Origin of the sequence: Pseudoalteromonas sp. '520P1 No. 423', assembly GCF_001269985.1 — a bacterium.
GTDB lineage: Bacteria > Pseudomonadota > Gammaproteobacteria > Enterobacterales > Alteromonadaceae > Pseudoalteromonas.
Genome location: NZ_BBZB01000002.1, coordinates 173014 through 288356, shown reverse-complemented (window position 1 = coordinate 288356; position 115343 = coordinate 173014). Strand labels below are relative to the sequence as shown.

The 115343-nt window shown below is 34.6% G+C and carries 91 protein-coding genes and 9 pseudogenes (2 of these 100 only partly in view); 39 read left to right on the top strand and 61 right to left on the bottom strand.

Translation table 11 applies throughout. From position 1 onward, the window contains the following. The 4 genes from PSA_RS19855 to PSA_RS19840 all read left to right on the top strand — a co-directional run. Positions 1 to 1420, top strand: partial view of a TonB-dependent receptor gene (locus tag PSA_RS19855; protein ID WP_052380025.1) — the 3' portion only. Its footprint begins 833 nt before the window's first position; 1420 of the gene's 2253 nt are visible here — the last part of the coding sequence; its start codon lies off the left edge, out of view; the stop codon is at positions 1418 to 1420. Between the two features lie 78 nt (positions 1421 to 1498). Then, positions 1499 to 4963 carry a response regulator gene (locus PSA_RS19850; RefSeq protein ID WP_052380024.1) on the top strand — a complete coding sequence of 1155 codons (3465 nt, stop codon included), beginning with the start codon at positions 1499 to 1501 and terminating at the stop codon, positions 4961 to 4963. After that, on the top strand, positions 4956 to 5873 hold the full coding sequence (locus PSA_RS19845) for a diguanylate cyclase (RefSeq protein WP_042146187.1): 918 nt from the start codon (positions 4956 to 4958) through the stop codon (positions 5871 to 5873). The genes PSA_RS19850 and PSA_RS19845 overlap by 8 nt, the downstream gene beginning before the upstream one ends. Before the next feature lie 23 nt (positions 5874 to 5896). Further along, entirely contained in the window at positions 5897 to 7768 is a 1872-nt protein-coding gene (locus tag PSA_RS19840) for a response regulator (RefSeq protein ID WP_052380023.1), read from the top strand. Between the two features lie 258 nt (positions 7769 to 8026). On the opposite strand, the gene PSA_RS19835 is transcribed toward PSA_RS19840, so the two are convergent. The 4 genes and pseudogenes from PSA_RS19835 to PSA_RS19820 form a co-directional block, all read right to left on the bottom strand. Then, positions 8027 to 8749: a YebC/PmpR family DNA-binding transcriptional regulator gene (locus tag PSA_RS19835; RefSeq protein ID WP_042146185.1), complete on the bottom strand. Its 723-nt coding sequence runs from the start codon at positions 8747 to 8749 to the stop codon at positions 8027 to 8029. 157 nt (positions 8750 to 8906) lie between these two features. Beyond that, on the bottom strand, positions 8907 to 9647 hold the full coding sequence (locus tag PSA_RS19830) for a putative porin (protein WP_042146184.1): 741 nt from the start codon (positions 9645 to 9647) through the stop codon (positions 8907 to 8909). 171 nt (positions 9648 to 9818) lie between these two features. Then, positions 9819 to 10307 (bottom strand): annotated as a pseudogene (locus PSA_RS19825) (DUF6702 family protein). Then, positions 10304 to 12455, bottom strand: a pseudogene (locus tag PSA_RS19820) (M1 family metallopeptidase). The pseudogenes PSA_RS19825 and PSA_RS19820 overlap by 4 nt, the downstream one beginning before the upstream one ends. A 621-nt stretch (positions 12456 to 13076) precedes the next feature. On the opposite strand from PSA_RS19820, the gene PSA_RS19815 reads away from it, so the two are divergent. Further along, on the top strand, positions 13077 to 13307 hold the full coding sequence (locus PSA_RS19815) for a hypothetical protein (RefSeq protein ID WP_042146182.1): 231 nt from the start codon (positions 13077 to 13079) through the stop codon (positions 13305 to 13307). A 403-nt stretch (positions 13308 to 13710) separates the two neighbouring features. Further along, positions 13711 to 14961 (top strand): annotated as a pseudogene (locus tag PSA_RS19810) (acetyl-CoA hydrolase/transferase family protein). A gap of 362 nt (positions 14962 to 15323) precedes the next feature. On the opposite strand, the gene PSA_RS27330 reads toward PSA_RS19810, so the two are convergent. The 4 genes from PSA_RS27330 to PSA_RS19795 all read right to left on the bottom strand — a co-directional run bounded on the left by PSA_RS27330 (position 15324) and on the right by PSA_RS19795 (position 18974). After that, the gene (locus tag PSA_RS27330) at positions 15324 to 15554 is read right to left on the bottom strand and encodes a 2'-5' RNA ligase family protein (protein ID WP_193216520.1); all 231 of its coding nucleotides are present in this window, start codon (positions 15552 to 15554) and stop codon (positions 15324 to 15326) included. A 50-nt stretch (positions 15555 to 15604) separates the two neighbouring features. Beyond that, positions 15605 to 16177 carry a GNAT family N-acetyltransferase gene (locus tag PSA_RS19805; protein ID WP_042146180.1) on the bottom strand — a complete coding sequence of 191 codons (573 nt, stop codon included), beginning with the start codon at positions 16175 to 16177 and terminating at the stop codon, positions 15605 to 15607. A gap of 315 nt (positions 16178 to 16492) precedes the next feature. Then, a complete protein-coding gene (locus PSA_RS19800; RefSeq protein WP_157575798.1) occupies positions 16493 to 16669 on the bottom strand; it encodes a hypothetical protein in 177 nt (58 codons plus the stop codon). A gap of 760 nt (positions 16670 to 17429) precedes the next feature. Next, positions 17430 to 18974, bottom strand: a complete 1545-nt coding sequence (locus PSA_RS19795; RefSeq protein WP_042146176.1) for a sigma 54-interacting transcriptional regulator — start codon at positions 18972 to 18974, stop codon at positions 17430 to 17432. 191 nt (positions 18975 to 19165) lie between these two features. On the opposite strand from PSA_RS19795, the gene PSA_RS19790 reads away from it, so the two are divergent. Beyond that, the gene (locus tag PSA_RS19790; protein ID WP_042146174.1) at positions 19166 to 19759 is read left to right on the top strand and encodes a DUF938 domain-containing protein; all 594 of its coding nucleotides are present in this window, start codon (positions 19166 to 19168) and stop codon (positions 19757 to 19759) included. Here the strand turns inward: PSA_RS19790 and PSA_RS19785 are convergent. The 6 genes from PSA_RS19785 to PSA_RS19760 all read right to left on the bottom strand — a co-directional run bounded on the left by PSA_RS19785 (position 19756) and on the right by PSA_RS19760 (position 28281). After that, positions 19756 to 20892 carry a GNAT family N-acetyltransferase gene (locus PSA_RS19785; RefSeq protein WP_042146173.1) on the bottom strand — a complete coding sequence of 379 codons (1137 nt, stop codon included), beginning with the start codon at positions 20890 to 20892 and terminating at the stop codon, positions 19756 to 19758. The genes PSA_RS19790 and PSA_RS19785 overlap by 4 nt on opposite strands. Beyond that, positions 20892 to 21974 (bottom strand): PAS domain-containing sensor histidine kinase, encoded by a 1083-nt coding sequence (locus PSA_RS19780; RefSeq protein ID WP_231665445.1) that lies wholly within the window; start codon positions 21972 to 21974, stop codon positions 20892 to 20894. Before PSA_RS19780 ends, PSA_RS19785 begins: the two co-directional genes overlap by 1 nt. Positions 21975 to 22149: 175 nt before the next feature. Continuing rightward, entirely contained in the window at positions 22150 to 23532 is a 1383-nt protein-coding gene (locus PSA_RS19775; protein WP_231665442.1) for a sigma-54 dependent transcriptional regulator, read from the bottom strand. A 216-nt stretch (positions 23533 to 23748) separates the two neighbouring features. Then, positions 23749 to 26253, bottom strand: a complete 2505-nt coding sequence (locus tag PSA_RS19770; RefSeq protein WP_042146168.1) for an ABC transporter permease — start codon at positions 26251 to 26253, stop codon at positions 23749 to 23751. Beyond that, a complete protein-coding gene (locus PSA_RS19765) occupies positions 26250 to 26957 on the bottom strand; it encodes an ABC transporter ATP-binding protein (protein WP_042146166.1) in 708 nt (235 codons plus the stop codon). Before PSA_RS19765 ends, PSA_RS19770 begins: the two co-directional genes overlap by 4 nt. 85 nt (positions 26958 to 27042) lie before the next feature. Further along, positions 27043 to 28281 (bottom strand): efflux RND transporter periplasmic adaptor subunit, encoded by a 1239-nt coding sequence (locus tag PSA_RS19760; protein ID WP_042146165.1) that lies wholly within the window; start codon positions 28279 to 28281, stop codon positions 27043 to 27045. A gap of 485 nt (positions 28282 to 28766) precedes the next feature. Here PSA_RS19760 and astB point away from each other — a divergent pair, with 485 nt between their 5' ends. Continuing rightward, a complete protein-coding gene (gene astB / locus PSA_RS19755) occupies positions 28767 to 30107 on the top strand; it encodes an N-succinylarginine dihydrolase (RefSeq protein ID WP_042146162.1) in 1341 nt (446 codons plus the stop codon). Between the two features lie 72 nt (positions 30108 to 30179). Here the strand turns inward: astB and PSA_RS19750 are convergent, their stop codons facing one another. Together PSA_RS19750 and PSA_RS19745 are read right to left on the bottom strand one after the other, a co-directional pair. Next, complete coding sequence (locus PSA_RS19750) at positions 30180 to 32345, bottom strand: prolyl oligopeptidase family protein (RefSeq protein WP_042146161.1); 2166 nt, start codon at positions 32343 to 32345, stop codon at positions 30180 to 30182. Between the two features lie 174 nt (positions 32346 to 32519). Beyond that, the gene (locus PSA_RS19745; RefSeq protein ID WP_042146159.1) at positions 32520 to 33455 is read right to left on the bottom strand and encodes a LysR family transcriptional regulator; all 936 of its coding nucleotides are present in this window, start codon (positions 33453 to 33455) and stop codon (positions 32520 to 32522) included. A gap of 125 nt (positions 33456 to 33580) precedes the next feature. On the opposite strand from PSA_RS19745, the gene chrA reads away from it, so the two are divergent. The 3 genes from chrA to PSA_RS19730 all read left to right on the top strand — a co-directional run bounded on the left by chrA (position 33581) and on the right by PSA_RS19730 (position 36249). Next, positions 33581 to 34747: a chromate efflux transporter gene (chrA, locus tag PSA_RS19740; protein WP_042146157.1), complete on the top strand. Its 1167-nt coding sequence runs from the start codon at positions 33581 to 33583 to the stop codon at positions 34745 to 34747. An 86-nt stretch (positions 34748 to 34833) separates the two neighbouring features. Beyond that, positions 34834 to 35265 (top strand): DoxX family protein, encoded by a 432-nt coding sequence (locus PSA_RS19735; protein ID WP_042146156.1) that lies wholly within the window; start codon positions 34834 to 34836, stop codon positions 35263 to 35265. A 54-nt stretch (positions 35266 to 35319) separates the two neighbouring features. Then, complete coding sequence (locus tag PSA_RS19730) at positions 35320 to 36249, top strand: LysR family transcriptional regulator (RefSeq protein WP_042146154.1); 930 nt, start codon at positions 35320 to 35322, stop codon at positions 36247 to 36249. 1 nt (position 36250) lies between these two features. Here PSA_RS19730 and PSA_RS19725 read toward each other — a convergent pair whose 3' ends face one another. Next, on the bottom strand, positions 36251 to 38125 hold the full coding sequence (locus PSA_RS19725) for a TonB-dependent receptor domain-containing protein (protein ID WP_052380022.1): 1875 nt from the start codon (positions 38123 to 38125) through the stop codon (positions 36251 to 36253). A 368-nt stretch (positions 38126 to 38493) separates the two neighbouring features. Here PSA_RS19725 and PSA_RS19720 point away from each other — a divergent pair, with 368 nt between their 5' ends. The 3 genes from PSA_RS19720 (at position 38494) to PSA_RS19710 (ending at position 43016) form a co-directional block, all read left to right on the top strand. Next, entirely contained in the window at positions 38494 to 41766 is a 3273-nt protein-coding gene (locus PSA_RS19720) for a hypothetical protein (RefSeq protein ID WP_127924133.1), read from the top strand. A gap of 78 nt (positions 41767 to 41844) precedes the next feature. Next, entirely contained in the window at positions 41845 to 42297 is a 453-nt protein-coding gene (locus PSA_RS19715) for a hypothetical protein (protein WP_042146152.1), read from the top strand. A gap of 110 nt (positions 42298 to 42407) precedes the next feature. Beyond that, positions 42408 to 43016 carry a LysE family translocator gene (locus tag PSA_RS19710; protein ID WP_042146150.1) on the top strand — a complete coding sequence of 203 codons (609 nt, stop codon included), beginning with the start codon at positions 42408 to 42410 and terminating at the stop codon, positions 43014 to 43016. A gap of 144 nt (positions 43017 to 43160) precedes the next feature. Here PSA_RS19710 and PSA_RS19705 read toward each other — a convergent pair whose 3' ends face one another. The 3 genes from PSA_RS19705 to PSA_RS19700 form a co-directional block, all read right to left on the bottom strand. Beyond that, entirely contained in the window at positions 43161 to 43598 is a 438-nt protein-coding gene (locus PSA_RS19705; protein ID WP_042146148.1) for a response regulator, read from the bottom strand. Between the two features lie 21 nt (positions 43599 to 43619). After that, positions 43620 to 43817, bottom strand: a complete 198-nt coding sequence (locus tag PSA_RS27325) for an ATP-binding protein (protein ID WP_371257872.1) — start codon at positions 43815 to 43817, stop codon at positions 43620 to 43622. 104 nt (positions 43818 to 43921) lie between these two features. Beyond that, the gene (locus PSA_RS19700; protein WP_042146146.1) at positions 43922 to 44572 is read right to left on the bottom strand and encodes a histidine kinase dimerization/phospho-acceptor domain-containing protein; all 651 of its coding nucleotides are present in this window, start codon (positions 44570 to 44572) and stop codon (positions 43922 to 43924) included. A 172-nt stretch (positions 44573 to 44744) separates the two neighbouring features. Here PSA_RS19700 and PSA_RS19695 point away from each other — a divergent pair, with 172 nt between their 5' ends. The 13 genes from PSA_RS19695 (at position 44745) to PSA_RS26550 (ending at position 56501) form a co-directional block, all read left to right on the top strand. Next, positions 44745 to 46718 carry a hypothetical protein gene (locus PSA_RS19695; protein WP_042146143.1) on the top strand — a complete coding sequence of 658 codons (1974 nt, stop codon included), beginning with the start codon at positions 44745 to 44747 and terminating at the stop codon, positions 46716 to 46718. 41 nt (positions 46719 to 46759) lie between these two features. Next, entirely contained in the window at positions 46760 to 46885 is a 126-nt protein-coding gene (locus tag PSA_RS26930; RefSeq protein WP_269432849.1) for a hypothetical protein, read from the top strand. Beyond that, complete coding sequence (locus PSA_RS25975; RefSeq protein ID WP_197276857.1) at positions 46885 to 47115, top strand: hypothetical protein; 231 nt, start codon at positions 46885 to 46887, stop codon at positions 47113 to 47115. Before PSA_RS26930 ends, PSA_RS25975 begins: the two co-directional genes overlap by 1 nt. A 337-nt stretch (positions 47116 to 47452) precedes the next feature. Beyond that, entirely contained in the window at positions 47453 to 47791 is a 339-nt protein-coding gene (locus tag PSA_RS25970; protein WP_197276856.1) for a hypothetical protein, read from the top strand. Between the two features lie 185 nt (positions 47792 to 47976). After that, complete coding sequence (locus tag PSA_RS19685; protein ID WP_052380020.1) at positions 47977 to 49965, top strand: type VI secretion system Vgr family protein; 1989 nt, start codon at positions 47977 to 47979, stop codon at positions 49963 to 49965. Further along, positions 49965 to 50570: a hypothetical protein gene (locus PSA_RS19680; protein WP_042146141.1), complete on the top strand. Its 606-nt coding sequence runs from the start codon at positions 49965 to 49967 to the stop codon at positions 50568 to 50570. The genes PSA_RS19685 and PSA_RS19680 overlap by 1 nt, the downstream gene beginning before the upstream one ends. After that, a complete protein-coding gene (locus PSA_RS19675; protein WP_042146139.1) occupies positions 50570 to 50869 on the top strand; it encodes a PAAR domain-containing protein in 300 nt (99 codons plus the stop codon). Before PSA_RS19680 ends, PSA_RS19675 begins: the two co-directional genes overlap by 1 nt. Positions 50870 to 50874: 5 nt before the next feature. Further along, entirely contained in the window at positions 50875 to 51111 is a 237-nt protein-coding gene (locus PSA_RS25425; RefSeq protein ID WP_127924132.1) for a hypothetical protein, read from the top strand. A 112-nt stretch (positions 51112 to 51223) separates the two neighbouring features. Continuing rightward, positions 51224 to 51985 carry a DUF6174 domain-containing protein gene (locus PSA_RS19670; protein ID WP_042146138.1) on the top strand — a complete coding sequence of 254 codons (762 nt, stop codon included), beginning with the start codon at positions 51224 to 51226 and terminating at the stop codon, positions 51983 to 51985. A gap of 469 nt (positions 51986 to 52454) precedes the next feature. Beyond that, complete coding sequence (locus PSA_RS26565) at positions 52455 to 52823, top strand: S9 family peptidase (RefSeq protein WP_231665439.1); 369 nt, start codon at positions 52455 to 52457, stop codon at positions 52821 to 52823. Positions 52824 to 52834: 11 nt separating this feature from the next. Then, on the top strand, positions 52835 to 54103 hold the full coding sequence (locus PSA_RS26560; RefSeq protein WP_231665437.1) for a hypothetical protein: 1269 nt from the start codon (positions 52835 to 52837) through the stop codon (positions 54101 to 54103). A gap of 340 nt (positions 54104 to 54443) precedes the next feature. After that, the gene (locus tag PSA_RS26555) at positions 54444 to 55430 is read left to right on the top strand and encodes a DPP IV N-terminal domain-containing protein (RefSeq protein ID WP_231665435.1); all 987 of its coding nucleotides are present in this window, start codon (positions 54444 to 54446) and stop codon (positions 55428 to 55430) included. A gap of 54 nt (positions 55431 to 55484) precedes the next feature. Beyond that, on the top strand, positions 55485 to 56501 hold the full coding sequence (locus PSA_RS26550) for a S9 family peptidase (protein WP_231665433.1): 1017 nt from the start codon (positions 55485 to 55487) through the stop codon (positions 56499 to 56501). 105 nt (positions 56502 to 56606) lie between these two features. On the opposite strand, the gene PSA_RS19655 is transcribed toward PSA_RS26550, so the two are convergent. Further along, complete coding sequence (locus PSA_RS19655; protein ID WP_042146136.1) at positions 56607 to 57509, bottom strand: LysR family transcriptional regulator; 903 nt, start codon at positions 57507 to 57509, stop codon at positions 56607 to 56609. 144 nt (positions 57510 to 57653) lie between these two features. On the opposite strand from PSA_RS19655, the gene hutH reads away from it, so the two are divergent. Continuing rightward, entirely contained in the window at positions 57654 to 59156 is a 1503-nt protein-coding gene (hutH, locus tag PSA_RS19650) for a histidine ammonia-lyase (protein WP_042146134.1), read from the top strand. Between the two features lie 18 nt (positions 59157 to 59174). Then, entirely contained in the window at positions 59175 to 61187 is a 2013-nt protein-coding gene (locus PSA_RS19645; protein ID WP_042146132.1) for a urocanate hydratase, read from the top strand. 105 nt (positions 61188 to 61292) lie between these two features. Here PSA_RS19645 and PSA_RS19640 read toward each other — a convergent pair whose 3' ends face one another. The 6 genes and pseudogenes from PSA_RS19640 to PSA_RS19615 all read right to left on the bottom strand — a co-directional run bounded on the left by PSA_RS19640 (position 61293) and on the right by PSA_RS19615 (position 66411). Next, the gene (locus PSA_RS19640) at positions 61293 to 61934 is read right to left on the bottom strand and encodes a hypothetical protein (protein ID WP_042146130.1); all 642 of its coding nucleotides are present in this window, start codon (positions 61932 to 61934) and stop codon (positions 61293 to 61295) included. Positions 61935 to 61937: 3 nt separating this feature from the next. Continuing rightward, positions 61938 to 62426, bottom strand: coding sequence for an RNA polymerase sigma factor (locus PSA_RS19635; protein ID WP_042146127.1), 489 nt, complete (start codon positions 62424 to 62426; stop codon positions 61938 to 61940). A 192-nt stretch (positions 62427 to 62618) separates the two neighbouring features. After that, positions 62619 to 62816: an EcsC family protein gene (locus PSA_RS26545; RefSeq protein ID WP_231665431.1), complete on the bottom strand. Its 198-nt coding sequence runs from the start codon at positions 62814 to 62816 to the stop codon at positions 62619 to 62621. 472 nt (positions 62817 to 63288) lie between these two features. Next, on the bottom strand, positions 63289 to 63738 hold the full coding sequence (locus PSA_RS19625) for a tetratricopeptide repeat protein (protein WP_052380019.1): 450 nt from the start codon (positions 63736 to 63738) through the stop codon (positions 63289 to 63291). A 48-nt stretch (positions 63739 to 63786) separates the two neighbouring features. Then, positions 63787 to 64308 (bottom strand): annotated as a pseudogene (locus PSA_RS19620) (alpha/beta hydrolase); the annotation flags it as partial. Between the two features lie 57 nt (positions 64309 to 64365). After that, positions 64366 to 66411 carry a winged helix-turn-helix domain-containing protein gene (locus PSA_RS19615; protein ID WP_042146123.1) on the bottom strand — a complete coding sequence of 682 codons (2046 nt, stop codon included), beginning with the start codon at positions 66409 to 66411 and terminating at the stop codon, positions 64366 to 64368. A 165-nt stretch (positions 66412 to 66576) separates the two neighbouring features. Between PSA_RS19615 and PSA_RS19610 the strand changes: the two genes are divergently transcribed. Further along, entirely contained in the window at positions 66577 to 67728 is a 1152-nt protein-coding gene (locus PSA_RS19610; RefSeq protein ID WP_042146121.1) for a hypothetical protein, read from the top strand. Positions 67729 to 67925: 197 nt separating this feature from the next. On the opposite strand, the gene PSA_RS19605 is transcribed toward PSA_RS19610, so the two are convergent. Next, positions 67926 to 68264 carry a LysR substrate-binding domain-containing protein gene (locus PSA_RS19605; protein ID WP_231665428.1) on the bottom strand — a complete coding sequence of 113 codons (339 nt, stop codon included), beginning with the start codon at positions 68262 to 68264 and terminating at the stop codon, positions 67926 to 67928. 179 nt (positions 68265 to 68443) lie between these two features. Between PSA_RS19605 and PSA_RS25965 the strand changes: the two genes are divergently transcribed. Continuing rightward, positions 68444 to 70987, top strand: a complete 2544-nt coding sequence (locus PSA_RS25965) for a hypothetical protein (RefSeq protein WP_059365021.1) — start codon at positions 68444 to 68446, stop codon at positions 70985 to 70987. Between the two features lie 65 nt (positions 70988 to 71052). On the opposite strand, the gene PSA_RS19595 is transcribed toward PSA_RS25965, so the two are convergent. The 7 genes and pseudogenes from PSA_RS19595 to PSA_RS19570 form a co-directional block, all read right to left on the bottom strand. Then, positions 71053 to 71610 (bottom strand): hypothetical protein, encoded by a 558-nt coding sequence (locus PSA_RS19595; protein WP_042152096.1) that lies wholly within the window; start codon positions 71608 to 71610, stop codon positions 71053 to 71055. Between the two features lie 61 nt (positions 71611 to 71671). Then, a pseudogene (locus PSA_RS24805) lies at positions 71672 to 71953 on the bottom strand (transposase); the annotation flags it as partial. Next, complete coding sequence (locus PSA_RS26540) at positions 71920 to 72090, bottom strand: hypothetical protein (RefSeq protein WP_231665426.1); 171 nt, start codon at positions 72088 to 72090, stop codon at positions 71920 to 71922. The pseudogene PSA_RS24805 and the gene PSA_RS26540, both read right to left, overlap by 34 nt. A 144-nt stretch (positions 72091 to 72234) precedes the next feature. Next, on the bottom strand, positions 72235 to 72534 hold the full coding sequence (tnpB, locus tag PSA_RS19585) for an IS66 family insertion sequence element accessory protein TnpB (RefSeq protein ID WP_059365019.1): 300 nt from the start codon (positions 72532 to 72534) through the stop codon (positions 72235 to 72237). Further along, a complete protein-coding gene (locus PSA_RS19580; RefSeq protein WP_059365017.1) occupies positions 72531 to 72833 on the bottom strand; it encodes a hypothetical protein in 303 nt (100 codons plus the stop codon). Before PSA_RS19580 ends, tnpB begins: the two co-directional genes overlap by 4 nt. Before the next feature lie 492 nt (positions 72834 to 73325). Next, a complete protein-coding gene (locus PSA_RS19575; protein ID WP_042152082.1) occupies positions 73326 to 74042 on the bottom strand; it encodes a hypothetical protein in 717 nt (238 codons plus the stop codon). A gap of 162 nt (positions 74043 to 74204) precedes the next feature. Beyond that, complete coding sequence (locus tag PSA_RS19570; RefSeq protein WP_157575797.1) at positions 74205 to 74627, bottom strand: hypothetical protein; 423 nt, start codon at positions 74625 to 74627, stop codon at positions 74205 to 74207. Between the two features lie 65 nt (positions 74628 to 74692). On the opposite strand from PSA_RS19570, the gene PSA_RS19565 reads away from it, so the two are divergent. Together PSA_RS19565 and PSA_RS19560 are read left to right on the top strand one after the other, a co-directional pair. Beyond that, positions 74693 to 75553 carry an amidohydrolase family protein gene (locus tag PSA_RS19565; RefSeq protein WP_052380238.1) on the top strand — a complete coding sequence of 287 codons (861 nt, stop codon included), beginning with the start codon at positions 74693 to 74695 and terminating at the stop codon, positions 75551 to 75553. A 17-nt stretch (positions 75554 to 75570) separates the two neighbouring features. Continuing rightward, positions 75571 to 76980 carry a serine hydrolase gene (locus PSA_RS19560; RefSeq protein ID WP_042152074.1) on the top strand — a complete coding sequence of 470 codons (1410 nt, stop codon included), beginning with the start codon at positions 75571 to 75573 and terminating at the stop codon, positions 76978 to 76980. Between the two features lie 56 nt (positions 76981 to 77036). Here the strand turns inward: PSA_RS19560 and PSA_RS19555 are convergent, their stop codons facing one another. The 18 genes and pseudogenes from PSA_RS19555 to PSA_RS19465 form a co-directional block, all read right to left on the bottom strand. Next, positions 77037 to 80381, bottom strand: a complete 3345-nt coding sequence (locus PSA_RS19555) for a type VI secretion protein IcmF/TssM N-terminal domain-containing protein (protein ID WP_042152071.1) — start codon at positions 80379 to 80381, stop codon at positions 77037 to 77039. After that, positions 80378 to 81532 carry a type IVB secretion system protein IcmH/DotU gene (gene icmH / locus PSA_RS19550; protein ID WP_042152068.1) on the bottom strand — a complete coding sequence of 385 codons (1155 nt, stop codon included), beginning with the start codon at positions 81530 to 81532 and terminating at the stop codon, positions 80378 to 80380. The genes PSA_RS19555 and icmH overlap by 4 nt, the downstream gene beginning before the upstream one ends. A gap of 11 nt (positions 81533 to 81543) precedes the next feature. Further along, positions 81544 to 82878 (bottom strand): type VI secretion system baseplate subunit TssK, encoded by a 1335-nt coding sequence (tssK, locus tag PSA_RS19545; protein ID WP_042152066.1) that lies wholly within the window; start codon positions 82876 to 82878, stop codon positions 81544 to 81546. 19 nt (positions 82879 to 82897) lie between these two features. Further along, positions 82898 to 83416, bottom strand: coding sequence for a type VI secretion system lipoprotein TssJ (gene tssJ, locus PSA_RS19540; RefSeq protein ID WP_042152061.1), 519 nt, complete (start codon positions 83414 to 83416; stop codon positions 82898 to 82900). A gap of 1 nt (position 83417) precedes the next feature. Then, positions 83418 to 84467, bottom strand: coding sequence for a hypothetical protein (locus PSA_RS19535; RefSeq protein WP_042152059.1), 1050 nt, complete (start codon positions 84465 to 84467; stop codon positions 83418 to 83420). A gap of 20 nt (positions 84468 to 84487) precedes the next feature. Further along, the gene (locus PSA_RS19530; RefSeq protein WP_042152056.1) at positions 84488 to 85195 is read right to left on the bottom strand and encodes an ABC transporter substrate-binding protein; all 708 of its coding nucleotides are present in this window, start codon (positions 85193 to 85195) and stop codon (positions 84488 to 84490) included. 8 nt (positions 85196 to 85203) lie between these two features. Further along, positions 85204 to 87810, bottom strand: a complete 2607-nt coding sequence (tssH, locus tag PSA_RS19525; RefSeq protein ID WP_042152054.1) for a type VI secretion system ATPase TssH — start codon at positions 87808 to 87810, stop codon at positions 85204 to 85206. 4 nt (positions 87811 to 87814) lie between these two features. Continuing rightward, positions 87815 to 88822: a type VI secretion system baseplate subunit TssG gene (locus tag PSA_RS19520; protein WP_042152052.1), complete on the bottom strand. Its 1008-nt coding sequence runs from the start codon at positions 88820 to 88822 to the stop codon at positions 87815 to 87817. Beyond that, positions 88813 to 90618, bottom strand: coding sequence for a type VI secretion system baseplate subunit TssF (gene tssF / locus PSA_RS19515; protein ID WP_193216560.1), 1806 nt, complete (start codon positions 90616 to 90618; stop codon positions 88813 to 88815). Before tssF ends, PSA_RS19520 begins: the two co-directional genes overlap by 10 nt. Then, positions 90611 to 91024, bottom strand: a complete 414-nt coding sequence (locus PSA_RS19510) for a GPW/gp25 family protein (protein WP_042152046.1) — start codon at positions 91022 to 91024, stop codon at positions 90611 to 90613. The genes tssF and PSA_RS19510 overlap by 8 nt, the downstream gene beginning before the upstream one ends. Beyond that, positions 91024 to 92424 carry a type VI secretion system contractile sheath domain-containing protein gene (locus tag PSA_RS19505; protein ID WP_042152045.1) on the bottom strand — a complete coding sequence of 467 codons (1401 nt, stop codon included), beginning with the start codon at positions 92422 to 92424 and terminating at the stop codon, positions 91024 to 91026. Before PSA_RS19505 ends, PSA_RS19510 begins: the two co-directional genes overlap by 1 nt. A gap of 93 nt (positions 92425 to 92517) precedes the next feature. Beyond that, entirely contained in the window at positions 92518 to 93996 is a 1479-nt protein-coding gene (gene tssC / locus PSA_RS19500; protein WP_042152042.1) for a type VI secretion system contractile sheath large subunit, read from the bottom strand. After that, complete coding sequence (tssB, locus tag PSA_RS19495; RefSeq protein WP_042152040.1) at positions 93996 to 94499, bottom strand: type VI secretion system contractile sheath small subunit; 504 nt, start codon at positions 94497 to 94499, stop codon at positions 93996 to 93998. Before tssB ends, tssC begins: the two co-directional genes overlap by 1 nt. Before the next feature lie 25 nt (positions 94500 to 94524). Then, a complete protein-coding gene (locus PSA_RS19490) occupies positions 94525 to 95055 on the bottom strand; it encodes a type VI secretion system tube protein Hcp (RefSeq protein WP_042152037.1) in 531 nt (176 codons plus the stop codon). Positions 95056 to 95099: 44 nt separating this feature from the next. Continuing rightward, the gene (locus PSA_RS19485) at positions 95100 to 96467 is read right to left on the bottom strand and encodes an ImpA family type VI secretion system protein (protein WP_042152035.1); all 1368 of its coding nucleotides are present in this window, start codon (positions 96465 to 96467) and stop codon (positions 95100 to 95102) included. A gap of 361 nt (positions 96468 to 96828) precedes the next feature. Next, complete coding sequence (locus tag PSA_RS19480) at positions 96829 to 99996, bottom strand: HD domain-containing phosphohydrolase (RefSeq protein ID WP_042152032.1); 3168 nt, start codon at positions 99994 to 99996, stop codon at positions 96829 to 96831. A 240-nt stretch (positions 99997 to 100236) separates the two neighbouring features. Continuing rightward, a pseudogene (locus PSA_RS19475) lies at positions 100237 to 100991 on the bottom strand (EAL domain-containing protein). A gap of 89 nt (positions 100992 to 101080) precedes the next feature. Further along, positions 101081 to 101380: pseudogene (locus PSA_RS19465) on the bottom strand (hypothetical protein); the annotation flags it as partial. 514 nt (positions 101381 to 101894) lie between these two features. Between PSA_RS19465 and PSA_RS19460 the strand changes: the two are divergent. Both PSA_RS19460 and PSA_RS24795 read left to right on the top strand, forming a co-directional pair. Next, positions 101895 to 102173 (top strand): hypothetical protein, encoded by a 279-nt coding sequence (locus PSA_RS19460; RefSeq protein ID WP_042152027.1) that lies wholly within the window; start codon positions 101895 to 101897, stop codon positions 102171 to 102173. A gap of 170 nt (positions 102174 to 102343) precedes the next feature. After that, positions 102344 to 103039, top strand: a pseudogene (locus tag PSA_RS24795) (hypothetical protein). Between the two features lie 188 nt (positions 103040 to 103227). Here the strand turns inward: PSA_RS24795 and PSA_RS19450 are convergent. After that, positions 103228 to 106035: a bifunctional aconitate hydratase 2/2-methylisocitrate dehydratase gene (locus PSA_RS19450; protein WP_042152017.1), complete on the bottom strand. Its 2808-nt coding sequence runs from the start codon at positions 106033 to 106035 to the stop codon at positions 103228 to 103230. Positions 106036 to 106218: 183 nt separating this feature from the next. Continuing rightward, a complete protein-coding gene (locus PSA_RS19445; RefSeq protein WP_127924238.1) occupies positions 106219 to 106911 on the bottom strand; it encodes a winged helix-turn-helix domain-containing protein in 693 nt (230 codons plus the stop codon). Positions 106912 to 106992: 81 nt separating this feature from the next. Between PSA_RS19445 and PSA_RS19440 the strand changes: the two genes are divergently transcribed. From PSA_RS19440 to PSA_RS19430, 3 genes are read left to right on the top strand one after another with little or no spacing between them, the layout of a single operon-like run. After that, a complete protein-coding gene (locus PSA_RS19440) occupies positions 106993 to 107346 on the top strand; it encodes an NIPSNAP family protein (RefSeq protein WP_042152010.1) in 354 nt (117 codons plus the stop codon). Beyond that, on the top strand, positions 107343 to 107684 hold the full coding sequence (locus PSA_RS19435) for an antibiotic biosynthesis monooxygenase (RefSeq protein ID WP_042152008.1): 342 nt from the start codon (positions 107343 to 107345) through the stop codon (positions 107682 to 107684). Before PSA_RS19440 ends, PSA_RS19435 begins: the two co-directional genes overlap by 4 nt. Further along, positions 107685 to 108299, top strand: a complete 615-nt coding sequence (locus PSA_RS19430; protein WP_042152006.1) for a DUF6058 family natural product biosynthesis protein — start codon at positions 107685 to 107687, stop codon at positions 108297 to 108299. A gap of 303 nt (positions 108300 to 108602) precedes the next feature. Here PSA_RS19430 and PSA_RS19425 read toward each other — a convergent pair whose 3' ends face one another. Then, positions 108603 to 109034, bottom strand: a complete 432-nt coding sequence (locus PSA_RS19425) for a TraR/DksA C4-type zinc finger protein (protein ID WP_042152003.1) — start codon at positions 109032 to 109034, stop codon at positions 108603 to 108605. A 149-nt stretch (positions 109035 to 109183) separates the two neighbouring features. On the opposite strand from PSA_RS19425, the gene PSA_RS27320 reads away from it, so the two are divergent. After that, positions 109184 to 109693: a transposase gene (locus PSA_RS27320; RefSeq protein WP_371257865.1), complete on the top strand. Its 510-nt coding sequence runs from the start codon at positions 109184 to 109186 to the stop codon at positions 109691 to 109693. Between the two features lie 205 nt (positions 109694 to 109898). Here PSA_RS27320 and PSA_RS19415 read toward each other — a convergent pair whose 3' ends face one another. The 5 genes and pseudogenes from PSA_RS19415 to PSA_RS19395 form a co-directional block, all read right to left on the bottom strand. Beyond that, positions 109899 to 110903, bottom strand: a complete 1005-nt coding sequence (locus tag PSA_RS19415) for a transposase (protein WP_059365013.1) — start codon at positions 110901 to 110903, stop codon at positions 109899 to 109901. A gap of 830 nt (positions 110904 to 111733) precedes the next feature. Further along, positions 111734 to 112496, bottom strand: a pseudogene (gene tatC / locus PSA_RS19410) (twin-arginine translocase subunit TatC). Further along, on the bottom strand, positions 112486 to 112803 hold the full coding sequence (gene tatB, locus PSA_RS19405; protein ID WP_042151997.1) for a Sec-independent protein translocase protein TatB: 318 nt from the start codon (positions 112801 to 112803) through the stop codon (positions 112486 to 112488). Before tatB ends, tatC begins: the two are co-directional and overlap by 11 nt. A 2-nt stretch (positions 112804 to 112805) precedes the next feature. Next, the gene (locus PSA_RS19400) at positions 112806 to 113000 is read right to left on the bottom strand and encodes a twin-arginine translocase TatA/TatE family subunit (protein WP_042151995.1); all 195 of its coding nucleotides are present in this window, start codon (positions 112998 to 113000) and stop codon (positions 112806 to 112808) included. A 247-nt stretch (positions 113001 to 113247) separates the two neighbouring features. After that, a protein-coding gene (locus PSA_RS19395) for a hypothetical protein (protein ID WP_042151993.1) crosses the window boundary here: on the bottom strand, positions 113248 to 115343 show its 3' portion. 346 nt of this gene lie beyond the right edge of the window; 2096 of the gene's 2442 nt are visible here — the last part of the coding sequence; the start codon falls outside the window, past its right edge; it ends in the stop codon at positions 113248 to 113250.

Below are 115343 nucleotides of genomic sequence, written 5' to 3'. Positions count from 1 at the left end.
TTCGGATAAATTTGGTTTTAACGATGGCTCAAATGACTTTTATGATGTATCAGTTAATAATGATATTAATAATAATAGCCCGCATAAAACAGATAGCTGGGGTGCAGATGTTAATCTGAATTATCAATTAACTGATAATAGCTATGTGGTGAGTATCAATAGTTTTAATAAACTTGACCGTATTCATTTTTTTAATAGTGATGGTAGTCCAGCATCATTAGCGGAAGGAGGTCAAAATGTTTATACGGATGTTTATTCTCAGGAATTACGTTATCACTTAGAACTAGATAAAGCATATATTATTGCTGGCGGCTTTTATTTAGATGAGTCACTAACGCAAGATAACTTTTTAGATTTATTTAGGGGTTGGCGCGGTGTTGAAACACGTTTTAGCAATGCTGCTACCTTCTTTTACGATAATGAAATTAATACCCAAGTATCAGCTATTTTTGCCCATATAGATTATAACTTTAACGATCAAACCACCCTATCAACAGGACTGAGATACACGGAAGAAAAAATTGATTATCGGGCCGTTGGCACCATTAATGTGCCATTATCCCTAGACGATCAAATGGGGCTCACTGTCCCTCGCTGGAATGAACTGGGTCAGATAGAAGATGATAATATATCAGGTAAAATATCCATTAATCATAAATTTAATTCAAATTTAACTGCATTTATGAGCTATTCTCGTGGCTATAAAAGTGGTGGTTATAATGGCGCGATTATCACTTCTCAAGAAGAGGCTCAGCGTAATGACTATGGCGCTGAAACATTAGATGCTATTGAGCTTGGAGCAAGAATCCATTGGGATGAAGATAATGCTTATCTTTATTTAGCAGCCTTTAATTATGATTACCAAGATCAGCAAGTTTTTATGAATCAAGCTGCTATTTCACCAAATGCGCCTCCTATTCAGTTATTAGATAACGTGGGTGAATCCAACCTATATGGAGCAGAAGCGGAACTTAAGTGGCAATTAACGTCGCAGTTTAACATTCAGCTGGGCATAGGTTATTTACCAGAGGCCAACCTAGAACAGTTTGTGAATGCTAAAGGTGAAACCATTCGTGATAATCGTCTGCCTTTTACTTCTAAGTGGAACGTGAATGGTTTTATTGATTATGTTTTGCCGGTGAATGAGGGGGAAGTGATTTTTCAGCTTAATTTTGATCATCAATCAGACTTTTATTTTGATCAAAACCAAAATCCTTATGCTTCTCAGGATGACTATACCCTATTTAATGCGCGTATCGCCTATGAAATGGATGATTGGAGTGTAGCTGCATGGGGGAAGAATATAACTAATGAAGAATATAGTAATTTAAAATTTGATTTGGTTGGCCTATTAGGCATGTTGCAAGACTTTAAAGGTGAATCTCGTCAACTTGGTGTTGATATTAGTTATTCTTTTTAATTGTTTATATTGAGTTTTAAATGCTTTAGCTTGTATATTAGATCTTGTTTGTCACTATTTCTTATGGAATTTAAGTTTTTGGGTAAATTATTTAATTATATAGCGGTCATATCATGTTTTTTTTATGTTTTTGCAAATACTGCTTTTGCAAACGACCGACTGCTACCTACACTTTCATTGAGTGGTATTTCAAACAAAGATATTAGTAAACAGGTCTCTTATTATAAATTTGATGGCGCTCAGCTACCCGCTACAGAAAATCAAATCCCCTTATGGTTAACCTCTCTCAAACCGCATGACTCAACAAACATTTTTGGAGACAGATATATCGCTGTTTTTTCAGTTGAAAATAATACCAAAAATACTGATTGGTTTATTTACCCCTATGGTTCTGTAGTCGAAAAAATCGAAATTCACGCTTATCAAAATCAAAGACATACAAAGGATACAACGGGGTATAACCACAATAACAAATTAAATTTTCACTATGGTAATAAAGTTTTAATTGCACCTAATAGTATTAGTACCGTTATTGTGTTATTCCAAAGCGATTTTTTCTTTGCACCCATTAAACTGATTATTTCCCCTGAAGCACAAGCAAAATCATCAATGGAATTAGAGAATATTATTTTATTATTATGTTTAGGAGTTGCTTTAGCATTAAGCATATATAACTTATTTATTTTTATTGGCAGTGGTGAGCGCATGTATTTATTTTATGCACTTGCTACATTTTGTTATATGTGGGGCTGGGTTCATGTATTTGGTGTTTTAGAGCTAATAACGCAAAATACCTATCCTGGTTTGTTAATGCCGCCATTTTTACTTGGTGCATTATGTACTGCATATTTTGCAATCGACTTTTTAAACTTAAAAGGCAATTATCCTAAGCTTACATTCACTCTATACGTTATCGCTCTTTTTTCATTACTGTCTACACCAGTTGCCTTTTTTAATCCGAGTTTAGGTTTATTGTTAGCATCTGTGGGAACAGGCTTAATTTTAACGATAGGACTCATTGCGGGCATTATTTGTTGGCGAAATGGCTATGGTCCCGCTAAATATTTTGTATTTGCATTTTTAGCTATGGTTATTCCAAATATGGTTGGCAATATGATTAACCTTGGGATCTTATCTGGGGTTAATCTCAATATTTATTTACTTGGTTTAATGGGCAATACCCTTGATAGCTTATTACTGGCATTTGCATTAGCTGAAAAAGTAAAAATGACAAATGCTGACAATGTAGACTTAACACAAAACTTAGAAAAAAAAGTATTACAACGTACCCAAGAATTAAAAAAAGCCACTGAAAAAGCAGAAAAAGCGACCAATGCAAAATCAGACTTTTTAGCTAAAATGAGTCATGAAATAAGAACTCCGATGAATGCGGTGATAGGATTAAGTAGGCTGACATTAAAAACAACTTTAGATGCAAAACAAAAAGATTATGTTGATAAAATATTGGATTCAGGTGAATCATTATTAGGCTTAATTAATGATATTTTAGATTTTTCTAAAATCGAAGCCGGAAAGTTAACCATAGAAAATAAACCATTTGAAGTGCATAAATTGTTAAGGCGATCTGTCAATCTAAGTGCCATAAATGCGCATGCAAAAGGATTAGAGTTAATCACTGATATAGACCCTAATATCCCTTCTGTCATGATAGGTGATCCGTTAAGGCTTCAGCAAATTATCGTGAATTTAGTCAATAATGCGGTGAAATTCACGCAAACAGGTGCGGTTTGCATCAAAATGGAACTTAAATATGAGTTTGATTCAAAAATAACATTATTATGCTCTGTGATAGATACTGGTATTGGCATGGATCAAGCGCAACAAAACCGTATGTTTCAGACCTTTTCACAAGCTGATGAATCTATCACTCGAAAATATGGCGGTACAGGTTTAGGTTTGGCGATTTGTAAGCAGTTATGTGAGTTAATGGGCGGTGAAATAGGTTTACAAAGTGAGCTTGGAGATGGCTCAACTTTTTATTTTACCTTCGAAGTTCAAAAGTGTGAACAAAAATCAGTGATACAAACGATTGATAAAGCTGCGGTTACAAAATTAAAAGTATTAGTTGTAGATGATATGAGTTTAGCACGAACAGTAATTATAGAACTGCTCGCTAAATTAGGAATACAAGCTGATCAGATTGATAATGGTTTAGATGCCATAAAGTTAGTTGAAGAAAAAATAAAACTTAATAAACCCTACGATTTGGTCTTTATGGATTGGCGAATGCCACAAATGGATGGCATTGAAACAGCACGATTAATTCATGAAAATAGTGAAGGTAAACTACCACATATATTAATGGTATCGGCTTATGATAAAGAAGAAATTAATACTCAGTTAGATGGTACTATTATTAAACAGTTTATAGAGAAACCAATAAATCAATCATCGCTTGTTGATGCAATCACCAATGTTGTGATTAGTGATGAAGTGGATTATGTTGATAGCAATTGCGAATCGGAGTTTATTCCAAATTTTTCTTCATCACATATATTATTAGTTGAAGATAATGCGATTAACCGTCAGGTTGCGCTAGGGTTTTTAAGCGATACTCAAGTTGAGGTCGATATCGCTGAAAATGGGCGCATTGCATTAGAAAAGCTGGCTATATGCGAATATGATTTAGTCCTTATGGATATTCAAATGCCTGAAATGGATGGACTTACTGCGATGGGGGAAATCAAAAAGAACCCTAAACTTGCAAACTTACCTGTTATAGCAATGACAGCACACGCGATGCCTGCTGATGTAGTTAGCAGTAAACAAGCGGGTATGTTATCGCATATCAGCAAACCGATTGACCCTGATAATTTATTTAATACTTTAGCCAATTATTTAGATGTAGTAGATGTGTCCTCAGCTAGTCAAGCGCCTTGTATTGATGATTTTGAAAATACGTCTGGCAGTCAAAATGCCACTTTAAAAAGGTTAAATCTCATAAGCGCAATTGATTTACATCAAGCCATTAATAATATGAATGGACGCATTGAGCTATATTTAAGTTTAATAAAAGATTTTATTAAAGATCAGCATGGCAGTACTGAACATTTAGATGATTTATTTAATAGTAAAAAATTGAATGAAATTTACTTAGTTGTCCATTCATTAAAATCGAACTCTGCATATTTAGGTGCATATGAGCTATCTCAAGCGTGTGAAAGATTAGAAACATCTTTAGGAAAAGGCATATGGGAGCCTAACTATTTAGCTATTGTGAAACATCAACTATCAAATTTATTAAAAGAAATATCAAATGTGTTTGATGAGCCGATTGTAACAAGCTGTGTTTTTTCAGTTGATAAATTAAAGCAAGAATTAGAGAAAACGGTCGTTTTATTACGTTCTTCAGACTTTAATGTTGAAGCACAATTATTTAACTTAAAAGAATTTTGTAAAAGTACAGATTATGAGCAAGATATTATTAATATTATTGAGTATGTTGATGATATTGAATTTGAAAATGCAACGCAAACAACACTTGAATTAATAACTCAGCTTGATGTGGTGTTTAATGAATAATAAACAAAAAGTCTTGATCATTGATGATGAGAAAACTAATCTTAAAATATTAAGTGGCATACTTAAAGATGAGGTGGAAGTCATTTTAGCAAAAGACGGTGAAACCGGTTTTTTCAAGGCTAAAGAATTATTACCAGATTTGATTTTACTCGATGTGATCATGCCTAAATTAACTGGTTTTGAGGTCATTGAAAAATTAAAAAATGAAGCCTCAACAAGTAATATTCCCGTTATTTTTGTTACTGGTCAATTAGATGTTCAGCAAGAAGAAAAAGGACTGGAGTTAGGTGCCTGCGATTATATTCAAAAACCATTTCATGTAGAGATATTAAAAGCCAGAGTAAGATTACATTTACGCATGGCAAAACAGCGAGATTTATTAGAAAAACGGGCAAATATAGACTCATTAACCTCAGTTGCAAACAGACGTTTATATGATCAAACTTTTGATTCATTATGGGGTAAGGCGATTAAACAGCGACAGATTTTTTCTTTAGTTGTGATCGATATTGATGATTTCAAAAAATATAATGATTTTTTTGGCCATGCAGCAGGTGATCGTGCCTTGGAAAAAGTGGCTTCAGCAATCGCTGAAAACTTATCAAGTTCAAATGATTTTTTAGCACGCTATGGTGGGGAAGAATTTGTCGCCTTATTACCAAATACATTAGCATGTGACGCAATTAAAAACATGAATACATGTTTAGAAGCGGTTGCAAATTTAAAAATTAATCATGACCCCTCAGCAGAGCATGAATTTTTAACGGTAAGTTTAGGTGGCGTAAGTTATTTACCAATCGTTGAAAGTTGTCAGGATACCTTGTTTAAAATTGCTGATGATATGTTATTTAAAGCAAAATCAAATGGTAAGAATCAAGTCGTTTGGCAAGATAGCGTAAAGGGAAGCTAATTTCATGGAATGTATATTATAAAATGACTAAAGCTAAAATTTTACTTGTAGATGATGAAAAAGCTAATTTGAAAGTTTTAAGCGCCCTTTTAAAAAATGACTTTAAAATTAGCATGGCTGTTAGCGGCCAACAAGCCATAGATAAAAGCCTTGCTTTAAAGCCAGATCTTATTCTACTTGATGTTATGATGCCGAAAATGGATGGTTTTGAAACCATTAAAAAACTGAAATCTATTCCTGCAACATCTCAGATCCCTGTTATTTTTATCACGGGGTTAAACTCGTCAGAAAAAGAAAAGTTAGGGCTTACATTAGGCGCTGTTGATTACATTTATAAGCCGTTTAATTCTGAAGTTGTAAAAGCGCGTGTTGCAACACAATTAGAAATTATAAGACAAAGAAAAGAATTGCAGCTGTTGTCTCAAGAATTAGCCCATGCCAGTGAAATTAAAAGCCGATTTTTGGCTAATATGAGTCATGAGATCCGCACACCTTTAACGGCTGTTATAGGGTATGCTGAATCTATTTTGGCGGGTGAAATTGATGCACAAGAGCAATTTAATGCGATTTCAATTATAAATAATAGTGGTCAGCATTTATTATCACTTTTAAATGATATTTTGGATATATCAAAAGTAGAAGCAGATAAATTAGATGTTGAACTATTACCTACTGAGTTATTTAAACTTATAGAAGAAGTAAAGTTATTAGTTGGCGATAAAGCTTTGCAAAAAGGCATTGAATTTAGCATTAATTATCAATTTCCTCTACCAACAAAATTAATAACAGATCCAACTAGACTAAAACAGATATTAATTAATTTACTCAACAATGCAATTAAGTTTACGCAGCAGGGATTTGTGCATTTAAACATAATAAATAAATCTCCCCTATTAGAGTTTTCTATTGAGGATTCTGGTATCGGCATTAATAAACATGATTTATGCAAATTATTCGTTGCATTTTCGCAATTAAATAATACAAGTCAGGAGAGTGTCAGTGGTACAGGTTTAGGGTTGCATATCTCAAAGTATTTATCCCAAAAGCTGGGAGGCAGTATCAGTGTTTCAAGCGAAGAAGGAAAAGGCAGTTGTTTTACTGTCACAATCGCACTCAATGAAACACAAGATTGTACTTGGTTAAAAACAGATACCGAAGTTAATACTGTACTTGAAAGCCCTTGTAGTGCAATTAAACCGGAGAACAAACTTAAAGGTCATATTTTATTGGCTGAAGATGATAAAGGTCTTAGAGAGCTATTCACGCTTATATTAACTAAATTGGGCTTAACTGTTACAACAGTTGAAGATGGTGAAAAACTTGTTGATGCCGCACTTATAAATGAGTTTGATCTGATTTTAAGTGATATACATATGCCTAATATGGGCGGGATAGAAGCGATGAATTTAGTAAAAGCAACTGGATGTGATACGCCTTTTGTAGCATTAACTGCCAATGCGATGACGCATGAAATTTCACAATATATAGAAGCGGGTTTTAGTGAGTACCTATCAAAACCGATACAAAGAGAGAAATTAGTACAAGTTATCAATCAATATTTAAATATTAGCTCAAGCATTGATGAAATAGATATTCCACAAAGTCACTTAAGCCAATTAAAAAATGACTTTTTACACGCCCTGCCATGTGATATTAAAAATATAAAAAATGCTTATAAGCAGCAAGATTGGTGCAAACTTAAATTTTTTGCACATAGCTTAAATGGCACTTCGGCTGTTTTTGAGTTTGAAGAAATTACGCTTTTAGCAGCAGAGCTTGAAAAAGGGTTACAAACAGGAGAGTTCCCAACAAATAGGGTACAAATGCAGGTAATAATTGAGAATTTATTTTCCACTTCTAACACCCTGATACAAAGTAAACTGCCTTTATCTTAAATTTACTTTGTAAAGGGGGTTTACATGATCTTTAAAATGCTGCTCATATGCTTCTAATTGAGCATAATTCCCATGAAAAACATCAGTAAAATAAACTGAACTATTTAAATTGTCTGTTACCATGCAAAAACTCAATCGGTGTTTTTATTTAGCGTATTTGCGTAAGTAGGAAATGAGCAGCTTATCAATAAAGTGAATAAATTTTTATTTTTTATTAATAACTGCTTAAAAATATACCAAATGCAGATTTTAAATAGTTTATTTTACTATGATGGCATTGTGGTAAATATTTTGTACATCTTCAGCGTTATCTAATAAAGTCATTAACTTCTCAAATAAAGGCAGATCATCACCAGATATTTCAGTATCCGTTTGAGGTATGAATGTAATTTCATCAACATCAAATTGAATGCCTTCAAATGATTCGATTAATGTGGTTTTAGTTTTAAAGTATTCAGTGTGAGGGACAAATACTGATACCTTGCCCGCTTCTACTTCAACATCAGTTACATCTACATCAGCCATCATTAAGGCTTCTAATATAACTTCGTCATCATCCCCTGAAAATCCAAATACGGCATGATGATCAAACATATGAGCAACAGTACCTGGACCACCGAGTTTAGATTTTGACTTGGTGAAGGCGTTTCTTACATCTTGGAATGTACGTTTTGGATTATCAGTTAAACAATCAACAATTACCATCATGCCACCAGGCCCAAAACCTTCATAGCGCGCAGGTGCGTAGTCTTCACCTGCTCCGCCGGTAGATTTATCAAGTGCTTTTTGAATTACATGAGCGGGAACCTGATCTTTTTTTGCTTTTTCGATTAGTTGCTGCAAACTTATGTTAGCAATGGGATCGGCTCCGCCACTTTTCGCACATGCGTATATGGCTTTACCATATTTAGAATTAACTTTACTTTTAGCCGCTGCAGTTTTTTCCATTGAAACTTGGCGTACAACAAATGCTCTGCCCATCTCATCACTCTTAATCAAAATCAATATATAAATTCATTCTAACAATTACTGAGTGTGAGAGCTAGAATCTGATTTTAAAATTTGTAGCTTAAGCCTTTAATATTTCTAATTCCAACTCAATTTAACATAATCTGTAATTTATGTTTAAATCAAATATTTAAAAGCGATAACTCGTAGATAAAATCCAAAAATCACCAACGCCATCTTGATTTGAATAACCAAAACCTGCGCTCACTTCTAGTTGAGTGGTGAAATAATACTGAGTCGATAAATCAATATAAGTACCGTTTCGTTCTTTGGTATTATGGCTAATACCTAAAGATAATAAAGTAAAATCAGAGGGGTAATATGTCAGTGTTGCGGACTGATATTCTAAAAAATCTTCATCTTCAATTGCGGTTGAATATTCAAAAGCGATAGTTTGTTCATCATTTAAAGGGAAAAGCTTTCTAGCTGTAAATAAAATAAATTCATTCCAAACAGTACCATTCGAAAAACTGGTGCTAGCAGATATCCTTAAATAATTATCAAGATAATGACCAGTTGTAAATGACAGATCTTGAAAACTATTCCCTTTTTCAAAATTGGTATTAACTTCTATATAAGTATTGTCATTAATAAATTGTGTTCGACCTAGATTAGCAACTGTTGAATCAATTTTATCAAACGATATCCCCGCTAAATACCAAGATGATGTTTTATTTAAATAAGCGGTTTCAGCCTGTGGTCCTTTGTTGGTAATTTTTTTATCAAAATATTCTATTGTTGCACCATATATAGTGATATCGGGTGAATGTTTGAGGCTTTGTAATGCAATACCTAGATTTACTTCAGTTTGATAATTAGCAAAAGAGTAAGGAGATAAAACTATGGCTGCTTGCAAAAGTGCTGATTTCACGAGATGTTCCAGTGTACCTAATATGTCGGTATTGTAGAGTGATATATACTTAAATTCAAAAGCTAAAGTGTATAAAAATGTTTAGGAAGATAGGGTGTGTTTCCTAAACATTTAATTATGCATAATTGTGTGTATTACTCGAAGTTATTTCGCTTAAAACTGTGTTTGTAGCTAAGTATCTTCACCGCTAAATGTTAAAGTTTTAACTTTGCCTTTGCCCTCAACATTCACCATATTAACTTGTGCAGGCCATAAATCACGTAAAGCGCCATGTGACATACGTGAACCTTTAGCTGAATCAAGAATGGTTATTTCTTGGTAACCCCAAAAAAATTAACCGTCAAGCTGATGCCCAACAGGTTTTAATGCCAGTTTTTTATTGCTCAAGGTTTCGAGTTTAAACTGCTTATCAACATAATCTGCAAAGGTATTTTGCGTTTCTTTATCTGAAATTAAATCAGCGTGATTATGTCTACCAGGCGATTTAGTAAATAAGTGACTCACGGCATGTTCTGCATCATGTAAATAAAAGCGATGCATCACTTCAATGTTATTGGTTCTATCATTTAATAACACAGTTGTTACAGCGGCTTTAAGTTGATGAGCACTTGCGGCGCTCGTCAAAATAAAAGATATTAAAGGGAGGAGTAATTTTCTCATTTTTTATCCTCAGTTACTGGTTTATCTTTTTTATCTTCGTCTTTTTTCAGTTCAGTTTTGATATCTTGCATAATATCACGATAAACTTTGCCATCTCTTTTCTTCGATTTGTAAGCTTCGATACGTGAAGGAATGATGCGACGGGGGTAATGGTTATTCTCTACATCGACATCAGCTGTTAGCCATGAAGGGTCAATGCTGATGCTTTTAAGCTCTTTATTTTTATCTGTTACGATAAGTTTTTGCACGTTTTTAGGTGAACTACGCCAAACTTCTGCAGGAATATACTTATCTTCTACTGTGCCATTAGTGTAAGTTAACTGTAGCAATATAGGCATAACTAAGCCGCCTAATTTGAAAACTCAAGCACATAGTAGTTTTTATCTTCTTTTACAGCACGCTCAAATGTTTTACGTTCCCAAGGTTTTAAGCCTTTAAGGAATTTATTATAAGAATTACGCTCTTTATTTGTTACTGTGAAGCGGTCATTATCGTCGTAAAAATCGGAAACATCTTGGTTGTTATCGACCCATAATTTACGGCCTTCGGCTTTATTACGTTCAACAAACTGTGATAGCGGCTTATTAAGCTCTGTTTCGCGTAATCGGCCATAATCAATATCTGGATTTTTAGTATCTAAACGTAACTTGTATACGCGATCAATTGAAATATCAACATGAACTGTACTGTACTGTAGAACCAACCACGCCAGAACCAATCTAAATCAACACCTGAGGCTTCTTCCATTGTTCTAAAGAAATCTGATGGCGTAGGACGCTTATATTTCCATCTTTGTGCATATTCTTTAAATGCAAAATCAAATAATTCACGACCTAAAATGACTTCTCGTAAAACATTTAAAGCCACAGCAGGTTTAGCATAAGCGTTGCGACCAAAGTTTAAAATGCTATCAGATTGCGTCATGATAGGTACTTGGCGCTCAGATTTCATATAAGGAACGATATCTTGTGCTTCAACGCCCCAAGGAATCGTTGACTCCCATTCACGACCCGCAATACCATCTAAAAAGCTATTTAAACCTTCATTCATCGAAGTCCATTGTCTTTCGTCAGAATTGACGATCATAGGAAAATAAATATGGCCAACTTCATGGATCACTACACCGATTAAAAAGCGTTTTTCGGCTTGAGTATAAGTGCGCTTACCATCGTCTTGTAATTCTGTTCTTGGGCCATTAAAAGTGATCATGGGATATTCCATGCAACCGACAGGTCCGTTTACTGATAGAGCCACTGGGTATGGGTAATCAAATGAGAATCTTGAATACACTTCCATCGTATTTACGATAGATTCAATTGAATATTTTTTCCATAAATCTCCGCCATCTACAGGGAAAAATGACATCGCCATTACTAGAGGTTGATCAGCAGGCACTATTAGTTCAACATCATAGTTACCAAACTCTAAAGTAAACTCACCACTGCCTAAAAATGCTTTATTAGTCCAAGCTTCATAATCAGTATAAGCCGCTAAACTTGGGAACCACTGCGCTAATAAAAAGATGTCATTGCCATCTTTTTCAAAGTGCTCATAACCAGCACGAGCGCCAACAGCATCTTCTTCTGCAATGTTAAATGCAAAACCCATTGAGAATTTAGTTGTTTTGCCCGGTTTTAATGGTTCTTTAAGATCAATACGCATTAAAGTGCCGACAACGGTGGCTTTTAATGTATTGCCTGAGTTGTCTTTTATCTTAGCAATTTGGTAGCCCATTTCGGTATCATCAAGAAATTGATGACGACGTAATGTATTTAGGCTGATTTTTGCTTTGCCTTTATCTGGACCTGATTGTAATTTTGTTTTTACTGTAGAGGTAAGCTCAGCGATTGAATCGCTTTTAAATATATTTTAGTCAAGCTGTAACCAAAGGTACTTTAAAGTATCAGGTGAGTTATTTTTATATGTGATACTTTGATGCGCAGTAAGACGGCGTTTTTCTTTATCTAAAGATGCTTTAATTTTGTAATCTACCTTTTGTTGCCAATATTGCGCGCCAGCTTAGCCTGCTGCATTTCTATAAACATTAGGTGTTGGAAGTTCTTGGACTAGTTGACGAAACTTATCTTCAAAGTCGCCTTTTGTTTGATTGATTACCGAGGCATTAACACTGATGTTTAATGGCAGCATAATTGCAGCTGCAATTAGTGTTAGTTTATTGCTCCTAACGTTCCTGATATAAGTTTTTACTTTTTATGAATTTGCTTATTCTCCAAACTATCACTTAAAAAGCAATTTTTAAGCGACAAAGATCACTTTTATACGATGAATCCTTATAAAATATGTTCAGGTTTTATTCAGGGGTATACATTTATTCTATGAGTGAAAATTAAACGTAGTTTAAGGTGGTGTTATGTATTTTTATATTATTAAAAAAGATGCAATATAATTGCTCTCAAAAACCAGTAATATAGTTAAATCGTCATTAAGTATTATGCTATCGTTGGCTGTTTTAGGGATAACTATTTTCATAATAAAAAATGTAAAGGGGGTTTACATCCATAGCTAGTATTTTTGAATAAATCGTCTTTTTATAATTTATTTCCTATTTATCGTTATACATCCATAGCTAGAATTTTTGAATAAATCGTCTTTTTATAATTTATTTCCTATTTATCGTTATTAATAGTTGAAATTACCCCCTAAATATCATTAAAATGCCACACTTTTTACAGGGATATGTATAAGAATAAAATAAAATAAAATGAATGATTTTGTTCATTTATAAAAATAGCAAAAAGTGGTGTACTTATGGATTTTTATATCCTGAAAAAAAATAACGAATTAACAGCCATTCCCGCAGAAGAAAGTAAATGCAAAGAGTATTTAAATTCCGGCTATAGCTATGTTAATAAAGTTGCGGCTTGCACTGAAAAATCGGCAGTTAAAAAGCAATTAAGTGAAAAAAATCGTTTTACTCCGGTATTTATTAGCATTGCAATAATATTAATCGCTGTGAGTGTGTTTTATTTTAGTCGGTGAAAACACACTGCTAAACATATAACTGTCAATATTTGAGTTAGTATAAAACTGTTTTTTACTAACTCAGTCAAGTTAGAAACATTTAATCTTTTAATATAAACTTCGATTTTAAGTGAAACTCTAATTAAACCTAGTTTCGCATACGTTATTCCTATTATATTCAGCATCTAATAAGTATTTTAAGATATAATAGCTTATTTTAGTGGATATGCTTTTCTCTTCCCTCTATATACAAGCTCGTATTAGAACACAAAATTAAAAATACTTAGTAAAAATTTGATCTGAGTAAATATGAAAAATGATTACTACGCATTTTAGTTTTTTGTTTGATACAAATCATAGCGGTATTCCTTAAAGCTCTTACACTGAACACTGACCGTATTTAGATAAGGTTAGGATGATTATGAGCGTGCGCATTTATCAATCAGCTTTAGAAGCTGTATCTATCATTGAAAGCAACGAAATAATTTGGACCCATTCAATGGCTGCAACACCTAGGGTTTTATTTGAAGCTTTGGCGGTTCATGCTAAAACGAAAATTAATTTAACACTATTGCAATTGCATACAGAACGTAGTGAAGCGTTAAGTGATAAAAGTCTTTAAGGTCACTTACGTCATAGATGTTATTTTAGAAGTGCACCTACCCGTTCATTATTAGCTTCAGATTGCGCTGATTATGTGCCAATTTTCTTGTCAGAAGTGCCTAAACTGTTTCGCAGTGACTAACAAGAACTTGATACTGCAATTATTCAAGTCTCTCCTCCTGATAAACATGGTATGTGTACTATGGGGGTTGCTGTTGAAGCAACTAATACCGCTTGTCAGGTAGCAAAAAAAATTGCTCATATAAATCCTAAAATGCCAAGAACTCATGGAGACTTTTTTATTGTGTACGACAGGTTTCATAGTGTGTATTGGCAAGATGATGATTTGCCTATTCATACAATGGTAACACAAGATGAAATAACACAAACAATAGGCAAAAATGTTGCTCGGCTAATAAATGATGGTGACCGTTTACAAATCGGCATAGGTGCGATTCCAGATGCTGTTTTGGCGTGTTTATACGATAGAAAAGACTTAGGAATTCATACAGAGATGTTTTCTGACGGAGTATTAGAGCTAGTTGAATCTGGCGCAATCAATAATAAACTAAAAAAAGTTCACCTAAGTAAAATTGTAACTGGCTTTGCTTTAGACTCTCAGCGTTTATATGATTTTGTAGATGATAATCGACAAGTTGTATTTTTAGATATCGAATATGTATACGATACTTCGATTATTCGTCGTAATGATAATGTCGCTGCAATTAATAACGCTCTTCAAGTCAATATAACAGGGCAGGTCTGTGCTGATTCTATTGGTACCCATATATACTCTGGTGTTGGTGGTCAAATGGACTTTATTCGTGGGGCAGGACTTTCAAAAGGAGGAAAAGCTGTGATTGTATTACCTTCAACATCGAGTAAATGTGCAATTTCCCGCATTGTGCCAACTTTGAGTAATGGTGCAGGTGTGGTAACGACTCGCCCTTATGTTCAATATATAGTGACAGAATATGGTATTGCAAGCTTATGAGGTAAAAGCCTTAGTGATCGTGCACAAGCATTGATAGAGATAGCACATCCCGATTTTAGAGAGCAATTAAAATAGCCGGTTAAGGAACTATGGGAGTTTACTGTATAGTTACAGTGCGTTTTATTACTAACTTGAAATTAGTAATAAAAGATATGAATGATGACTTAGAAGTCGACTATAATGTGATTTTTTGTAAACCCCCTTTACATTAATTTAGTTCAGTGACCAACCTCTAAGTTTTTTATATCTGACACCATTATTAGTGCTTTTAGAATGGTAAAGCACAACATTAGTGAATTGAATTCTGATGCTAGGGGAGTCCACGATATTTGGATATATAGAAATTTTTCGAGCAACAGTGATATGAGGTGTGTACTCTAACTGGTTTAGGTCGGTTTCAGTGCAGCACACCATTTCATTTAGATTTTGTACTAAATTTAATAAAGTGTGAGGCGTTTTTTCGGCTTCAAATAAAGTACTTTTGTTTTTTTGAAATAGCCAATTTCAGTAAAAGATAAGTGAATCTTCCTATCTTTTAAATGGTTTAATTTTGCAATTAACTCTTGTGCTATCTCTAATTCTGTATTGGCTAAAAAACATAAAGTAAGATGTAGGTTGTAGGTTGCCGGTGAACACAGGAGCGGATAGTTCAGGTAAGGCCTATTCACGCCAGAAATAATCTTTTCATTATTTTTAAGCTTTCATACATTAATAATGGCTAATTATAGTTTAAAGCTGTTATTTTTTGGAAGTCGTCTACCTTTATTTCATAATAAACCGCTTCAATATCACCAAGAGGGTCCTTATGCGTATATGTTTTGATGTATTTCATACCGAGTTTTGTCATTATTTTTATTGAAGCTAAGTTACCCTCTAATGCGGTAGCTGAAATTTTACTCACACTCTTGGTTTGGCTAACCGCTATAGCAATGCTTTTTGCTGCTTCTGTAGCGTAACCTTTTCCCCAAGTGATTTTTTTAAAACGCCAGCCAAGTTCTAGGTTATCTAATTGTGAATTATCACTAAAAAAGTCGACAGGTCTTACTAATACCCAACCAATAAATTCATTGGTATCTGTGGTTGTGACTTTCCACTGTCCCCAGCCTAATTTTTCGTTTGTATAACTTTTCATTCGTGGAATATAAATATTTAATACATCTTCCATTGAGGTCATATTGCCGCCATTAATATAGCGCATGACTTCGGGGTCTTGGTCTAATTCAAAAAATAAATGTGCATCTTGATCTGTCATCAGTTCAAATTGTAAACGTTCAGAATTAGTTATTTTCATTTTTGATCTTTTGACCTTATTAGATGAGCTAATAAATATACTAAATTTTTTTAAGCAATTCTTTATTTTTATTACTTTAAATAAATATCTTTTCTTGAGTTAATTTAAGGTGAATTTTGATTTTTAAATTATACTCAAAGTTAGCTTCATCATGAGGGGCTATTATGAGGTTTCGTATGGATGATTATAAAACATTACCATCAGGCCCGGAAAGGCGGCATTCAGGTTTTCCTTCAAGTAACTTATTATGGTGTAAATTGAATGATGCATAAAAATCGGCTGTATCGGCATTGCATAGTTATGGTTATTTACATTTCATGGTAAAAAACCTTCCCAATTGTGTGCTGGGGCTTGGGTAATAAAATGCTGACATCTTTGAATATATATTTGAGTGACAGGGTCTTGATGTAATAATAATGCTTGTTCAAAAACTTTTCTGGCCTCAATAAATTTTTTATATTTATCTAAACCATCATGAAAATATGTAACCACTTCCATTTTATAGTTGAAATGAGGATCATTATAAACGTCTTCAATAATGACGCTTTTAGCTGTTTTAAAAACATGACCCGCAATGCCAACATCGTCAGATATACGGCTCTCTTTTTTTAACCCTTGTGCGAATAGAGTAAATAACTCGTTATGCTGACTATTATGTAAAAATCGAACTTCTTTCTAAATCACTTTCACGAGAAGCGATATTTGCTAAAGCGGAAAAACTTGAACTAAGGTTTCTTGTTGTGCAATTTGGCGGTTAATTTTAAATATACGTTCAAGGAAACTCGATTTCATAATTTGATCTGTAACTCTAAGTTACATTATTTTTTAATAGAAGGTTTAATTGTTGGATTGTTTGCTTTAATTGGTGCTGCTCTTTATTTATTACTTTGCTGTTGAGAGTCATTGTGAACATTTATTTGTAGCTGGATTTCATCTCATAAGTTTTGCACTGTGCTTTGAAGTTTCAGGTTTTATTGGGTTAAATTAATATTACTTTGTGGATGTTTTGCTTATGATCACTTGATTTAATTTCCAGTTTGTCACGTAAGTTTTGTATTGCTTGTTGTAATTAAAGGTTTTCTTGGTTTAAGTCGAATTTTTCTTTTTGAATGTCTTGTTCTCGAATACTGGCTGGTAGTTCTAATTGATCTCGTAAAGTACTAATGGTTGCTTTAAATTCATTTATTTAATAATAGAATAAATGAATTTACCTAATTGATTTGTATTTAAAGCTTTAAAATATGTGAGGTTGTTAATTTTTATCGATACCATATTCTTTTAGCTTATTGGCGATTGCTGTATGGGAGACCCCTAGTTTTTTAGCGAGTTTTCTGGTACTGGGATAAATAGGATAAAGTTGACGAATTAAATCAGCTTGAAATTTTTTGGTCGCCTCTTCTAATGTATCGCTAAATGCTTCTAGGCTGGTTTTTGGCGCAAGAATATCTGAAGGTAAATTCAGCATTTGTGGTGTTAATTCAGTGGAGCCATCTACCATGCTGATAGCTTGAAATATAATGTTTTTTAACTCTTTTACATTACCTGGCCAGTCATAAGCTTGCAATTTATCAAGGCTTTTTTTCGATAAGGTAAATTCAGTTTCACCTTGCTTATCAGAGTATTGCTGTAAAAAGTATTTAGCTAATATTAAAATATCTTCTTTGCTTTTTCTTAAAGGTGGAATACTTAATGAGCAAGTATTTATTTGGAATAATAGATCTTGTCTGAATTTTCCGGCTTTCATTAATTTAACTAAACTTTTTTTATTTGAACAAATAATTCTGACATCAAACTTTTTATCTGGATTATTATTCAATGTGGCTGTTTTAATTAAGTTTATTAAACTAATTTGCATCTCATTGGTGAGTTCTGATATTTCATCTAAATAGACTGTGCCAAAGTTAGATTGTTCAAATACACTGACAATTTTCTTTTCTTTACAGCCAAATAAAATATCATTTAGGTGGCTTTTTTCTAGTGTTGCACATGAAATTGAAGTGAACTTATTATTTTTTCTATTACTTGCATCGTGACATGCCTTTGCTATGCGTCTTCTGCCTGTACCTACTTCTCCCATAATTAGAATAGGTTCTTCTAGTAGTGCAACTTTTTTGGCTTGTAATAAAGTGCGCTTAATCGCAGAGCTTTGTGAACGGATAGTTTCAAATCCGGCCATGATACTATTGGTTGATTTATTTTTTGGTTGTTTTGTTGAGTCGGTTTGCAATATATTAATTTGCTTGCTTAATCTTGAAGATGATTTAAGTAAAACAATACCGCCAGAAAGCGTTTTAATATCTAGATTTTCTGTAATATAAATTGGTAAAATTTCAGCTAAATAGTTTATACCATCTACTTGTACTCTTACCGTCTGATTTATGCCTTTTAGATCATCAAACCAGTTTATAAATGAAAAACCTTGAAGCCACTGATTGAGGGTTTCATTCTCAATCTTTTCTTTTGAAATATTTATTAATGTCAGGGCTGCTTCATTGGTTCTAGTTACTTTACCTTTTAAATCAATGAAAAAAACGGGATCAGGTAAAGAGTTAAGTGCATAATGCTCTGTTTCTAAAGGCATATTTTTCACACTTCTAACATCAAGTACATGATCAAGTTTACGTATTTCGGGCATTAAATTTTTAAACCGTTCAAATTCTAATTCAGGAAAATGCACATGAATAATACCATTACTATTGGCTTCAACTGCATAGAGATTCAAATCATAATTTTCTAGAATTTCGAGTAACTTTCGTGCTATTCCGGTTTTATTCTCACAAAGAATTTCAAGACGCATAACTCTACTCTTTAATTGACGGTTAGTATTTAATTGACGGTTTGCCCTTTACGTAAACGTAAGGATGAAGGTTAGTTTAAAACTAAAGTGATATTATTGGCAAGTAAGATTTACGTCTAGATAGACTTGTTTCTAGACAAAAACATTATAGAAGTTTAATCTTATCAGAAATTTACATAGAGCTATTACAAATGCAAAAGCCATATTCTCAAGCCTGCGACAACAATAAATCATATATTCTTAATATTCTCAAAGATGCATTTAGTACTCACTCTAACGTTTTAGAAGTTGGCTCGGGAACAGGTCAACATGCAGTGCATTTTGCTAAAAGTTTAACGCATTTAATATGGCAAACTAGTGACTTAATAGAGAATCATCAAGGTATTAACCTTTGCATTGATGATGAGCCTTCTGATAATTTAAAGCGTCCGTTAACGCTTGATTTTTCCAAGCCTTGGCCTGTTGAAATAGTTGATGGTATTTTTACAGCGAATACTTTGCATATAGTCAGCGAGGCCTTAGTGGTATCATTTTTTAAAGGGGTAGGGCGACACTTAGAAAATAATGGCACTTTGTGTATTTATGGTCCTTTTAAATATAATGGTGAATTTACAAGTCCTAGTAATGCACAGTTTGATTTATGGCTTAAAAATATAGACTCAAATCGAGGCATAAGAGATATAGAAAGTATTTTATCTTTAGCTAAAAAAGAAGGACTTTTATTGATTAATGACTTTGATATGCCAGCAAATAATCAACTTTTAGTATTTAAAAAATCATTTTAATCGTCTTTTTTATAAGGTGATAAAGCTTGGCACTCTTTAAAATATTGTTGCATATGTTGTGTTTCTCTTTGTAAAAAGTCATCGATAGCTAATGCAAAGTCAGAATGAATAATTTTGTGGTTTGAGTAAGTAAATACAGGCTCAAACCCTCTTGCGATTTTATGCTCGCCTTGCGCACCAGAGTGAAAGCATTTTAGTTTGTGTTTAATGCAGTACTCTATGCCTTGATAATAACACAGCTCAAAATGTAAAAAATCACATGGCTCATTTGCTCCCCAATAGCGCCCATAAAGTATATCGTCTGATTTTAAACTCAAAGTAGCCGCGATTAATTCATTAGATTTTGTTGCTGTCATGATAATTAAGTCATTAGCTAAGTGCTCCTTTAATAAAGTAAAAAACTCTATATTTAGATAACCTAGATGACCTGAGCGTTTTAAGTAAGTGCGTTGATAAAATTCAATAAATTGTTTAATCAAGTTATCACTAATGTCATCACCGCTTAGCCACTCAATTTGAATATCTTGAGACAGTACTTTTTGTCGCTCCTTTTTTATATTTTTACGCTTTCTAGCATTTAGTGAAGTTAAAAAACCATTAAAATCAGAGTAGCTATTATTAAACCATTGAAATTGTACTCCGATCCTAGGCATGATTTTTTGCTGCTTTAATAAGTTTGATGTTGTTTGATCACAAAAGTTAATATGCCAGCCAGACCAAAGGTTATTGTGTGCAACTTGGTTTAGTGTAGTGCAAATAAATCGATATAAAGCGATAGTATCCCTTTCTTTATGGGCAATACGTAATCCTTGGATTGGTGAAAATGGTATTGCATTTATCCATTTAGGATAATAATTTAAACCATTATTTTGATACGCTTCAGCCCATGACCAGTCAAATATATACTCTCCATAAGAGTGACTTTTTAAATAACCAGGCACAATGGCAACTAAGGAGTGTGCTCTATAAATTAAAAAGTGATGCGCAATCCAGCCTGTTTTTTCACTTGCCGATAAACTTGATTCGCAAGCATCAATAAAAGCGTGTTTGGTGAATGGGTTATCATCAAAAAATGCATCCCAAATAGATGCATTAATGTCATTAATATGATTTAAAACTTTATAGTAATACATTAATCTTTTTTGTTCTTTGTTGGCCAAGTAATTGAAATCATAGCACCGTGTGGAACAACATTGGAGACTTTTAATTGACCTTTGTGGTTGCGTGTTATGCTATCGCATAGTGATAAACCTATACCTGAGCCTGTTGATTTAGTGGTATAAAAAGGCGTTAAAACATTATCTAGATTTGCAAACCCAGGGCCATTATCAGTGATTTCTATTACTTGATTTTGTTGTTGGTTATATAAGGTGATAGATACTTCACATATGTCTTTTAAGCATGATTCTTGCGCATTTTTTAAAAGATTAATCAGTATTTGAGAAACTTGATTTTCATCGCCATAACATAAAGCCGCACCTTTATAGTGAACGTTAAGCGGCGCTCTGATCATGCTTTTAGCTTCGTCTAAAATATCTATAAAATTAAACCAAGTGCAATGTGGGACTGGTAATTGCGCTAATTGAGAGTACTGACCAATAAAAGCAAGCAGACGTTCACTTCTATTTTTTATTCTATCAAGTACCATTCTGGTTTGGCTTTCGTTAAGTTGCTCATTACATAATAAAGTATCAGCCATTGATGCCATTGGGGTGAGTGAATTTCTTAACTCATGAGAAAGTACCCTTACTAAGTTCTTTTGTGTGGTCGTTTGGTTTTCATTAAGTAATTGAGAAATATCTATGGCAGAAAACAGCCAATGTTTTTGAGATTGGTTTAGGTAAGTTATGCTTTGTTTTTGCCATTTTTTGTCAAATTGATTATGACTAAACTGCCCATGTTCAAATTTAAAACCTAAACTTGATGCTGATGAGCCATTTAGCATAGGTTGTTGAATTTGCTCGTTCATCGCGCTATTGCGATAAATTAGGTTTAAATTTTGATCAAATACACATACAGGAATTGGCCAAGAATCTAATATATGGCTCAGTAAGCTCTCAACCGTATCATTTTGTGTATTGTTTTTAAGCTTGGTTTGAGCCAAAACTTCAATCTCTTGTTGTAGCTCTAGTAATAAGTTATTTTTATTTTGTTTTTTGTATTTTAAATTATGTTCCCCTTCTTTTAAAACTTGGGTATAGGTCGTCAACTGCATAATGGATTGACACCAAAACTGATAATATTTATTAGCACAGAAAATTAATGGATACATTAATAAAAATATTAAGGTGCTGATCGCTAATATACTCCAATTAAGGCTGTATGTGAGTGCCGTAACTAAAGAGGTTATGATTAAAATAATGCTTGTTAGCCCAGTGATGAGCCACTTTTCATGACTCATATTTGATGCCAAACTTTTCTAATCTGCGATATAACGCATTACGAGAAATTTCTAATAGCTTTGCAGCTTCAATTACTTGGCCAGAGCTTACCGATAACGCTTTTTCGATTAACTGTCGTTCTGCTTGCTCTAGTGGCTGAAGAGTTATGTCAGAGCCTTGGCTATTCGTATTTTCTAAAAGTAATGCTTGGACAGCAATTTCTTCACTTGTCGATAATAAAACAGCACGTTCAATCGCATGACTTAGCTCTCGAATATTGCCTGGCCAAGTATGTTGTTTCAGTTTTCTAAGCGCGTCAGATGAAAGACTTAACTTTGCTTTACGATACTTAGTACAAAACTGATCTATAAAAGTATCAGCTAAAGGTTTTATATCTTCTAACCTTTCTCTTAAAGGTGGCAAAGTGATCACTAAAGTATTTAATCTGTATAATAAATCCTGACGAAATAATCCTTCATTTACCAGTTTTGATAAGTCGGCATTAGTGGCGCTGATCAGTCTTGAATTAGTATTTTGTGTTTGGCTTGAGCCTAATACTTCATATTCACCGGTTTCTAAAACCCGTAATAACTTAGGTTGTAAGTTAAAAGGTAAGGAACCGATTTCATCAAAAAATAAAGTGCCTTGATCTGCTAATTGAAAACGGCCAATGCGATTTTGTTTAGCATCGGTAAATGCGCCTTTTTGGTGACCAAATAATTCACTTTCAAATAAATTCTCAGGTATAGCCGCCATATTAACCGAAATTAAAGGTTTATCTTGTCTGGATGAAAATTGGTGAATACGTTTAGCTAATTGAGATTTACCTGTGCCATTTTCACCTAATATTAAAATATTGGCGTCTGTTGGTGCTATTTGTTCAATGAGTTGTTCAATTTGCTTCATGGCATGAGATTGGCAAACCCAGGTTTGATGTTTATTGCTTTGTTTTTCACTTAAAAGTGTTTGATAGCCTTGGTGTTCTTGTTTTATTTTTTTAAAGCTTAGCTGCTGATTTATACTGTTGAGTAACTTTTCTTTATTCCAAGGTTTTTCTACAAAATCAGATGCGCCTTGTTTTAAGCCATTTACTGCCAACTCTACATTTGCCCATGCTGTCATTAAAATAACCGGTATATCGTTATTTTTTAATTGCGCTAATATTTCTAAGCCTTCTTGGCCACTTGTGGTATCGCGGCTGAAATTCATATCTAGCAAAATGAGATCAGGGTTTTGTCTGTTGGTTTGGGTGATCACTTCTTTAGCATTAGCAGCTTCAATGGTTTTAAAACCTTCAGAGGATAATAATAATGTTAACGCTAATCTGATATCTTCATCATCATCAGCCAGTAATATTGTTGCTTGATTATTTTTATTAGGTATTTGTTGCAAACTAAGCTCCGTGTTTATTATTCTTTATGCATAATCAAATATCGACTTAAAATTATCTTTCTCGTTTTATCTTGAAAAACTAGAATGAGCAATAAAAAAGATTCCCGATAAAAAGACTACGAGAATGACTGTTTGTTTATATTTATTATAATATAGGCAACTTATAAGTTGCCTTAGTCTAACTTAATTAACCTAAGGTTTGGATAATTGTTTTTTCTATTCTTCTCTTAATGCTTTCATTGGATCTGAGCTTATCACTCGCCAAGCCGGAATAGATACAGATAAAAGTACTATGATGATCAAACCTATATCTAAGCCCGTCATAGCTAACCAATTAAACTCTGGTAGCAATGTGAGGCTTGCTTGTAAGTATTGATAACCAAAAACAGAAATGATAAATCCTAAGCCTAAACCTAAACCTAACATCCAAATCGCATCTTTTAGAATAAAGCTTAATAAACGCATTTGTTTAGCGCCTGTTGCCATACGTACAGCTAATTCGTATTTCTTTTGATTAGTTGTCATTTGAGTTAATCCTGCAATGCCTATGGCTGCTAAGAACAAAGTTAAACCTGTCATGGTTAATACTACCCAAAGGCTTAATCGATCACTTAAAGTTTGCTCATCCCAACGATCTTTTAATGAAGTCACTTGAAGGTTAGTTAACATAGGATATTGCTTTGTAATTTGAGCTTGAATTTGTTCAGCTTTCATACTTTGACCTGAAGGCAGATTCACTGTAAAAGCAAAACTCCCACCTATATTAAATTGACTGAAATAAACTCTAGGTGTAAGGATCGGTGTTGTCCGACCTACTTGGCTTTGAATAGCGCCCACAACCGCATTTATGGTCGATTTAACCTGTTCACCTTTATCATCTTCTATGCCCAAATTGATCGATTTTCCAATGATTTCTTGAAAGCTTAAATTTGGGTACAATTCATTAGCCATAATAGTATCTATTACAACACCGCTGTCGTTATTATCAATTTGTGCTTGGGTTAAATTAGTTCCTGCTAAAATAGGAATATTAAACGCCTTAAAATATCCAACTGATAAATAGCTAGGCTGAAATAAGATGCGTTTATTAGGTTCATTTTCTGGGCTGTAAGCCATAAGAATAAACATATCTGTTAGAGGTGCGGCTGTTGGGATCACAACTTCACTGTTTGTTACATTAGCTTCAATAATTTTGCTTATATTTTGGTTTACTTTTTGCGCTTCACTACCCTGATACTTCATGGGATTTGCTATTTTTTTCGCCCATTGGGGATCAGATACTGACATTGATACTTCATAATGATTACCTAATTCAAAACCTAAATCACGATAAACAGCGTCATAACTTTGCGAGGCGAGCATCATTGAAGCGGTTAACAATAATGAGGCAACAGTTAATTGAATTACCATTAATGTGCGGCTTAGCCAGTGATTCGATTGTGCTTGTATACCTTTACCACTGCTATTTAAATTAGTCGCAAGAGCTTGCTTATTGATATCAATTAACGCGAATGCGCTAAAGAGTATGCTCAGTAAAATAATGATCGCAAATGCAGCTGCTACTGTTGCATTATTAACTGTTATTTCGTTAATCATGGGAAGGTTGTTATTAGTAATATGAGGTAAGCTTTTTATAATCCAACCTGTCACTAAAAGCCCTGATATTGTAGCTAAAATAAAACTAGGTAAATTTTCTAGTAATACTAATAGCCTCAACTTTAATAAGCTTGAACCTAAACTTAATTGTATTGCAAACTCTTTATTGCGGGTTTGATAGTGCGCAATAAATAAGTTCAGTAAGTTTAATGTCGCCATAAGGAGTAAACCTATTACTGCTGCAAATAAAGCATATATTAAGTTTTTACTTGAACCCAATAAGTGGTTTCTATAACTATCTGTAATGACCTCTACTGGGCTGCTATTGATAAATCCTAAGTAGCCTTGCAGTTGTTCTTCAGGTGTATTATTTGTTATGTACTGTGTGCGCCATTGGATTGCTTCTTCTTTTGAAGGTGGCTTGATATTGGGGTTTTTAGCTTTTAATAATAATGCTTTTATATCATCTCTTACAGCACTTTCTTCAGTTTTTCCTAGCAAACTAGTAAGCTTAGAAATAAACCAAATTTGCTCCTGAGCGATAACACTATTATCTGGCGCATCCATTAAATCTTCTAAGATCCCTGCTATGATATAACTTTTATTATTATGCGTTATTTGTTTACCTATCGCCGAGTCATTACCTGAAAATGCGTGTTGCCATAAAGAGTTTGAGATCCAAACATATTCATCTGGCGCATCTAATGTGACATCTTGTCCTTTAAGTAATTGGGTACCTAATACATTTAAAATAGTATCAGAGGCTGAGAATTGTGTAGTGGAATATGTTACATTATCAATGCTGACAGCTGTTTCATTATTAGATGAAATACCCGCCCAAGTGCCTAAATGTTTATAAGTTTCATTAAAATCAGCTAAACGACGTAAATTCCAATATGAAATACTCATATCTTTACTAAATTGCATCTGAAATTGAAATGTTTGAATATTATCTTCGTTATTTACGCCTTTAAGAGGTTTTAAAAATAGCGTTGATGAAATCGCTATAACACTTAATACTGCGCCTAAAGTAAGACCTAAAGTTACAATAAGCGGAATACTTAGCCTTGGCAGTGAAAAAACTCTAGCGATCCCTGTGATAAATGCTTTTTGGTATAAACTCATGCAACCCCCTGAACACTTTGAGCAGCGAATTGTTCAGTGATAATTTGACCGTCTAACAATTGTATTTCGCGGCTAGCACAGCGTGAATAACGGCTATCATGGGTTACCATTACAATAGTTGAACCTGCTTTATTTAATTGCTCTAATAGCAACATAACCTGATCACCATTTTTACTATCTAAGTTACCTGTGGGTTCATCTACTAAGATGAGATCAGGCCTACCAACTAAGGCTCTGGCGATGGCGATACGCTGTTGTTGACCACCTGAAAGCTGGTTAGGTCGGTAGTTTTTACGATGTAGCATATCGACTTGATCTAATACTGCTTCTACACGGGTTTTTATTTCAGCTTTTTTTACATTTCTATGTTCAAGTGGCAAAGCGATGTTTTCAAATACAGTTAAATTATCAATTAAATTAAATGACTGAAATACGTAACCTATATGTTCATTTCTTATTTGTGTTCTTTGATCAATTTTGAGGTTTGCAGTATCAATTTGGGCAATTTGATAACAGCCTTCACTTGCACTATCCATTAGACCCATAATAGATAATAAAGTTGATTTACCACAGCCTGAAGGTCCTGTGATAGCCACAAACTCTCCTTGCATAATTTCAAGAGAGACACCTTGCAAGGCGTGAGTTTCTATTTGTTGGCCATCATAACGCTTATGGATATTACTCATAGAGACAACTTGTTTCATAATATATTCCTTATAATTTTTTTATCCAAATCATTGTAAAGGGCCTTTACGTTTTGGCATTTTACATTGATTTGGGTGGATATGGTTAATCTAATAATGCTAATTGTTTGAACTGGCTATATTTACTTAAATCTGAACTGACAATTTTATCACCAGCGTTTAAGCCTTTGGTGACAACTAAATTTCCTTGAGATATATCACCAAAAGTAACTTCTCTCTTTTGCAACATATGGTTTTGTGTTTGTATAAATACATTGAGTTTACTGTTTGGGCGCATTCCTGATGCTTGTTGGGTAAATACGGCATCTTTTTGATGTTTTATAAATACTTGTGCTGATATTGTTAAGGCGGGGCGTGCATTTGTTGTTAATTCACTATCAAGAATTGCTTCCGCCAGTACAGAGCCATTTTTTACAACACTTTCGATGCGAGAAATATGCGCTTGAATTAAACCTTTTTGCGTATCTAATATTACAGGTGCATTAATATCTATTTGATCAGCTTGATGTTGCGGCAAACGTAATCTGGCGATGAGTGCTTTATTGCTACCTACTTTTGCAAGTGATTCACCTAGTTGAACACTTTGACCTAACTCTATTTCTAGGTTTTGTAAGGAACCTGTGATCCCCGCCTTAACTTTCATATCTTCAAGTTGCTGTTCTAATAAACTCACTTGTGAGGTTTGTTGTTCAATAGTGATATCTTTTTGAGTGAGCTGGTAACTCTGCATCTCTATAAATTGCTGGTACTTCTCTTTTTCGAACTTTAATCGTTTATTTTGTTGTTCCAGGGCCAGTTGTGCACGTTGTAATTCAATTTGTGAGGCAACACCTAATTTTAATAGCTTTTGATTAACTGAAAGTTCTAGTTGTGCTTTTTCAATTTCTGCTTGAATATCTGCAATATTACTTTGGTAGTTTAATCTTTCATTTTGTTGTTCGTATTTAAAAGCCTCACGTTCTGCTTTTTGTTGTGCTAATAACCCTTTAGATTCACTTACTTCTTGGTTTAATTTAGGGTTGAACAAATGAAGTATGACAGTTTCTGGTGTTACTTGAGTACCTGGGCGTACCAGTATTTGAGATACTTTTCCCAGTGCAGGCGCTGTTAATAGGCGCTCTTTTGCTGAAATTAACTCACCATAGGCGTTGGCGTATATATCTATAGGTCCAGTTTGTACATTTTGAAAACTCACATTTTCTTTTGGTATGGATTTTACCGACTTACTGCTAACTGCATAAGCGGCATAACATAATAAAGAAATAAACAGGCTGATTAATATGTCTTTCTTCCAAGGTTTGTTTTGTGTTAATTCTATTTTCATTGTTGAGGACACATATTATTTAATAACTTAAATTCTTTATTGGAATTACTGTGCCAGCTTTATTTTTGTTTATTTATCAGTACTTTAAGTTTTATAGGGGAATTAGTTAAGTGATTTCTGTTCGGTTTTGAGTAAGCTGTGTTCGTTTTTTAAAAAAACAGTTTTATAAAGTGCTTAAGGTATTTATAGCTTTAGTAGATCAACTTATTAGCTTAATCTTATTTTAAGAAAAGAAGTGGACATTTTTATTTATATTTATGATTTACTCTGTGATATCAATGCTGCTAAATGGGTAAATATGACTAATTGTTAAATCATAATTTGAACAAATTAATAAAATTCATCTATTAATGGAAAATATAGCGCACAATTAAATAATCTATTAGGTACTATAGCGCTAAGGGGCAAGTTTCTTAAACTTAATTTCAGATTGGTACATGTATTGAGTTTGAGTATTTATAAATAAAATTTCAAAAGGTTATTAAATGAAAAGTTTTGAAGTAAATTTTGATGGATTAGTTGGCCCTACTCATAATTATGCCGGTTTATCTGAGGGAAATGTGGCTTCATTAAAAAGTGCTTATGATAGTTCAAGCCCTAAAAGCGCTGCTAAACAAGGTTTAGCTAAAATGAAAGCTTTACATGATTTAGGACTAACGCAAGGGGTTTTAGCGCCACAAGAAAGACCAGATATGTATACTTTGAGGCGTCTAGGGTTTAAAGGTAAAGATTCACAAGTTTTAGCCCAAGCTTATAAGGAGGCACCGAATGTTTTAGCTGCGTGTTATTCGGCTTCGAGTATGTGGACTGCAAATGCTGCAACCGTTTCTCCATCATCGGATACCAGTAATAAAAAAGTACATTTCACTCCTGCTAACTTAACCAATAAGTTTCACCGATCATTAGAGCCAGAAACAACCGGCAATATTTTAAAAGCAATCTTTGCAAATGATGAATACTTTGAACATCATATGCATTTGAATGACAGTGACCATTTTGGCGATGAAGGTGCTGCTAATCATACGCGTTTATGTGATGAGTACGCAGATAACGGGGTCGAGATTTTTTCCTTTGGTCGTTATGCATTTAACGCTAATATGCCTAAACCACAAAAGTTTGCTGCAAGGCAGACGATAGAAGCCAGCCGCGCAGTTGCTAGGTTACATGGTTTATCTGATGATAAAACTGTATTTGTACAACAAAACCCTGATGTGATAGATGCGGGCGTATTTCATAATGATGTGATTGCTGTCGGGAATCAAAACGTACTGTTTTATCATGAGAAAGCTTTTTTAAATACTGAGTTATTTATTAAGGAAGTGGACCAAAAATTAAGCTCACAAGAACTACATTTTATTGAAGTACCTAGCAATGAAGTGAGTGTGCAAGATGCAGTAAATACCTATTTGTTTAATACGCAAATAGTCACCTTACCTGATTCATCTATGGCGATTATTGCGCCTAAGCATTGTGAAAATAATCAAAATGTTAAATCGTATTTAGATCGTTTAATTACAAAAAATACACCAATCAAACAGGTTAAATACTTTGATGTGAATGAAAGTATGAAAAATGGCGGTGGGCCTGCCTGTTTACGTTTAAGAGTCACATTAAGTGAACAAGAGTTAGCTGCTGTAAATCCTGCGTGTATCCTGTCTGATAATTTATATAAACGTTTAAATACTTGGGTAGATAGTCATTATAGAGATGTAATAAAACCTGAAGACTTACAAGATCCTCAGTTATTAGTTGAATCAAGAACTGCATTAGATGAATTAACTGATATCTTAAACTTAGGATCGGTTTATAAGTTTCAGAAAGTATAGAATTAAGACATTAAAAAAGGGTTACTCATATATTATGAGTAACCCTTTTTTGTTTGTATACCTAAAACAAATTTACAGTTTTTTCACACCCATATTGTATAAAGTGAAACCATAAATATCAGCATATTGCTCAATGGTTTTACTTGTAGGAGTACCTGCGCCATGGCCTGCATTAGTTTCAATGCGGATCAGGGTAGGGTTAGTGCCTACTTGTTTTGCTTGTAGCTCAGCTGCAAATTTAAATGAGTGAGCAGGTACTACACGGTCATCATGATCACCCGTTGTTACCATAGTTGCAGGATATTGCACGCCAGGTTTTACATTATGGACAGGAGAATAAGCTTTTAAGTAATTAAACATTTCTTTACTTTGCTCAGCTGTACCATAGTCGTAAGCCCAACCGGCACCTGCAGTGAAAGTATGGTATCTCAACATATCTAATACACCAACGGCAGGTAGTGCAACTTTAAATAGTTCAGGGCGTTGCGTCATAACCGCACCAACAAGTAAACCACCGTTTGAGCCACCATTTACTGCCAGTTTAGGGCTTGAAGTATATTTTTTGTCGATTAAGAATTCAGCTGCTGAAATAAAATCATCAAAAACATTTTGTTTTTGTAGTTGAGTTCCCGCTTTATGCCACTCTTTACCGTATTCACCACCGCCACGTAAATTGGCAACAGCATAAATACCGCCTTGCTCTAACCAAGCTGCTCGTGTTGGGCTAAATCTTGGTGTTAGGCTGACATTAAAACCACCGTACGCATAAAGAATTGTTGGGTTTGAGCCATCTAATTCAATGCCTTTTTTATGGGTAATGATCATAGGTACTTTTGTACCATCTTTAGATTTATAAAATACTTGTTTAGACTCGTATTGTTCGCTATCAAATTTAGCATTTGATTTGCGGTATACTTTACTTTCTCCTTTTGATGCATCAAAAGTGAAAGTGGTACCTGGTGTTTTGTAGTTAGTGAAAGAGTAATATAAAGTTGCATCATCATCTTTACCGCTAAAACCTCTTGCAGTACCGACACCAGGAAGTGCTATTTCACGTATCTCTTTACCTGATTTATCAAACTGTTTTACTTTAGAAATTGCATCAACCATGTACTTAGCAAAAATATAGCCGCCACCAGTAGAAACACTTAATACATTTTTTGTTTCAGGGATCAGGTCTTCCCAGTATTCTGGGCTAGGATCAGCTGCATCAACGGTAACTACTTTTTTGTTTGGTGCATTTAAGTTAGTCACTAAAAATAGTTTGCTGCCTATATTATCTAAAACATGCGTATCTGAATCTGTATTATTTAAAATTGTAACAAGTTCACTGTTAGCCTTAGTTAAATCTTTAATAAATAGTTTATTACCCGATGTTGAAACAGATGCTGATACTAATAAATATTTATCATCTTCAGTAACATACCCGCCAATATAACGATGTTTTTCGCTATCTGTGCCACCAAATACCAACTGGTCATCTTTTTGAGCTGTACCTAGCTTATGAAAATACAATTTATGTTGATCTGTTTTAGCAGATAGTTCGCTACCTTTTGGTTTGTCGTAGCTTGAGTAATAAAAACCTTCATTACCAATCCAAGATATATCACTGAATTTAACATCAATAAGCGTTTCTTCTATTTGTTTTTTAGATTCAACGTCTATGATGATTACTTTGCGCCAATCACTGCCACCTTCAGAAATTTGATAAGCAGCAAGAGAACCATCTTTAGAAAAGCTTAAACCTGCAAGTGATGTGGTGCCATCTTCACTGAATTTATTTGGGTCTAAAAATACTTCAGCTTCACCATCCTCTTTTTGGCGGTAAACTACATATTGGTTTTGTAATCCGTCATTTTTATAAAAGTAGGTGTAGTTACCTTCTTTAAATGGTGCACCTACTTTTTCGTAATCCATTAAGTTTTTAAGGCTTGCTTTTAGTTCATCGCGATATGGAATTTGTGAAAGGTAATCTGCGGTTACTTTATTTTGCGCTTTTACCCAATCAGCAGTTTCTTCGCTCATATCATCTTCTAACCAGCGATATGGATCTGCTATTTTAGTATTGAAATAAGTATCTACAACATCACCCTTTTTAGTTTCTGGATAGGTAATTGCTGCAACTTGGCTTTTTACATTCTTTACTTCAGCCTCTGTGGTATTTTTATTTTCTACTTCTTGTGAACCACATGCTGTCAGTGCCATTAATACAGCACATGTGAGCGCTTTTTTAATCATCGAACTTTTCCCTAGTAGCTTTATTTGAACCGGTTAAACTATAGTGAAACAAAGTGAAAGTCTAGTATTTGTCGATGAAGTGAATTAGTCTTAATATCAGTGTCTTATATAAGCTTTTATGACTTTTTTTATATCCATTTACAATCATTTACTTCTAAGATCTACTTTTAAACTTTAATTTAGCCTTAATTGAGCAACTTGTTCCGAAATACTTGCTTTGACTAGCTCACGTAACCAAAGGTTTTTGGCATTTTGGTCGTTTCTGGTCTCCCATAGAATTTCTAAGTTAAAGTCGTTTACTGCTATGGGTGGGGTGCCATAAGTGAGTTCATTGGAAAATAGATCCATTTTTGCGACTAACTCGGGTACGACACATAATAAATTTCTTCCTTTTAACAAATGCCGTAAGGTTAAAAAGTTACGGGAAGTGACTTTTACGTGTCTGTGATGATTATGTTTTGCCAATTGCGCATCTATGGGCGATGCCATCTGACCATTAGAACTAGTTAAAGCATGAGGAATATCACAATATTGTTTTAGTGATATAGGTGTTGTGATCCCTGTTGCATATTTGTCAAATAAACATACATGTTTTTCTGTATAAACATGACTTCGATTAAAGTTTTTGAGTGTTTTATTGATACTAGCTAGCATTAAATCTAGGTGGTGTTCTTTAAAAACCGATTCAAAATTACTTTTATCGACATGATAAAAACAAATCTGGCTTTTAGGTGAATATTTGGAGATTACATCAAATAATACAGGAGCAAATAATAATTCGGCATAATCTGTTAAGCCAATTTTAAAAGTGCTGGTAAAGTCAATTGGCTCAAAAGAGCTTGAGTTTAAAACTTGTTTAGAAATTTGATTTAAAATGCCAGAGATCACAGGTGCGAGATCAAGCGCTTTTTGGCTAGCAAGCATTGAATGACCTTGACGCTCAAATAAAGGATCATCTAATAAATCACGTAAACGAGATAAGCTATGACTCATAGCTGATTGACTTATATGGAGTGTGTTTGCCGCTTTTGAAACACTTTTTTCTTCCATTAAGGCATTAAAAACAACAAGTAGGTTGAGATCTATGGCACGCCAGCTAACTTCTTTCATAAAATTATTACAATCAAAAAATCATATATTAATTGTATTCATAGTTTTAATTAACACAATCAATTTGAATCATAAGTGTGGTTTTATTATCTTATTTTTATTAATTGTAAAAATAGATTGGAAACATGTTCGAAATTTTTTCTAAGTTTTTTATTTTAGGCTGTATGAGTTTTGGTGGACCCGCTGCACATATTGGCTACTTTAGACAAGCTTTTGTTGAAAAGCATCAATGGTTAAGTGATAAAGATTATGGTCAATTTGTGGCTTTAAGCCAATTTTTGCCTGGACCAGGCTCTAGCCAAGTGGGGTTTTCTATTGGTTATCACAGAGCTGGATTACCAGGGGCGATAGCCGCTTTTTTAGGTTTTACGTTACCTTCAGTTTTTGTCATGTTAGCAATCGCTTATATGAGTCAAAGTTTTTCTGATAATACCTTTTTTGAAGGTATGATCCATGGCTTAAAATTACTCGCCGTAATTGTTGTAGCTGACGCAGTTTGGGGCATGTTTAATAATTTTTGTAAGAACAAAACCTCAGTTTTCTTGTTTGCCTTTACCGCAATGGCGTTGTTAATTATTCCTTCTCTTTATACACAAATGTGTGTGCTTATTTTTGCAGCTTACATTGGTAAGCTTTATTTAAGCAAAGAAGATAACATCAGCTCAAATACACACGCTAAAATACAATTAAGCTGGCTACCCCTTGTGATTTTTATAGGTTTATTGATTGGTTTGCCAGTATTGTCGCATTTGAACGCACATACGCAGCTTTTCGCTGACTTTTTTCAAGCTGGTAGTTTAGTCTTTGGTGGCGGACATGTTGTATTACCACTATTAGAAGGGCTAGTGGGAGAACAGCTAAGCCAAGACGCATTTTTAACTGCTTATGCCACAGCACAAGCTGTGCCTGGACCTATGTTTACCTTAGCCACCTTTTTAGGTTTTGAGTTATTACCCAGCTCTCCAATTTTAGGTGCATTATTAGCGACTTTAGCTATTTTTTTACCTGGCTTTTTATTGATATTAATTGTTTTAAAAAATTGGCAGGCTTTAGCAAGTAATGCCAGTATTTCTGGAGCGATGAATGGGGTCAATGCTGCTGTTGTAGGTCTATTATTGTCAGCTCTATATCAGCCTGTTTTTCAAAGCGCTGTGATCAATAATATAGATATGGCTTTGGTAGTATTGGGTATCTATCTATTAAAATCATTGAAATTACCAATACTTGCCTTAGTTAGTTTGTTTTCATTATTAGGCGTTGCATCAGTATACTTATCATCAGGCATGAGTTAAATTCATGGTTTTTAGTCTAAATTAGAATTTTTATTCATGCTTCTAAGTCACTAAAATACTTTCATTAATTTAATTTAGGTACAATTATGAAAGATTTAGCAAAAAGTATATTAGATAGCAACACTAACCAACTGGCACCAGTTATTTTAAGGCTTGTTTTAGGTGTAATTTTTATTGGTCATGGCTGGGGGAAACTCTTTGGTGAAGGCAATCCAGCTGGTTTTGCTGGATGGCTAGGCAGCATGGGGTTAGAGCCTAGTTATTTATTGGCTATTGCAGCTGGGCTTGCTGAAACATTAGGCGGCGCATTACTGATTATTGGTTTATTGACACGTGTGGCGGCGAGTAGTTTAGTCATTGTAATGCTAGTGGCAATCGGTTTTGTACATTTGGATGCTGGCATGTTTGGTAAAGGGGGTTATGAATTTCAATTATTACTTTTAGCAGGTGTTGTGAATATATTAATTCAAGGTGCCGGCAAGCTCTCTGTTGATGAAATGATTTATAAAAAGTTATAAACTCATTGAGATAATTTCTCATTGAATGTATTTCTATAATTTAAGGCATCACTTTTGAATAACTATAAGTTGTTACCAGCACTTATATCTTTACTACATACACGTAACTTGACCGAGTCTGCAAAGGCTTTAAATGTGACGCAATCAGCTATGAGTAAAACTTTATCTCAAATTCGTGATGCCTTTCATGATCCCATTTTAATTCGTGAAGCTAATCATTTTGTGCTGACACAAAGGGGTGAAGAATTAAAAACACAGTTACCTAGTATTATTCAAACATTAGATAATTTGTATTTACCAAAAACGTTAGATTTAATCCAATGTAAACGTAAGTTTAAATTAGCTTCGAGTGATTATGTTTCACAGTTTATTTTACCTCAGATCAGTGCTCAAATGGTAAAAAGTGCGCCAGATATCAGTATTGAATATCAACTATGGCAAAAAAATTGGTTAACTGAGCTTTCTCACAAATCTTTGGATTTGGTATCAACTATTATTGATACTGTACCTGAAAATCTTTATGGCAAAAAAATGGCTGAAGATGAATTGGTGATCGTGATGCGAAATTCAGATCCAAAAGTGGAAAGCCCCTTTACAATAAAGGATTATACGCAAGCAAAACATATTGTTATAAGTGGTGGGGGTGACAAAGATAGCCCTGTTGACTCTGCTTTAGCTGAACTTGGTAAAAAGAGAAACGTATTTGCTTCAGTACCATTTTTTCAGTCTGCAATAGAATTACTATTGCAGACTGATACGATTTTAACCACACCTTTGCATATCGCCGCAGATTTTTCTCAGCTACATGATTTACAGATTAAACCTTTACCATTAGATATAAAGCCTCATGAATATTATATTTTATGGCATGCAAAAAATAATTTAGATCCTGAGCATAAATGGTTTAGAGAAATATGTTATCAAGCATGTAAATCCCATTTAGAAAAAACCATTAGTTATGGTTTAAAAGTGCTCAAAAAATAGTTTATTCACTTTGGTAGTTTATTGAGATACCAAATGATCTACCTGGTTGGAAGTCTGCATCTTCATCTGCTGTACCATAATATAATTTATCTAATAGATTGTTAGCACTGAGGCTGAGATTAAATTGATCACTTAAATGGTAGCGCCATTTTAAATCCCATAACAAAACACTATTTAATGCTTGTTCACCGTCTGCAATGTCAGATTTTTCTTTTCTATATGAAATGTTACTTAAAATACTTGCGCGGTTTAAAAACCATTGGCTATTAAGTGTCCATTTTGTAGGAAGTAAATCTGCTAAGGTTTGTCCGTCACTATCTGTGCCTATTTGTTTTTGATATGAGACTTGGTGAGTGAAGTTATCAGTTACTTGGAATTCGTAACTGAGTTCAAAACCTTTAATGCGTGCTTCATCAATATTTTGATAACTTCTCAAATCACTATTTACGCGATACCTTTGAATATAATTATCTAAGTTTTGTAAATACGTACTTAATGATAAATTGCTGTTCTCAAAGTGGTAGTTCAGATCAATAGCATAGCTTTTACTGGTTTCAGGTTTTAAGTCTTTATTACCTAATGTGGTTCCTCTCGGTGTTTCGCCATTAAAGTACAGCTCAGATAAAGTTGGAAATCTAAAGCCTGTGCCATATTCAGCATGAATATCAAATTGATCTGATACTAAGTAGCTTGTAGATAAACTTGAGTTTAATTTACTAGCATGGCGAGCGGTATGTGTGATTTGATTTGTTTGTTTGATACTATCGTATCTTAAACCAGCCATAAATTTAAAATCATCGTATTGCCAATGTTCATCAATAAATAAACCAAAATTATCTTGGTTACCATCTAATAAGTTTTTTTCAAAAGTTAAAGTATGAGACAAATCATATTCTTGCTCTGAGATTTTAACGCCTCTTCTACCAACCCATTCTATGCCGTATCGTCCTTTTCCTGTATGAAGGTTGTGGTGGCTGTAAAATAAGCTGCCAATGGTATGCGCTTGATAAAAAGTTTTATTTGTTCTTGAGCTAATGCGATCTACTTGGCTCTCCCAGTTTTGATAATGATGGTACAGTTTTACTAGCCATAGATCTTGATAGCTCAATTGAAATTGACTGAGGCTATGGATTTCACTTGGATAAATCGTAACTTTCTTATCTGGGAAGTTTGATGAACTTTTACCTATATCTGTTGTTTCACTGATCAAAAAGCTGGTTTGAGTATTAAAATCACTAAAATCGGTTTGATATTTAATTAAACCTGCTGCTTGTTCAAATTCGGTATGCAGCTCTTTACCATTTGCTGCTTGGCTATTTTTAGCTTTTCGATAAGCAGCGCCAGCTTGTATTGCATCGTTGCCATTAGATATTGAAATGTCACTTTGATCCCCATTGGTTTGTTGTGACATCGATACATTTAACTCTTGAGGAGTGATACTTGAAAGACTAATGACACCACCCATAGCATCTGAGCCATATAAGGTAGAACTTGCGCCTTTTTGAACGATTGCATCTGACAATAAGTTCGTTGGAATAAAAGAGACTGAATTACCCGCTCTTCTATCTGTAATAATAGGAATACCATCGACTTCTGTTCTGATCCTAGCTTTGCTCAATCCTCGTATACTGTAGCTTTGCATCAATCCACCTTGCCCGTTCATGCTGACCCCTGGGATTTGGTTGAGCCAATCAGCGATGCTTCTATCTAAACTAATTTGCTGTTCTGAATTAAGCGTTTGGACATTATTGGATGTGACAGGCGTTGAGTTAAGTAAGTTCCGACTAATATTGACTTGGATACGTTCAACTTTTGGCGTATCTAAAGCAGGTTGAACGATATTGGTTAATAAAATAAAGCTAGGAAAAAGTATCATATTTAATAGTAACTTATATAGATAGAAGCATTGTTAATTCGCAGAACATTATACGGTTTGTTTTAAAATTTTATATAAGTTGTGATATTTAAGTTAACTAGCCGAATGCTTGAGTTTTGTAGTTATATTTTCTTTCAAATCAGTGGTTTGATTGTTATTTTAGGTTTCATTTCAATTCTAACTTTTTACATACGTTTACAAAGTTATCAATTTATTGTTAGCTTGCTGTCGAAAAAAAGGATACAAATGCTTTCGGTTTATTTTACTAAAAACTAAAATAGAACTTTAATTCTATATTTTTATAGGGTTTTTAGTTCAGGTAATAACAATTAACTATAAGATAAAAAGGGAACACTATGGGACGTTTCATGTCTAAAACTTTAGTTGCTACTGGTGTATTGCTTGCAATTGGTGGATATATGTACCAATCAAGCCAGTCTGTTGATGAGAGTCAACTGCAATTACCGGATAGATTTCAAGCCAAATTAGAAAAAAAACTTATTCATAAGGCGAAATATGGTAAGCCAAGTGAAGCTGCAGAGTTTTTTAACGCTAAAAGAATGCCAATAGGCATGAAACAGTTACCAGTTGAAAAGTATGATATTGCACGCGCATATATGCAAAAACAGCCACATTATGATTTAGCGGCGCAATCTTTTGTACAACCACAGGAAAATGGGCTATACGCATCAAGTGTAAACGCTAGTGATACGGTTGATCGTTGGGAGCAATTAGGTCCAGGTAATGTAGGTGGTAGAACTCGTGCTCTTTTATTTCACCCAACAACACCAGATACTATGTACACAGCAGGTGTTTCAGGCGGTGTTTGGAAAACAACCGATGCAGGTGAAAACTGGCAACCACTTGATGATTTAATGACGCATTTAGCTGTTACTACATTAAATTTTGAACCAGGTAATCCTGATATTATTTATGCAGGTACTGGTGAAGGTTTCCGCTACACAGGTATTATGCGAGGCAATGGTATTTTTGTTTCATCAGATGCGGGAACGAGCTGGAATTCGATAGCATCTACAGTAAACAACCCTGATTTTCACTTCATCTACCGTATTGTAGTTAGTCATAACAATCCAAAAACTATGTATGTAGCTAGTAATGGTGGTTTATTTAAAACAGATAACGCGGGTGGTGATTGGACTAAATTAATTGATGCCGCAGATTTCTCTGTACAAGCAGGTGATCGTACTTTCCCTGTTGGTTGTTTAGATATTGAATTACGTACAGATAAAGAGGTAGATTACTTAGTTGCTGCATGTGGTAACCATACTGCACCTAGCCAAGTACTTGTTTCTAAAGATGCAGGTGCAACTTGGACTACAACAATTGATTCATTAGTTGAAGGCAATGAAGATTTTGGTCGTATCGAAGTGGCATTATCACCATCTAACCAAGATTCTGTTTACGCGTTAGCGGTTGATGTGAATACTAATGCACTTCATTCATTATTTAGATCTATGGATGGGGGCGATACTTGGACTAAACAGGTTGGTAGAGATACAGCACCAGAAGAAGCGCCAATAGCAAGAAGTATGCTTGGTTATACTTATGGTGATGGTGTGGTTAATCAGCAGTGTTGGGGCGGCTCATCTAAAATAGGTACAGGGCAAGGTTGGTATGATTTAACATTAGCTGTAGATCCAAGTGACGCAGAAAGAGTTTGGGTAGGCGGTGTTGACGTTTTACGTTCAGATAATGGCGGTAAAAACTTTGGTATTGCTAGCCAATGGTGGTTAGATCCAAGTCATGAGCGTTATATCCATGCTGATAACCATATTATTGTATTCCATCCAGATTATAATGGCACAACTAATAAAACCATGTACATAGGTAATGATGGTGGTGTTCAGCGTACTTTAGATGCACAAGGTAATGTGTTTGCTGTGGTATCTGATATGTGTCACTTAATGTACTCAACTTGGTATAATGATGACTCAATTGGTTACGCACAAGAAGAATATATTAAATTTGAAAACATGAATAATGGCTATGCTGTTACACAATTCTATCATGGTGGAGCGGCAAGTGATGGTAGTAAATATGCTGCAGGTTCACAAGATAACGGTACTCAAATGGGCACGGTTGAAGGCGGTCAAACTTGGGTTGAAATCCGTGGTGGAGACGGTGGTTATACATCAATCGATCCTACAAACTCAGATATTATTTACTCTTCTTATGTTTATAACTCATTACAAGTAAGTTATGACTCAGGTGCGAGTTGGAATAATGCAAGTGTTAACTTTGGTGAGCATGAACCAGATAACGGCTTTAGATTTATCACGCCACACTTACTAGATAATAATAACCCAGATAGATTATGGACAGGTGGTAATTACATTTGGAGAACAAATGATAAGGGCCAAACTTGGGACCGTGCATCTGACTCTATGCCTGAAGGTAGCAGTATCACAGCTTTTGGTATTGCTAATGGTGATTCGGATAATGTATTAGTAGGTACATCTCGTGGTTTTATTGTTCATAATAAAGCTGCGGGTGAGACACAAAGTGATACCCAATGGCATCCATCTCAGCCAGTGCTAGGTAATGTATCTTCTGTGACATTTGACCCTAATAATAGCCAAATTGCGTATGCGACATACTCAACATTTGGTGTTAATCATGTGTGGAAATCTGAAAATAGTGGTGTGACTTGGAAAGCCATTGATAATTTAGGTGCCGATAATGGTATTCCTGATATCCCAGTACATACAATTGTTGTCGATCCATCAGATAGCAAAAGATTATATGTAGGTACAGATCTCGGTCTATTTGTATCATTTGATGGTGGTGATAATTGGGTTGTTGAAAATACAGATTTTGCAAATGTTATGACAGAGCACTTAACAATTGTAGATAACCAATTATATGCATTTACTCATGGCCGTGGTGTATTTAGAGTACAACTTGGCAAATTGCCTCAAGTCCAGTTAAAAGGCGCTGAACTAGAAGTTGACGAAGATGTGACGTTTGCATTGTCGCAATCATTAATCAGTGAAGATATTGCCGATGATGAATCAGTGACTCACGTATATGTAGAGTCATTACCAAGCAAAGGAGAGTTTACATTAGCAGATGAGGCAGTGACAAAAGGGCAACATATTGCTTTAGCTGATTTTGATAATGTGAGATATACACCAGAATCAAACTATTTTGGTACTGATGAGTTCTTCCTACGTGGTAGTGATGGTGAACAACACAATACAACTAAAGGGCGTTTTGAATTTGATATTAAATCAGTTAACGACGCACCTGAGTTTAGTGTTAGCCAATCTAGCTTAACATTAGAGCAAGACTTCTCAACAGCTGCATCAGTAACTGTATCAGCAAGTGAAGTGCCTGAAAATGAGCAAAACCAAGTAGTTAGCTATTCTATTTACCCTGAAACTTCAAGTTTAGTTAATGTTGCTTTTAATAATGAAACTGGCGCACTAAGCTTAAGCGCAATAAAGGGTGAACATGGCAGCATCACATTTACGGTTGTTGCTGATGATGGCCAAGCTGAAAATGACACTGTGAGCAAAAATATCAATGTAACAGTAGAGAAAAAGAAAAGTAGCGGTGGTACTTTTGGTTTCATACTGCTTGCATTAGCGGGTCTTTTTGGTCGTAGATTCAAAAAGTAATTAAGCAATTAATTTAGCTTACTTATTTACAAATTAATTAGCCTAGGGACGCCTAGGCTAATTTTTAAGGAAGGTAATATGGTAAAACATAGTTTGATATTTTTAGCCTTGTTAGCTATGAGTGGCTGTCAGGAAGAAACGAGCTCTACAGGAAATAATGCATTAAATGAGGAAACATCAATAGAGAAAATAAACACAACGGGTACATTACACTTAATTGCAAATCGCGCTATGTGTCCTGGGCAAATCCTAGATACATCTGAGCAGATGAAAAAGCATTGTAATTTTACACAAATACAGCAATCTTTTAATATTTATGATAAAAAAGAAAAGCTAATACAAGTCGTAAAAACCAAAAGTGAAGGTGAGCTTGCTATTAATTTACCAGAAGGTGAATATGTGATTAAAAACCTGCCAACCCCAGTTACACCTTTAAAAGAGACACGCGTCACCCTAGAGGCGGGTAAAACACAAAATTTAGAAATTAATTTATTTGCATCTGTGCCGCAGAATATGCCTTTCAATAATTGATATTATTTTAAGGTATGAAATAAAGTGATAGCTGAAATTAAAATTTTAGATTTATATTCATGTGAAATGTTAGTTACAATATTTCATATTATTTAAAGGGGATATAAAGTATGGAATTAGCAGCATGGTTATCACTGGCCTCTATTTGTGTTTTAGGCGCTATGACACCGGGACCGAGTTTGATGGTAGTTTTAAAACATACTATGTCAGGTGGGCGTCTTAATGGTTTTGTTGTCAGTATTGCACATGGTGCAGGAATAGCTTTATATGCCGTATTAACCATATTAGGTATGGCGCTTATTATTAAAGAAACGCCTTGGCTATTTAATATCATAAAATATGCGGGAGCAGTTTTTTTACTTTGGCTAGCATTTAAAGCTTTAACTTCAAACTCATCTTTAAGTAGTTTAAAACAAGAAACCTCTACGGTTACGTTAAAACAAAGTGCCTTTGAAGGTTTTATGATAGCTTTTTTAAACCCTAAAATTGCCATTTTTTTTATAGCATTATTCAGTCAATTCATTGAGGCTGGTGCTGGTTTTGGTCAAAAAATCATTATGGTGAGTACGGTAGGGGGAATAGATACACTTTGGTATTGTTTAATTGCTTTAGTTTTATCTAAATCTAGTGTACTCGAAAAGCTTAGAGAAAATGTTCATATCATAGATAAAATTACAGGCATCGCCTTGATAGGCGTTACAGCAAGAGTTTTGATGTAACTTAAATTTCTTCATATTAATTTTAAAAAAGCGCAATTTATATCTGTTATGTAAATTGCGCTTTTTTATGGATTGCTGTTTGTTTACTGATTTCTTTAAGCCCTGTTAAAAGAAAATTTTATATAAAGGGTTTAATAAATCGTATTAACTAAATTGCTCAGTTAAGACTTTATATAAATGATGCAGCTCAATAGGTTTATCAATGCGGGCATTAAATCCTAATTGTTCAAAATTATTAATATCATCTTGTATTTTATGTTCAGCCACAGCAACGATGGGCATGATAAAGTTTTGCTCTCTAATTGCTTTACAGGCATCTATTCCATTCATCGATGGAAGTTGAGTATTCATCATAATTAAATCAGTTTTTTTATCTTTTAAATAATCAAGGGCTTCATGTCCGTTCGTAACTAAAGAGACATTGGCTTTAGTTGCTTCAAGCATCGTTTTTAAAATGACTTGGCTTACAGCTTCGTTTTCTACTAGTAATATATGTTTATTATCATAATGATGTACAACTTCTTGGGTATGTAAATGCATTTCTTGAAAGTTTTTATCTTGTTTTATTAAAGGCAAGATCACTAAAAAGCAGGAGCCATCACATTAATGTGTAGTGAGTTTTATTCCTTGATCTATATGGATAAACAGGCTCGCAGCTTTTTCTTTACTCATGCCTGCGCCTGTTAGGGTAATTTTAATGGATTTGCGATTAGTACTAGAATCAATAATATGAATATCAATATTACCGTCTTGAGTATAATTTAATGAGTTCAAGATTAAGTTTAATACAATTTGCCTGATCCTAATAGGATCTACTAACCAGCCATTTTAAAAGTTGCTTGAGTAATATATTGATCATTTAATTTTTTCTTTTTTACTTCATGCTGCATATCATTAATTAAAGTTTACAATAGCCGTTTAAGACTAAAAACTGACTCTTCAATAAAAAGCTTATCACCTTCAATTTTAAAAAATTCAATAATATCGTCTATAGTGCAAATTAATGATTTTGAGGAAAATAAAGCTTGTTCAATTAATTTGTTACTTGATTCAGAGCTAGACTCATGGCTTAAAATTTGTAAAACACCATATATACTATTCATTGGGCTTTTTATTTCATGGCCCATATATTCAATAAATTTGCTTTTCGCAATTTTGATGGATTCAGTTTCGAATCTGGCTTTATCAAGTTCCTCTATGGTGCGGTTTTCAAAATAAATGTTTTTAATCACTCCAATAAAAAGTTGTTGATCGGCTACTGAGATTTCAGCTAATGTAATATCAATGGGGAATTTACTTTGATTTTTATGTAACCCCTCTAAGTTACTTCTCTTTTTAATAACAATAGGTTTTTTATTAGCATTAAAACCTCTTACATAGCTGTCATGCTCTAAACTCAGCTCTGTTGGCATTAAATTAAAATGCTTAGGCGCAGCAGAGGTGTGTAATTGGATAATTAAAGTTTGTTTAAAATACCAAGAAATTAAAACGATAAAACCAAGTAAGCTTTCAGTTATCGCAAAGACTTTGCTTGAGGGGTAAACTAAGTGCTTCATTTTTTGTTATTCATTATTATCCTAAAATAATCCGAAATACAAAAAGTAAAACTTTTTTAAACTATATTTAAAAAAATCAGAATGAAACTATTGGAAAACTATCAGTCCTAAGGTAAAAATGATTTTTGTTTCTATAATTAAATAAATTTAAAAATAATAAGTGGATTGGACTATGGCTTTACCTATGCTCATGAGTTACGACGAATGGAAAGAACAAACTTATGCTGGGAGACTCTCAGCGAGAAGCCAGTTATTAAAGGATGTTGATGACGCTATCCGAAACTATCATATTGATAAATCAGAAGACACTTTAGAAGATCTAAAAGTTAAATTTGGTTTATGGTGCCAGTCAAAGGAAGATTTCCGCTTATCTATTAGAAATACCAAATCAGAAGCACCTTGGAAGCTACATTTACAATTATTTTTTGGCCAAAAAACAGATACGCAATCATTACGCGAATTAGCCATGATGAAAGAAGCACAGAAAGAAATCTGTATGCAAATTTTTCGTGGTTGTAATATGAAGTTTAAAAGCAAATTAAAAACGGCTAAAGATTTTGCTAATGACGTAAAAGATTTATTAGAGCAGCTCGGATTTAAAGGCTTTAGTGTACCTAGCATGGTTGCAGAGATCATTGCTAAAGTAAAATCTGGTGTCACCCAAGCGGTTAAATATGTGTCAGGAAAAACGACTTTAGACGGGATCATAGCGAATGTCGTTAATTTTGTTTTAAATCTAATTAAATCACTGCAAATTACAGTTATGGAATTTATAGATATGCTAAAAGCAGAGATCTATAAATTATTAGAAAACTTGTTAATGCACCTGATCCCTTTGGCAAGTACAGCTGAATTTATCGTTGAATTTGCACCTAAAGTTTATGCCTTAGTCAAAAAGCAAATGAAAATTAGACAAACTAGAATTGCCAAGTATTTCTTTGCGCAGGGTGATCCAAAAGCTGCAGTTAATAGTTTAAAACATGCGCTGCAATCTGAGCGTAATGCTATGGCGGTTGATTTAGCTGCTGATTTAGCATCGGCTGCAACAGATGCATTCGCACCTGTAGGATCACAAGCCGTAAAGTGGGCTAATGACTTTAGAAAAACCCTTACGAGCATTATTAAAACTGTACAGCATTGCAAAGAAATAAGAAAAGTTAATCAATTATTTAAACGCTTATATGTATCAACATTTGATTTAGAAATATTTAAAACAAGCCCTTTATTAGCATGTTATGTCATTAGTACGTGTACGCAAAGTCAGCTTGTATCTATGCTTCCTGGTAATGCATATAGTTTTTCTACTTGGATTAATTACACAAAGCGAGTAATAGAAGATCATATAAAACCTATGCAGGAAGAAGCAAGGCGTTTAATGGATGAACATCCATGTGAAGTCGAGGGCATAGGTGATGCCTTACGAGAAGACGCAGATCAACTCAGAGAAGCAATTTTAAAACATAAAGCGTTAACTAAAGGTTATTTGGGCGATATTCACAGAGCTGCACATTTAAGTGAAATTAGACGTTTTGATAAATCAAATTTACAAGAAACCGTTACTAAAGTAGGTTCAGGTAAAGGTGTTTTAGATGATATTACCTGGTTTAATAAATCAAAATTAAGTCAAACCGATATGCATCAAGAAGATCATATTGCACAAATGAAGCAATTTGAAATGTCTTTAAAAAGTATTAATAATCAAATATTGACCAAAACTTGGCTCAATGAACAAGCCTTTAATCGCACTATGATAGGCGATAAAGTGATAGGCTTATCTAAATGGAAAAAGCTTAGTTGGGTGACTTTTGGTCGCCGTCATGAATTTACACAAGCGATTGATAAAGGGCTGACAAATTACAGTCAAATATTTCAAACCAGTAAATCAAAATATGCTGTGGTGATCACTAAGTCTCATTTAGCATCTTGCTTAAAAGATATAACAAATAGAATTGAATATATATCTAATAAAATACTTAAACCATTACATCACTGGTTAGATCCTAACAACAAAGTACATCAAACATCCAAACGACTCAAAGCCATGCAGCAGTTAAGGGTATTGATAGATAATGAAATATCCCAACTTAGCTTATTACATAGCCAATACTCGAGTAAAAAACATCAAGCACAGCTTCTTTATGGGTAATTTTTACCTGATAGCTTGACTGAATACACTTGAGTGTTAAATTGATCACAGCTCGTAATATAAGTGAGACTAATATGCCATTAAATACTAAACAAGCTTACAGTCCTGTTGAGGCTGAAGAAATAAAAATTCAGCAAGCAATTGTAAAAAAAATAAAGCTGCTGTAATGGCCAAAATTAACTTACAAGGTCGTATGTCGCAAGGATTTCGTTTAGTTAACAATCAAACTTATGAACAAAAACTGCAAAAATTAAAAGCTAAAATTGCATCTAATGAATATGCAAATGATGCAAATAGAAATCAAGATGTGTCTATGTTGAATATCATGACGCAAAAAGGCACTTTATCAAATTATTTAGATGCTAATACGAGTAATAAACTCGCTAATAAGACCTGAGACTTTAAAGCTAGAAATCAGATAGCCAATACACAGTTGAAGAGGAAACAATTATTTTTGATGTTTCAAAGTACCTTTGAAGCACAATAAGAATTAAAAGAGTATGCTGTTCATGTATGTAAAGGTGCAGTTAAACAGCCCTCTGGTGCCTATTTTGGAGTAAAAGATTTTCATGGTGCTTTAGATAAAATAACCAACCGTAAACGTAATTACAATATTGGTGATTTAAAAGATACAGCAAGAATGACCATTATCTTTGACTCTATGGAAGATATGGTTGCAGCTAAAGCTATGATTTCTTTAACCAAAGAGTTTATTGAATTAAAGCATTTTCGCTATGAAAGATAGATATGATACAGGGCAAGGTGATAACGCTAAATATAACTGTGGTGCCACTGATGCGGGTTATAAAGATATTAAGTTTTTCTTAAAAATGAGTAATGGTCATATTGGTGAGTTACAACTTAATACTAAAAATATGATGGTGGCTAAAAAGAATGGTCATATTATTTATGATGTATTACGTGATGGCGGTGCTTTAAATAAACCATGTACTATCACCAATAAAGAAGTTATCGCTAAAGTCAGCAGAAACATGAGCGAAAAATGGTTTAACTTTGTTAAAACTCGTGTACCAAAAGCTTTAGTTGAATTAGAAAAAATAAAAAATAGTTAAAGATTAAATGATAATGTTGAGCGGGGTAATCACTCACTCGTTGTCAGCTTAGCGGAAATAAAATCCTTATCTACCGTTAGCTTGCTGATTTATGAACAAGGCGATAACGCCAGAGTATTATTAGATTAAATAACCCAGAACGACTTGAGGTTAATCCTCAAAAATTGAAATTATAAGGAAAGTGTGTGGCTTATCAATTTGAAAATAGAGGGTTATATTTTACAGATTCAAATAACAATACTCACTTGGGTCATAAGCTGGTTATTAATGAAAGTTTATCAACTGCGTTTTTGATCCAAGGTGTATTAGTAAGCAGTAATTTTTCAGCAGATGATCAACTAGGTCAACCTATTACATGTCACTGGAATGAAGTTGCCGATAATAAACAAAAAGAAAAGCGTGTATTTAATGGCTATTTAACTGAAGTTCAGTTACTTGAAAGTCAAAGTGATCATGGCTACCAGCATTATAAAGTCGTACTAAGACCTTGGTTATGGTTACTTACTTTTCGTAAAAATTATCGTGTTTTTCAGCAAAAAACCTTATCTGATATTTTATCTGAAGTATTTGATGATGCTGGTTTTTCAGGAAACTATACTTTAGGCACATTACCTTCAGATGAGCGTAATTATTGTGTGCAATATAATGAAACTGATTTTGACTTTGTGCAAAGGTTATTAGCTGAGCAGGGAATTCATTATTATTTTAATCATACAAGTAATAGCCATCAGTTAAATCTGCAAGACCCAGACTCACCTTATGAAGATGCAATCATTGCTAAATTAGATTACAAAGCAAGCCGTACTGGCGAGCAAATGTTGGTTACGCAATGGCAGCCAAAGCTTAAGCTTCATGGCGCTGCAATAAGCAGTGTTAATTATGATTATGAAAGCACTCAAGTTGTTGATAGTGGTGATTCTAGCTCTTCTCATACTATCGCAAATACGCAAAAACTGACTCAATATGAATTTGGGGCCAACTCAGTTAAAGGTGATATGAGTGATTTAAGCAGTAAAGTGGTTAAAAAACGACTAAATCAAGTGCAAAGTGATTTCAGTTTGGTTGAAGCCAAAAGCATTGTTGAAGATTTAACATTAGCAACGCAATTTACACTGTCAGCACATCCTGATAGTAGCCAACTTGGCGATTATGCCATAGAAGAAATTATTCATACTATCGAAGCTGCTGAGCAATCAGTGAGTTATTCAAATCAATTTATATGCCGTCCAATAAAAAGCCCAAGTTATCCTAAATTTATTCCAAAACCGGTGATCAATGGTTTGCAAACCGCAATTGTAATTGGTGGTGATGTTGGTCAACCTCAGCATGATGTAAGTGGTCGTATTAAAGTGCAATTCCATTGGGATAAAGTAGGTGGTGATAGCCCTAGTTGTTGGATCCGCGTAGCACAAACAATGGCAAGCTCTGGTTTAGGTATACAGTTTATCCCTAGAGTGGGCGATGAAGTGTTAGTGAGCTTTGTCAATAATGACCCCGATCAACCTTTGGTTATTGGCAGTGTTTATAATAGTAAAAACCCACCGCCATATAATGAACTCAACAGTACACAAAGCGGGATTAAAACTCAGCTGGGTGAAACTGCAAATGAAATTCGTTTCGATGATAAAAAAGATAATGAACAGATATATTTTCATGCTGCAAAAGATCATGTTATTGAAATCGAAAATGACTTTAAACAAACTGTGACTAATGAGTTTTCTAGCACCACAGAAAAAGCCATTACAGTAACGGGTAACGATAATTATGCTTTAACGATTAAAGAAACCTTAGCTGAAAAAGCCAAGCAAATTACCATGGAAGCTGATGATAAAATCACTTTAACAGTAGGTAGTAACTCCATTGAACTAAGCACAAGTGGTATTGCTATTAAATGTGATAAGTTATCGATTGATTCAACTGGTGATGTTCAAGTTAACGGCGCTAATATAAAGCTCAATAGCAATGCTGAAACTAAAATCAGTGCTGGCAGTAATTTTAAAGCCAGTGCAAATGCTAATGCTGAAATGTCGGGTAATGCAGGTGTTACTGTCAGTACATCAGCCCAAGCTAAAGTTACAGGTAGTGCAGGAGCAGAGCTTAGTTCATCAGCTATGACTAAAGTATCATCTTCAGGTATTACCCAAGTTTCAGGCTCTTTAGTACAGGTAAATTAATGTATAAAAAAATTCCAAATCAAACTATCGCATCTATATTAGTGAGATATGAATTAAGCGATGATGCGAAACCACTGCTGCTAGATAAAATGACACCGATAGAAGCTATTGCAACATTAAATGAAGCAAAATTATTTAATGATACGGTGCAATTTATTTCTCATGCTTTACCTATGGTTGATGCAATTAACTGGGCAAGCATTGTTATGGAACTTCGTGAAAATGAATGGGATGATACTCAAATTCATGCCATTAATAGCGCCCGTAATTGGTTAAAACAACCTAATGAAACACATAGAGTGCGAGCAAACCAATTAGCTGATAGAGTTGGCTTAGAGTCAGCACCATCATGGGTTGCAAAAGCTGTTTTTTGGTCTGGAACTGGCTCTATTGTTGCACCTGAATTACCCGCAGTGATGCCGCCTGCATTTTTATATGGTCATGCAGTATCAGCAGCCATAACAGTTGCAGCAGCAGTGCCGCAATGGCAGGAAGGTGAAATGGGGTATGAGCAGTTTTACATTAAAGCGATTCAGCTAGGCATAGATATTGCCAATGGTAAAAGTGCGAAAACCGCACTTCTCAAAATTAAAGAGGAAAGCTAATGGGGCAACCTGCAGCAAGAATGACGGATATGCATGTATGTCCGATGCAAACACCAGCAGTACCACCCATTCCTCATGTTGGAGGACCAATAATTGGTCCTGGTGCTCCCACGGTTTTAATTGGTAGTTTACCTGCTGCTGTAATGGGGGATAGCGCAACTTGTGTTGGCCCGCCTGACAGTTTAGTTATGGGCAGTGCCACAGTATTAATTGGCGGAAAACCAGCCATTAGAATGGGTGATACCTCAGCTCATGGTGGGTCAATCGTAGCGGGTATGCCAACGGTACTAATCGGTTAAGATAGATGATCACAATATTCAGCAAAATTGCCAATAGTCACTTCACTAACATATTTATGGCGCTATGTTTAATGTGCACCAGTGGTTATCAAATTTATGGTCAAATACAAAGTGACACACATCAACTCGGTGCGCATCATGGTGTTGCGATTTATGGGCTTATTTTATTAATAAAAGAATTTTTAAGTATGGTACAAACAACTGACAAAGCCATAAAACATATTAAGGCTGAAAAATCATAATTTAATCCTTGATTACAAAGTAACCTATGAGAGTTACACTTAATTACAGTGTTTCTGTATTAATACGAATATTCTTAAAGGGAAATATCTACCAAATTAAAGGATTAACAAAGTGAACAAAAATTTAACGCTTGGTTTAGTTATTTTATTAACCTGTATTGGTTGTAATAGTGATACCAATGACCAACAGAAAATGCTTGATGATAATCAAGCTAAATGGGAATCGCTTAATATAACAGATTACACTTTCACTCAAAGAAGAAGTTGTTTTTGCGTTCCAGAAGTTGTTCAACCTACAGTACTTTTAATAAAAGATAATCAAACTGTTTTATCTTATACCGAACAAGATGCAGAGATTGTAGATAAACAGTATCGCTCAAGTTTTTTAACAGTGAATGAACTCTTTAGTAAAGTGAATAGTTTAATTGATAACAGCGAATCATTAACCGTTGAATACCATTCTAAATATGGCTATCCCACTTTAATTAGCGTTGATATTGATAAACAAATTGCAGATGATGAGTTTAGTATTGATAGTGGTGATTTTGTTGATAATACTGATGTCGTGTGCCCTGAAATATTCTATCCCTCATTTACCCTCAACATCATTGATAATGATACACAAGCACCACTTAATTGCGATGTATATGGGCGTTTTCAATTTGAAGATAAAGAAGCTGAAGAATTTAACCTGGATACAAGTAATCAATGTGATCCTGCAACGGCAATAGATATAGGTGCTGATTTTGGTATCGCTAACTTAACTGTTGAATCAGAGGGTTATAATATGAAAGAAATAGAAAATATCCATATTATTGCCGACCAGTGTCACATTAAAACTCAGAATCTAAATATATCTTTAACAGCTAAATAAAAGCCTAATTGTTAACATTTATAATGTATTTAATTTTTTGAGATTATTAAATTATAGTAACTCATCATATCTGGTCTGTCAGTTTTAACTTTTAAGGAGTTAATCTGACAGGCAGCTCAGAGCGAGAAGTGGAAGTTGTAAAAACTACCTCAGAAGCTAATTTAACTTGCGTTACTCAGCTAGTTGCTAGTCATATGAGCAGAATTAATGTTTTACTTTAAGAGCAATCTTCAGGCTTTCATCAAACAACTGATTTAAACCTTTCTTGAGTTACTTGCGTCTCAAGGTGCATAATTATATAAAAATTGTATTTTTTAAAAGCAAGATCGATTTGCTATACAATACCACGTGCTAAATTTTTACATTAGGGACAATTTTGATGTTTACTCGTTTTTCGTACTTTTGTACCATTCTATCCATAGTTACCACCTCGTTTTCGACATTAGCTTCAGATGTTTTAGATTGTGTTATGGAGAAATATAGTCAGCCAAATAGCCCATTTACGGGTTTACCTAATCCTGCCGAGCAGGGCGAACATAAATACAAAGTAATGAACTATGGCGAACGACAATTTTTATTTGCTATATCAAAACCTGATGTAATTGCTCCAAATGTAAGCTTACCTAGCTTTCTTTCCAACTATTCACGCAACCAAGGATATGAGGACAATGCATACCATAAATTTAAAAGTAGTAATTTACCTTTGGAGGCTAAAGTTTGGCTTCCGTTGGGAGCCCAACCATTACCGTTAGTATTATTAGTCCATGGAAATTCTGCTCCAGGGTTTGATTATCTAGGTAAATTACTCGCCAGCCGAGGGCACTTTGTTGTGCAGTAAATCAAACTTATTTGAATGATTTATGGGGAGAAAATGGTGCCCGTGGTTGGATACTGCTTGAACATATTAAACTGCTGCAAAAATGGAATACTGAGCAAGGTCACGCTTTTTATAACAAACTAGATTTAGAGAATATCGCTTTAATAGGGATGTCCAGAGGAGGGGAGGCTGTTGCTTTAGCTGCATCATTTAATCAATGGGAGACCTTACCAAATAGTAGTGAATCAACAGGGTTTGGTTTTAACATTAAATCAATTGTCGCATTAGCCCCAATGGACGGTCAATATCAACATGCTGATGGTAGAAATATCCTGAAAAATGTTAACTATCTAGTGTTACAAGGAGGCCATGATGCGGATGTTTATCAGTTTCTTGGTAGCCAACAATGGCATCGAACTCACTTCGATGATGATAAAAACTACTTAAAGCAGTCCATTTATATCTATCGTGCTAATCACATAAACTTTAATCAAGATATGTCTGATGATTTCCATTGGGGAAGCAGTAAAGATTTTTATTCTAAGCTATTAACACCCAAACAACAGGAGAATTTAACTAAAGTGTATGTTTCTGCTTTTTTGGAAGCCACATTGACGAAAACAAAAGAGTATCGAAAAATTTTTAGACAACCTGTGGCTGGTGAGTTTGATCTTCCTGATGATATTTATATCAGTCGCCATATGGCATCTGATTTCAAAGTTATAGAAGACTTTGAAAATATAGCTAAAAAGGAAAGTACCGTTAAAGCCCTATCCAATAAAACGTTAACAAAAGTGCCAATCAGTATAGACTCAGAGCGCCTAAGAAACGGAACTAAAACTTCTAATAATGTATTAAAGGTTCAACTTAAGAAACAAGTTGAAACACGGTTGAGCATTAAGCTTTCAGAAGCTGAGCTGTTACATCAAAATCGTAAAGGAAAATCCTACCTAAGTTTCTCACTGGCTCGAGCCGATTCAGGAGAAAACGAAGGATGTGGATCATACAATTTGTTATCTGATACTAGGGTAGAGTTACTTGATAAGTCTGGTGTAATATTTAAAAAAAGTTTGAACGCATCTGGCAGTGTCTCCCCTTTATTAATTTCTGACTTCTCTGAATTGGAAAAAGGTGATATAAAATATGCGCCGACAGAGCCAGTATTGCAAACCTTTACGCTCCCTATTGAATTGAATAAGCCAATCAGTGCCGAAAGCGAATTAGAGCTTGTTTTGATTTTTGCATCGAAGCGAGATATATCTATCATCTTGGATGATATTGGGATAACTAGTTCTATATAACTCATCAGCTTTCTTTTAAAGAAGCTAGTCATTAACGCATTAGGAAAGTTAGCTTGTCTTAAGGTAAGGCTTAAAATCGTTCTTAACGGCGGCTTAGGCACTTTACGGAAGTAACCCACTAAATTAAATCTTGCCAACCGAGTGATGAGCACATTAGGCCTGTTATCGAATTTGATAACTCAAGTTAAGGCTTATTCAATTAAACCATTAAAACTCAACGCTATTATTTTACTAAATTGTTGCTATGGATTAGATTATAGAGATCCGAATTAGAAGTGATTATTTTAAAAGGAAATATTTACCTCTAGGGGTCGTCTTTTTTATAAGGAGCAATTTACACATGTTTAAACATGTCTCTGTTTTATCTACTTTGATTATTTCTTTATTATTGCCATTCCAGTCATTTTCAGCTGATCAAGCCAATAACAAATTGGTAAATTATGATGATATTTTCAACTTAGAATATGCTGCATCGCCACAGGTTAGCCCAAATGGTGACTATGTAATTTATGAACGCCGCTCTATGGATATTATGACCGATGGTAGTAGAGTAAATTTATGGCAGGTGAATATTGATGGTACGCAGCATAAGCCCGTTTTTTCGGGTAAAGCGAGTTACCGTATGCCACGATTTTCACCTGATGGTAAACGGTTAGCTTATTTATCGTCTTATGAAGGCGATAATCAACTTTATATTTTATGGCTTGAATCAGGTAAAACGGCTAGGGTGACTAATTTGCAAAGCGCTCCGAGTGATATCTCTTGGTCTCCAGATGGAAAAACGATTGCTTTTTCAATGTTTAAACCAGGTAAATCAACAAGTCTTTTTAAAGATATGCCTAAAAAACCAAAAGGCGCAAATTGGGCGGGTACAGCAAAATATATAGATCAAATGTCATATCGCAGTGACGGCGCGGGTTTTAATAAACCTGGTTTTAGGCATATTTATGTTGTGCCAGCGCTTGGTGGTACTGCAAGACAAGTCACATCTGGTGATTATCATCATGGTGGTGTAATCAATTGGTCAAAAGACAGTAAAAATATCATTATTGATGGTGACCGTCATGACGATTGGCAAGATAGACCAATTGAATCTGATATTTATCAAGTGAATGTCAATACAGGAAATATCACGACTTTAGTGAAACGTGATGGGCCTGATAATCGCCCATTGATCAGTCCTAATGGTAAAAAAATTGCTTATTTGAGTTTTGAAGATAAAAAGCTATCTAGCCAAAATACCCAACTATACGTTATGGATAGTAATGGTAAAAATGCTAAAAACCTGACACCAGACTTAGATCGCAGTGTGAGTAATGTGCATTAGGCTCAAAATGGCAAAGGTTTATATTTTTCTTATGATGATCATGGTCAAAGCTATGTGGGTTACGTTGACTTAAAAGGTAAATTAAAAAGAAAATTAGTGGCAACGGGTGGCCAATCACTCGGTCGTCCTTATACATCTGGCGATTTTACAGTTGCAGATAATCGTTCGTTAGTATTTACAATCGCAGATAATCAAAGACCTGCAGATTTAGCTGTGATTAATAAAAAGGGTAAGATCACCCAATTAACGCAATTAAATGAAGATATATTTGGGCACAAAACGTTAGCAAAAGTTGAAGCTTTGACTGTAAAGTCGAGTGTAGATAATCGTGATATCGAGGCTTGGATTGCATTACCGCCTGGTTTTGATGCAACTAAGAAATACCCAATGATCATAGAAATACACGGCGGACCGCATGCTGCATATGGACCAAATTATAGTACTGAAGTACAACTAATGGCCGCTAAAGGCTATGTTGTTGTTTGGGCTAATCCAAGAGGCAGTACTTCATACGGTGCTGAGTTTGCTAATACAATCCACCATAATTATCCTTCAGAAGATTATAATGATTTGATGGATGTGGTTGATGGCGTAATTGGCAAAGGTTATGTTGATGAAGACCAATTATTTGTAACTGGTGGCTCAGGTGGTGGTACTTTAACAGCTTGGATTGTCGGTAAAACGAATCGCTTTAAAGCTGCTGTTGTGGCAAAACCAGTGATTAATTGGATGAGCTTTAGTTTAACTGCTGATGGCTATTCTTATTTTACTAAATACTGGATGCCAGGCATGCCTTGGGATCACGCTGATCATTTATGGAAACACTCGCCATTATCTTTAGTAGGCAATGTTAAAACGCCGACTATGTTATTAACAGGTGAAGTGGACTACCGCACACCTATGAGTGAAACAGAGCAATATTATCAAGCGCTTAAATTACAAAATGTCGATGCTGCTATGGTACGTATTCCTAAAGCTGCTCATGGTATTGCTGCAAGACCAAGTAACTTAATTCAAAAGGTTGGTAATATTTTGGCATGGTTTGAAAAATATAAAACAACTGAAAAATAACTAAGAATTAGATTCAACTTTTAAATAAAAATCCTCAAACATGGCTTGTTTGGGGATTTTTTATTTTAATTATGACTCGATTTACTTATCTGAAACTCAGGTTAACTATGCCTCAATAGAATGACAGCGCTTAATTTCTTCTATTAATGCATTGGCGAGTGGTGAAGCTGTATTATTTTTTGATGAAATTAAAACCACTGGAATTTGATAAGAGTATTTTTCCGGCAAAATCGTTTTAAACATGCCTTTATCTACCCAAAAATTGGCGTAGTGATCGGGCAGGTAGCCAATAAATTCCCCAGATAAAATTAAATGCGCGATGCCTTCATCATGATAGGCTATGGCACTATTTTGATAGTTTAAACCATCATTTCTGGTTTCTTTATCGCGCATATAGTTACTACTGATCACTTCTGCTTTTTTTAATAGCTTATTAACTTCAGAAGGTTTGCAATCAAATAACGGATGGCCCACACCACAGTATAAATAGTTATTTTCATTTCGTAATGGGAAATAATCTAATCCACGAAGATGATGCCTACTGACGCCAATACCCACTAATGAGCGGCCATTAACAACCGATGTTTCAACTTCTCGCGCTTCACATACATTAATATCAAATTGAATATTATCGCTTTTTGCTTTTAAGGCAGCGATTGTACGTCCAACACCACAACGTGGATCGCTGACCATAGTATCAATAGTGGCGATAGTTACACGGCCAGATAGCACGTTTTTAGAGCTGGCTACTGTGGTAGTAAATGCCTCACATTGTTGTAATAACTCTAAAGAAGCTTGATAGGTAACTCTGCCTGGCTCTGTGAGTTCAAAACCACTTCTGCCACGCTTACACAGTTTAATACCTAATCGTACTTCTAAATCAGATAAATGAGAGCTAATTGTTGAACGCCCTATATTTAAACGGGACTCAGCAGCAGATAATCCGCCACATTCAACAATAGCGACAAATATTCTTAATAAACGTAGATCGACATCATGAACTTGCACGTATAACTTCTCTTTTATATAAGTTTGATAAAACCGGAATGAATTACGATTATTATGCATTTGTAAAACATCATGAGCAAGCTAAAATGTATCTATTGAAAGCACAGTGTGTGTATAAAAATAAATGGTACTTAGGAGTATAAGATGACATTTAAATATGGTGTTGATCGCCTTAATCTTGATATTGTAAATGGTATTGCCGATGGCAGTATCAAAGCGCAGCTGAGCCAAGAAGCGTTAGATAAAATTAATACAAGTCGCCAAAGAGTTGAAAAAATGGCTGCTTCTGATGAAGCTGTATACGGTATTAATACTGGTTTTGGTCCATTATGTGATACGCAAATCTCACCTGAAGATACTAATTTATTACAAAAGAATTTACTTATTACTCATGCTGTAGGTGTGGGTGAGCCAATTGCTAAATCAATATCAAAATTGATGCTTATCACTAAAGTTCACGCTTTAAGCCAAGGCTTTTCGGGTATTCGTTTAGAAACTGTTGAAAGAATGTTGGCGTTTATCGAACTTGATCTTATCCCAGTAGTACCAGAGCAAGGTTCAGTTGGTGCATCAGGCGATTTAGCACCATTATCTCATTTATTTTTACCATTATTAGGTGAAGGTGAATTTTGGCAAGATGGTAAAACAGTGTCAGCAGCTAAGTTACTTAAAGAAAACAACTTAGAGCCAATGGAGCTTCATGCGAAAGAAGGTCTAGCGTTAATTAACGGTACACAATTTATACTGTCTCATGGTATTACTGCTTTAACTAAAATGCGTTATTTATTAGATCTTGCTGATATGGCAGGTGCAATGAGCATCGAAGGTATGCAAGGTAGTGAGTCTCCGTTTAGAGATGAATTACATCAAACACGTGCATTTAGAGGTAACCTAGAAGTTGCAGCACGTATGAGAACTTTCTTTAAAGACTCACAAAACATGGCAGATCATGAAGAATGTGACCGTGTTCAAGACCCTTATTCATTAAGATGTATTCCACAAGTACATGGTGCATCACGTAATGCGTATTACCATCTAGAAGAGCTAGTTGAAATTGAAATGAACTCTGTAACTGATAACCCAATTGTTATTAGTAGTGAAGAAGCGATTTCAGGTGGTAGTTTCCACGGCCAACCACTAGCTATGGTACTTGATTATGCATCAATTGCGGCTGCAGAATTAGGTAATATTTCAGACAGACGCTGTTACCTATTATTAGAAGGTTTACACGGCTTACCAAGATTATTAACGACTGCAGGTGGTTTAAACTCAGGCATGATGATCCCACAATACGCAACAGCGGCCTTGGTAACAGAAAACAAATCACTTTGTTTCCCACCATCAGCTGATAGTGTACCAACATCTATGGGTCAAGAAGATCATGTATCTATGGGTAGTATCTCTGGTCGTAAATTAAACCAGATTTTAGGCAACTTAGAAAAAATATTTGCAATCGAATTAATGTATGCAGCACAAGCTGTTGAATTTAGACGCCCTAATAAGTGTTCAGATATTATTGAGAAAAACTTACAAGTTATCCGCGCTAAAGTCGCTAAACTTGAAGAAGATAGACTATTAAAGCCTGATATCGATGCAATGATTAAATTAGTTAAATCTCAAGCGTTTACAGTTAGCTTTGACCAATAAATTAGGGGTACATTTACCATGAGTACAAAAATGAATTTTCAAGAAGAAATAAAACAAGGGATCCCAAGCGTATTACCACAAGCAAAGGCATACCCTGCAGATGCTAATCGCGCGCCTAAACGTAAAGATATTTTATCTGCTGATGAAAAACAGCTAGCAGTTAGAAATGCATTACGTTATTTCCCAAAAGAGTGGCATCAAGAACTCGCAACTGAGTTTGCTCAAGAGCTTAAAGATTTCGGTCGAATTTATATGTACCGTTTTAAGCCTAGCTATGATTTAAAAGCGCGTTCAGTTTCTGACTATCCAGCACAATGTGAGCAAGCAGCTGCAATCATGCTAATGGTTGATAACAACCTAGATCCAGCTGTTGCACAACACCCAGAAGAGTTAATTACTTATGGTGGTAATGGTGCAGTATTTCAAAACTGGGCACAGTACTTATTAGCAATGAAATACTTAAGTGAAATGCAAAGTGATCAAACTTTACATATTTACTCTGGTCATCCTATGGGTTTATTTCCATCTTCTAAAGATGCACCACGTGTTGTTGTAACTAACGGCATGATGATCCCTAATTACTCGAAGCCAGATGATTGGGAAAAATTCAATGCATTAGGTGTAACTCAGTTCGGTCAAATGACTGCAGGTTCATTTATGTATATCGGTCCACAAGGTATTGTTCACGGCACGACAATTACAGTGATGAATGCATTCCGTAAAGTATTAAATAAAGGCGAAAGCTCTAAAGGTAAGATATTCCTAACAGCTGGCCTTGGCGGCATGAGTGGCGCGCAACCTAAAGCGGGTAACATTGCTAACTGTATTACAGTATGTGCTGAGGTAAATGCGCATGCTGCAACTAAGCGTCATCAGCAAGGTTGGGTTGATGAATTAATTGATAACATGGATGAATTAATCGCCCGTGTTCAAGAAGCACAAGCAAATGAAGAAGTTGTTTCAATTGCCTACATAGGCAACATTGTTGATGTATGGGAAAGCTTCTATGAAAAAGAGATTTTCATTCACTTAGGTTCAGATCAAACGTCACTTCATAATCCTTGGTCAGGCGGTTATTACCCAGTAGACATTAGCTATGAAGAATCAAACCGTTTAATTCGTGAAGAGCCAGAAGTATTTAAAGTTAAAGTACAAGAAACGCTTAAACGACATGCTGATGCAGTTAATAAACACACAGCTAAAGGTACTTACTTCTTCGATTATGGTAATGCATTCTTACTTGAAGCATCACGTGCCGGTGGCGATGTGATGGCTGAAAATGGCATAGATTTTAAATATCCTTCTTATGTTCAAGATATTTTAGGTCCTATGTGTTTTGATTATGGTTTTGGACCATTTCGTTGGGTATGTGCTTCTGGAAAACCTGAAGACTTAGATAAAACTGATGCGATTGCTGCGCGTGTTCTTAAAAAGATCATGCAAGAGTCGCCTGAAGAAATTCAACAACAAATGCAAGATAACATCACTTGGATCGAAGACGCTAAACAAAATAAATTAGTTGTTGGCTCACAAGCGCGTATTCTGTATGCAGATGCGCAAGGCAGAATGGAAATCGCAAAAGCATTTAACGATGCAATTAATAGCGGCGAAATTGGTCCTGTAGTGCTTGGTCGTGATCACCATGATGTAAGTGGTACAGATTCACCATTCCGTGAAACATCAAATATTTATGATGGTAGCCGCTTTACAGCAGATATGGCTATTCATAATGTTATTGGTGATAGCTTCCGTGGCGCTACTTGGGTTTCTATCCATAATGGCGGTGGCGTAGGCTGGGGTGAAGTAACTAACGGTGGTTTTGGTATGTTACTTGACGGTACTGATGACGCAGAACGTAGACTTAAATCTATGTTATTGTTTGATGTAAATAACGGTATTGCACGTCGTAGCTGGGCACGTAATGAAGAAGCTAATTTTGCGATAAAACGTGAAATGGCAAGAACGCCTAAGCTAAAAGTAACATTAGCAAACAATGTTGATGACGATATTTTAAATAACTTATCACTGTAGTTTACTAGCGTAGCTAGTCACTAAAAACTTGTTAAAAGAAAGCTATTCCATATTGTGGAATAGCTTTTATTTTTGAATAGATTGAACAGTCTTTTGTTTAATCGATTACTTTCGTAATTCTTCCATATCTGCAATCAGCTCTTCTAGCTTTTTAAATTGGCGACCGTAAATAATATTTAAATCAAAACGGTACAAAGCTTCAGCGAATCTAGCAACAATTAAGGTCACTATAATTAAACCAATTAACAAATAATAAGGCAGCCCTAAGATGATAATATCAGTAGGAAACGCTTCCAGAAGTTGTGCAATCAGTCTCGACCCATCTTCACTCACTATCCCTTGAACCGCTAAGCCAATAAATAACAAGGGATAAAACACTTTATAATACTGAGCGTATGCAGCCATAGAACTGTTTAACCAGTTATTAAAATTCATAATATAGTCATAACTGCTTTGCCCTTTAGATAAGTTCACAGATTTGTTTAACTCTCTTTTAGCAATAAACATCAATGGCAGCATCAAACAAAAAAGATATATTCCTAAAAATGGTAACCCGTTAATGCTCATCATAATGAGCACAAATATGCTGCCTAAAACAATCGCTTTTAAATTTTGAGAGAACATATTTCTTAACTTATCTACAATATTTTGAGACTTGCGATCGTATAGGTTATTAATTTTTGGCGCTGTTAGGCTTGGCTCATTAACAAAGCCATTTTTCCATATTGTTTCGATAGATTTTGTCATGAGTTAATCCTTTTTGTTCATAATAGTATTGAGTTTGTCTTTTATTCGGGTGATGCGAACACCAATGTTATTGGTATTACTTCCTATGATTTCGGCTATTTCTTGATATGACTTTTCTTCAAGGTAAAGCAAAATTACTGCTCTATCGGTTTCAGATAAATGTTTAATCGCACTGTATAGTTCGTTAATTTCATCACTGACAAATGCTTTACTATCGTCTATTGCTTCTTCTGGTAATGTATCTGAAATGATTTCTCTGCTGCCACTTTTACGACGTTTTAAATAAGTCAGACATACATTAAGTGAAATACGGTATATCCAAGTTGACCATTCACTTTGTTGATTAAAATTATCTTTACTACGCCATATTTGCAGACAGACCTCTTGATAATAATCTTCAAAATCCTCTTGGCTATTCGTATAAGCACGACAAATTTTTATAATAATGCCCGCAAAAGGCAGTATCGATAGCTGATAAAAGTCACTTCCCATTTAAATTTGATAATCCATTTTATTATTATGCTTAAGTTAGTGGCACGAGGGAAAGGTTTATTACATTCATAATGAAATTATTTTAATTTTTCTGCAAGTGTGAGGTTTTATAAGAAGGTTAGGTTATAGTTTTTTGGTTAGTGTTAGATGATAATTTTAATAAATTCATTGGTGGTATGTGTCTTGAAAACACTATTTAGGTAATAGCTTATATTGTTGGCTAATCGCATTTTCGCCGTATTTTCTTTCGAGTTTACGCACAATAAAGTGACCTTTTGCCATATCCTGAAAATGGTCGATAAAAAGCGTATTTATTGCGGCACCGCCAATAGCACCAATTGCAGGTATAGCCTGAGCTGCAGCTTTTTGTGTAATTTGAAGATGCTTCACCCGGAAAATCTTTCATTGTATACAAAGCTGCATCTGCCGCTTTATTTAAGGCTGAATGAGTAACACCGCTAAGCTTTTGATTCCAATTACTGGGTAATTTATCCATAAATAATTCTATTGGTGTACCAAGGTAGTCTGTCATTTTTGCAGCGAGACTTGGGTTTTCAAGCAGTGCTTTAGCATACTTGAGTTCATCAAGGTGATCTGAACTGATAACGAAATTACTTGATGTTGCCATAATAGATTAAGCGCCATTGTAAGATTTATTTATAGTATAGATTTTATAATTTGAGCTGTTCTAAAACTATATACAAGTTGTATTATATTGTTATTAAAATATTTATGCGGAATAAAAAATATATTTTTAGAGTAATTAAATTAATTTGGTTCTACATTCGTTGATTTTTGTGATTAAAAATAAATGCTACTCAGAATGTGAATCGAATTTTTATAAAAAATTCAATAAATAAAGTTATTTTAGCTGCGCTTTATTTGTACCAGAAACCTGAGCTGTTAATCTATTTTTTCTACTAATGTATACCTGATAGCCGCTATCTTTTTTTGTTGCCAGTGTTAACGCTTTATTTATGTGCTGTAAGGCTTCATCATAGCGATTTAATCTTTCATAAATGTAAGCTAATCCATTATAAGCACTAGCTAAATCAGGGTGTGATTTTAAATTAAATTTAAATATTTCAACGGCTTTATGCTCTTGTTTAATATTAACTAAGTGGTACCCAAGTTCTCGAATAACCCACTCTGGTGGTTTTATATTTTCATCACGTTGCATGGATAAACGACTGTAATAATCATTGATTGATGCTACTCCATCAATTAGTGCCTTATTTGGCATTCTGATGGGTAAAAATAAGTTCTGATATGCATGAAAAGCGCCTGCGGCTGACGTTAAACCATGTGACACATTATTAAATTCGTTTGAAGTAAATTTAAAGTTTTTAGGTGAGTTCTTTTAAAAATGGGTGTGAAAATCATTATACACATCACGCATTTCACCTGCTTCTTCTCCTATATTCATATATAAGTAGTTATTTAAGCTGGTTTTTTGAGCGATAAATGCTTTAGCCTTTTTAGCTGTTGTGCGGTCGCCCCACCAAACAGCGGGACTATAAGCTACATGCGCTTGAAAAAGGTGAGGTCTAGACTGAAGGCTATGAATCGTAAGTAACCCAGCTATTGATGCGCCAGAGATAACTTTAAAATCATGTGTTCGATAGTTTTGATCTATGTATGGAATTAATTCAATCTCAAGAAAGTCTAAAAATTTATCAGCGCCGCCACCTTGTCCTACAGGACCTCTTGGGTCGAGGTTTACTGTCGGTGCAAAGTCTCTTAATCGATTGGTATTTTCAATTGCAACCATAATAACCTCTGGTGCACTATCTGCTTTTTGCAATTTATGCATTACCTCATTTATCAGAGGTAAGTTTTCTTTACCATCTAGACGATAAATAACGGGGTATTTTTTATTTTTGTTATTGGCGTAACTTTTTCAGTCATTTAGGTCAAATGAGTAAGTGAATAATTTTTATTAATAAAGCTCAATAAGTTCTTTTTGATAATTAATCATTTGTGTAAAAAGCAACTCTGCGTTATTGACATCACTTACATAGCGCGCGGTATCAGGGAGCTGCTGCAATACTTTAAATGACTTGGAACTGAGTGAGTAGGACCATAACTCCCTATTTTTATTGATACCAAATAATTCATTATTTTCTAATGCAAATATATTACTATCTAAATGTGCGGATAAAAGTGGGATCTCGTCAGTTTTATCTTTTTTCACCCAAAACCGTTTAATCGTATCAACATAAATTAAGGTATTGTCCTCAGTTAAATTTGCCCACTTAATGTCTTTATTAACCAGTTTTGTTACTTTTAATGTGCTCATATCTACTTGATATAAGATTGATTGGTTATCTTGTTTTGATAGAGCTAATAAATGATTTTTCTTAGTCCATTGTAAAACTTTATAAATAGGTAGTTTGATATCAATAATTGATGAACCACCTTGCAGATTAAATTTAATCAGCTTATTTTTATCTATGCCTATTAAATATTTCCCATCGTTTGACCATGCAAAACTGACAGATTGTATACCGTATTTTAACTTACTTATTTGCTTAGAATCTTGTCCATCGAATAACCATAATTGGCGTTTACCCGTTCGTTTAGACATAAAAGCAATATTGTTACCTTTTGGCTGAAATTGGCCATTTATATCACTGGAGTTTGAACGCGCGATTGTATGTAATTTTAACTTACTCACATTAGACTGATTAAGCTTTATTAATGCCATATCAGAATCCGCCATTGCTTGAGTTACTAGGATTTTTTTACTATTGGGATGAAAGCTTGGGCTATAAATACCATGCTGATTTAGGCCATTTATTCTTTTTAAAGAACCATCAAAAAATATTTGAAATAATCCTTCATGGGTTGCTGTTATTAGGTAGTCTTCAAAAGGATGATAATGAATATAGTAGTTATCATTAAATGAGAGCCCCTCTGGTGGTTTTAATATGGCACGAGATAATACTTCGCCAGACATATTAAGCTTTTCTACTATATGTTGTTTATTTTTTGTTGTACTTATTACTGCAAATGCATGGTTAGCAAACGAATAATCATAGCTATAAATATACTTATTTTTCGGTGTATATACATCGGTTAACTGCTCAGTTCTCGGATTATAAGCTTGTATTTTTTGTAGTTGGTTTTTATGTTGGCGTAAAATACCAATACTGCCATTGGGTAGCCATCTTGCCAAGCCTGCTTGCTGAGTATTACATTGAAGTCTAGGCGTTGTATGTTGTGGTGACTTTAATGCCTCAGCAAAATCCAAAGTGACTAATTGCCAGCACTGCTTTGGAGCTATTTCAGTTTTATTGCATTGACTTTGCGTTACAAAAGCCAGTTGGTTACCATCTTGAGACCAACTGCGCGTACCATATATTCCGGCATTTTTTGTTAATTGATACTCTGCATGTGTTTGTAAATCTTTCGCCCAAATGTGACTTGTACATGACGTTATGCTTCGTTGAAAAACAATATATCTACCATCTGGAGAATATTGTCCATTAGACTCTCTTTCATCACTATATGTGAGAGGCTTAACTTGATTAAAGTTAAGTATTGAATTGTCTTCAAACCAATAAAAGGTAATAAATATACACAAAACTAAACTTATAAAACTCAATGCGTACTTTGTATTTTTGGCGCTACTTATATGGCTTTTATTAACTTTATTTACTGTCGTTAGGTGGGGTTTAACATGGGCAATTAAGCTATAACCCAGTTTTGAATGTGTTTTAATAATGGTTTGTTGTTTACTGTTATCGCCCAGCGCTTTTCTTAACTGTGTAATACAGCGCTGCAAGCTGTTTGGTGCAACAATACTGTCTTGCCAAACACTGGCCATAATGGATTCGTGGCCCACTACTTGCTCACTATTTTCTACAAGTATATTTAATACTGCCATCGCTTTAGACGGTATATTTGTAACTATATTATTATGTGATATTTGATTGCGAGTGCAGTCAATAAAGTATTCATTTATCCAAAACTGCTGTGGCATTCCGTTAATATCCATTTGATAATTCGGGTTAATATTATATCTAACGTCATGAAAAATAAACTATTCAGGTAAAAATCAGCAAATTATCAGCTTTATTCATTTAATTTAGAAAGATAAAAGGTAGCTTGTTTGTAAAACAAATAAAAATTTAAATATAGGAAAATTATGAATATATTGTTTAAGCTAACTTCACTGATATTAGTATTAATAAGCGCCACAGCTAAAGCTGGCAGCACACAAGAACAAATTAAAATTACGCATGCTGAATTTTCACAACCCTTAGTTTTTAATGTCACATTACCTGCGGGATACGAAAAAAATATTGATAAATCTTATGTCCTAATGTTTGATTTGCATTCTTATTCAGACACATATTTAAGTGGCATGCATGATTGGATGAGCCATAATGGGCAGTGGCCTTGGCTGCAAACAATTATCGTCACTCCCGTATCAGGTAATCGGGCTGCCATGTTGTTTGATGAAACAGGAAAAACCACACCGCTATTAGATTTGATAGATGAAAAGTTACTACCAAAAGTAGTACAAAAATACAGGACTAATGGCTTTAAAATAATTAGTGGGTTTAGGATGAATGGTTCAGTAGTGCTATCTGCTTTGATCAATAAACCTGATATGTTTAATGCCTATATTGCAACAAGTCCTGAACTCAAAGATGATTTTTCAGGCATTTTGTCTACGGCACCAAAAAAACTGGCTAAGTTAGGTGATAAACCGCGTTTTTTACTGTTTAGTCATGGCGCAAATGTTAAAGAAGCACATCAGGTAACTGATTACGATGTTTTACTTTCAATATTAAATAAAGATGCGCCACACAAATTAGATTGGCATTATGAAAATTTTGCAAATAATTATCATATGTCATTGCCTTTATTATCTGTTATCACAGCAATAGAAAAGCTATTTAATGATATACATATAGGTTTAGCGCCAACATCTGAAATTTCACAAAAAGGGACTAATGCCATCATTAAGCATTATAAATATTTATCGCAGCATAAATATGGTTTTGAAGTATCACCAAAACACTCAATTAATGCGTTAGGCTATCATTTATTAAAAACATCACACCAAGCAGCAATACAGATTTTTAAACAAATGATTGATTTATATCCTGCAGATGCTTACAGCCATCATAATTTAGCCAGTGCCTATGAAAAAATAGGTGATTTTGAAAATGCAGTAAAGCATCAACTGGATGCAGTAAAACTAGCAAATAATATGCTGACCTGGCACAAAAATCGCCATCAAAAATTTTTAGCCGATTATCTTTCAAAAAGTGATAATGCTTTAGAATAACCACTTTAAGCCTTATTATATTTAATTGGTAAATTTAGAAATAAGTTGAATCATGAATTTGGTAAAGATCGATCACTATTCAACTTGAAGTAAAGAAATGAGCCATTTTTGCAGTGCATCCTCATTGTAACTAGGGTGCCAAGCAGCTATGACATCAAATGGGTCTGGAACATGTTCAAGTGGAATTTCAGTTAAGTTTAGCCCTTGGATCGCTCTAGAGGGTAAAAATGCATAGAGTCCGTAGTTTCAAGGTACATAGGCACAATCGAAAAACATGGCGCTAAAACAACAATATTTCGTTCTAAGCCAAACGGCTTAAACCAATCGTCAATAGAACCTTTAAAGTTAGGGCGTGAAGGAGATGCAATAATTGAAGGATAATTTGCTATTTCTTTTAGTGAAGGATTTGAAGTTAATAATTTTGAATTGGGAGGCGCAACACACACATGATGTTCTTCAAATAGCTTAATTAAATGGTAGCTATTAGGAATATAGTCAGGAAAGGCGATTGCCAAATGTACTTTACCACTTTGCATTAATTCATGAAGAGTATCAATTTCAAAGTCTCTAACAATAATCTTTAAATTTTATAAAAACCAATGTATTGGAATGAAAATTTTAATTATCAAGTTCCTAAAAAAAATACTCCGTGTTACTATTATGTTACTTTTTTTGCGTACTTGTAACCACGGTAATAATTTTTAAGGTAGTTTTTATGACAATTTTGTCATTTCATAATAAAGGGAATTTCCTTCGTAAAGCAACGAGTTTAGCTGTTTTAACCGCTCTATATACATCTCCAACAGTTTATGCAGAACTCGATTCTCAAGCATTTATTATTCCTAAAATGATAATAAAGCCATCAGTATTAGAAAATTCACAGCAAGAAATATTAGAGCACAAAGACTGTACTCAAGATGATTGGGTCACTCGTGAAAATGGCATACTTACTGGGGCGCAATATAATTCAGCGAATGAAGTTGCATTATTAGACGCTGGCAATGAAGTAACTTACGGAGAGTTCAATAATTATAATCAAAAAGTCGGTTTTAGAGAGTGTGAATTAAAATCAGAGAAGGTTATAAAAATCCCAGTGTTAATGGTCGATTGGGCTGATTTTGATCCCGCTACCGATATGAGTAATCCAAATAATCCAGATTCCATTGAAGGAAATGAGTATAAACAACGAACGATAGAAGAAGTGAAAGCGTTCTTAAACTCTGGCAATTCCATTGCGAAATATTTTAAAGATGTAAGTGGTGGTAAATTTAGAATTGAATTTGAAGTATTTGATTGGCTACGCTCTTCTGATGATGGTTCTTTAATAAAGCCTAGGTCTGAATATTTGTCAATTTCAGAATATGACGGTCGTTGGTACTGTGACCGAAATCAAGTTATGAAAGATGTTTTAAAAGAAGCTATTTTAAACAAAGGGCTGGATCCTAATGACTATGATATTAATCATAATCTAAGAAATCAAAATGAAGGTTTGATGAATGGCGCAGTTTTATTATATGAGGGTGGTCCAGGATCATGCTCTGGTTATAACATGAGTTGGTTAGAAATTGGTAGTTTTGAGCCTGGTGAGCATGTAGAAAAAGCCGTTTTAAATTCATTTAATTTGAATGAATTGATTGTTGAAAATCCTGAACAGCAACAAAAATTATCTGCATTAAATAAAGTTTTGAGAGTTTACAATAATATTCCTGAAAAATCGGTTTATGGTTCTGATTATTTTGGTTGGGCGCATGAACTTGGGCATATGTTTCTAGGTTTTCCTGATTACTATTATGAAAAATTTAATATGGGTTACTTTGCACTTTCAGCAAGAACTCCTAGTTTAGATGCATTTTCACCTGCTGGTTTTGAAAAATGGTTATTTGCTAAATGGATTGAACCGCAAGAATTAACTGAGTCTACAGTAGCTCAAATAACTAGTCATGATATTGCTGATGACGCCCAATACGATTCGAATACACCTTATTTATATAAACACAATATAGATGGAAATCCAGAGCATTATTTATTAATTGAAAATCGTTGGTTTGAAAATTCAGGTAATATACATTCTAGTTGGGTAAAGCAAGACCCTAATTATTCCGGCGCAAGGGATCTACAAAGTGGTTTACAGATTTTTGAAGTAAATTTAAAGCATGGCTACTATAACGACAAACCAAGCGTATACCGTTATTCTAAAACGTCTGATCCCTTTACCTCACAATTGGAAAGTTGGGCTCAAGGGAATGAGTTTAAAATATGCTACGGTACATATTGTATTGAGCTTTCAGATATTTCAGCTGTAGGTCAGGAAATGAGCTTTAGCTTTAGCGCCTTTACTGATACTGATGGTGACGGTATTGCTGATGAAAATGATGCTTTTCCGAATGATTCAAATGAGTGGTTAGATACAGATGGTGATGGCATTGGTAATAATGCGGATACAGATGATGATAACGATGGTGTTGTAGATACAAATGATGCATTCCCGTTGGATAGTGCAGAATCTGTAGATACAGATGGTGATGGCATTGGTAATAATGCGGATACAGATGATGATAACGATGGTGTTGTGGATACAAATGATGCATTCCCGTTGGATAGTGCAGAATCTGTAGATACAGATGGTGATGGCATTGGTAATAATGCGGATACAGATGATGATAACGATGGTGTTGTGGATACAAATGATGCATTCCCGTTGGATAGTGCAGAATCTGTAGATACAGATGGTGATGGCATTGGTAATAATGCGGATACAGATGATGATAACGATGGTGTTGTGGATACAAATGATGCATTCCCGTTGGATAGTGCAGAATCTGTAGATACAGATGGTGATGGCATTGGTAATAATGCGGATACAGATGATGATAACGATGGTGTTGTAGATACAAATGATGCATTCCCGTTGGATAGTTCAGAATCTGTAGATACAGATGGTGATGGCATTGGTAATAATGCGGATACAGATGATGATAACGATGGTGTTGTAGATACAAATGATTCATTTCCGTTGGATAGTGCAGAATCTGTAGATACAGATGGTGATGGCATTGGTAATAATGCGGATACAGATGATGATAACGATGGTGTTGTTGATACAAGTGATGCTTTTCCATTAGATGCAACACGTTCAACTGCTCCAACACCAGAAGTAACTAAAAGTGATTCAAGCGGAGGAAGTTTAGGTGGTTTTTTAGCTTTGTTAATGTTGTTTTTAACAGTAAAGCGTTCAAAAAATCAAAAGGTTAAAAAGTAATTATATTTGCAAGAAAAACTGTATTAAGTTCGCGCTATTTATATTTTAAATAGCGCTGCTCATTTTTAAAGGCTTTTAATAGGTGTGTTTTGAGTATTCGTTTTTACTTTTATTTCTTTAAAAAGCAGTAGGCAAGTAATTATATATAAAGGTATAAGTGATAAAAATGTATAAGCATAAGAAAAGTCACTTCCTCCTAGGGCCAAAATACAACCGGTTAACGGCATCGAGATACCCAAAAAGTAATATGCTTTACTTTTATATAGCCAACCAAAAGGAATAAAATGTGAGCCAAACAGAATTGCCATTACAAAAGGAAACCAATTAGGCGTTAATTGCAGAACTAAAATGAGAACAGGCCAATATAAAAATTGAGCACAGGCTAAAACTGCGGATAAATTTGATAATGGGCCAAACTTAGCAAAAGGGTTTACTTTAAATATTTTTGAGATGAAAAAGGCTATAGGAAAAGTACTACCTGTTGCACATATTGTCCAAATTAAAGCCTGACGTTGCTCTAATTCGGTGATAAAAATAGCACAGAGGCTCATTATTATTGTGCCAGCTAAAGGGAAGCCGATTCCTTTTTTAGTAAAGCTGATTAAATCATCCCGGTTATCCATTATATCTCCAAAAAATTATTTAGCTTAAGTTAATACCAAAGAGCATTTGATTGTTTAATAGACTATCAGTACCGCAGCAATAAACCCACATGTAACTGGTTTTTTTATCTTCTTTAATTACTGCATGAATGACAGCTTGGCTAAGTAAGGTCTTTGTTAATTTATCATACAACGGAGCAAATAATTCTCCGCAGCGCATAATCCAATCTGACATTGTTTTTCGACTAAGCTCAATACCCTAGTCTGTGAACATTTTTTCTTGTCGATATAATGGCAAGCCATATTGATATTTGGCGCTGATAACCTGACTCAGTAAACTGCTTGTTTCAAAGCCTTTAGGAATTTTTGTTTGGCTACTTCAAAGCGTTCAAGCAAGCTATGAATGATTTCATCTTTTTTGATAATAACTTGCTGCAACTCAAGCAACATACGCTTGAGTTGTTCTGGGTCGTCTGACAGTGAATTAGCATCAATTTTCATGCTCGCAGTTTAGCTAGTATTTTAAGTCTAATCTGTTTTCAAACTCAAATAATATAAAGGCTCTGTACACGATCATTGACTGCTATTTTGATCTAACTAGCTCTGTGATTGATAATGTAATGGCTCATGACCAAGTACGTCATATCATGATAATAACCATTGAAGCTGCTCTGAACTCAATGTAAATTCTTGAGTCGATATTTTACTAGGCCATTTGAACTTTTGTTTCTCAAGTCGTTTGTACCACAATGCAAAACCTGTTTTATCCCAATACAGAATTTTAAGTTTATCTTTCGCTTTATTACAAAATACAAATAGCGTACCAGTATTAACATCAAGAGCAAGTTCATATTCCACAATACCAACGAGTCCATTGATGGATTTTCTAAAATCAACAAAATCACGATGTAAAAACACCTTCGGCACATCAACAAACATTTTCATTGGGCACACTCTCGTAATAGTTGAGCAAGGTATGAAGCTGGGATTGAACTTGGAAAGGTAAGCGTTGCATTTCCAACACTGAGATTAATGTTGTCAGGTTGGCGTGTTTCAAACTCAACTTGTTGCATCACTTTAGCGCGAATAAATCCAGATTGCGTTACATCTAGCTTTTTACGGTGAGCATAAAAGCTAGTCAGTGAGAGTTTATGCTGTCGACAATAATCAATAATGGTTAAACTACTAGATTGTTGATCTTCAATGATAGATTGCCATTTTTCTTGGCTGCGCATAATTCTCATAAGTTACTCCAAAGATTGTTTGGTAATAACTTAACGAGACTAATAGCGATTTGTTAGACGCAGATCGCCGGACGTTTATAGTTTGTCTGCCATATTTGCTATAAACACTTGTGCCGAAACAATTTGAGTTTTGTCAGAGCCAAGCTCTAACAAGTTTTGTTCAATGGTAGCTAAAGAGAGCCTAGTCTTTTGTTCAATACCAACCGAAGTATCTGATGACGTGGCGACTTTCCAGACTAAAATTATACCAATTCCGATAATTAAGTGACTACTCAGAAGCTCCTTTTAGGCGGGTTTCAAAGCGCTTGATGATGCATTATTGATTTTGATAGGGAATAACCATTGTCTACAATCAATGCCTTCCCTAAAACACTTTGAATTCCCGCTGCGTGACCAGTTAATTAACGGAAATGGTATTATATGCAGATGATTTACCGCGGCCAGCGTAAATACCTGATGTTCTTTCTATCATCTAAACTTCCTTTATGCTTTTTATTCATAACCCATGGCTAAGCGCCTTTGCTGAGCTGATTGGCGTAATAAAAAATGTGCTTTTCCTTTTTGTCGCTCATTATAGGCATTTTTTACCACTAAACTAAGCTCTTCGTAAAGGGCATTTACAATGGGTTTATTTTTATGTTTACCAATCATCGGAAAGCCCCATTCAAATAACCAAACTAAAATTTGATTTAGTACGGTAATACTTTCTTTTTGGGGATTGATCATGCCATATACAAGCTTATCCGAGATTTCTTTTTTTTGCTCTGGACTTAATTCAGTTGCAGCATTTGACCACGATTGTATACGCACTAGCACATCTGTATTAGCCATATTCATTTGATGACTCATTTGCTTTGTTTGGCGTAAATCTTCATTTTTACATCGGCCTAATGTATCTAAATCGCGCTCAGGTAAATTTAAAGCTGACCAATTCGGGTAATTGATAAAATCTAAACCGAAAGATTCATTTATCGCGACATGAGTTAATTCATGTACCATATTACCTAAATTGCCTATTTGATATCGGACTTCATATTGACGTATATTATTTGGTTTATATCTGCATACAGCCGAGCCACTTGTTTGCACATCAATCCATTCTACAACTAAAGGGGTTAATGCTAATACTTCATTTAAAATGAGTTTTAATGGTCCATGTACGATATTGCTTAATCGTCGAAGCTTGGCTAAATCTTGTGCTACGCTCATTGTTACTACCTAATTAACTTTAACTATAAAAGAAACGCAGTGCTTGAAAGTGACACAACGTAAAATACGATTTATATCATATTAGGTACGATTTTCAATGTAATTTAGATTGTTAGCCCTATTTGTTGAGCGTTACTAAAAATAGTAACTTTGTGTATAACTTTATTTGCTCACTAATATTCTATTTGCCTCAAGTAGTGTTGTATATTTATCTTCTCCAAGTCCTGTTTCTATAAATAGCTTTTTCATTCTCGCTTCAGGATACATATCCATATTGTAATCGGGTAACCAGCCAGTATTAAGCATGTTTAACACGACTTCTTTGGATTTGTCTATTTGACCCTGAAGTAAATGCCATTGTGCTTGGGAAATGTTCCCAATAGATTGTTTATCAAATAATAAAGCAAGTTGATTTAGTTGTGTTGTAGTTAATGTATTGTGCTGATCTACATGATTTTGTATTAAGTGATAGAGTGAAAATATATTCATATTATGCTCAGTGACTATGGTGTCTGATTTTGATATTTCAGGATTCAGTTTTACTAAAAGGTCTAGTGCAGTTTGGTATTCTTTCATTTGCAGCAAAATAAAAATTCTAGCCAAAAAACTATGATATTACGCAACATACGCCGGAGGCTGTTGTAGCACGTATGGCTGAAGATGGTGCTATTTGCGTCAAAGTGTTTATCGAAGATGGTTTTGGCCATAACAATGATTGGCCGCTGATCAGCAAGCAGTTATTACAACGGGTAAGGGCTGCGGCAACTAAGCATGGTTTAATGATGATGGCACATGCCAATGCATTTGATATGCAACAGATTGCAATTGCGTCAGATGTTGATGTGATTGCCCATGGCATTTGGAATTGGCTCGACTTTAATCGCCAGCCAGCTATTCCTAAAGATATTAGGATTTTGTTAGACGAAATTATTAACAAAGGTATGATTTTTCAACCAACCTTTAGTGTAATGGATGGCTTAAAAAATATCACTATCAATGACACTATGGCAGATCCGCTCTATAAAAAAGTGGTTTCAACAAATGCACTTAATTGGTATCAAAGTAAAGCAGGGCAATGGTTTAAAGAAATTGTCCTTGGTGATTACGATAATATGCCTTTAGAAAAAATTCATCAAAACCAAGATCGTAAAATCTTTCAAGGAGAAAAGGTTGTTCAATATTTAAAAGAAAATGGTTTACCTATGGTGCTGGCAAGCGATACACCTTCGGCACCTTTATATGTATCTCAGCCAGGTTATTCAACATACAAGGAGTTACAGCATTTGTTTAAAGCGGGTTTAAATTATAAAGAAGTTTTAGCCGCAGCAACAATCAATAATGCTAAAGCTTTTGGCTTAGATGATAAATATGGCACAGTCGAACCCGGTAAAGTCGCTAATTTACTTCTACTTAATCAAAATCCATTGCTCACTATAGATGCTTACAATGCAATCGATAAAGTGATTGTAAAAGGCATAGCAATCAATCGTGAATCATTGGCTGTTAAATAAGATATAAGAAGAAAAAAATGTTATTTATAAAAAAAATGAGTCAAGTGTTAATAAGTTTTATCTTACTGTGTGGCCTTAATTTTACATCAAATGCAGATAATCATTTAGCAATGGAGGTGGTGAATGAAACACAAATTAAAATTGAAAAGGTTGTAAATAGCTACACTTCTAATAATGCTTTTGAAGGCGTGATTTTGGTCGCCAAATCAGAAAAGATTGTTTTTGAGAAAGCCTATGGTTTTGCTGACCGAGTCGACAATCAAAAAACAACAGCTGCCCACGCTTTTGGACTTGCATCGCTTAGCAAACCTATTACAGCAACATTAATGCTCAAACTTGAGGAGCAAGGCAAGCTAAAGTTAACTGATACGTTAGCTGATCACTTCCTTGAATTTAAAAATAACTTTGGTCGAAAGGTCACTTTGCATCAGCTACTAAGCCACACATCCGGTTTACCTGATCACTTTGCCATTAATGGTTGGTTTGATGTGAATTTTCATAAGCAAACTTCAGAGCAAGCATTTATTAATATGATAGCCAAACTTTCCCCAAAATTTGCTCCTGGAGCAGATTACCTTTATTCAAATTTAGGATATTTCCTAGTAGGCAAAGTAATAGAAAAAGCGACAGGTAAATCTTATTCAGAGAGTTTAAAAAATAATATATTACGGCCTTTAAACATGAATAAGTCAGGTGTCGCCAGTGGTTTTGAACTAAGTTCTGGTATTGTAAAAGGCTATCAATGGGATAAGAAGGGCGGCTATCATGAGCAAGTAGCAAAAGATATGAATTTATTTGGTGCTGGTTCTGCGATTTATGCAAGTGCAAAGGATCTTCATAGGTTTGATTTAGCTTTATATGGTGAACAATTGATCAATGAGCAAAGTAAAACGCGCTTATTTAATCCTAAAATTTCATATAGCTGGCGTGTTGGCAAGGTACCCGTTAGTAAAAAACAAAATGTAAATGTTCATATGTATGATGGTCAATTTGATGGCTATAGTTCTATGATGACACGTTTTATAGATGATAAGCATAGTATTATTATTTTGAGCAATGTGGGAATAAGCTACTTTTTAAAACAGCAACTTACATTTGATATTGCAGATGTATTGTATAATCAGCCACTTAAAAACCGTGAAAATGATGTATCTCTGATTTTAATAAAAAGCCTTATAGCAGGAACTTTTGAGCAGACTTTGACTGGTTTAGAGGCTAAAAAAGGAGAATATAATTTTAATGAGGCAAGTTTATCTGAGTTGGCTTATCAAATACTTTGGAGCGGCCTTGGCAATGAGTCACTAAAGTTATTCTCTTTCATTACCAATACTTTTGTTGATTCTTTGAAAGCAAAAACTAATCTAGAACGTGCATGTAATCATCATGTAACCAATGGTTTATTGAATAAGCGAGGGATCTGTAAATAACATTTATTAACCTCAGAGCTTAACAGCCCTGAGGTTAATAAAGGTTGAAGCTGGTTTTAAAGTAGTTTTTCAGGAAACTTTATCTTACTAAAGAAGTGAGGCTCAAACGGGTTGTTTTCACTTTCTACTAATAAAGATAAAGTTACTTGAGATTTATCCTCAACTATCTTTATTTGTGTGTTTTCATTACCTGTTTGATAGTACTTATAAACTAAACGTAACCATGCCCAATCACTTTTATATTCCTTAGTTACCTTTTTATTTTGTGTATCTGTAAAAATGGTTAACAGTGGGTTTTGAGTCGTAAATTCAGGCCAAACGTAGTTTTTCCAAAGTTTCGGGCCATGTTCATAATTAAATAAGGTTCTTTGCGAGAAGAGCTCAAAATTTAATAATGAAGCAGACATTGAGTTTGTTTTTAACTGAAAAGATATCGACGCTTGATTGCCATTTTCTTGATATAAAGTTTGTTGAATGATTTTTAAATCATTAAATTTTTTATCTATATCAGATGAAATACTTAACTGACTGTCTTGTGTAAAGCCATTTAAAACTAGGCCTTGGTCAGTTTGAGAGAATTTATTTAACATTAAGCTATTAAACTTATCAAACACACCCTCTGGTTTAAAGTATTTATTAAATAGCTTAAAACTAACATTGTTTTGACTTTTTAAGTTAAACGGAAACTTATTGGCAAATTGTAAGTTAAATGGATTACTGATCTGTTTTTGCCAAATTTTATTCACGTGTTTTGAAACAGATGTATTCACTTGTTGGTTAATTGTATTAATAATACCAGAGATGTGTAAATCAATTTTAGGAATAGACAATTGCATTTTTGCAAGTTGGTATAGACTTTGGTCTTTCTTATTTGAAGTCAGTTGTTCAAATAAATATGCACCGATATCTTTATTGTCTTGAATATCTTTAAACCAAATTGCAACTTGCGTAATGTTATCGTGTAAATGAATGAGTTCACTGAGACCTTTATCGTCTTTTTTCACAAATCTATGATAAACACTGAATTCGGCTTTAATATTATTCGCCATAATAACTTGCTCATTGACAGGCTTTAATAATGACTCTACAGCCTGCTCTTTTTTCTCAAGTTCAGACTTCTCAGCTTTTTTTATGGCAATCTGAGGCGAGGTATAATAGCTAATTGCATCATATAACCGATTTTGAGGTGCATTAGTTTTTGATGACATTAAAGATAGGGCATGCATCAAATTTTCGTTATTGATAGATTTAAGCGTAATACCATCAATAAAATCTACCCAATATTGAACATATTCTCTTTGATAGTATCGTTGTAAGCTTTTAGCAATATTATCAATTTCAAAATCATTTAATGAATGGCCTAAAAGTGATTTGTTATTATCAATTAGGCTTTGTATTAAGTCAGAATCAGCATTCAAATTCATGCCTGCAAATCCTTGAGGCGTAAAAATCATAGGTATAAATTGATTTTGAGACTCATTTTTAAATTGATACAGATCGGGAAAGTTATTGCCGAGCTCACTACTAATATCTACCATAGATGAAAATTCTGGAAGTTCATTAATATATTCAAATAACACTTTAGTGGTGTTTATCTTATTGATACTGGCCTTAGATTGCGTAATTAAAGTCTGATTAAGGTCTACTTTAGGTACACCTAATGCGTGCAAATCATCCATTAATACAATTAAGTTTTTTAATGTATTTTCTTCTGAGTGACCTTCTTTAATAAAAGATTGCTTGTAGTACGTTTTTAAATGATCCCATGACTTTTTATCGTGCAGTTGTAATTCTTCATTTAAGTTTAATAGTTTTGCTGTTTGAAGGCTGTCACCAAGCATTTCGTAAACAAATAACTCATCTTCTAGGTAATGCACTAAAGAGGGTAATAAAACGTCTTTAAGCTCATTGTGGTAAGCTTCTTTTACTGATTGTGATAATTGAGGGTTGGGGATCATATCTGAGATATAAAATGGTGTAGGCCTGCTATAATCAATGTAGATATTTCTGATCATTTGTAAGTTATTTACATTAAGTACAAGCTCTTCAATATCATAAGGTGATTTTCGTACGACATTTTTATAGCGTTTAAGTTGCTGTAGTGTTTTTTCATTTAAAGGTTGGTAATGATCAAAATTGACTTTTAAAAGTGCAATGGCTGATATAACGATTGTCAAAATAGCCAGACTATAACTGATCTGAAAACCCCAAAATAGACGTTTGCTATTTATGTTTATGCCCGCTAATCCTGCTTCAGGGCGAATCATTTTATCAAATAACTGACTAATGAAGATACTGTGTGGTAATTTTACATTATCACTTTGTAGCATTTCATTAAAACCTAGTTGATAAGCAATTTGTTTAGTTAATGGATCGGTTGCTTGTGATACCTGTTGTGTATTGGTAAAAAAGAACCCCCTAAACTCATAGTTTTTTGCTGTAAATAATTGTTCTAAAAAATAACCTATATCAGGTTGAATTTGTTTTAACTGAACGGGTGCTGCGACCACAGAGCGTCTAAATTGTTCGCTTAATTGGCTATCTAATGCTGTTAAAGTAGTTTGTCCCATTCGCTTACAAATAGTGTCATAAGCTTTTTCAAACCAACTGATAGAAAACTTACCAAGATTTGCATTTTTAACATTTAAGGCACCAAAGTTACCATTAAGTTGTTCTTCATCTAAAGAAGCAAAAAATTGGCAAAAATCAGATAGGCCTGCCATTTGATTAAATAATACATAAATTGGCAGTTTTTGACCGCATAAGCTTTGTGTTTCATCTATCACTAAACGTAAATCACTAGTGATCTGTTGGGCATTATTTTTATTATTACTGATCAGGTTATCAACAGATTGACTGATCATTATGCCATTTAAGGTTTGACGAGACCTAAACTTTTTAGCTTGTTTAAGTAATAACTTTAGGCAGTTTAATGAACGTCTGTCTTGATCTGATATCTCAACTGTTAATACTACAGCATCATTTTTAAGCCAAATTGAAACCGGCAGTTTTTCACTGATGGCTGAATTTGTATTATTTCTAAAACCCATTTGTGTTAAAACGGCATCATCGCTTTTTAGATCATTTGTTATATATAAATACCAAGGTAAACGATATTTTCTTTTGATCATTCCCCGGTCTTTTAGGCCTGTCATAAAGAGCGAAAACATGGTTTTTACAAGTTTACCGTCTTGTTTTTCAAGATTCTTTTGTTGTTTTATCGTTGCGTTATCACGATTTAAAAACCATAAAATACAGCTAGTAATTAAGATTAAAATAGCGGCAGAAGCAAACATCCAACCAAGGTTAGGAACTAGCCACCAAGCCAGAGAAAACCCCGTAAATAAAGAAAATAAAATACTACCTATCAGGTGTTTTTTTGTGAGCGTAAAAGTCATCATTGTTGGTTACCATTATCTTCAATTTCAACTCTAACTGTTGATATTTGGTAATTATCCTTAAAATATTTTTGCTGTACTTTAGAGTCGCTTACTGTTTGGGCTGTACTGTAAACAATAAAATATGACCCGATAGGCATGATAGAAAGTACGTAATTGCTGTTTGATAATTTATTTAGATATTTATTTGCATTGGCCTGTGATGAAAAAGATGCGAGTTGCACTCTAAAATTGCTAGGCTTAATTGTTTCTACTTGGGTTAAATCTAGATCGTTATGTTTATACCCTGACACAGTATTAGAAATTGGTTCAGCTGCAGAATGTGTTTGTGTTAAATTTTTAACGGCATGTATGTCTTCATCGGTACTGATGTAGATAATATCTTTAGTTTGCGTATTTAAAATATAATTAGCTGTGACTTTTTGTAATTCATTAAACTCTTTTGAGCGCAGCTCATAAGTTTCTTTAAACCAGTAATCAAAAAAGGCAAAGACTAAGGTGAGTGTTAATAAAATCACGACCGTAAATGAAAAATATCGCGCACCATTTTTTAAAAAGAGTGATTTAGCAATTGGTGCATCTTTTAATAAGATGCCAGCAGTTTTGTCAGGGTTATCGATAGACTGATGGATTTGTTTGGTGATTACACCTAATTGATCTGACTGCCTAGAACGATATCTACCTTTAAAACCCATTTGTAAGAACACATAACTCAGTTCAAGCAGCCCTTGCATTTTTGCTGCTTGTTTTAATGCTTTGTCTGTAATGGTAAAAAATAAGTCTCCACCATTTTTTAAACCAAATAGCTCACTTAAAAGTGTGTTATTTTCCCATCCAGCATCATCGCCCCAGGCACCATGAATGATAAACTCATCTAACACGATACAATGTAAGCAACATAGCTTATCTATCACTGCTGATGGATAGTCAAGGTTTTTGCCTTGTTCACTTAAATTTACAATATGTTGCTTTAATAAGTTTTTAAATAACGCTAGATTTTCAGGCTTAGGTAAGCGAGACAAAGTTAAAATGATAGATAAAAGCGGCACACTTAAGTTATAAAGTGCATTGTCATTATAATTAAACAATGACTGCTCTTTTTGTATTTTATCGCTAAAATCTATCGGTATTGTTGGGCAATTTATATCAGGCATATTTCTCTACTTTACCCTAATGACAATGCAAATAAGGTTACTTTTAAATCTAGTATGCGATTGTCTATATGCATATTTAGAGTTTCTCCTTTTTTGAGCATATCTTGCCATAAATTATTTTGAGTATTGACTTCAAAGTAAGTCGCAGTTGATTTTGGTTTTAATTCATTTGGTGCAACCATTAAATGCATCAACTCGATACCTGACATGGCATTACGAACGAGTTCTACAATATTACTATTACCTGCTAAAGTCGCAGCTTGCGGCATGCTTTGTGCTATTTCATCATTAGATAATGAAGATTCTACGCTCATGACAAAGCGACGTTTACTCATATTGTCAGGATCATTAATTATCGTGCGTAATAGCCTGCGTTTTTCAAATAGTTGGTCATCCCATTTAAATTCAATGACTGAATCTTGTAACACCATGCTCAGCTGACTACGTAATTTCATAAATATCGGACTAAATACGCTATATAAGTCATCATAATTAAGTTTTGGGAATGCATGTGGTAGCTCAGGTGTTAATCCTGATAGTTCAGCTGATAATGTGGTTAAATCACGGTAAATCTGGTGTGTTGAGTATTGCATATCTTGCTTAACCCAATCGCTCCATGGTAGCCATCTATTTAATGTTTGCAGCCATAAGAAGTCTTTATATAGGGTTTGCTCACTTTTACTTTCTTGGCCGACTGCTATGCGTTTATGCACCTCTTTGGCTCTGATCTGTAATAGACTTTGTAGCATTTTAACTTTATCGAACAAGTAAATTGATGCTTGAAAGTGAATACATGCAGGAATAAAACTACTATCAAATACCACTTCACCGGTTTCACGTGTTTCTAAGATACGTGCGATAGGAAATGATACGTACCCTGCCATATCAGTTTTACCAATAGATAAACATACGTTATCTTTGGCGACCTCTAATTCAACAGAGTCACTTTGTGCTGAAGTATTATTATAACTGGTGATTGTTTGGCATAAATATCGCGTAGCTTCAGTGTTTTTTTCACCGTATGCTGGTGCGCCTTTTAATGCTAATGGTATTGATATATATACCGTCTTTTTTACAGCATCTTCAGGTACATCAATGATAATTTCTTCATCAAGTAAAAAGTAATGGCCATCAGGAAATAAGCCATTACAAAAAGTAACGGCTATTTTGCCTATTTTTAGCAAATCAGTATTTACAGTGATATCACTTAAACCATAGTGACCAGAATAGCCCTGCGTGCCTGCATAATTTTGCATATAAGATTTAAAATGCAACGCTTGCTGTTGAAAGTGTTGTGGGGAGATAAAACTCCCTTCTTTCCATACAACTTGTTTAACTAGATCCAAGTTAAATCTCCTAAATTTTTTACCACGACCAAAAGCTTTCTTGTGGGATTGATTGCATATTAACGGTTAATGAATCGATAGATATGGTGACGTTTTTGACATCATCTAAACTCGATACATCTAACCAAGCTCTGGTTTTTGCTTGTGAATAATTTGAAAACTGTACAAAAACAGCTAAATACTTGGTACCTGAAAGTAACTCAATATTGAAGTTTCTTTTTTCTTTAGGTACTAAGCTTGAGAGTGTTTTCTTCTTTATTAAGCTATCAGCTAATATTTTTGTATCTTGTTGGTATAAATCCAGTACTTGTGCAGACTTAAAAGTATCAATTGAATTTAATTGGTATAACTTAATTACAACAGGATTTGCATTACTCAATTTTGAGGGGTTTGCACTTTCGCCTGCAGTTAAAATCGTTGAAATAAAGGTTGGTTCAGGCTCATCTGAACCCGAAAAAACACTACAACCACTAATAAGTAATGCACTGCAATACATTACCGTACAATAGAATAACGTGCTCAAAAAGGACTTAATCATATCAATCCTTACTCTGCATGTTTTCAAGTAGTAACGCCTTAAATAGTCTGTGGTACTCACCTTTGTCTAAGCGGCGATTAAATGATTTTCGGTATAAACGCCAATATTGTTTTTCTTTAGAAGCAAACAGTGGTGTACCAAAGTCACTATAAACATCTTCAAGATGTGCTGGTGAAAACTCATCTATAAAGGTTGTGAGTGTTTTATCTAACGCTTTAAATAATTTAGATTGTTGTTCACTGGCACTGACTATTTGCGTATCTAGCAGGCGAACTAAATGATCAAGTTGCTTATTACTCACAGAATTATTGCTAACCCCATTATTATTTACTGGGTTATTTTCACCATTGGTCACCGTTTGTTTCTGAATCGGTTTATTTTCAAACACAACAGCGTTTTCTTCTTCAAATTCAGGCATTATTTTTGAAAATTGTCCTGATTGATCTTCACTGTTTATTTGAGCCGCAGGAATTTCAGATTCAGTTTTTATACTGATCTCTTCATCTTTAAATGGGTCTTCATCAAAAGGATCATCAACAAATACGCCATTATTGATAAAATGAGGTTGCTGTTCTTGGTCTTGGCTCATTTGTTCTCCTTGATTAATATGATGCTGACTGGTTTTCATTTTTATATTTTCATCAAAGTCATCATTATTTAACCCTTCTAATGAAAAATGAACATCTTTAATCTTTGAATTTATACTTGTTTCACTTTCTTCTTCAGCTTCAATGCTTTTAACTAAGCTTACTAACATAGTGTAATCAGCAACTTCTATCATAGAACCATCTTCAATAGGAGCAAGCCTGCCCGTTGCTAATGAAGCGCCGTTAATTGTTATATTGTTACCATTTAACGCTTCTATCATCATGGTATTGTTATCTGCAACAAAACGGCCATGTGTCGTAGCGACTTGACCGCTTCTGTCTGGTAACTCAATCATACAGTCAAATGAAGATCCAAAAGTTCCGCCTTGTTTTGGTAGAGAAAACACGCGGTTCGTTACATGCTCATTTTGTGGTATTTCGGTTAATTGTATTGTTATTGCCATGTTTTTATTATCAATTTATCTTATTTAGCACAATCGGAAATCGACTGATTAAATTCATTTAAAAAATTTGGATATTTATTTATAAAGTCTTTATTAAAATAAACTCCTAATGGTTTAGTTGCCACTTCTTTACTTCTAAACCCGCTGGCTAACATACCTTTCTTTTTAAGCGCAACTTGCATTGCAAGTTCATCTACTAATACAGCATCTACTTCGTTATGCATCAACATATCTAAAAGTGTTTTTACATTTCTTGGTTTTTTTATCACATCATATTCTGAATTATGTAAATAAAACCATTTGTTAGTGCCAAATTTTGCACTGACTTTCCATTGTTTTTTATTACTTTCATTCAAAGATATATCAGATAATGAATTAGAAAAATACCAATACCAATGATGGTTAATGAGTGGTTTCGAAAAAACCGCATATTTATCTCTTAAAGGCGTTTGCTCTGCAACAAAAAAACCGTGTTGCTCACTACTTTGCACTTTTAGTTGGGCATTTTCCCAACTTGTCATTGTTAATTGATAGGGTTGCTCTAGTTGTCTCAATACACATTTAACACGTGTAACGGCTAGGCCGGCTAGGGTATCAGATGAATAGGTTTGATACGGCGGCCATTCTTGAGTGGTTAATAATAATCTTTTTGGACCTAAACTTGCCAAAGACAAGTGAGATACCAGTACTAAAATTAACAGCACAAATTTAATGATATATTGAGACACAGTTTCTCCTAAGACTCTATGATGACTTCAAAGTCATCGGTATCTGAACATGTTACAGTTACTTTATTTATTTCTTTTCCTTCACTTAATAAAGTAATGCATTGCTCAGCTAGTCTTGGCATAAGTGAGCGATTAATAATTTGTTCAATACCACGTGCACCTGTTGTTGGATCGGTATTTTTATTTACAACATATTGCACAAAGGTTTCATCATAATGAAAGCTTGCTTTATATTGCTCAATCAATTTTTTACGAATACGGTTCATGGCAATATCGCAGATTTTACCTAATTCTTCATCGTTTAATGGGTAATAAGGAACAACTGTTGCACGACCTAAAAATGCAGGTTTAAAATACTGTTGTAGTGCAGGGCGAATTTCTTCAACTAGCTCTTCATTTGGTAAGCGTTCTTCATGTGCGTCACATACATCACAAATTGCTTGATCTGCTGCATTTGAAGTCATGATGATGATGGTATTTCTAAAATCTATTTGACGACCTTCACTGTCGGCAATAGAGCCTTTATCAAATATTTGATAGAACAAGTCATGTACGCCAGGATGTGCTTTTTCCATCTCATCTAATAAAATGACAGAATAGGGGTTACGACGAACAGCTTCAGTTAAAACGCCACCTTTACCAAAACCAACATATCCCGCCGGCGCACCTAAAAGCATAGATATTTTATGTTCTTCTTTAAATTCAGTCATATTGATAACAGTCATATCATTACTGCCACCATATAATAAATCCGTTAAAGCAACAGCTGTTTCTGTTTTACCAACACCACTTGGGCCACACATTAAAAACACACCAATTGGCTTTCTGCTATCTGTTAAACCTGCTCGAGAAATACGAATGCTTTTTGCTAATTCATTGATTGCTGTGGTTTGGCCAATAACACGTTTGTGTAGGTTTTTCTCGATTGATAATAGTTTAGCGACTTCATCACTTAGCATATTACCAATTGGAATACCGGTCCAAGAAGCAATCACTTGTGCGATGGTAATATCATCAACCATGGCATTCACTAAAGGTTCACCTGCTTGTAATGTTTCAAGTTCGGCTAATTTTTCATTGAGCAATTTGTGACTTTCATCATCACAAACGTCGTTAGCTAAGTTATCTGTTACTGTGGATTGCAGCTCAATTACATTTTGCACTAACGCCAATTCATTTTGCCAACGAGTATTTAAATCAGCAAGTTTGGTTTGTAGTTCTGCAATTTTTTGCTCTAATTTTTCAATCTCGAAAGAGACATTATCGAAAATAGACGATTCGCGTTGCATTACTTCAAGTTCATTTTCAGAGTAAAGTAAATCTTGCTCTAAGCTTTCGATAGACTCGGGTTTTGCACCTTGTGTTAAAGCAATGCGGGCGCAACTGGTGTCTAATAAACTGATTGCTTTATCTGGCAACATGCGTGCTGGTAAATATCTAATTGATAAGTTTACTGCAGCTTCAACTGCCGATTCTCTAATATATACTTTATGATGTTTCTGTAATGATTCAGCAACACCTCTTAGCATTTGTAATGCATCAGTTGCATTTGGTTCTTCAACTTTTACTACCTGAAAACGACGGGTCAAAGCAGGGTCTTTTTCAAAGTACTTTTTATACTCATCCCAAGTTGTAGCTGCTAATGTTCTAAATTCACCGCGCGCAAGTGCAGGTTTTAATAAGTTAGCTGCATCATTTTGGCCTTCAGCACCGCCGGCACCAATTAATGTATGCGCTTCATCAATAAATACAATAATCGGTTTTTCCGATGTTTTAACTTCATTGATCACATCTTTTAGTCGGTTTTCAAATTCGCCTTTGACACTTGCGCCTGCTTGCAATAAACCTAAATCTAAACTGTGAATTTCAACATCCTGGATTGCTGAAGGGACTTCACCTTGGGATATTTTTATTGCTAAGCCTTCTACAACGGCTGTTTTACCAACACCAGGTTCACCAACAAAAATTGGATTGTTTTGTCTTTTACGGCAGAGGATATCAATTGCTGTTCTAACTTCTTGGTTTCGGCCAAGTACGTTATCTAATTGCCCATCTCTGGCAGCTTGGGTTAAATTAGTAGTATATTTTTCTAGAGCGTCACCAGAGCTTGCACCAGCAGTACTGGCACCAACTGATTTAGTGCCAACATGGGTTACTTTTAATTTTGATATTTGATTACGTAATGCTGATTCAGAGAAGTTTTCAAAGCATTTTAAAGATAAGGCTTTAGTGCCTAAATCACTCACTTGCTGTGTCGCAAGTATAATATGCAAAGTCGTTAATTGATCATGAGAAAAATCAACTGTTGCACATAACCAAGCTGACTTAATTAACTCGGTTAAATTACCGCTTAAACTTGGTTGACCTTCAAAGCCTTTGCTTAATTTTGTGAGTTTACTTGAAAGTTCATTAATTACTTTTTCAGGTTCAATTTTTTGGCTAGTAAAAAACTCTGTCACTTGTGGGTCTGGCTTATAAATAAGCTGCATTAACCAATGCTCAAGCTCAATGGCTGGGCAGTGAGTATTCATCGCATCGCCAGCTGCTAATTCTAAAGCGCGTTTTGCTGTCGGGTCTAATTTAGCAATTAGATTAGGTAAATTTACTTGTGGCATAGTATCAATCCTTTACTAAGTGGATCAGGTAAACGACAGGTTTATCCTGTTGTGTGCTTTTTATATGAAAACCTCGACCTAAACAAAGCGTTTCGTTTTGTTTTGCCGAGAGCTTAGTTCTCTCAAACCATATATCGGGTGCTTTTAAAAAGATGCCAATTTCAGTTTTATCGCGTAAATAATAACGCGTCATATCGGCGAGTTCTTTATACCAAGCATCGTCACTGGTTAGTTTTTTTAGCTCAGCTTCGTCTTTAGCTTCTACTGTAATGTTAATTTTTTGTTTCGACAACCAACATCTTTGTCCTAATAGGAAACCTTGACTTAATTGGTTGTTTTGTCCGCAACTAGACTCATTTTGTGCGTTTCTTTTAGGGCCTAATCGTGTCAAACTTTCTTGAGTCAGTTGGTGCTTGCTTAAATAAGTGCAATAAGTTGTGATCTTTACACCAAAATAATCGAAGAGAATTTGTTGTAAATTTTTTTGTGAGCGATTTGATACGCCTAACATTAAGCTGTATCCGAGCCACTTTTTTGTTTGTGGGCTGTCGGGTAGGGATGTCAGCTGTGCGATGCAATTTGTCAGCTGTGACACTGAACTATGTGATTGCCGATCACTTTTAAAGTAGCGATCGACTTCATCGGTAAGTAATAAGTGAGTTTTTTCTTGTGTTCTCGCAAATAATTTAAAATATCTATCATTAAAAATATTTAGAAAATCAAATAACGCATAGTCTTCACCATGAAAAGCTTTTAAGAGCTCTTCATAAATATAAACTGGTACAACCGTGTAACCAGATGTTAAAGATGTTTTACTGCTGGATATAATGGCTTTTTTACCAATAAATTTAAATTCACTTATTTCTGAGTTTAAATTATCGGGCATAGGATCTGCTTCGATGCTTAACTCAAATGGGTTGGGAGATTGTGCAAGGTGACGATTGATAATTCGGATCAGCTGCACTAATTCAAATTTATCGGGCTGTGCCTGAGCTTGCTGAATTAAAGACATTGCTGCGCACCATGCACTTTATCAAAGCTGATGTACTCTTTACCTTTATCAGTTGAGAGTGTGACTTCTAATTGTACAAAGCGATCAAAACTACAAAAACCAGCAAAAAACTCATTTAATAAGTGAATGAATAACCAGATATTCATAGAATTCTTTTTATCAAAGACCGACATTTCAATACTGATCAAAGTACCTGAAGTGAATATGTTTACGCCATCAATATACATGCGTGCAACTTTTTGCTGGTAACTCACATTTTGTATTGCAGATGTCAGAACTTGCTGCTGTGAAGAGCGACTAAAGACCGACAACAAATTTCGTAGTTTCTCTGTTGGCTCATCTACATTAGTGAGTGCACTGAAATTAGTACTTAATAATTCGATTAACTTCCAATGAAGCTGCTGAGACTCATTAGGATAATAAGGTACAGTTGGCACGTTATGGCTTATTAAATCTCCAGGTAATTCAATTGAACCAGCAAACTTTAAAGGACTGCCAGTGTTGATACTACATGGTGTACGTCCATTACAGCATATCAACTGCGTAGTCAGTAAATGATCTTTTGCATTATTAACTTCATGTTTTGAATTGGGATCAAAGCTGATAGCAAGATGGTGTTGATACTTTTTTTCTCGATTAATATGGGTTTCACTAAACCATAATAATCCATTATTTTTATCAAAATAACGTTTTGCAAATAATGGCTGTAATAGAAACTCACCATCAGGTTTAACTTCTTTTACACTTTCGACGCTGATTATTTCGATTTCAGATGTTTGATTTGAAGCATCAGCATTGAGTGGTACAGATAGCTGCTGATGATTGTAATATATCGGTTCTGCACGATTAGTAAACTGATTAATAACAAGGGTGGTATTTAACTGAAATACACTGGTATCAAATAAACCTATTAGTTCAGAAGGAATATCTTTAACAAAAAAGCTGATCACCAGTTTGTTGGCATTGAGTTTTTCGATCGCACTTCTAAGCCCATCTAATTGAAAATATTTCCTTTTTTCAGAGTAATTAAAATATTCCAACATCATTTGATACGCTGAAAATTGACTTCCTTTTTTATCTAAAACATTGAAGTCGCTTTGAATACATCTCGGTTTAAACAGCTTTTTATCTAAGATGCTTAAGTTTTCAAAGTTATCATCAGATAATGTAATAAATTCAAGTTGCGATAGTAATAAAGCAATTAATCCGGCTGAACCTTGGCCAAAACCATGTAAATATAAATCCAATACATTGCCAATACTGTTTGAAATTAACGCTTCAGGATCGTTGGTATTCATGTGTAATTGAATGACTGAATTAGCATCATGTTTAATTGGTAAATCAAATGGGAAAGGCGCATATCTTGCTGATACAGTATTTAATGTAACTGGTGAAAAAACGGTATCATTACAAAACTTAAATTGGCAAAGCTGATTTTTTTCATTTTTTGTTTTTAACGCTTCGCCTCTATTGATGTGTATTTCTTCTACAAAAGTCTCTGTATCAGGCTTGAGTTTTACACTCATAACTGAAGGTAAAAGTTGGTTAAATGAAGGATACAATACGGAGCATAGCGCATTTGATATATGCGGTAATTGTTGATCTAACTTCATTTCATTTTTAGCGCTGAGCAAAGCAACAGATTCAAGTAAACGCGTTATATTAGGATCTTCATAGCGTTTTTCATTAAGATGCATGGTATTTGCGACACCAGCATGTTTTGACTTGAATTCACTAGCAGAGCGTCGAATTAAAGAGAGTTCTCTTTCGAAATAACGATTTAATAAATCAGACAATTTCATTCTCCATTGTTAAGCTAAAATCACTGATATTAAGTTTGCTATTTAATTGAAATTCATGACCATCAACTAAATCACCTGAAATGATAAAATTGATAGCGTTTGATTTATCTTCATTAACTAAGATGCTGATATCTACATTTTCTATGCGATACTCGAAGTCATTTATTAGGCTCTTAATTCTTGATGTGAAAATATTCTTGCCTAATTGGTAATTTAAGCTCTGAATGTCTTCAACACCATAAGCATATATAGAACGTTTACATTCAGTTAAGCCTGAATCTAAGACGATTAATGGCGCTTCGCTTTCGAGAAGTTGCTTTAGGTTATATTTTACTGAAGTTAATAAATACGATTCATCACTTGTAGTGATTTCACTTAAAAATGAGCGGATAAATACCATTATTTCCCCTCAGTTAAATCGGTTGTTAATAGAATTTGTCCGGCAAACATATCAAACTGATATTGAGGTTGAAGTGATACTTCACAAAAGTATTCGCCTGTGCTGTTAGGTGTTTCTTTAACTGATATTCTTGCACTTCTTAGTGGATATTTTGCTAATGTTTCATCATTTGCGGAAGAGACATTTGAAACATATTTACTGAGCCATTTTGAGAGGTGCTGTTCACATTCATTTGCTGACACAAAACTACCTAATAGCTCCCTTATTTGAACTTTTAAATAATGGGCAACACGGCAGCAAATGAGCGTTGTTTGAATGAGTGATAAAACCTTATCATCTTGATGACTTTTGCCGGCCCATACAGAGTGATTATCCATAAAGTAATACTTAGTAGTTAATGGGCTATGAGCAAGTGGTATAAAACCCTGTTTAGCATAGAACTTACCTATACTGCCAAATATTCTCACTTTAGGACTCGGCTGATGCCATACATGATCTTTTGAAGTGTCGGGTAAATTAAGTACTGCGCCTTGTAATCTATCATTCCAACGTGATTTCATAAAACCAAACCAACTTATGCGATTGAACTCTCTTATTATTGTTGATGCAAAAGCAAAATGGGCATTACCATATAAACCTTGGTGCTTCTTAGATGACTTTTCATTTAATACAAAGCCACAAGAATGGTTTTTATATTGTTCTCTTAGTTTTAATTTAGGTAAGGTCAAACCAATAAAGCGACTTGAAGCAACATCTCTTAACTTTTGCCAACTGGCATAATCAGGGCCTTCAATGATCTTTTTGACCCGTTGTATATCGCTGATCCAACTACCATCAGATTCACCAAAAAAAGAGTCATCAGGTGACATGATAAACGGACATAAACAGTGTTGACCTAAAGCTCCTAGTAACTCTAATGTATAAATATCATCATATTCACTAAAGTCGTTGAGCTCAGCTGATACATTATGATCAACTAATACTAAGCCAAATGGCTCACCACCTAAGGTATTGAGTTCATTATTGCCGATTTTATTATAAAGTTGGGAGCGTTTTAATTCGCTTGCTAAATTGACATCGTTTGATACGGTTTGCCAGTCGTAATCCAAACATTTAATTTTGATTCTTTGTTTATTGAAAGGTACTGACACTAAATTATTAAGACCGCGCCATCTTGCCTCTAACTCTTCAAAGCGTGGTTGCTGTAATATAAGTGACATTTGATCACTTAAAGATTTATCTATACTGGCGATAAGCTGCACAACTAATGCTTTAAATTGGTCCGCAGATTTTAATTGGGCAGAATACTCTTGAGCAATGATCTTAATTGCTTTTTCTAAAAAAGAGTCATCATCACTTTTGATTGCTAAAAGTGCCTGTAACGCGTCAGTATTATTCATTCATCTCATTATTATTGTTATATATCAGTCACCAAGATATGAATGGTGACTGATATCAATAAAGGCATTAAAAATTAATGCCTTGGCAGGGTATTAACCTGGTATTTTTGCAACCATACGTACAGAAGTCGTTAGTGACTCCATTTGTAACCAAGGTTTTAAATGTGCAATTGCTGAGTATGAACCAGGTTTACCTGGTTGCTCAACAACTTGAATTGACGATTCAGCTAATGGTGTTTTAGCACGTTGCTCGTTACCGATTGCACCTGGATTAGTAAATTGACCAATCCAAGTATTTAGGTCACGTTCAACATCTGTCGCTTCAAGGTTAGAACCTAATTTATCACGGCCCATTATTTTTAAGTAATGTGCGATACGGCTGCTTGCCATAATGAAAGGTAAACGCGCAGAAATTGCTGCATTAGCCGTTGCATCTGGATCAACATAGGTTTTAGGTTTTTGTGTCGTTTGACCACCAATGAATACTGCGTAATCAGAATTTTTATAGTGAACTAATGGTAAGAAACCAAGATCACTTAATTCTTTTTCACGTTCATCAGTTAAGTTAACTTCAGTTGGACATTGTTGCTGAATATCACCCGCATCTGATTTATAAGTCAGATTTGGTAATGCTTCAACTTTACCGCCATTTTCTAAACCACGGATAGAAGTACACCAACCACTTGCAGTGTAGGCTTGTGTCATTTTAAGACCCATATCATACGCAGCATTTGACCAAACGATTTGATCGTTACCAGTTGGTCTTGGATTACCTTCAGCATCTAATGCTAATTCTTCATAATCGAAAGACTTAGTTGCAGCGCCTTTTTTACCATATGGTAGGCGTGCGATTGTTTGTGGAAGCGTTAAAGTAACATAACGTGCATCATCGCTTTCACGGAATGAATTCCATGATGCGTATGCAGGTGAATCAAATGCAGGTGCAACTGGCTTACCCTCGTTAAATACTTCATAGCTGTCTAATTCAAACATATTGGCTGACGCTGCTGCTACAAATGGTGCATGACATGCTGCTGCAGTCTCGCCCAGGTAGCGTAACAATGACACGCTTTCATCGCTTGCGTCAAATTGGTAATCGCCTAATAGTAAACCGTAAGGTTCGCCACCGGCAGTACCGTATTCCGATTGATATAAAGTATTGAATAATGGGCTACGATCAATTGCAGGCGCATCTTCAAATTGCTCTAAAATATCGTCACGGTTAAAATCAGCTATTTTGATCTTTAAGTCGGCACCTACTTCACTTTCACGAACTAGCTTATTAAGACCACGCCATGAGCCTTCAAGTTTTTTAAACTTATCTTGCTGCATTACTGCTGATAATTGCTTAGATAACTTTTCATCAATTGAAGAAATTGCATTTTCAATTGTTTTAGTCAGGTTTTTATCCCAGCTTACTGTACCTGAAGTTGCTTGCTCCATTAAAACCGAAACAAGCTCTTTAGTTGCATCAGGCGCTGTTTGTGTTGTAGCAGCAATTGCACGGTCAAGAAAACTTACTTCTTGTGCTTCGCCCTGTGCTGCAGCGCCTTGTTCTTGTTCAGTACTCATTAAGACTCTCCCTCAGAACCTAAACCAAGCTCGTCAGAAAGTGCTTTAATTGTATCTGCACTTGATAGTACTTCTTTTAATAACTTTTCAAGATCGCGTGATCTATCTGCTTTACTTAAAAGTACTTTTAGCTGGTTACGTGTTTCAACTAATTGCTTTAAAGCATCAACTTTTTCAACGATGGCTTCAGGTGTGAAGTCTTTCATTGAATCAAAAGTTAAGTTTGCTTCGATTTGACTGTTGTCATCTACCAGAACATTATCAACTTTCATTTTAAGTTCTGGACCAACACGTTTCATTACTGTATCGAAGTTATCTTTATCTATTTGAAAGAATTCACGATCAGCAACATCTGGTTTATTATCATTATCAGCTGAAAAATCACCTAATACACCAACAACAAAAGGAAGTTCTTTTGTTTCTAATGCACCATTTGTTTCAACATCATATGTGATGCTAACGCGGTTTTTACTTACGCGTTTATGTTGAGAATTTAATGCCATTTTTTATATCCTAAATGCTTAATGATTACTTAAGATCTGCTTGAGAAGTAATTTCAGCTGAAGTCGTATCGAATGTTACTTCGGCCGCTTTTTCAATTTTGCCGCCTTCAGCTTCTACATAATAAGTCTGTGCATGTGTAGAGTATGTCATAGCAAAGTTTTCACCTGGTTGACTGCCATCGCTACCAGAAATGCTATAACTAGAAATACGTGCATTTTCTAATGTTACGATTAAGTAAGGAATAAGGCCTTTACCAGCACGGTTAGGCTTAGTGAAAACGATTTCAATTTTCTTACCTGCTTCACCTGGTGCATATAAAAATGTTGTGATGTACGGGCTGGCACCATCTAATTGCTTAGAACACTGGATTTCACCTAGAGCTACCATGCCGCCATCATTGTTATCTGCGTTACCGATATCTACTGTTACGTTACGCATTGCACTCCATGACATAGAGTCAAGTGCGAAAAAACCTTTTTTACCACCGATATCAGTTACTGTTGCTGAACCTTTGATTGTGTCGTTTCCGTCAATTCTCATGTAAATAGAAGCCATGATCTTTCTCCATTAAATATAAAAGTTAAAAATCTACTGCCGGTTTACCAACTAAAATCGGAATCTGTAGATGTGTTTGATGTTTCTTGATTACTTGGTATTTCATTTTCACTGCTGTCTTGAACTATTGGAGCTTCTACAACAGGTGTTGATTCTTGCTTTTGAGGTGGTTGTACTACCTCTTTAATTTCTACAGGTGCAGGTTTATAGGCACTAATATCTGCTTTTTCACTATCAATACCTGTTACTAAATTAATTTGACCTAAAATTTTTTCATTGCCAGATACTAACTCTTGCATCAAATCAGGTAGTGACATGTAGCCCCAACGTATTGCCTTTTCTAATAGAAAAGAAACTGGGCTATGCGGCTCTGTTTTTGAAAAATAGTCAGCTATTTTTCTGAGTTCTTGAAAAGCCTGATCTCTATTAGCTAGCTGCGCTGAAACATTTAGTAGTTGCTGTGTGATTTGTACCGTATTTTGTACTGAACTTGATTGTTCAGTGGTATTTATAACGGGAGCACTGACTGTTTCTTGTTGCGGTGCATCAATTGCTTCATCTACAGTGTTAGTTACAGACTCAGCAGCCGATTCGACCGGTTTCTCTAAAGGCCAAACAGGATAGCTATCAAACACTAAGTATTTAATTGCTTGCAAACAGTCATTTAAATTTTCTTTAATGAACTGTGCACTGACTGCAGAAATAGCGAGCTTAGCTGTTATTGCTTTTAGCCATACGTCCAGTTTTATTACTGAGTTTAATGCGTTATCTAGGGCAATAACAGTTGATGTAATATCATCTTTATACGATGAAAAGTCTTTTTTAGCTTGTGCCTTTAATTCTGCTAATTTACCTGATTTAGATGCAGAGAAATATTGTGCGTGATCTATCTCGCCAACTAATGAAAGCATTTGTAATGGCATATACAGCAAACCACTATTAGCACTTTCACCTAATAATTGAATTAACGGCCTAAGTTGTAATTCAGCTCTTTGCGCAGCTTGTTCAGTTGCATCTTCAGATTTTAATTTGTTATCTGGTAAGTATGGCTGAACATCAGGCCAAAAATTTTCAATAAACTCATTCAAAGTTTCTAAAGCAGAAGCAATTTTTGTAATTGAATCTCTTTGAAAAGCTAAAGACATTACCCACCAACAGTAAATTTCTACATCTTTACTTTTTTCAGTTAAAGTTTGCCAACATGCGTCACTGACTGTTTGCCAGTTTTTTTCATTTTCTTCAAATAAAGTTTCGTCTGTTGTGGAGTCAGGCGTTTCAATTAAGCGTCTAAAAGATGACTGTGCGGCATTGAAGTTATTTCTTAATGCACGATAGGCTGTACGGTCATCTTTTAGATAACAGCCTGTTGCTGACTCACTTTCAATAGGTTGTAATAATTGCTTATAATCCACTAATAATCCGTATCTTTGTTTTTATTATTAATTACATAGTAAAATGTAAGATAAAAAAAATGTTAATGCAAATTCATTCTATTTATTTAACCCTTTAAATACCGAGAAATCACATTGTATTTTATTGCAAGGTATTATTTTATTTTAACAAAAGGTGCAGCAAGGTTAATTTTACTGTGATTTTTGTTTTTTAAATACATCTAGCGGTAATATATATATTATTTACAGGGGAAATAAGGAGGCTTTGAACATTTTATATCCAATTATTAATTTTTGTTTAATATACTACTAAATTTAAGTTTCAAAAAACCATTTAACGATGTTTTTTAATTCATTCAGATAGTTTGATTTTCAACTATTATTAAGCCACTTCTTTTACTTTTAAATATTTTCCAATGTCAACCTCATCTAACTGTTCTTTTGGTAGGTATTTTTGTGCGTATTGTAAATACACACCAGATGTTAAAAATAGTTCGAATATATTTTTATCTATATGTTGTTCGAGAACCATCTTATGCATGATTTCTATGGCGACACTGAGAGGCTTTGCTTTTTTATATGGTCTGTCGGCAGCAGTTAATGCTTCAAAAATGTCAGCTAAAACTAAGATGCGTTCAGGGATAGATAAATCTTTGGCTGTTAGTTTTCTGGGGTAACCAGTGCCAATTAATGTCTCATGATGTGTAGAGGCATAACGCGGCACATTTTTAAGTTCATCTGGAAATGGTAAATTATTAAGCATTTTTATGGTGCTGATCACATGTTCATTGATTTTAAACCTATCTTCATCAGTTAAAGTACCGCGAGAAATGGATAAATTATATAACTCGCCTCTATTATGAATCAGATCAGGTATTTTCATTTTTATACCAAAGCTTGGGTCATATTGTTTACAGCGAGTACGAGGTTCAATATGCTTGTTAGTATCTAATAATAACTTTTCAGCTATTGGTAACTTTTTAGGTTTTTCATTGGTATATTTATCAAATTCAATAGGAGATAAGCCTAGGCTATCATCAAAGTACCTAAGCCAAGTTTGGCTAGCGATTTGGGTCAGTTTTTCGACTTTATCTTCTCCCATATACTCACCGCCAATGTTTGTTTGAGCTATAAAAGCAAAGTCATCTTGTAGTTTAGCGTGCTTACGTTTTAGTTCTTGTTGGTAAAACACTCCAGAATCTGGTGCTAACAATAATTGCTTGTAGTATTCAATTTCGGCATCTCTATGTAATACTTCAAAGCGCATTCTGATTTCGTGAATACGGTTATAAATTGTTTCAAGTTTAGTGCCTTTATCGACAATATGCTCAGGAGTAGTTATTTTCCCACAATCATGTAGCCAAGCTGCAATTCTGAATTCTCTTTGTTCGTCTTCAGTTTTTAGAGCAAAATCAGCGAAGCAGTCTTTTTCACTTCTACTTGCTTCATCAACTAATAGAATGCCAATTTCAGGTACTCTTTCGCAATGACCAGCGGTATAAGGTGACTTATCATCGATTGCTTGAGCAATTAGCTTTATAAATGACTCCATAAGCTCTTTTTGACTTTTTTCATGTTTGTGCAATGAACTAGCCATATCTGTAAGGGATTCAGCTAATTCATCCAGTTCTTTTATGTGACTAATAGAGGTTTCAACTTCATTGTATTTGCGATGTTTTATTAAATTGTTTTGTTTAACTAATTGTTTTACTGGATTTTCTATAAAACGCGCAAAATAAAAGGAAATAGGCAGCATGCATAAAAGACATAAAGCGGTGATCAGCATTGAAACTTTTACTTTTTCTAAACTTTTGCCAATAATGCTCTTGTATGGGGTAACAACAGCAAAGTAAGTTTGTACTTTATCTCGAATATTTACAGGGCTAATAAATATATAATATTCTGTGCTGGCAAGCGTGGTTTTTATTAAATTATTATGAACGCCTAGCTTTTTAGCCTCAGTAATAAGTGATTCATATGGTACATTGATAGACTGAAAACCTATGTTGTTTACATCGGTTTCTAGCCATTTATTGTGTAATGCTGTTTTTTGTTCGGTCGAAATATGGCTGATCGCTTTATTAATTATAGGCAATAAATCTCTATGCTCTTCATTTATTAATATATGTAAATTTTCTGGAATAGTAAGTGGCTTAAAGCTAATCGCTGGCTGTATTGTTAAATCATCGATAAAGTTTTGCGATAGCATATTTTTCAAAATAATTCGGCTGTCAAGTGCCGCATCTGCGTGACCGTTTTTTACTGCGTTGATTGCTTCTAAAGGGGTTTTGAATTCAATAATATTAATTAATGGTAATTGTTTTCTGAGGATGGGGGTAATTGACCAACCTTGAGAAATCGCTAAGGTTTTATTATTAAGAAACTGAATTTTGGTAATAGGCATTTGACTGGGTTGTGTTACTAATGCAAAAGGTAAACCCAGAAATGCTTCACTCATTACCCCTAAGTTTTGATTTATTGGTGTATCGTAAACTGCTTGTAAGGCATCTAATTCATCACTTTTAAACATGTTAACTAATTTCGACCATGCAAAGCCATTTACATAGTCAAATTCAATGCCTGTCATTTGAGAAATGAGATTAATGACATCAACAGAATATCCTTTAGGTTGACCGGAAATTGCAAAATCAATAGGAACCCAATCTTTTGAGTTTGAGATTGTAATAACAGGTTTTGTAGCAATAAGTTGTTTTTCTTGTTGGGTTAAGTTTAACGGTGCAGAATCAGGCACTTTAAGTATGGCTGTTTTATTTTTACTGGTTGCTATTAGCTCACCATTGCCCTGATATAGGTAGATTTCGCTTCCTAAAGGCAATTGATGTTCTTGTAATTGGTTAGACAAACTCGATAGTGCGATGTCTAAGGCTAAAACATGTTTGGTATTAGGTAACTTTGTAGAAAATGTAAGTCCAGGTGCTTGTAATGAGTTAAATTGATAAGGTTCCGATTTGTATATTTCGCCAGTTTTAGATTGCTCAAACCAGACTCTTTTCGTGGGGTCAAAATCGGTTTGGTTTTCTTGAATATGCCTCACTTTAAATGATTTATCTAAGTACTCTATAGTTTGCAGCTTAGATTGAGCGCTAGAGCTTACTTTTAACCATCTATCTTTTATTGAAGCTGAAAACTGTTGTCGTATCAGGGGGGAGGCCTCTAAATTAATTAATTGATTAAAGTCTCCGTTGTTTTGCCCTATATATATGGAATAAAAAATAGGATTAGTTGCCATTATTTGCGCAAAGGCTTGGTAGCTTGATGGGGTTAAGGTATTTTGTGCTAGTAATGAAGAATTTTGTGCTAATACAGTTGTTACTTTAGTGGCACTCTTATCAATATTTGATAAATAATCTCGTGTATATTTTGCTGTCATTTGAAAGCTATTTCGAGCAGAATCGCTTGCTATCGACATACTAAAATAATAATTTAATCCAATCGCTATGGTAGCAGTTAAGCCTGTCGCTATGATAAAAATACTTAGCAATGTTATATGAATTGAAATACGAAATTTTTTCAAACTACTAATAAACATGAATATCCTTATTTTAAATACTTAACCAATTTAAGGTTGAAAAATCTCCAAAACTAAAAGTAGTACAAAAAACAACTAATGAATAGTGAAAATTGTTAATAATCATTGTTTAAAACATTGTATTTTATTTTTTTGAATAAATAGAGGTAAGTAATTAAGAAATAGATATAAATAGAGATAATGATGTTAGGGATTTAAAGCAATAAAGTTGGCTAATACGCCAGCTTTATAAATGTGGGGTTAGTCTCGTTCTTGCAACCACTTTTGTAACTGCGCTATAGGCATAGGTTTAGCGTAAATATAACCTTGTATCATAAATACATCGCGCTCTTTAAGATACTCAACTTGATGTTGATGCTCTACGCCTTCTGCAATCATTTTTAAATTAGATGATTTAGCAAAGGAAATTATGGCATCTAATACTGAGCTTTTTAAATCATTGCTATTAATTGTATCGAAAAACATTTTATCAATTTTTAATGTGCTGATCCCGAGCTCTTGAATATATGAAAAACCACCATACCCAGTACCCGCATCATCGAGTTTCAAGTCTATGCCTTTTTTGTAAAAATCATCTAAACAGGCTCTTGCTTGAGGTAAGTTATCAATTTTCATACGTTCGGTTATTTCTAATGAAATGGTCGATTGGGTAATTTCATAGTGATTCATTAAACTTTCAAGTAATTCATATAATGCATTATCTTTAAAGTGATCGGGCACAATATTGATACTGACAAATTTTTCGCTTTGATCCCATTTTAACGTTTTAATATCTTTAGCCATTTTTTTGATGAGTTGAGCTGTTATATCAACAATTAAGTTGTATCTTCAGAAAATGGAATAAATTGATAAGCGGGAACAAAAGCTCCATCTTTATGTACCCACCTAGCTAACATTTCTACACCAACCACTTCATTGCTTTTGCTATTTATAATAGGTTGATAAAAAGGCGTAAATTCTTTAAATTTGATGGCATCTTTGATGATTCGGTCCATCGATTGACTAATTGTAAGTAATTTAAAAGCAAATAGGGCAGAAGTGTAGCTAAGAAAAATGAAAAGGAGACAGTACTAAACCAGCTTAGTTATTGATAATAAGTAAACGCTTTAGTGCCTCTCAGATTTAGAGTGAGTTTGACATCACTTTCCATTCTACTGGCTGTATATTCAATATAGCTGGGTTGCTTAATTCTTTTACTTTTAAATTCAAGATTGGGTAACCCTTGAATAACAAAGTCATATTCTAAACAGTTCATATAAGCAAATTCGGTTAAATAGTTAACCATAAAAGGGTTAATACTAGCGAAATAACGCGAATTTTCATGTGAACGCACCATTAATAAATCTAAATGTTCATCACTATGTGTCACAGTAGCTAAAGAAAGTTGATCTTTTAATACCTGTTTCTATTTTTGATAGTGATTTTAAGCGTTGCTGAAGATTTTAAATCAACTGCAGTTTATTTTGCTATCATATTCCATCTTTTTTATATACATAGCCATTTAACTTCAAAAAATAAGCAAAATAGCGGGAATTATTTATTAATAGCAATTTATAGTATTTATGCGATATTTTTGATCTGTTACTTTATATGTTTAGCGTATTTGCCCGTTAGTTGTATTTGAAAGAATTCATTTTATTTTATTTGCTAACGTTTACATTATGACTTTAATGGTTGGCTTATTGATTTTAGCTTTTGAAGATCATCAATCACAATTTAAGTAATAATTACAGCTAGACCCATTAACTAAAATAGCTAATACAGAACAGCTTAGTAATATATTTTCCCACCGTCTGCTAACATATAAAACACTCAAATTTTAGGTATTGAAGCCAAAGATAATTTTTTAATTTCATTTGTCACAGAAACAAGAAAACAATTAGTAAAGGATCTATATTTTGGGCGACATTGTGATGATGAATTTGTGTTATTATCTAATAATATTCAGTCTAAAATACGCAAAAAAGCAACTTGGCTCTGATATCGATATTTCATATAAAATAACAACAGCGAAGGTGCCTGATTTTGGTTCAAATTATCAAGATATTTATAAAGCCAGTAAATTGATACAACTGCAAAATTGTAATATTAACTCACATGTTACTTCTGATTGTTTAAGTCTAATTGAAGATAAGTTTTCTCTAGAAAAAGCACTTAAGAAAGCCATAGAGAAATAGATATTTATTTTCAAGCTAAATTCGATTCAAATAATACACATATAGTTTACGGCGCTTAAGCATTAGCGAGATGGCAATACAATGGCAATACAATGGTAATACCAATCAGATTAAATTTATGATCTAATAGGTGGATGAAATATATTTCCCAAAAACAACTTCAAGAGAAGATGAAATCAATAGACTTTAAATCTCTTATCGCCAAAGAAACTAAGGTAAAATACGTATTCGCTTGTTAGCTCTCTCACACATCAAAGATGGTGCAGACCGAACACAAGCCGCTATATATTTAAAGCTCAGTCGTAAAGCTGTAAATGATTGGGCTAAAAAATTCTATGCAAACGGACTTGATGGACTAAAAGAACAACCCTGAACAGGGCGGCCTTGCTATTTGACCACAGAGCAACTTACAAAATTCAAAGAATATGTAATACAAAATAGCATCAAGCCAAATGGTGGTCGCCTTATAGGTAAATCACTTGTCTATTATATTCAAGACGATTTTAAAAAATTCAAAACTGAAATGCTCCTTGAGGATCATGATAGATCCAACATAGATATTTGGGTTCAAGACGAAGCAAGGTTTGGCCAACAGAATACAACGACAAGATTATGGGCTGAAAAAGGCTCGCGGCCCAGAGCTGTGAAACAGCAACAATTTCAATATGCTTATCTTTTTGGTGCTATTTGTCCTGCGACTGGAGCAACAGAGGCAATAGTAATGCCAAAATGAACTAGCCAATAAATGCTTTGATGATTATGAGGATATTGTTAATTCATGTAGCGATGCTTGGAATCGCTTCGTTAGTGATTTAGAACGAGTAAAATCAATGTGTATGAGAGACTGGATTAATTTGGGTGTTTAAATAATCTGATTGGTATTATAAAATTGTAGTAATGCAATTCAAGCTTGGGTACTCGAGGTTGTTAATAATCAATTAATGATTGCAAAGCCATACAAAGCAGTAAATTTGTATGGCAAAATAAAGAGGGTTACTTAAATAAGTAACCCTCTTTATATTTTAGTTAACTATAAAAGTTAATCTAATCAACTCTATACCATTTTAACTGGTACAGCTTCACCAGAAAACTTAGTAGTCATCTCTTCTGTAGGAGGAGTGAACTTAGTTAGGTCAATGCCTTCTACTGCGCTCTTGTACTCAGCCATTGTAGGGAAACGACCTAGTACAGTTGAAAGTACTACTAATGGTGTAGAACCAAGTAGTGATTCACCTTTTTTCTCAGCAGTATCAGCTACAACACGGCCTTGGAATAAACGTGTAGAAGTCGCGATTACTGTATCACCAGGTTCTGCTTTTTCTTGGTTACCCATACATAAGTTACAGCCTGGACGTTCTAGGTATAAGATGTTTTCGTACTTAGTACGTGCAGCACCTTTAGGTTGTGCATCATCAAATTCGAAACCTGCGTACTTTTTAAGAATTTCCCAATCGCCTTCAGCTTTTAACTCGTCAACAATATTGTAAGTTGGCGCTGCAACAACTAGTGGTGCATTAAATGTAATGCTACCATTTTGTTTCTCAAGGTTACGTAACATTTGCGCTACGATTTGCATATCGCCTTTATGTACCATACAAGAACCAACAAAACCTAAATCAACAGGTTTATCAGCGTAGTATGATACTGGACGAATAACATCATGGGTATAACGCTTAGATACGTCTTCATTGTTTACATCTGGATCGGCAATCATTGGTTCTTCGATTGTATCTAAATCAACCACAACTTCAGCGTAGTATTTAGCAGCATCATCTGGTGCTAGTGCAGGGTTAGTACCTGACTTGATTTCTTCGATACGTTTATCAGCTAAAGCGATTAAACCTTTAAGTGTACCCGCTTCATTTTCCATACCCTTGTTGATCATGATTTGGATACGGCTTTGTGCTAGTTCAATAGACTTGATCAGTGTTTCGTCATTTGAAATACAGATTGACGCTTTTGCTTTCATTTCTGCAGACCAATCAGTAAATGTAAACGCTTGGTCAGCCATTAATGTACCTATATGTACTTCGATGATACGACCTTGGAAAACGTTTTCACCCCCAAACTGCTTAAGCATTTGCGCTTGAGTAGAATGAACAACATCACGGAAATCCATGTGGCCTTTCATGTTACCTTTAAAAGTCACTTTTACTGACTCTGGGATAGGCATTGCAGATTCACCAGTCGCAAGTGCGATTGCAACAGTACCTGAATCGGCACCAAACGCAACACCTTTAGACATACGTGTATGTGAATCACCACCAATGATAATAGCGCGGTCGTCAACTGTAATATCATTCAATACTTTATGAATAACATCAGTCATTGCATGATATTCACCTTTAGGATCACGTGCAGTGATAAGACCAAATTTATTCATGAATGACATTAGTTTTGGAATGTTCGCTTTTGCTTTGCTATCCCATACTGACGCAGTGTGACAACCAGATTGGTATGCACCATCTACGATTGGAGAAATAGTAGAAGCAGCCATCGCCTCTAATTCCTGACATGTCATAGGACCAGTTGTATCTTGTGAACCTACGATATTTACTTTAACACGAACGTTAGAACCAGCATGTAATGGTGTTTCTGAAGCAACACCTACTGCGTTACGGTTAAAGATTTTTTCTACAGCAGTTAAACCTTGACCTTCATGAGAGATCTCTTTAGATGCTGCGTAAACAACTGGTGCTGTAACACCTAAAGTTTCTGCTGCAAATGTTTGTAGCTTCTTACCAAATGTAACCGCGTAAGAACCACCCGCTTTCATGAATTCAACTTTTTGTGGTGTGAATGCAGAAGATACGTCAACTAGCTCTTTATCACCGTTATATAATTTTTGTGCTTTAGTATCGATAGTTAATACTGTACCAGTTGCTACTGAGTAAGCTTCTTCTAAAACAACATCGCCATTATCATCAACAACCGCATTACCGCTAGCATCTACTTTCTTAACCCAGTTTTTAAGATCAAGACCAATACCACCAGTTACATCAACAGTAGTAAGGAAGATTGGAGCGATACCGTTTGTACCAGCAACTACTGGTGCAATGTTGATGAAAGGTACGTATGGACTTGCTTGTTGGCCTGCCCAAAGTGCAACATTGTTAACACCCGACATACGTGAAGAACCAACACCCATAGTGCCTTTTTCTGCAATAAGCATCACTTTAGCAGTAGGATGCTTAGCTTGTAATTCTTGTATTTCTACTTGCGCTTCAGGTGTGATCATACATTTACCATGCAATTCACGGTCAGCACGAGAGTGAGCTTGATGTCCTGGAGAAAGTAAATCTGTAGAGATATCACCTTCACCAGCAATATAAGTCACTAATTCAATTTTTTCTGCGATGTCAGGAAGTTTAGTGAAAAACTCAGCATTCGCGTAGCTTTCTAGAATATCTTTAGCTACAGCATTGCCCGCTTTAAAAGCAGCTTCAATACGAGCTGTATCAGCGTCGTATAAGAATACTTGTGTTTTTAATACTGCCGCAGCTTGAGTAGCTAATGCCGCGTCATCACCTAATGCAAGATCTAGCAATACTTCAATAGAAGGGCCGCCTTTCATGTGTGATAGTAATTCAAAAGCAAAAGTTGGTGTAATTTCTTCAACTACAGACTCACCTAAAACGATTTGTTTTAAGAATTTTGCTTTTTCGCCAGCAGCACTTGTAGTACCAGGAAGCGTGTTATAAATGAAGAAATTAAGTGAGTCAGCACGGTACTCATTTTCTTTATCTTTAATTTGTTCGATAATTTCAGCTATTAAATCAGCGCTATCAATTGGCTTAGGCGCTAAACCTAGATCATTTTTACGGGTTTCAATTTCAGCTACATACTCTAAATACAGGCTCATTCGATACTCTCTCAGATAATAATAAGATACTAATAACTCAGTCATTAGCTGCTACTAACTTTACCCCTAGTTTACCTGATTTTTGTCTACTACGAATCAATTGATTTGCCAAATACTATTCATAACACTAATAGTGACTATAAACTGTAAGCATATTGATTAAATCCTATGCTTACAGGGGCTTCAACTCAGGTTGTAATGATATTTAATTCGATTTAGCGCTGCATTAGAAACATTAATTACACGAGAATCTAATGCGCGTTCAAGCCAACCTTTGTCAAACATATCATTTAACATCCACTGGCCTAGTATTCCCGCTAAATGGTTACGGCGCTCGCTCCAATCTAAACAAGATTTACAAATAGGGCGCTTTGATTTTTTTATTTGGCTCAAATCAAAGCCAATTGATGAGAAAAATTCTTTACCTAAATCAGTTAACAAAGTTTCACTGCCATTATCGATAATAAAAGCTTGTTGTTTTAAAGCGTCATAAATTTCAACACCTAATTCACCTGCTAAATGGTCATAACAAATGCGCGCTTGTTTTAACCTAATATCATTTGGTCCTGTTGATACTTGTTCTGGTGCTAAGTTAACTGAAATATTTAATAAATTTTCTAACAATTGCGCTATTGATGCATTCATTAATTGAAAATATTTGTGCCGCCCTTGTTTACGTACATGAAGTAATTGACCGTCAACTAGCTTAGCTAAATGTGTACTGGCCGTTTGTGACGTGATATCAGCTTCAAGTGCTAACTCAGTTGCAGTAAGCGCTTTACCACCTAATAACGCTGTAAGCATTTTAGCGCGTGCATTATCACCAATTAAATTAGCTACCACAGCAATATTAGGCTCTGATGTTGTGTTATTCATTTTATTCCATAGTTCGGTGTGCATCGAAGCATAGCTTTACCATGCCATTAAACTGGCCTAAAACTATAACAGAGAATTAAAATGCAAAGCATAAATAAAAAGATCACATGTTTTATCCAATACAAAATCAATCCCTTTAAAATAAATGAATTTGAACAATATGCTAAAAATTGGGGGAAAATCATTCCACAATGTGGCGGCGATTTATTAGGTTACTTTTTACCACATGAAGGTACGAACGATATTGCGTATGGCTTAATAAGTTTTAATAGTTTAGCTGATTATGAAAGTTATCGAGCCAGGCTGAAAAACGATAAACAAGGGTTTGCTAACTTTTCTTTAGCCCAAGAACAGCAATTTATCATTGAAGAAAACCGCAGTTTTTTAAAAATTGTGCCGCAAACTTATAAACAAGCAGCTAAGGATATAAAATGATAGCCGTAATATTTGAAGTTGAACCAAAATCAGAACAAAGCCAAAACTACTTTGATCAAGCAAAAACGTTAAAGGCATATTTACAAAATGTACCTGAATTTATTTCAATAGAAAGATTTAAAAGCCTAACCAATAATTCAAAATATTTATCTTTATCATTTTTTGAAAATGAAGCTGCTGTAAAACAGTGGCGAAATCAATTTATGCATCAAAAAGCACAAAATAAAGGCAAAGATCAGATATTTGATCATTACCGTATACGTGTTGCATCAGTTATTAGAGATTATGGTATGCAAGATAGAACGCAAGCACCTAATGATAATAACGGAGTGCAATAAATGGATTTATTAAGTTATTTAAATCAGCATTTTTATACTAAAATCCAATTATTAGAGAAATCTAAAATAAGCGCAGTAGATTTCAAGCAATACCAGGAAAAAACCATGATGCCTGCTGCCTCATATTTACTGAATATAAAATGCGACTCTTTTTTTGGAGAACATACTCAAGCCTCTGAGTTTTTTCCAAAAGCCTACGTATCTTGGTTAACGGATTTAATAACAATGCCTGATACGCAAACAGCATTTGAAGTTTTCAGCTATCGTTATAAAGCGCAGTTACAAAATCTAAATGATTTTGGTCTTTTTTCAGTAGAGGACAAATTTAATAAGAGCTTAAAAGTTCATATAAAACAAGAATGGCAGCACTTCTTAAAAGGCACTTATGGCGTATGTACACAATCCGGCTTAGTGGAAGATATCGCAACCAAAGAGTTCACTACATCTATCATTAATGAATTGATTTTAAATAAAGAATTATCAGATAAAAAGCTAAAACGACTTAAAATTTCGATTGGTTTATTAGACTCAGCTACCGCTTTGTTTGCTCCGCACGAAAAGCAAAATAGCTCAAGGGTCAATTTAATTGAATCTGTTAAACAAACCTATTTTTAACTACAACAATGAATTTACTATTTAAAATAATTAACCCTGAGCCTATTTTAAGCGAAAAGCAGCCCTTTGAATAAAGCTACTTTATGACTGCTTTCCCAACAAACTGGTTATTAAGTTATTTATTTTAAATAATGTATGAGGTTTAATTTTTCATCAAAAGCAATTAAAAGGGGCTAATAATAGTTTGCTACAACATGAAGTGCCGAAAGTTTAAAATTAACTATTGGTGCCATAGTTTTTTGTATGGTAAAACTTATAACCTATCAAACTCTTTAATTATGTTGAATTACACTTTTTAGCGAGCTACTTTTGATACATATGTTCTTTATTTTCCATCATAGTTTTAACATCAGCACAAAAGTCGGCTGTAGGTCTTGCCAATAAGCGCCTAACGCCTATCGGTTCGCCTGATTCAAGGCAATATCCATAAGTCTCAATGCGAATACGTTCTAGTGCTTGCTGAATTTTTGGCAACAAACGTTGTTCGCGCTCAACTATGCGAATTAACATGCCACACTGTTCTTCCCATGTAGCTTTATCGCTTAGATCTGTAATATCTGGCGGACTTAGCATTTGCTCTTTTGCTTCACGAATATGCTCACGAGTTATATCGTGTAATTCTATTAACTTTTTTTTGAAAAACGCTAATTGCTCTTCATTCATATACTCTTCTTCGGGCGCATCAATAATACGTTGCTCTAACTGCTCTTTAGGCCCTATTTTCTTAGATTCCATAACACTCACCATGACTTAAAAAATAAATGATATGTTATATTATAACAATTACTTTCAATATCAAGAAATACTATTTAAGAAAAGTACTGAGCGGGTATTTAAAACCGCTATTTAATAAAAAACTCGCTCGGTGTGATTTTATCGCCTTTATGGCGCAACAACCCCCTACCCAAGTGGTTATGGAAGCCTGTTATTCATCGCATTACTGGGGTCGTGAATTAACTAAATTAGGCCATACCGTATGTCTTATTCCTGCTCAACATGTAACGCCTTTTGTTAGGGGGAATAAAAATAACCACAATGATGCTTTAGCTATTGTTGAAACAAGTCAAAGGCCTAATATTCGATTTGTTCCAATAAAAAGTGAAGCCCAACAAGAAGTCATGGCCCTACATCGTATTCGTGAACGGTTAATTAAAAACAAAACAGCATTGACAAATCAAGCACATGGTTTATTGAGTGATTTTGGCATTATTTTCAACCAAGGTGAGCGTTGCTTTACGGTAATGGCTCGTATCGTCGCCACAAGCTCAGAAATAAGCGAAAACATAAAGTCACTGGTCGCCTCACAACATGAAGCACACCAAAATCCACACCAAAATCAGACAGGCATAACTAACTCACTGATTCTTGAGACAAACAAAATCAGACAGGCATAACTAATTCACTGATCTTTTTGACCATACTTTGTAATTAAAAACATTATCAGATCACGATATATAAATTTAATCGACCTAAGATTTGAATCTAAGAAGTTTGATTTTATGAAATACGACAAAAATGAATCAGATTTTATAAATTACGCGCACAATCAATTAAATTGCTAGATAGCAACAATTGTTAAACTTAAATAAAGTTGAGCAACTACGCGGAACCTTTATACCAACTATGATTGTGACTATGTGCACACTTCATTAAAGATGATTTTGAACCTGCGAAGTTAGCATAATGCCGCCTGAAGTGTTGAATGGTATTGAGCCATGAATCAACTTCAATATTTAAAACAGCTAAAATTTTTGGAGTCGTTTTTAAAACCGAACCTCGTTTATTTGGCACGATTAACCGACTACTAAAATCAGCTAACTCTAGATAATCAAAAAGCGTAAAAGGAATGGTATTTTTATCCATTGAGCAGCCAAATTCTAATAGTAATTTTGGTTGCTGTAAGACTGTAAATTCAGGTTTCTTATTAGATTTACTATTTTTAGATTTGTCTTGTTTTTTAAAAGATTGGTATTGCTTGATTCGTTCTTGAATTGAGGTGAAATCACTGCCTATAAGTGAGCCAACCATTTTTGCTCTAATAGGATTTAAATCAACATACATCATGCAACTTAAAATTGCTGATTCATCTAGCAAAGCCTGTGATTTGAAACGTCCTTCCCAAAATTTACCCGTGCAATCATCTTCTTTATTCGCTTTACGCGCTATGAACTCATTTAAGCTGCGCATAAACCAACTAATGTCATATAGCCTTATGCGCCATTCATTAACTATTTCATTAATTCTAAACATGTATGCGGCATTGAGTTTTTCACCCGACCTATAACGGTCGACCAAAATACAACCATGATATAACTGATACCAACGTTCAATAACTTCATCATTCGTTAAATTTAAAGCTTCATCACGATTTACTTTTAAAACAAGGTGATAATGATTAGACATAATCGCATAAGCTGCGATATCAATTGAAAAAACAGTTGAAAGGTATTTAATTCTATCTACTAACCAAGTTCTACGATGGTCAAAGTTGTTACCTGAATATTTATCATCGCCACATAAGTAACTTCTTCGGATACAGCGATTTATACAATGATAATACGGGGTTGCATCTAAATCGATTAACGACTCTCTCGCCCTAGCCATAATAACCACCAATAACATTTCATCAGTGGTTAAAGTTTAGTCTAAAAAATGAGTTTTAGACTAGTTTTCAATAAGAAAAGTATGGCTGTCTTATTTATCCTTTATGTCTTAGATACAGCGATTTATACAATGATAATACGGGGTCAATAAGAAAAGTATGGCTGTCTTATTTATCCTTTATGTCTTAGATACAGCGATTTATACAATGATAATACGGGGTTGCATCTAAATCGATTAACGACTCTCTCGCCCTAGCCATAATAACCACCAATAACATTTCATCAGTGGTTAAAGTTTAGTCTAAAAAATGAGTTTTAGACTAGTTTTCAATAAGAAAAGTATGGCTGTCTTATTTATCCTTTATGTCTTATTTATCCTTTATTTATCCTTTATTTATCCTTTATTTATCCTTTATTTATCCTTTCCGAGCACGATATCAATGTACCTTTAACTGTTTCCAGCTCAAAAGACGCTAAATACGTTGTTTATTCTCGTGTTGAAGGCGTTGAAATGGATATTATACTTCACAAAAAAAAAGCAGAACATTAACTCTGTTATATCCATAATAGAACAACTTTGCCCATTGATTCGAGGTGTAAATTAATTAGTTTGTCTACGGCAGTTGTGGGGGCGTATGAATCACAGATTTATCAAGCCACTTTTAAAATTCGTTGAGCGTTCACTGATTTTCAGTTTTTTTATTCCGCTTTTATTTGGTCGTAACGAACAAGTTTATTAACTATCATAGACAGGCTTTTAATGCTGAGTATTAACCTTTTGAGCAAAACTGTTAGCGGATAATAGCACCAATATAGATAAGGTGAATTTTTTCATTCAATTTCCCTATTCAGTTGCTGTTTATTTTTACTCTTAAATGATGCCAAAAGTAACCCTAACTCAAATAATGCTAGCATTGGAATAGCTAATAATGTCTGAGATAAAATATCTGGCGGTGTTAAAAACATAGCGATAACAAAAGCTGCCACAATTATATATGGACGCTTTTCTTTTAAGCTTTGTACACCTGTTGCACCACTCCAACACAGTAGCATAATTGCTACAGGAATTTCGAACGTTATGCCAAAAGCAAAAAATAATTTTAATACAAAACCTAAATAACTACTGACATCTGGGCTTAGCGTCATCATATCAGGGCCTACACTAGTGAAAAACCCGAGAATAATTGGTAATACGATGAAATAACAAAAAGCGATTCCCGAGTAAAAAAGTAAAATGCTTGAAATTAAAACCGGTATTAGCATACGTTTTTCATTTTTGTATAAACTAGGTGCAATAAAGCCCCAAATTTGATGTAGAATGAACGGGAAAGCCAAAAACAACGAAACAAATAATGTGAGTTTAAAAGGGGGCAAAAAATGGAGAAGTCACATCTGTTGCTATCATGCTAGTGCCTTGCGGCAAAGTTAAAATTAAAGGTGCAGCAACAAAGCTATATATATCATTGGCAAAATATACTAAGCCAATAAATATGACTAAAATTGACAAAATTGCGTGAACAAGTCTGTTTCTTAATTCAACTAGATAACTAATAAACCCTGACTGGCTTTGTGAAGCGTTTTTCTCATTTGTCATTTTTAGGTTCTTTTACATTTGTTTGTTTGTCACTATGGGTGATAGATTGGGCTGCTTGATTTAGTTCGCCTAGCGAACTTTGAAGATCCGGCGATAAATTTTTAATACTTTTTTCTTCAGCCTTTTTTAAATTATTATGAAACTCGTGGACTCTAAGCTCTTCATTTATTTCAGACTGGACAGATTGACCAAATTGTTTGGCTGTTTTGAGCCATCTACTTACTGTGCGTATTGCTACAGGTAAGCGCTCAGGGCCTAAAACGATTAGACCCACGAAAAAAACAATAACCAGTTCCCAAGCGCCCATAGTTAAGCCTTATCTTTTTCTTTCGTTTTTACATCAGAACTTGTAAGAATTTGTTTTTCATGATGATTAATTGATTCAGTTTTTTTATCTTCATCTGAAACTGCTTTTTTAAAGCCTATTATAGCACCACCTAAATCACCGCCAATATTTTTTAGCTTCTTAGTACCAAATAAAAGCAAAATAATGGCTAATATTATTAATAAATTCCAACACCGCTAATACCCATGAAATACTCCTCTTAAGATTTAAAACTTAATCTATTTAGACTGCTCTACGCAAAACTTGCTGTTTATACGTTAAAGTTTACGCCTAGCCACACTAAAACCAGTAATGATTATGTCACTTATTACTTTGAAACGATAACCCATATACATAACATCATTACTAGCTATGATATAAATCGAATCCATCATAAGATAGACTCGATTTAACAAAATAAATGTCTTAGCGACTACCGACTGCTGCAGCCTCTAATTGCTCAACAACACTATTAAAGTCATCACTTGGGTTTGCCCATGCAGGTTGCAACCATGCTCGCTGTACAAATTTCATCGTATCACCAACCGTTAGATAATCCATATATCTATCAGGATTCATCCTAATATCTGTTTGGCCACCACCATCATTTAATATATAGATTGTTGTTTCATTATTTTCCTCCGAAAATTCACTTTGTACAATAACTGCGGGTTGGTGCCTCTCATTAACAAAGTATAAAAACTCTCCTTCGGTTGCCAAATCACTGACATCTCCTGATACCACAACTGGGAGACAAGATATACCTCGATAGGAAGTAGTCACAGAAAGTCTGTTAGATATTGTTACCTGCTCCGAAATTCTCGCTTCTAGTCGCGTATATCCTCTAGGCTGAGTGATAATATCAGCCGATCTTGTACTTTGAGTAAAACTCCCTGAGCTATAATCTATCGAAGTATGGCCTGATTCATTATTAATACCTAATCTTAGCTGTTGATTATTACAATAAACATACCAATTAACAGGTCTCTCAGCGGTGACGCTCAATGTATGGTTATTAGTGTCGTAGTAAATATTACTGAAGCGAATGCTTTTTCCACCTGAAGCATAAAATTTTCCAGAGGTAAGACTGTTAGTAACTTCATTTTGCCTGTTTTCTAAATCCTGTTCATTAAAATCATCAGGCAATGCAGTAATAAGAAACCCTTTATCATTACGGTATTTAACCGCTGGGGCAGCATCAAGTGCAGTACTAAGTGAAGTTTCACTAGTTTGACCACCGTGTTTATGTAAAAAACTATCATCACCAGCAAATGCCCAAATTGGGTAGTCACGAGAGTCTGAACTGAGTTGATTGTCCCAAAATTCAAATCCATAAGGATTAGCACTTTTACTGCCCAAAGATTCAATATCTGCATCACAACGATCATCACCATAGCGGTTATAGACTTCAACACCTAACATTCTTTGTCCACGACTGGTTGCTTGATCTACATGGCCATTTACAACTATACCAGAGTAATAATCAGGGTGGCCCATTATAAAACCTACATCACGATCAGTATCAAGATAGATACGATGAACATCACCGTTTGTTATAGGTGCCCACCGTGCGCGGTGTGGATTATTTTCAGGCCAATTAGGCTCAATATCTCTCACCTGGTTTTCAAGTACTTTAAATGGGGTAAAGCCATCAGGTATATCATTTGAATCAATTTCAGGGGAGTTTCTATATCCAGGTATACGATGTTCTCCTGGGTAACATTCATGGCCAGTTAATCCAACAAATGCATGTCCTTGTTCATTTAATACGCTCATTAATTGACTATGATCTAATTTTCCACCATTACCTCCCGTATCTCTATTTGTTCCGGTATAATTTATTACATGGGTATGGCCTTCTCCTTTTAACCATTGAGCATTGGCTGCTACTGATGCATAAGGCGAATAGGAAGTCTCCAAAATTTCATCTCTTGATTCAAATATCCATTCTCCACCTCGCATAGCGCCTTGAATATAGTCCCATCTTCCAATTAAATTTGTGCCTTCAGTCGTATTAGCCAACGCCAATGACCCAAACCTACCTGTGTTATGTAACCAGAGGCCACCTAGTGTATGACCCAATTTAATCAGAATCACATCGCCATTATCATAAGTCCCAACATATCCCGGAAAGTTTCCTTGCCGCTGTAAGTCAATATCACCATAAGTTGAATTAAATAGTATTCTTTCTGGTGTTACTGTATCTGTCACATTAGTGTGTGGTACACCTGTGCGAACACCATTCCAGAAATTTCCGCCAGATAAGGTTGACGCTTCATCTTCACGCCCGTGGCGTACCCAACCGCCATCAAACTGTCTCTCACTGCCTATCACAAAAATGAATAATCCAGAGGTTTCATCATCGAATTCATTTAAACCATCCAATGTATCAGTTTCACTTCTATACCACATACCAGAAAAAACATTATTTTGAACAGAACCAATTATGCGATTATTATCATTTTCACCGTAAATGCCAACAAGTAAGCCAGTGTCCTCTGAGAATCGAGAAATGCGTAAAG

Coding starts and splice junctions, on each gene's coding strand:
- PSA_RS19845 (WP_042146187.1), top strand. CDS start 4,956: ATGAATAATAAACAAAAAGTCTTGATCATTGATGATGAGAAAACTAAT.
- PSA_RS19840 (WP_052380023.1), top strand. CDS start 5,897: ATGACTAAAGCTAAAATTTTACTTGTAGATGATGAAAAAGCTAATTTG.
- PSA_RS19835 (WP_042146185.1), bottom strand. CDS start 8,749: ATGGGCAGAGCATTTGTTGTACGCCAAGTTTCAATGGAAAAAACTGCA.
- PSA_RS19815 (WP_042146182.1), top strand. CDS start 13,077: ATGGATTTTTATATCCTGAAAAAAAATAACGAATTAACAGCCATTCCC.
- PSA_RS19805 (WP_042146180.1), bottom strand. CDS start 16,177: ATGAAAATAACTAATTCTGAACGTTTACAATTTGAACTGATGACAGAT.
- PSA_RS19795 (WP_042146176.1), bottom strand. CDS start 18,974: ATGCGTCTTGAAATTCTTTGTGAGAATAAAACCGGAATAGCACGAAAG.
- PSA_RS19790 (WP_042146174.1), top strand. CDS start 19,166: ATGCAAAAGCCATATTCTCAAGCCTGCGACAACAATAAATCATATATT.
- PSA_RS19785 (WP_042146173.1), bottom strand. CDS start 20,892: ATGTATTACTATAAAGTTTTAAATCATATTAATGACATTAATGCATCT.
- PSA_RS19780 (WP_231665445.1), bottom strand. CDS start 21,974: ATGCAGTTGACGACCTATACCCAAGTTTTAAAAGAAGGGGAACATAAT.
- PSA_RS19770 (WP_042146168.1), bottom strand. CDS start 26,253: ATGAGTTTATACCAAAAAGCATTTATCACAGGGATCGCTAGAGTTTTT.
- PSA_RS19765 (WP_042146166.1), bottom strand. CDS start 26,957: ATGAAACAAGTTGTCTCTATGAGTAATATCCATAAGCGTTATGATGGC.
- PSA_RS19760 (WP_042146165.1), bottom strand. CDS start 28,281: ATGAAAATAGAATTAACACAAAACAAACCTTGGAAGAAAGACATATTA.
- astB (WP_042146162.1), top strand. CDS start 28,767: ATGAAAAGTTTTGAAGTAAATTTTGATGGATTAGTTGGCCCTACTCAT.
- PSA_RS19750 (WP_042146161.1), bottom strand. CDS start 32,345: ATGATTAAAAAAGCGCTCACATGTGCTGTATTAATGGCACTGACAGCA.
- PSA_RS19745 (WP_042146159.1), bottom strand. CDS start 33,455: ATGAAAGAAGTTAGCTGGCGTGCCATAGATCTCAACCTACTTGTTGTT.
- chrA (WP_042146157.1), top strand. CDS start 33,581: ATGTTCGAAATTTTTTCTAAGTTTTTTATTTTAGGCTGTATGAGTTTT.
- PSA_RS19735 (WP_042146156.1), top strand. CDS start 34,834: ATGAAAGATTTAGCAAAAAGTATATTAGATAGCAACACTAACCAACTG.
- PSA_RS19725 (WP_052380022.1), bottom strand. CDS start 38,125: ATGATACTTTTTCCTAGCTTTATTTTATTAACCAATATCGTTCAACCT.
- PSA_RS19720 (WP_127924133.1), top strand. CDS start 38,494: ATGTCTAAAACTTTAGTTGCTACTGGTGTATTGCTTGCAATTGGTGGA.
- PSA_RS19715 (WP_042146152.1), top strand. CDS start 41,845: ATGGTAAAACATAGTTTGATATTTTTAGCCTTGTTAGCTATGAGTGGC.
- PSA_RS19710 (WP_042146150.1), top strand. CDS start 42,408: ATGGAATTAGCAGCATGGTTATCACTGGCCTCTATTTGTGTTTTAGGC.
- PSA_RS19700 (WP_042146146.1), bottom strand. CDS start 44,572: ATGAAGCACTTAGTTTACCCCTCAAGCAAAGTCTTTGCGATAACTGAA.
- PSA_RS19695 (WP_042146143.1), top strand. CDS start 44,745: ATGGCTTTACCTATGCTCATGAGTTACGACGAATGGAAAGAACAAACT.
- PSA_RS25975 (WP_197276857.1), top strand. CDS start 46,885: ATGGCCAAAATTAACTTACAAGGTCGTATGTCGCAAGGATTTCGTTTA.
- PSA_RS25970 (WP_197276856.1), top strand. CDS start 47,453: ATGAAAGATAGATATGATACAGGGCAAGGTGATAACGCTAAATATAAC.
- PSA_RS19680 (WP_042146141.1), top strand. CDS start 49,965: ATGTATAAAAAAATTCCAAATCAAACTATCGCATCTATATTAGTGAGA.
- PSA_RS19675 (WP_042146139.1), top strand. CDS start 50,570: ATGGGGCAACCTGCAGCAAGAATGACGGATATGCATGTATGTCCGATG.
- PSA_RS25425 (WP_127924132.1), top strand. CDS start 50,875: ATGATCACAATATTCAGCAAAATTGCCAATAGTCACTTCACTAACATA.
- PSA_RS26565 (WP_231665439.1), top strand. CDS start 52,455: ATGGAGAAATATAGTCAGCCAAATAGCCCATTTACGGGTTTACCTAAT.
- PSA_RS26555 (WP_231665435.1), top strand. CDS start 54,444: ATGTTTAAACATGTCTCTGTTTTATCTACTTTGATTATTTCTTTATTA.
- hutH (WP_042146134.1), top strand. CDS start 57,654: ATGACATTTAAATATGGTGTTGATCGCCTTAATCTTGATATTGTAAAT.
- PSA_RS19645 (WP_042146132.1), top strand. CDS start 59,175: ATGAGTACAAAAATGAATTTTCAAGAAGAAATAAAACAAGGGATCCCA.
- PSA_RS19640 (WP_042146130.1), bottom strand. CDS start 61,934: ATGACAAAATCTATCGAAACAATATGGAAAAATGGCTTTGTTAATGAG.
- PSA_RS19635 (WP_042146127.1), bottom strand. CDS start 62,426: ATGGGAAGTGACTTTTATCAGCTATCGATACTGCCTTTTGCGGGCATT.
- PSA_RS19615 (WP_042146123.1), bottom strand. CDS start 66,411: ATGCCACAGCAGTTTTGGATAAATGAATACTTTATTGACTGCACTCGC.
- PSA_RS19610 (WP_042146121.1), top strand. CDS start 66,577: ATGAATATATTGTTTAAGCTAACTTCACTGATATTAGTATTAATAAGC.
- PSA_RS19605 (WP_231665428.1), bottom strand. CDS start 68,264: ATGCAAAGTGGTAAAGTACATTTGGCAATCGCCTTTCCTGACTATATT.
- PSA_RS25965 (WP_059365021.1), top strand. CDS start 68,444: ATGACAATTTTGTCATTTCATAATAAAGGGAATTTCCTTCGTAAAGCA.
- PSA_RS19595 (WP_042152096.1), bottom strand. CDS start 71,610: ATGGATAACCGGGATGATTTAATCAGCTTTACTAAAAAAGGAATCGGC.
- PSA_RS26540 (WP_231665426.1), bottom strand. CDS start 72,090: ATGAAAATTGATGCTAATTCACTGTCAGACGACCCAGAACAACTCAAG.
- tnpB (WP_059365019.1), bottom strand. CDS start 72,534: ATGAAAATGTTTGTTGATGTGCCGAAGGTGTTTTTACATCGTGATTTT.
- PSA_RS19580 (WP_059365017.1), bottom strand. CDS start 72,833: ATGAGAATTATGCGCAGCCAAGAAAAATGGCAATCTATCATTGAAGAT.
- PSA_RS19575 (WP_042152082.1), bottom strand. CDS start 74,042: ATGAGCGTAGCACAAGATTTAGCCAAGCTTCGACGATTAAGCAATATC.
- PSA_RS19565 (WP_052380238.1), top strand. CDS start 74,693: ATGGCTGAAGATGGTGCTATTTGCGTCAAAGTGTTTATCGAAGATGGT.
- PSA_RS19560 (WP_042152074.1), top strand. CDS start 75,571: ATGTTATTTATAAAAAAAATGAGTCAAGTGTTAATAAGTTTTATCTTA.
- PSA_RS19555 (WP_042152071.1), bottom strand. CDS start 80,381: ATGATGACTTTTACGCTCACAAAAAAACACCTGATAGGTAGTATTTTA.
- icmH (WP_042152068.1), bottom strand. CDS start 81,532: ATGCCTGATATAAATTGCCCAACAATACCGATAGATTTTAGCGATAAA.
- tssJ (WP_042152061.1), bottom strand. CDS start 83,416: ATGATTAAGTCCTTTTTGAGCACGTTATTCTATTGTACGGTAATGTAT.
- PSA_RS19535 (WP_042152059.1), bottom strand. CDS start 84,467: ATGGCAATAACAATACAATTAACCGAAATACCACAAAATGAGCATGTA.
- tssH (WP_042152054.1), bottom strand. CDS start 87,810: ATGCCACAAGTAAATTTACCTAATCTAATTGCTAAATTAGACCCGACA.
- PSA_RS19520 (WP_042152052.1), bottom strand. CDS start 88,822: ATGTCTTTAATTCAGCAAGCTCAGGCACAGCCCGATAAATTTGAATTA.
- PSA_RS19510 (WP_042152046.1), bottom strand. CDS start 91,024: ATGGTATTTATCCGCTCATTTTTAAGTGAAATCACTACAAGTGATGAA.
- PSA_RS19505 (WP_042152045.1), bottom strand. CDS start 92,424: ATGAATAATACTGACGCGTTACAGGCACTTTTAGCAATCAAAAGTGAT.
- tssC (WP_042152042.1), bottom strand. CDS start 93,996: ATGAGTACTGAACAAGAACAAGGCGCTGCAGCACAGGGCGAAGCACAA.
- tssB (WP_042152040.1), bottom strand. CDS start 94,499: ATGGCATTAAATTCTCAACATAAACGCGTAAGTAAAAACCGCGTTAGC.
- PSA_RS19490 (WP_042152037.1), bottom strand. CDS start 95,055: ATGGCTTCTATTTACATGAGAATTGACGGAAACGACACAATCAAAGGT.
- PSA_RS19480 (WP_042152032.1), bottom strand. CDS start 99,996: ATGTTTATTAGTAGTTTGAAAAAATTTCGTATTTCAATTCATATAACA.
- PSA_RS19450 (WP_042152017.1), bottom strand. CDS start 106,035: ATGAGCCTGTATTTAGAGTATGTAGCTGAAATTGAAACCCGTAAAAAT.
- PSA_RS19445 (WP_127924238.1), bottom strand. CDS start 106,911: ATGAATAACACAACATCAGAGCCTAATATTGCTGTGGTAGCTAATTTA.
- PSA_RS19440 (WP_042152010.1), top strand. CDS start 106,993: ATGCAAAGCATAAATAAAAAGATCACATGTTTTATCCAATACAAAATC.
- PSA_RS19435 (WP_042152008.1), top strand. CDS start 107,343: ATGATAGCCGTAATATTTGAAGTTGAACCAAAATCAGAACAAAGCCAA.
- PSA_RS19430 (WP_042152006.1), top strand. CDS start 107,685: ATGGATTTATTAAGTTATTTAAATCAGCATTTTTATACTAAAATCCAA.
- PSA_RS19425 (WP_042152003.1), bottom strand. CDS start 109,034: ATGGAATCTAAGAAAATAGGGCCTAAAGAGCAGTTAGAGCAACGTATT.
- PSA_RS27320 (WP_371257865.1), top strand. CDS start 109,184: ATGGCGCAACAACCCCCTACCCAAGTGGTTATGGAAGCCTGTTATTCA.
- PSA_RS19415 (WP_059365013.1), bottom strand. CDS start 110,903: ATGGCTAGGGCGAGAGAGTCGTTAATCGATTTAGATGCAACCCCGTAT.
- tatB (WP_042151997.1), bottom strand. CDS start 112,803: ATGGGCGCTTGGGAACTGGTTATTGTTTTTTTCGTGGGTCTAATCGTT.